Below are 109,291 nucleotides of genomic sequence, written 5' to 3' on the forward strand. Positions count from 1 at the left end.
CACCCCCACCTCACAGGAGACCCGCATGTCCACCGCCCCCGCCACCCCCGCCCGCACCGCCGTCGCCCCCCTGACCACCGCGGACGCCGAGACGCTCGTCGCCGCCGCCACGGCCGCCGCCGAAGCGGCCGGGGTCGCCGTCAGCGTCACCGTGCTCGACGCGGGCGGCCACCCGCTCGCCTTCCGGCGCGACGACCGGGCCGTCCTGATCTCGGGCGAGACCAGCACCCGCAAGGCCTTCACGGCACTGCAGCTGGACGCCCCGACCGCCGATCTCGTCGACGCCGTCCAGCCCGGCGGCCCCTTCCACACCCTGCCCACCGCCCTGGACCGGCCGCTGCTGTTCATCGCGGGCGGGCTGCCGGTCCACCGCGACGGCCGGCTCGTCGGAGCCATCGGCGTCGGCGGCGGAGCCCCGACCCAGGACCACGGGTTCGCCGAGTCGGCGCTCGGCACGCTCGTCTGATCCTCCGCCCGGGTCGCGCGGCGGCTTCCCCCGTGCCAGGTTGGACGGGGGAAGGTTCACGATGCGGCAGACGACGAAGCAGTACGGGCGGAGCCACTTCATCGCGACGGCAACGGTCGCCGCGCTGGTCACCCTTGTCGCCGTCCCGGGCTGCGCGTCCGGTACGTCCGGCCCGGGAGAGGCCCGGGCCCCGGCCGCGGCGACGAGCGGGACGACCCCGACGAGCGCGACGGCCCCCGCCGACACCCCCGTCGTAGCCCCCTCCTCGCCGCAAGCCCCGGCGCCCTCGCCGACGCCCACCTTTCCGCTGTCCACCGCCCCGCGCACCGTCCCGGCCGTACGGGAACACGTGCCGGCCCGCGGCCCCGGCTGGCGGCCCGGCCCCGAGACGCGGGTCGTCGTACCACCCGCCGACAGCGCGGCGCTGGCGGACGAGGGGAAGCTGCTGGCCGGGGAGCTGGGGATCGGATTCGCCGAGTCGGCCACCCCGCGCAAGGGCGACGTGGAGCTGGCCCTCGGGTCGAAGGGATCCGGCGCGCCAGAGTCGTACACCCTCACCGTGCGCGACGGGCAGGTCCGCATCACCGGACCCGACCAGGCCGGGGTGTTCTACGGCACCCGCACCCTCAAGCAGGAGGTGAGGGGCGGCGGTTCGGCCCCGGAGGGCACCGTGCGCGACGCCCCGGCCAAACCGCAGCGCGGGCTCAACCTCGACATCGCCCGCAAGCACTTCACCCCGGACTGGATAGAGGACCGGCTGCGCGAGATGGCCGACCTGAAGCTGAACCAGCTCGGCCTGCACTTCTCCGACGACCAGGCCTTCCGGATCGAGTCCGACACCCACCCCGAGATAGTCTCCACCCCCCACCTCACCAAGGCGCAGGTGCGCGGGATCACCGCGCTCGCCGCACGCCTGCACATCACGGTCGTCCCGGAGATCGACTCCCCGGGCCACCTCGGAGCGGTCCTGCGCGCCTACCCCGCGCTGCAACTGCGCGACGTGCAGGGCAGAGCGGTGAAGGGGGCGGTCGACATAGCGAACCCGGCCGCGGCGAAGCTCGTGGACGAACTCCTGCGGGAGTACCTGCCGTTGTTCCCCGGATCCCTCTGGAACCTGGGCGCCGACGAGTACCAGGCACTGGTCTACCGGGATCCGCAGACCTCCTTCCCGCAGCTGACGGCAGCCGCCCGGCAGCGGTACGGGCCCACCGCCCGGGTGCAGGACCTGGCGACGGGCTGGCTGAACGACCGCGCGGACGTGGTCCGTTCGGCGGGCCGGGCGCCGGCGGCCTGGAACGACGGCTTCTTCACGGGCGGGGTGGGCCAGCCCGCCCGGGACATCCAGGTCGAGTACTGGACGGGCAAGGAGAACGGGGCCCGGCCCCCGCTGGAGTACCTGCGGGAAGGCCGCAAGGTCGTCAACCTCAACGACGAGTACCTCTACTACGTACTCGGGCAGCCGAACCAGTTCACGTACCCCGACGGCCGGCGCATCTACGAGCAGTGGACCCCGCTCGTGCTGCGCGGCACCACGGCCGTGCCCGCACGCTACGCCGGGCAGATCCTGGGTGCGAGGCTCGCGGTCTGGTGCGACCTGGCCGGAGCCCAGACCCAGGCCCAGGTCGCGGCCGGCATCCGGCTCCCGCTCGCCGCCCTGTCCCAGAAGGTCTGGGACTCCCGGACCCCGGCCCTGGACTGGCCGGCCTTCAAGGCCCTGGCCGACCGGCTGTAGCGCGACAGCGCCTCGGAGTCTCGGCGCCTCGGCGTTCCAGAGGCCGAAACCCGCTGGCCGGGCCCCGTCCGCTTTGCTTGGATGCGGGCATGGACGACAGCGCGCTGCCCTCGCCCGAGGGCTTCGAGATTTCCACCGACCCCGGCCGCCTCGACCGGGAGCTGATCCACCGATGGCTGTCCGAGGACGCCTACTGGGCGCTCGGGCGGAGCCGGGAGAAGCAGGACGCCGCCATCGAGGGGTCGCTCAACTACGCGGTCTACGACGCCGTGTCCGGCCTCCAGGTGGCCTACGCACGCGTCATCACCGACCGTGCCACCTTCGCCTGGCTCTGCGACGTGTACGTGGACCGGGGCGTACGGGGCAAGGGGCTCGGCACCGCCCTGGCGGGGGCGGTACGGGACCACCTCGCCCCGTACGGGCTGCGCAGGATCCTGCTGGCGACCGCGGACGCCCACGAGGTCTACGCGAAGGCCGGCTTCGAGCCGCTCGCGGCACCGGGGAAGTGGATGGCCCTCGGCGTGCAGTAGCTCGCGGGGGTGCCGTCTACCAGATGGAGTTGACCCACTCCGGGTGGTCGATGAACGGGTTCCGGTTGTGCTGGTAGGTGTCGTAGATGACCTGGTTGCGGCGCTGCTCGAAGGCGTCCGGCGGGTCCTGCAGGTTCCACTGCTTCAGTACGCTGATCTTGCCGAAGAGGGGCGCGCTGCCGTTGTTGACCTTGTCGTTCATCTCGAGGTCGGCGAAGCCGTCACCGCCGGCGTAGCGCACGGCCATGTAGAGCAGCATGCGGGCGACATCGCCCTTGACCGCGTTCCGCGGCTCGAAGGAGTCGGCGTCGGTCAGGCTGCCGGGGGCCTCGGAGACCGGACCGCCGCCCAGGTCGAAGTCCTTGTTCCCGCGGGTGCTGTTGACGGTGACGTCCTCGGGCCTGAGGTGGTGCAGGTCGGTCCCGGGGCCGGTTGCGGTGCCGAAGTCGCCGTGGCTCTTGGCCCAGACGTGCTCGCGGTTCCAGTCGTTGACGCCGCCGCCGTTGGTGGACTTCGACTGCGAGCGGCCCGAGTAGAGCAGGATGACGTTGTTGGAGTTCGCGGGGTCCTGATCGGTGTTCTTCAGGGCGTTCCACACGCCGTCGTAGTTCACCTTGGACTGGGTCTTGATGATGTTGTAGAGCGCCGTCTTGAGCGCGGCACCCGTCTTGCCCTCGGCGGTGGCGTAGTAGGTGTCGACGGCGGCGGAGGCCGAAGTCACCGTGGGGGAAGCCTCGTTCTGCTGGCCGGCCGAGGCGGAGGCCGGGAGCAGTATGAGGGACACGGCCGCGAGGCCGGCAGCCCAGGGAGTAAGGCGCGAGATTCTCATCACGTGGGGGGTACCTCTCCACACGCACCGCTCCCGCCCGGGGAATTGGCGGGGCATCAGGTGGCAGAGCTGAGACTCACATTGTCATGTGCCCTACAGGTGAAAAGCACGTGTCGGGAGGCGGGATTTTCTACGCGCGTCATGCGGGGGATCCGTGTGGGTGATTCGTGCGGGTGATTGGCGCAAGAATCCCTATGCAGGGGCGGGCGGTGCGGGCACGGTAACGGAGGCCACACCGTGAACAGCCCTACCAGGAGCAGCCCATGGCACCGAAGATCCTCATCGTGACCGGCGACGCGGCGGAGTCTCTGGAAGTCCTCTACCCCTACCAGCGCCTGATCGAGGAGGGCTACGAGGTCCACATCGCGGCGCCGGCGGTGAAGAAGCTGCGGTTCGTCGTGCACGACTTCGAGGACGGCTTCGACACCTACACCGAGAAGCCCGGCTACACCTGGCCCGCCGACATCGCCTTCGCCGACGTGGACCCCGGGGAGTACGCGGCGCTGGTCGTACCCGGCGGACGCGCCCCGGAGTACCTGCGCAACGACCCCGAGGTGCGGCGGATCCTGGCGGCCTTCGCCGGCTCCGACAAGCCGATCGCACAGATCTGCCACGGCCCCCTGATCACCGCCGCGGCCGGCGCCCTCGACGGACGCCGGGTCACGGCGTATCCGGCGCTGGAGCTGGACATGAAGGCGGCCGGAGCCGAGTTCGAGGACTCCGAGGCCGTGGTCGACGGCACGCTGGTGTCGGCCCGTGCGTGGCCCGACCACTCCGCCTGGATGCGGGAGTTCCTGACCGTCCTGCGCGTCAAGGCCCCGGTTTCACAGGGGTGAGCTTCGCCGTCCCCTTGTGAAAGATCCTGACCGGGGACTGCCGGGACGCCATCGATGTGGTGGGGTGTGCGAGTCAACCCACCTTTTGCGCACGGCAGTTGAGAGGGTCAGTCATGACGGGAAGCATAGGGCGACGCGGGTTCATCGGTGCGGCCGCGGCGCTGGGAGGCGCCGCGCTGGTCGGTGCGGGGGCGCCGCTCGCCCAGGCGCAGGAAGCCCCGGCGCGGCAGGCGGTCCGGCAGCCGCGGCCCGACACGGTGGCGATCCCGGCGGGCTTCCAGCCCGAGGGGATCGCCGTCTCCGCACACGGCACGGCCTACACGGGCTCGCTGCTCGACGGTTCGGTCTACCGCTTCGACCTCGCCACCGGCGCCGGGCGGATCATCACCCGGGGCGAGGGCCCCATGTCGGTGGGGCTCAAGCTCGACCCGTACGGCAGGCTGCTGGTCGCGGGCGGCGCCAGCGGGCAGATCCGGGTGGTCGACGCCCGGGAGGGTCGGGTTCTGGCCACCCACCAGGCCGCGACGGGCACGGCCTTCGTCAACGACGCCGTCGTCGGCTGCGGTGGTGCCTGGTTCACCGATTCCTTCGCGGACGTCCTGTACTTCCTGCCCCTGGGCCGGGACCTCTCCGGCCCCGGCGCGGCGCCCCGGGCCCTGCGGCTCGGCGGCGAGTGGGATCCGGTCCCGCCCGGCGGTGCGTACTGGGGTGCCAACGGGATCGAGCGGACCCCCGACGGTCAGGCCCTGCTCGTGGTGCACGACACCGCCGAGGCGCTGTTCCGCGTGGACCCGCGCACCGGCGCCGCCACCCGGACCGTGCTCGACGGCGGCTCCGTGCGCAACGGCGACGGGCTCGTGCTGCACGGGCGGACGCTGTACGTCGTACGCAACTGGGCCTACGCCGTGGACGTGTTCACCCTGAGCGGGGACGGCCGCCGGGCCCGCTTCGTCAAGCAGATCACCGACCCGCGCTTCGACGAGCCGACGACGGCCGCGGTGTACGGCGGCCGGCTCTACGTGGTCAACGCCCGCTTCGACGCCGACTGGTCGGACCCGGCCACCGCCTCGACGGTCGTCAGCTGCCCGTTGTGATGGCGGGCGCGGCCTCGTACTTGTAGTCCGGGCCGAAGTTCCTCTTCACGGCCGCTTCCCAGGTGCCGTCCTCGACCATCTTGCGGAGCGCGTTGTTGATCTTGACCTGGAGCTCGGTGTTGCCCTTCTTCAGGCCGATCCCGTAGTTCTCGCTGCTCAGGCTCAGCCCGATCAGCCGGAACTTGCCCTCGTTGCCCTTGCGGGCGGTGTAGCCGGCCAGGATGGAGTTGTCCGTGGTGATGGCGTCGACGAGGCCCTCCTTGAGGGCGACGACGCATTCGGAGTAGCCGCCGAGCTCCAGGAGGCTCGCCTTGGGGGCCAGGTTCTTCCTGACGTTCTCCGCCGAGGTCGAGCCGGTCACCGAGCACAGCCGCTTGTTGGCGTTGTCGAGGTCCTGGGCCTTGGTGATGGTCGCGTCGTCGGCGCGGACCATCAGATCCTGGTGCGCGAGGAAGTACGGCCCGGCGAAGTCGACCTTCAGCTTGCGCTTCTCGTTGATCGAGTAGCTGGCCGCCACGATCTCGACCTCGTTGTACTCGATGAGGAGCTCGCGGTCGTTGCTGAGGACCTCCTTGAAGGCGATCCGGTCCTTCGGGTAGCCGAGCTCCTTCGCGATGTACGTCGCCACGTCCACGTCGAAACCGGTGAAGCTGCCGTCGGGCTCCCGCATGCCGACGCCCGGCTGGTCGAACTTGATGCCGACGGAGAAGGTCTTCTGGTCGTCGTCACTGCCACACGCCGATGCGGTCAGGGCGAGACCGACCACTGCGGCGATGGCGCCGGCCTTGGGAACCTTCATGCTGCACTCTTTCCTGGGGTACGCGGATACGCGGGGTCGCGGGCGAGCCGAGCCGCGCGGGAGCGCGCGGAGCGCACCGGGACCGGGCCGGGGCGCGGGGAACCGCGGAGGCTGGTGGACGCGTATATGAGGAAGCTAGGAACTCGTCGGGCGCAGTGTCACGACATCTGAGCAAATCTTGAGGGTCACGATCCGGAATGGCGGCAGATCCTGCGGCGGATCCGGCTTTGAACGGGAGAGGAGCCGGTCAGGTGGGCAAGGGCGGGGTACGGGTCGAGGGGAACGCACTGCTGCTGGGCGAGGGGGCGCAGGTCCGTTTCATGCGGACACTGCGGCTGCCGGAGACCGGTACGCACAATCTGCCCCCGGGGCTGGGTGAGTTCCCGCTGCGGCGGGTGGAGGACTATCCGGACACGGTTCCGGCGGACTGGCCGGCCAAGGGCGGGGTGATGCTCCCCGTGTACCTGCGCGAGGCGATGTGGCTCAGCTTCGGCGGGACCCGGGAGCCCACCGCGCTCCAGGTCGGGGTCGGCAAGGTGTGCGCCGTCTCCGGCGAGCGGTGGACGGGCGTGCTCGGGCGCCGGCCGCAGAACTACCTCGTGCTGCCGCGCCAGCCGTGGCTGGACGGGATCAACTCGGGCACGGGTACGGTCCGCCAGTTCGTCGCCGTCCCGCTGGGGCTCGGCGCCACCGTGGAGGGCCAGGTCACCGGCGAGGAGACCGTCGGCGGCGTGCAGCTCCAGGCCTTCCCGCTCGGCGCGAAGGCGCTGGAGCGGTGGCGCGAGGAGGAGCGGGCGCGCGCGGCCGGTCCCGGCCGGGCCGGCGCCGTGCCGTACGGGATCCTGCCGCCGGGCGGCCATCCGGGCGGTCACGCGGGCGGCGGCTACGGAGCGGCACCGGCGATGCCCCCGGGGATGCCGATGGCCATGCCGGCGCCGATGGCGGCCCCGGCGCCGGGCGGGCCCGTGGGAGGGCCTCCCGGGGCGCCCGCGGCCCCGGCAGCGGCCACGGGCCCGGAGCGGCGGTCGAGCGGCGGGCCGGCCCCGCAGGCGGCGCGGGCGATGGGGCTCGGCGTCGGCGGCTCCATGCGGCAGGAGGTGTACCGCGACGACCGCAAGGCGAAGGACTGGGCGGCCGAGCCGGCCGCGCGGGTCTTCATCCACCTGGTGACCCCGCCCGAGTGGCGCCGGATCACCGGGGAGGAGCCGCCGCCCTCGCCGGTGGACCGGGCCGCGTACACCAAGGCCGGGCTGCCGTGGTTCGACTACTACGACGAGGACGGCGCCGACCTCGCTCCCTCGGGCACCCTCGGCCAGGTCCAGCCGGTGGGCGAATGGGTCGGTGCCGACGAGGCCCCGTGGGCGGAACCGGCCCCCGGTCAGGTCGCACCCCTGGGGAACGGGCCCCGGCCGGGCAAGCCGGTACAGGACGGCGACTGGTAGCCGCCCCCGCCGCCCCCGCCCCAGCCCCCGCCGGCCCGGCAGCCTTCGCCGGTCCCCGGAACTGGCCGGGAACGTACGGTCGTTCGAGACGCGGGCCGGGACCCGTGACAGCATGGGAGGGCAACACACGGTGGTCGGAGGGGGAGTTCGGTGAGTGGAGTAAGCAAGGGCCTGGCCAAGGTGGAGATCGCGCTGCGGTGGGATCCGAGTCCGGCGGGAGCGCCCGTCCACGACCTCGACCTGCTGGCCGCGGTGTACGCCGCCGCGGACCCGTACGGGGAGCCCGTCCACCTGGTGCACTTCGGCAGCCGTGCGCCCGACGGCACCATCACGCTGAACCGGGACAGCAGGACCGGGCTGGGGCTGGGCTTCGACGAGGTGATGACCGTCGAACTGAACCGGATCGCCGACGCGTTGACCCGGGTCGTGGTGGGGGTGGTGATCCAGCGGCCGGGCGGCGGCCCGGCGCTGACCTTCGCCGACGTCGCGGGCAAGGGGCTGCGGATCCGGGAGGGCTACACCGATCTCGTGGTGGACGACCTCACGGGCTTCGCCGCGGCGAGCGCGGTCACGGTGGCCGAGTTCACCCGCGACGCCGCGGGGGTCTGGTCATTGGACCCGGCCCTGCGGGGCTTCGACGCCGACCCCGAGGAGTTCGCGCGGGCGATGGGCGCGGCCCGGAGCTGAACCGGCCGCGCGCGCCGGAGCGCATGCGCCCGGGCGGTCCGGCCGAACGCCGCACGGACCGGTCGGCGGCCACTCCGCGAGGGAGTGCCCGCCGTCCGGTCCGGGGGCTGCGCCGCCACCGTCCCCACGAGGCAGCGCGAGCGGGTCGCCGCCCGGTCATCGGGGACGGCTGCCCGCTGGTTCAGGGGGTCCGGTCGAGGGGGCCGGCCCGTTCCGTCTCCGGCGGTACCGCGCCCAGCGCGGGCAGCAGACAGGCGTCGACGAACCGTACGAGGTACTCGGCGTCGGCGTAGCGCCCCTCCAGTACGGGCCGGATGCGCAGCACGCCCATCAGCTGCGCCGGCAGGAACTCCACCGCGGGGTGCCCCGGGGCGAGCTCGCCCCGCGCCACGGCCCGCGCCAGGATCGAGTCGAACGCCGCCAGCTCCGGCTCCACCAGAGCCCCGCGCAGGGCCGCCTTCAGCTCCTCGTCGCTCAGCACCGCGTGCCCGAGGGCCTGCATCAGCCGGGTGTCGCGCCCCGAGGTGCAGGCGGCGATCCGGGCCGCCTCGCGCAGGTCGCCCGCCAGGGTTCCGGTGTCCACCGCGGCGAGGGTCCCGCGCCGGTCCGCGCGCAGGGCGGCGGCGACGAGCTGCGGTTTGGTCTTCCACTGCCGGTAGAGCGTGGACTTTCCGCAGGTGGCCCGGGCGGCGATCTTCTCCATGGTCAGCGCCTCGTAGCCGTCCTCGCGCAACTGATCCAGGACGGCGTCGTAGAGCTGCTGCTCCCGCTCCGGTGTGATCTTGGAGCGGCGCGCGGGGGCCGGGACGGCTTCCGGCGTCGGCGAGGTCATGGGGCGGCTCTCCTCGGTGCTGCGTGCTGCGTGCTGCGTGCTGGTGCTGCGTGCTGGTGCTGCGTGTCACGTGGTCGCTGATCGCGGCGGCGATATTCCGTCGCGCCGCAGCGGGCTCCAGTGAAAGTCTACGGGAACGCGAGCGTATCGGTACACACTCGTATCGATACGAGAATGTATCGATACACTGGTGTGTCGATTGTGAGCCGCGTAGCTGTGTACAGGAAGCGAGACCGGGGGATGACCTCCCACACCACACCCGTCGGAGCCGGCACCGGGCCGGGGGTCCGTCGCCGCCTCATACGCGAGCTCCTGCTCGTCGTGGGCCTCTTCGCCGTATACAAGTGCGGCCGTACGCTCTCCACCGGCCGCACGGACGAGGCCTTCCGCAACGCCACCCGGATCTGGGACGCCGAGCGCACCCTGCACCTGCCCGACGAGGGCACGGTCCAGCGACTGCTCCTGCACGGCGACGCCCTCGTGCACACCGCGAACACCTACTACGCGACCGTGCACTTCCCCGCCACGGTGCTCTTCCTCGTCTGGCTCTACGTACGCCGCCCCGCGCACTACCTCTGGACGCGCCGGGTCCTGGCCGTCCTGACCGGCGCGGCCCTCGTCCTCCACCTGGCCTTCCCCCTCGCACCCCCGCGGATGCTGGGCGCGTCCCACCTGATCGACACCGGCCAGGTCTACGGACCGACCGTCTACGGGGCCGCGCCCGCAGCCGACACCATGGCCAACCAGTTCGCCGCCATGCCCTCCCTGCACTTCGGCTGGGCGCTGATGCTGGCCCTCGGCATGATCGCCGCGACCTCCTCGCGGTGGCGCGCCCTGTGGCTGCTGCACCCGCTGGTCACCCTGCTCGTGATCGTCGGCACGGCCAACCACTACTGGCTCGACGCCATCGTCGCGACGCTGCTCCTCGGGGCCGCCCTGCTGCTGGTCCCGCGCCCGGTCGGCCGTTCGCTCGTCGCCCGGCGGAGCGTGCCGGGTCAGCGCGCGGTGCCGGTGCCGGTACCTGCCGGGGCGGGGGCGGGTGCGGGCCGGGGTGCGGCATTCGCGGACCCCATGAACCCCAAGAACCCCGTGGACCCCGTCGACCCCATGAATCCCGGTGACCCCATGGCGCCAGTAGGAGCAGTCCGGTGAACTCCACGCTCCTCGCCGTCCTGCTCTGCCTCGCCGCGGCCGTCACCTACGCGGCCGCCGCCGTGGCCCAGGAACGCCTCGCCCGCCGCGGGGTCGCCCGCAGCACCGCGGCCCTGCTCGGCAACGGCGCCTGGTGGTGGTCGGCGGGCCTGAACGCCGCCGCCGCACTCATGCACGCCGCCGCACTGCGGTACGGGCCGCTCACCCTGGTCCAGCCGCTCGGCGCGCTCACCCTCGTCGCCGCCGTACCCCTGGGTGCGCGCGGGGCCGGGCGGCGGGTCGTGGCCAGCGAGTGGCGCGGGACCCTGGCCACCGTCGTCGGCCTCGGCCTGCTCCTGGTGCCCGCCTCCGGCCCGTCCCCCGACGAGACCCTGACCCTGGCCGAGGCGCTCGCCGTCTCCGGGGCCACGGCCGCGGTGATCATGCTGCTGACCGCGCGGAGGGACGCCCGCTCGGGGCTGCGCCACGCGACGGCGTCCGGGCTGGCCTCCGCGGCCGCCTCCGCCCTGACCCAGACCGTCGCCGTGGCGGGGGGCCGCGGCGGGTCCCTGCTCAGCGTCCGGGTCGTCTCGGTGGCGCTGCTCGTGGTGGTCTTCGCGGTCGGCGGGATGCTCCTGTCCCAGCGGGCCTACCGGGGCGGCCTGGGCGCCCCGCTCGCGGTGGTCAACCTGACCAACCCGCTGGCCGCGGCCGCGATCGGGATGATCCTGCTCGGCGAACGCATCCAGGGCGGGGCGTTCGGGGTCCTGCTGGCCGTGACGGGAGCGCTCGCGGCGGCCCGGGGCGTGCTGTTGCTCACGCGGACGTCGGCCCAGCAGACGGCGGCGCCGCCCGTTCCGGCTCAGGCCGCGCCGATGGCCGGTGTGGCAGCATGAGCCGCATGGCTGCCGACGACGGTTCCTTCCTCTCGCTCCGCTCCAAGAGCTCGGTCCTCTCCATCGGTTCGGTGGGCTCCGTCCTCTCCATCGGATCGGTCGGCAGCGTGCTGTCGGTCGGCTCGATCGGCTCGGCCCTGTCGGCCGCCTCGGTGGGATCCGTACTGAGCGCGGGCTCGTTCGCCTCCGCCCAGTCGACGTGGTCGGTGCTGTCCTGGCGCTCCCGCGGCGGATTCCTGGCGGCGGGGACGGCGGGCGCCGCGGTCCTGGGCCTGGTGGCGGTGACCGCGCTCAGGTCCGTTCCCGTGCCCCGGCGCAATGCCTGAGAACCGTTTCCCCAGTTCACGCGTCTCCCTCTCTGAGACCTGAACGGACGTCGCGCGCACGACGACGCGCGCACATCGAAGCGGAGTGACTGGGCATGGGCATCATCGGCTGGATCATCCTCGGACTGCTGGCGGGCGGAATCGCCAAGGTCCTGCTGCCCGGCCGTGACCCGGGCGGCCTGATCGGCACCACCCTCATCGGCATCGCCGGCGCCTTCACCGGCGGCTGGCTCTCGGCGAAGTTCCTGGACCGGTCGATCCAGAACGACTTCTTCGACCTCGCGACCTGGGGCTCCGCCATCGCGGGCTCCCTCGTCCTCCTCATCGCCTACCGCCTCATCTTCGGCAACTCCCGCAACTGACCGCCGGTCCGGGGGCCGGGGTCAGACCTCCATGTAGGCCACCGTGCCGGTACGGCGGGCCGCGTCGATCTCCCGCAGGCGCGCGAAGTTCGAGGGGCTCATGAGCGCCTCCCACTCCCGCACCGAGTGCACCCGTACCTCGCTGTGCTCCTCGGGGTCGAGGACGATGGCCGCGATCTGTTCGTCGGTGAGGGTGCCGCCGTCGAAGAGGAACCCGATGTGGTTCGCGGGCCATTCCTCGCCCCGGTGGGCGATGAACTGCGTGCCCAGCAGCTTCCGCTCACCCTCGAAGACGATGCCGGTCTCCTCCAGGCACTCCCGGAGCGCGCACTCCCAGGGCGTCTCGCCGGGGTCCATGTTCCCGCCCGGCCACTGCCAGGTCTCCGTGGAGTACGTCGCACGGAGCTGCACCGGGCGGCCGGCGGTGTCGGTGAAGTAGAGGCAGGCGTAAGCGGTCGCCCGGGCGATGGTCTTGACGTACTCGGCGGGCGGGAGCCATACGGACACCGTTCCACCTCCGTCCGGGCCTGCGCCCCTCGGAGACATCGGGCAGGCACACTACCCACGCCGCGCACGGCCCACGCCGGGTACCGCCCTCGCGCGCCCGTGCCCGCGCTGCCCACGTCCCGGTACGGGTGCACCGGCGTCGGTGGCGGCGCCTACGATGACCGGCCATGGACAGCAGTGAGGCCGGCAGACGGTTGATCGACGGGCGCTTCGAACTGGAGCAGCCCCTGGGCAGTGGCGGGATGGGGACGGTGTGGCGCGCCCGCGACATCGCGCTGGACCGGGAGATCGCCCTCAAGGAGGTGCGGCCGCCGGACCCGGCGACCGCCGCCGCGCAGCCCGGGCTCGTCGTCCAACTGCGCGAACGCGCCGTCCGCGAGGCCCGGGCCCTCGCCCGGCTCGCCCATCCGAACGTGGTCACCATCCACCACATCGTCGAGCCCGAGCCGGGCTCCGACGGCCATCCGTGGATCGTGATGGAGCTGGTCAGGGGCGGCTCCCTGGCCGACCGGCTGGAGCGCGGGCCGCTACCGGTGGCGGACGTGCTGCGCATCGGGCTCGACCTGCTCTCCGCGCTGCGGGCCGCGCACGCGGAGGGGGTGCTGCACCGCGACGTGAAACCGGCCAACGTGCTCCTGCGGCCGGGCGGCTCCGCCGTGCTCACCGACTTCGGGATCGCCGCCCTGCACGGCGCGACCGGGCTGACCTCGACCGGAGCACTGATCGGGTCGCCGGAGTACATAGCCCCCGAGCGGGCGCGCGGCGCCGAGGGGCTGGCCGCCTCCGACCTGTGGTCCCTCGGGATGCTGCTCTACGTGGCCGCCGAGGGGGTGCACCCGCTGCGCCGGGCCACCAGCCTGGCCACCGTGGTCGCGGTGCTCGACGAGCCGATCCCCGCGCCGGTCCGCTCCGGCCCGCTGGGACCCGTACTGGAACGGCTGCTGGTACGGGACCTGGCCGTGCGGCCCGACGCCGAGGAACTGGAAGCACTGCTCCGCCGTGCGAGCAGTGCTCTCGGCGGTGCGGCCCCGGTGCCACCGCCGGTCGCCCTCGGGAGCTTCGGGCCGGCGACCCCGGCCACCGGTCTCGCCATGGGCCCCGCACCGGCATCGGCGGCGACGCACGCGCAGCCGCCGACACGGACACCGTTCGTCCCGGGCGCGGGCAACCCGTACGCGTCCACCGTCCCCGTGGCCTTCCCGCCGCCGCCCGCCCCGCGCCGGCGCCGCCGGCCCGCGCTGCTCGCCGGGCTCCTCGTGGTGGTCCTCGCCGCCGGGGTCGTCGGCCTCGTCAACTGGCTGCCCGACGGGAACGCGGGCGGCGACGCGGGCAAGAGCGGCGACACCAGCTCCTCGGCCGCCCCGTCCGCTTCCGGACCGGCCTCCCCGGCCCAGGGCACCGCCGTGGCCCTGACGCCCGCCCCCACCCCGAAGGCGAGCATGCCGAAGCCGGCCACCCCGCCCAAGGGCAGCCTGATCGACCCGGCCAACATCCGTACCGCCATCGAGGCGTTCAAGCAGCAGACGGGCACCACCACCTTCGTCAACATGAGGGTCTACGACGAGTACGTGCTCGCCGACATCCCCACCGCACCCGGAGCCAGGACCGTCGACTCCTGGCAGTACCGCGGCGGCGTCGCCAAACGCACCGGACCGTCCGGCACGGTGAAGCCCGGCGAGCCGCTCATGGACATGGCGGCGCTCGACTGGGACGCCCTGCCCGCGCTGATGGCCGAGTCGACGAAGGAGCTGGGCGTCGACAACCCGAGTTCCCGCTACCTCAACGTCTCGCCCTGGATGGCCACACCCGCGGTCCGCCCCTACCTGAACGACGAGTACGGACAGGGTGGCTACGTCCTCGCCGGCACGGACTTCAAGGTCAAGAAGGTCTACCGGAGCTGACGGCCGGAGAAGCGGAGAACCACCACCATGCCCAGCTGGCGCAGCACGCTCACGGCCGCCGGGATCACCGGCCCCCGGCTCCGGGCCGACTACACGGACGCGGCCCGGAGGGTCCTGCGCCGGGAACCCGCGCCCTACCTCGCCCTGCGGCTGCTGGCCGCGCCCGAGCTCGTGCCCTGGCTGGCGGCCGGGCTCGCCTTCATGAACCGGGTCGACGACGTCGCCGAGACCGGCACCGCCGACCGCCGGGCCGCCGGCCTCGCGGAGCTGGGCGCCGAGGTGCGCCGCGCCCTGGAGACCGGGGACAGCCCCGACCCGCTGCTGCGCGCCTACGCCCACGCCGTCGACTCCCGCGGCCTGCCCGCCGATTGGGTGTTCCGGTTCCTCGACGGCGCGGCAGGCGAGGAGGCGGTCTTCGACGGGTTCGCCGCCGAGGAGGAGTTCCAGGCCTACCTCGACGCCTACGCCTGGCCCGGAGTGCTGGTCTTCACCGGCCTGCAGTACCAGGGCGGGCCCGACGCCGAACAGGCCGGGGGCTGGCGGCGGTTCGTCGACGCCGCCCAGCGGGTCGACTTCCTCGCCGACCTCGCCGGGGACCTGGCGGCCGGCCGGCTCTGCATCCCGCGCGCCCGTCTCGCCGAGCACTCCGTGACCCGGGCCGACCTCGAACAGGCCCGGGACACCCCGGCCGTGCGGGACTTGCTCGCCGCCGAGTGCGGGCGCGCCCGTACCGCGCTCGCCGCCGCCGACGGCATCCTCGACCTCACCGCACCCGGGCTGCGCGCGGTCGCCGCGACGATGACGGAGCTCATGGAACACCAGCTCACGGAGGTGGAGAAGGCCGGCGCGGGGGCCCTGCGCAAGGACGTCGGCTACGGCTTCACGGCTCCGCTGCGCACCCTGGTGCGCGCCCGGGCACGCAGGCCCCGTAGCGCCGCCTGACCCGCGCGTTCGGGGCCGGAGGCACGTGAGCACCACCCCGCTGCGCTGTCCGTGCACAATTGGATAGCTGTGCTCTCCAAAGAAAGGTCCAAGGGATGCGGCTGGCGGAGTTGAGCGAGCGCAGTGGCGTCTCCACGGCGACCATCAAGTACTACCTGCGCGAAGGGTTGTTGGCGCCGGGACGGAGGGTCAGCGCGACCACCGCCGACTACGGCGATGAGCACGTGCGGCGGCTGCGGCTGATCCGCGCGCTGATCCAGGTCGGCGGGATTCCGGTGGCCAAGGCCCGGGAAGTGCTGGCGCACGTGGACGACGAGTCCCTGGGCCGGACGATCCGGATGGGCGCGGCACTCTGGGCGCTGCCGCAGGGGCCCGAGTCGGACGACGAGGACCCGGCGGTGGTCACCGCGCGGCAGGAGGCGGACCGGCTGCTGGAGATGCTGGGCTGGTCGACGGCCCGGGAGGTGGGGGCCCTGTCCCCGGTCCACCGCTCCCTCGTGCTGGCGGTGTCCACCCTCATCCGGCTCGGCTATCCGTGGGGCGCCGAACTGATGGCTCCGTACGCCGAGCTGATGTACCAGGCGGCCGTGCGCGACCTGGACTTCATGGAGGCGTACCCCTCCGAAGCGGAACAGGTGGAGATGGTGGTGGCCGCGGCCGTCCTCTTCCAGCCGGTGCTGAAGGCCCTGCACCGGCTGGCGCAGGAAGAGGAGTCGGCACGGCGGTACGGGCTGGAATGAGGCGGCGGCGCGGACCGGCGCGACGGGGCCGTTCCCGTCGTGCACGCCTCGGTGGAGGTGAGCGAGCTGGGAGCGGCCTACCGCAAGCTGGTTCAGTAGGGGCCGTTGACGTTGTCGATCGAACCGTAGCGGGCCGCCGCGTAATTGCAGGCGGCCGTGATGTTGGCGACCGGGTCGTAGGAGTCCAGCGAGGTGCCGGGTACGTGATAGGCCTTGAAGGTCGGGTCGATGACCTGGAGGAGCCCCTTGGAGGGGATGCCGGCCGCCGCGTTGGAGTCCCAGTTGTTGATGGCCAGCGGATTCCCCGAGGATTCGCGCATGATGTTGCGGTGAATTCCTTCGTAGCTTCCCGGAATTCCGTGCTGGGCCAGGACGTCGAGCGACTCGCGGATCCAGCCGTCGAGGTTGTTCGCGTAGCCGGTGGCGGCCTTGGCCGCCTTGGCGGCAGCGGGGGCGGCGGCCGTGGTGAGCTTCAGCTTCAGGCCCGGGCGGATGGCCGAGGGGTTCGCGCCGACGATGGCCTTGTTGGCCTCGTAGAGCTTCTGCCAGCCACCGCCGAGGGAGTGCTCGGCCGCGATCTTGCTCAGGGTGTCGCCGCTGACCACGGAGTACGTCGTGGGAGCGACGGTCGCCTCGGCCGCCCCGGCCGTGGTCGCGCTGATCAGCGGGAGGGCCAGCGCCGCACTGCCCGTGCCGGCGAGGGCCAGCTTGCGGGTGAGTGCGTTGTGCTGCTTCGGCCGGCGGTGCTTTCCCTGTGCGGGCATGGCGCAATTCCTCACGTGGGGGGACGGAAGAGCCCTGGCGGAGGCCGGATTCGGCAGCTGACCACCTGGAATGAGGTGACCGTAGGCGAGCCCTGCGGGCCGGAACAAGACATGAATTCGCCCGGGAGATCAACTTCCCGCATTCGGCCCGGCGGATGACCTTGGAAAGAGGTCGGGGAATTCCCGAATATCCAACCGGGAAAAGGGAATCGTCCCGCGCGGGGGAATGATGTTGACGCCGTCGGCGTGACTCACATCACGGGCCCGCGGCCGACGGGTCAATCCGGGCAAGTCGCCCGTCGCCGGGGCTGATTCGGGCGAGCCGCCCGTTGGCGGCGAATCGCCCATCATGGGTCAATCAGCCCTCGTAGGTGATGGTGCCGTGCTCGTCCATCGCGGGGTGGATCCTGGTCGGTCCCTCCCCGTTCTCCTCCTCGTCGGACGGCCGCGGCCCCTCCGGCCCGTCCGGCCCGATCCGCACCAGCCGACGCATCCGGACGACCAGCAGCTCCCGGCCGTCATCGAGGCGCACCGCGTTCGCTTCCCCGGCTGTCCGGAACTCCGCCGCGGCCTGCTCGTACCCCGCCCGCCGGGCCCGGGGCAGCTCGTGCAGGGCGGGCCAGAGCCAGGTCAGGATGTGCACCAGCGCCCTGCGGGCCGCGTGCGGGCTCGGCAGCACCGCGGACGCGGGCTCCCAGCCCGCCGCGGTGCGCTCCAGTACCCGGTAGGCGGTCGGCAGCAGCACGGTCCCGGCGTGGGTGTGGAGCGCGCGCCGCGAGTCCGCCCGCACCTCGGCCGGATAGCGCGGGCTGCGGTAGTGCAGGCCCATCAGCGCGAGCCGCTCGGAGGCCTCCATGACGCTCACCGCCGCGATGTGGTCGATCGCGAAGCCGACGTCGACCTCCGGGTCCCGGGTTCCGAGCTCCCAGTCCCGCACGGCCGGCTCCGGGTCGGTGGGCCGGGGCGGCTCCGGTCCGTCCCCGTCGGTGTAGACGATCTCCTCGCACCGCACCACGCGGTAGCGGGTGCCGGCCGCGGTGACCTCGTCGACCGCCTCCGTCTCCAGCCGGGCGACGGCGGCCAGGAGCTCCCGGCGGACCGCCCGGTCGTCCGCACCATCCTTGGCCCGGAACCACAGGGCGGAGTTCAGCCGGTCCCGGGCGTCCTGCGGGAACCCGCACGTGACCGGGGTCGACACCTGCCACCGGTGCCCGCCGCCCACCTCCTGGGAGGCGATCCCGAAGAGCGGCCCGCGGATGATGCAGTGCGCGTACCGCAGCGCGGCGTCGGAGGCGTCGGCCTCCTGCGCGGCGGCCACCGGATGCTCCGCGGGCTCGACGTTCATGGAGAGGTGCTCGCGCCCGGGAGGTACCTCGCTGCTCATGGCGAGCATTCTGGGTGCCCTTCCCGACGGACCGCCGGACCATCGTCAACTCGGCACCGAACGGGCGAGGTTGTGGTAGCAGGCCGGTCGATGGGCGGATCAGGGCAGCTGCGCCAGTTCCCGCAGGGCCGCCGCGACCGCTTCGGTGCTCGCGGGCAGCAGGGGGAGGCGTACGTCCGGGGTCGGGATGCGGCCCTGCGCGTACAACACACCCTTGATCACTGCCGGGTTGGGCTCGGCGAAGAGGGTGGCGGAGAGCCGGGCCAGCGCGTGGCCCAGTGTGCGCGCCCGGTCCGCTTCGCCCGCCCGCCAGGCGGCCGCGAGTTCGGCGAACCGGGCCGTCGCGACATGGGCCGAGGCGAGGACCCCGCCCGACGCGCCGAGCGCGAGGAGGGGGGAGAGGAAGGAGTCGTCGCCCGCCAACACCGCGAACCCGTCCGGCAGATCACCGAGCAGTGCCACCGCTTCCCCGTCGAGCGAGCCGACCGCGTACTTCACCGCCGCCACCCCGGGCAGCGCCCCGACCTCCCGCAGCAGGGCAGCGTCCAGCGGCTGCCCGGTCCGGTACGGGACGTGATAGACGATCAGCGGTACGGGGCTCACCCGCGCCAGCCGCTCGAAGTGCGCGAGCACCCCGGCGGCGGAGGGTCGTACGAACGCGGGCACGGTCACCAGCGCGGCCCGCGCCTCGGGCCACCGCTCCAGCCGGCCGAGCGACTCCTCCGCGGCCCGGGTCCCGCTCGCCCCGGCGCCCACCGTCAGCGCCGCCCCGCGCTCCCGGCAGACCCGGGCGCAGACGTCGGTGACGAGCTCGCGCTCGGCCTCGTCGAGGGCGGCCGGCTCGCCGGTGGTGCCCAGCGCCACGATCCCGGTGGCCCCAGCGTCGAGCACCTCGTGTGCGAGTGCCTCCAGGGCCCCGGCGGCGACCTCGCCGGCGGCGGTGAAGGGCGTGATCAACGGTACGTGGATCCCGCGCGGGGCGTACGGGCGGTGTGCGGCGGGGGAGGGGGCGGCCGTGCTCGCTGTCTGCGTCATGCGTCGAGCCTGGCCCGCTCCGAGCATCGAATCCAGTTCGCATTTCTTACCTGAACCGTAAGCTGATCCGATGCTCGATGTACGACGCCTGCGCCTCCTGCGCGAACTCGCCCGCCGGGGGACCATCGCCGCGGTCGCCGAGGCGCTCTCCTTCAGCCCTTCGGCGGTGTCCCAGCAGCTCTCGGTCCTGGAACGCGAGGCCGGTCTGCCCCTGCTGGAGCGCACCGGGCGCCGGGTCCGGCTCACGCCCGCCGGCCAGAACCTGGTCCGGCACGCGGACGCCGTGCTGGAACAGCTGGAACGGGCCGACGCCGAGCTCGCGGAGGCGCGCGGCGGACTGGCCGGAGCGCTGCGGATCGGCTCCTTCCCCACCGCGACCCGGGCCATCGTCCCCGCAGCCCTGGCCGAGCTGGCCCGCCGGCACCCGGGACTGGAGCCGATGGTGTCCGAAACCGACCCGGCGGCGGTCGCACACGCGCTGCGGGCCGGGGACCTGGACGTGGCCCTGATCCACGCGTACGACTTCGTCCCCGCGCCGCAGGAACCGGGGCTCGCCACGGATCCGCTCTACCGCGAGGCGATGTATCTGGCGACCCCGACGGCGTGGGCCCCTTCGGAGCGGGCTCCGGCGGCGCTGGCTCCGACGGCGTGGGCACCCGGGGCGGCGGGGGAGGCCGCAGGTCCGCCTGCCGCGGCCGAGGCGGGCGGTGTGGGCGGAGCCGGGCAGCGCGCGTTGCTCCGTACGCATGCCGACGAGCCCTGGATCACCGCCACACCCGGCACGCTCTGCCACGCCATGACCGTGCGGGCCTGCGAGGACGCCGGGTTCATGCCGAGGATCCGCCACCAGGTGGACGAGTTCGCCACCGTGCTCGCCCTGGTCGCGGCCGGCCAGGGGGTGGCAGTGGTGCCGCAACTCGGGATCACCGGACCCGCGGATCCGGCCGTCGCACTCACCCGGCTCGTCATGGAGCGCCGTACCAACGTGGCCTTCCGCAGCGGCGCCGCCGCCCACCCCGCCGTGGCCGCCTTCAGCGCGGTCCTGCGTGCGGCGCTGCCGCCCGAACTGTCCGGCCAGCACCTCTAGGCCGTCCCTTCCGGACCCTGCCCTGCCCGGGCCGCCCGCCGCCGCGTGAGCCGCCTCACCGGGGCGCGGGGCAACTCCCGCACACGGGACAGCGCGTGTACGTTGGCGGGACCGGCGGAGCCCTCTCGGGGCCTCCGGCGAAGTCGACGAGACCGTGATCGAGATCGGGGTAGCACGTGACGCATCGCGTACGAGGGGTCATCGCCAGGAGCAAGGGCGCACCGGTGGAGACCACGACGATCCTCGTGCCCGACCCGGGCCCGGGCGAGGCGCTCGTACGGGTCCAGGCCTGCGGGGTCTGCCACACCGACCTGCACTACCGGGAGGGTGGGATCAACGACGAGTACCCCTTCCTGCTCGGCCACGAGGCGGCCGGGGTCGTCGAATCGGTCGGCCCGGACGTCACCTCCGTCGCGCCCGGCGACTTCGTCGTCCTCAACTGGCGCGCGGTGTGCGGGAGCTGCCGGGCCTGCAAGCGCGGCCGCCCCTGGTACTGCTTCGCCACGCACAACGCGACCCAGCCCATGACCCTGGAGGACGGCACCCCGCTCTCCCCGGCCCTCGGCATCGGGGCCTTCGCCGAGAAGACGCTGGTCGCCGCCGGCCAGTGCACCAAGGTGGACCCGGCCGCCTCGCCGGCCGCCGCCGGGCTGCTCGGCTGCGGGGTGATGGCCGGCCTGGGCGCCGCCCTGAACACGGGCAACGTCGGGCGCGGTGACTCCGTGGCGGTCATCGGCTGCGGGGGCGTGGGCAACGCCGCCGTCGCCGGGGCCAAGCTGGCCGGAGCCTCACGCATCATCGCCGTGGACCTGGACGACCGGAAGCTGGAGTGGGCGCGGGGGCTCGGCGCCACGCACACCGTCAACGGCGGTACGCAGGACGTGGTCAAGGCCATCCAGGAGCTGACCGGCGGCAACGGCGCGGACGTGGTCATCGAGGCAGTCGGCCGCCCCGAGACGTACAAGCAGGCGTTCTACGCCCGCGACCTGGCCGGCACGGTGGTGCTGGTGGGCGTCCCGACGCCGGAGATGCAGCTCGAACTCCCGCTGCTGGACGTGTTCGGACGCGGCGGCGCCCTGAAGTCCTCCTGGTACGGGGACTGCCTGCCCGAGCGGGACTTCCCGCTCCTCATCGACCTCTACCTGCAAGGCCGGCTCGACCTCGACGCCTTCGTCTCCGAGCGCATCGCCCTGGACGGTGTCGAGGCGGCCTTCGAACGGATGGAACGGGGCGAGGTGCTCCGCTCGGTGGTCGAGTTCTAGCCACCTGGCCACCCCTGGCCGTCTGACCACTTGGGGCCGCCGCACTCACCCGTGGCGGCCCGCCCGCACGCCCGGCTCCGCCCGCACGCCCGGGCTCCGCCCGCACGCCCGGGCCGAGCCCCGCGTGCCTTGACCAAAGGCAGACGTCACCGCCGATGACCGACCTGAACCGAGCACCCGATGCCGACGCCGCCCGCACGATCGCGGCCGAGGCACTGGGGTGCGACCCCGGCCCCATGACCACGGCCGAGAGCAGCTCCCATCACGTGTACGTCGGCGCGGACGTCGTCGTGAAGGTCATCGACGCCGCGTCCCACGCACGGCTGAACAGGGAGATCGCGCTCGCACCCCACCTGCCGGCCGGCCTCACGGCCCCGCTCCTCGACAGCGGGGTCCACCGGCTGGAGGCGCGAGAGGTCCGCTACGCCTGCTACGCCCGCGTGCCCGGGGAGGCTCCCGGCATGGGCATGCCGGGTGTGGACGGCGCGACGGCGCGGGCGTTGGCGCAGGAGGCGGTCGAGCGGCTCGGCCGACTGCACGCCTGGGTGCCCGAGGGCCAGGCCGACCGGACGCTGCGAGAAGCCCTCGACCACGGCGGGTTCACCGGGCAGGCCGCGCTGATCGCCGAAACCGAGGGCCTCGCCGCAGCCGACCGGCTCGGAACGGTACCGTCCCATCTGCTCCACGGCCTGAGGGCGATCGCGGACCGAGCGCCCCTGCTCGCCCGCGCCGTCGTCCCCGTACACGCGGACTGCCACTGGGACAACTGGCTCGCGCACGGCAGGAGCGTGACGGCCCTGCTGGACTTCGAGTGGGCCCGCTTCGGGGAACCGCTCGACGACTGGTTCTTCCTGGCCCGGTTCAGCGGCCCGCACATGGAGACCGTTCTCGAGGTCATCGCCCGTGCGACGGAGACCTCTGCGGAATCCCTGCGGGCAGGCTGCGAGGTCCGCGAGGCGACCCACCTCGCAGCCGACCTCCGCATCGGACTGGAACACCCCGATACGCACGCGCGCATGGCCGCGGACAGGCTCCGCTCCCTCGAGGAGCTCATCGTCGGACGCTACTGGTGGCGCCCGACCCCGTGATGCCAGGTGCCGCTCCCGGCTCCCGGCTACCGGCTACGGCAGGCGGCAGGCGGCAGCCAGGAGGCACGGGGGCTCTCGTAAGCTGGGGCGGGTCCGCCGTCCCGGTTCGCCCCCACCCACCGGCCCCGTGACGGCTGCCGCGTACACCACCGCACCGCGCCGACCCCTGGGACCTCCCGTGACCCCCGTGACCCCCGTGACCTCCGAGATCGCAGCCGCCGGCAGCTATCGCCAGCCCGGTGTCGTCCTCACCGACCACCACTTCGGCGTCCCGCTCGACCACGCCCGCCCCGACGGCGAGCGGATCGACCTGTACGCGCGCGAGCTGGTCGCCACCGGAAAAGACTCGGAGTCCCTGCCCTGGCTGCTCTACCTGGAGGGCGGACCCGGCTTCGGTGCCCGCAGGTTCGTCGGCCGGCAGGCCTGGCTGGAGCGGGCCCTCACCGAGTTCCGGGTGCTGCTGCTCGACCAGCGCGGGACCGGCCGCTCCACCCCGGTCAACCGGCAGACCCTGCCACTGCGCGGCGGCCCCGCGCAACAGGCCGAGTACCTCGCCCACTTCCGCGCCGACTCCATCGTGCGCGACGCCGAGACCATCCGCCCGCTCCTCACCGGCGGCGCGCCCTGGACGGTCCTCGGCCAGAGCTTCGGCGGCTTCTGCGTCACCCACTACCTCGGCGCCGCCCCCGAGGGGCTGGCCGCCGCCCTCATCACCGGCGGGCTGCCCTCCCTCGACGCCACCGCCGCCGAGGTGTACGAAGCCGCGTACCCGCGCGTCGAGCGCAAGAACCGGGCGCACTACGACCGCTACCCCATGGACGTGGAGCGGGCCCGCCGCATCGCCGCCCACCTCCTCGAGCGTCCGGCCGAACTCCCCGGCGGATACCTCCTGACGGCCGAGGCCTTCCAGTCCCTCGGCCTGCTCCTTGGCGGCTCCGACGGCAGCCACCAGCTGCACTACCTGCTGGAGGACGCCTTCGTCCCCACCCCGGACGGGCCCGCCCTCTCCGACGCCTTCCTGGAGGCCGTGCACGCCCAGCTCTCCTTCGCCGGGCACCCCCTCTACGCCCTGGTCCACGAGGCGATCTACGCCCAAGACCCGGGCGCGCCCACCGGCTGGGCCGCCGAGCGGGTCCGCTCCGGCCACCCGAGCTTCGACGCCGCGAAGACCCTCGCGGGCACGGAGCCGCTGTACTTCACCGGCGAGACCATCCACCCCTGGCACTTCCGTTGCGATCCGGCGCTCGCCCCGCTGCGCGAGACCGCCGAACTGCTGGCGGCCCGCACCGGCTGGACCCCGCTGTACGACCGGGCGCGGCTCGCCGCCAACGAGGTGCCGGTGGCCGCGGCCGTCTACCACGACGACATGTACGTGGACACCGCGCACTCCCTGGCCACCGCCGGGGCGATCCGCGGCCTGAAGACCTGGGTGACGGACGAGTTCGAGCACGACGGGGTACGTGCCTCGGGCCCGCGGGTCCTGGACCGGCTCCTGGCGCTCGTACGCGACGAGGCCTGAGCTCCCCGGACCGGAGGGAGTCAGGGGACCGGGACGCCCGTGCGGAGGAAGTACAGGCCGATGAGGTGTCCGCCTTCGTTGAAGGTGACGCGGAAGTCCCCGGCCCCGTGCTCCATCTGGAGGGGCACGGTCACCACGGACCCGTGGACGGACGTGACCTGCCGGGGGTCCCCGTGCGACCGGTAGGGCCCGAACTGCTCCTGGTAGTCCTTCCAGGACTGCGCGAGCGCCTCGGGAGTCGCCTGGTGCCGGAGCGTTTCGTCGAAGCGGGCGGACACGGCGGCGAAGTCGCCCCGCACCACCTCGTCGAGGGTGTCGAGTGCGAGCCGCTCGTCATCGGCCTGCCCCGGAAGGGCCGCCGGGACGGCAGGGGCCGAGACCTCCACGGGCACACCGGACCGGGCCGCAGCGGGCAGGGAGCCGTTCGTCAGCAGCACGGCGCCGGAGGCCAGTAGGACCGCCGGCACGAGGCGAACGAGGCGAACGAGGAGGCCGGGCCGCCGCTTCGCGCCGCGCGTGGTGTGGTTGTCCGACAGTGGGACCATGGCTTCCTCCTTCGGAACGCCACCCTTCATGCTAGGGCGCCCCCACAGCGGTCGCACGTCGGCTGCCGGAGGCGCCGCGGGTGCTCAGACACCCGGTTCGGGCGGCTCCACGAAGGCCCGGGTCAGGTGGGCGGTGGCCAGCAGGGCGCGGCGGCGGACGGCCAGGGACAGCAGCTCCTCCCGCGAGGCGCGGGCGGCGGCCCGGTCGCGTTCGTGGGAGTACGGGACCGCCGGATCGGCCAGCTGCACGGCGTGGACCAGTACGTCCCCGGTGACCAGCACGTCCCGGCCCCCGCCGCCGGGCCCGGCCGCGCCCTCCACCAGCACCGACTGGTGGCCGGGCGTGTGCCCGGGTGTCGGCAGCAGGGTGATGCCGGGAGCGAGCCGGTGCTCCCCGGTGACCTCCTGGAGCTGTCCGGTGGCCCGCAGCGGGGCAACCGTCCAGTCCCACACGGGATCCGCCCGGTCCAGGGCCGCCACTTCCGCGCTCTGTACGAGGTACCGCGCATCGGGGAAGAACGGCCGGCCGGCCTCGTCCTGGGTCCAGCCGGTGTGGTCCTCGTGCAAGTGGGTCAGGACCACCGACTCCACGTCGCCCGGCGCGATCCCGGCCTCCGCGAGCGCGGCGGGCAGCCGGCCCGGGACCGGGGCCCAGCCGGCCGCCGGGCCCTGCGACGGGCCGACACCCGCGTCGACCAGCACCCAGCGGCCGCCCGGCCGGGACACGGCGAAGCACCGGAAGTCCAGCCGCCAGGAACCGTCCGGCCCGGCCGCGCCCGGGTCCAGCTGCGCGGCCCGCTCCCAGGCGGCGGCGCCCGCCCCGGGGAACGCGGTGACCGCGGGCTCGAAGAACGACCCGGTGGCATCGAGCAGGGCCACCACCTGCCCTTGTGTCCCCATTCGCCTATTGTGCGACTCATGAACGAGCAACTGCAGGGGCCTGCCCCGTTGGAGCCCATGCCGACCGACTGGCAGCGTGCGCTGGCCGTTGTGGCGCACCCGGACGACCTGGAGTACGGCTGCGCCGCGGCCATCGCGGACTGGACGGACGGCGGCCGCGAGGTCGTCTACCTGCTCGCCACGCGCGGCGAGGCCGGCATCGACACCATCGACCCCGCCGCGTGCGCCCCGCTGCGCGAGGCGGAGCAGCGCGCGAGCGCGGCCGTCGTGGGGGTGCCCACCGTGGAGTTCCTCGACCACCGCGACGGGGTCCTCGAGTACGGTCCGGAGCTGCGCCGGGACATCGCGGCCGCCATCCGGCGCCACCGCCCCGAGCTGGTGATCACGATGAACCACCGCGACACGTGGGGCGGGGCCGAGGGCGGCGGCTACTGGAACACCCCCGACCACAAGGCGGTCGGCCGGGCCACCCTGGACGCGGCGGGCGACGCGGGCAACCGCTGGATCTTCCCCGAACTCCTCACGGAACAGGGCCTGGAGCCGTGGAACGGGGTGCGCTGGGTGGCGGTGTCCGGCACCACGACGCCCACGCACGCGGCCGACGCCGGTCCCGGGATGGAGAGTTCGGTGAAGTCCCTGATGGAACACAAGGCGTACATCGCGGCACTGACGGACGAGGACCCGGAAACGTACGTACGCTCCTTCCTGACGGGCAATGCCCAGCAGGCGGCCGCCCGGTTCGGGGGCCGCCCGGCGGTGCCGTTCGAGGTCTTCCCGCGCTAGGCGGACACGCTTAGGGTGTCCGCGTGATCGACACCCTGAGCACGGAAATCGCGGAGGGTGAGGAACGGATCCGTCTGCACGTCGCGGACGGGATAGCCGAACTCACCCTCTGCAGGCCGGAGAAGCTCAACGGCTGGAGCTGGGAGTCCACGCGCCAGCTCGGCCTGCTGGCCGACCGGATCCGCTTCGACCCCGCCGTACGGGTGGTCCTGCTGCGGGCCGAGGGCCGGGCGTTCTGCGCGGGCATCGACGTGACGGCCCCGGGCGGCGCGATCACGGGCGCCTCGGGGGCAGAACGCAACCGCAACTACTACGAGGGCATCCGCTGGGTCCACGAACGCTTCGCGGTCCTGGCCCGGCTGCCGCAGCCCGTGGTGGCCGCGGTGCAGGGGTACTGCCTGGGCTTCGGCTTCGAGCTGGCCCTGATGGCCGACATCCGGGTGGCGGCGCAGGATGCCGTCTTCGCCCTGCCCGAGGCCCAGTTGGGCGTCGCGGTGGACGCCGGCGGGGACCTGCGCATCGCCCGCGAGGCGGGCGCCGGCTGGGCCAAGTTCCTGGCGCTGACCGGCCGCCGCATCGACGCCCGGACGGCGGAGCGCCTGAACCTCGTCCAACAGGTCGTGCCTCCCCAGGAGTTGGAGAAGACGGCCCGAGCGCTCGTGGCGGAGATCGCGGCCAACGCCCCGCTTGCCGTCCAGGGCATCAAGCGCGCGATCGACTCCTACGCGGACGCCGCCCTGCCCGCGGCCCTCGACCGGGTGGCGATGACGGCGGCCCTCACGCTCACCTCCGAGGACTCCCGCGAGGGCTACACCGCCAAGGCGCAGCGCAGGCCCCCGCACTTCACCGGAGGCTGAGCACGGGCCGTACGGAGAACGCCTCCCACGCGTCCTCGCCCTCCGGGCCGTACACGAACTCCGCCATCGCCGGGTTGCGGTTCGCCGTGGCCAGCGTCAGCCACGCCCACAGGTCCCCGTACCCGCCGCACACGGACTCGCCGCCGTCCCCGCCGTGCACGGCGCCCGTGTCGCCGCCGATCTCGGCGGCGTAGGAGTCGTACGCGATGCGCAGACCGAAGGCGTTGGGCTCGCACCGCGGCCCGCCCGCGTCGCTGCCGTAGGACGGTTCGCCGATCGGGCAGGTGTCGCCCCACCGGAAGAGGGTGCGCGCCCCGGCCCCGCAGGCGTGCTCCCACTCGTCGGCGCCGGGCATCCGCAGCCCGAGCCCCGCGAGCACGGCGGGCATGTCGGCGGGGGGCTCGGTGAGCGGCTCGTTCGCCACGGCCATGAACGCCGTCGCCAGGGTGACGGTCCGCGGCGGGCTCAGCAACTCGGCGAGGTGCGCCTTGAGATCGGGGCCGTACCCGAACTCCTCGGCCAGGCTCTGCTCGAAGTCGGCGGTCTGCTCGGGCGTCGGCTCCCAGGCATCGAGGTCGAAGCCGAGGCGGACCGTTCCCCCGGGTATCAGGGCGAACTCCCGCCCGTCCCGCTCGACGAACACGCGGTGCAGCGGGCCGCCGAGGTGCTCGACGGCATCGATCAGGCTCACCCGGCCGTCCACCGACTCGGCGGCTTCCCGGGCGAACCGGTGGACGTCCGGCAGGGCGAACGAGCGCCACCGGTCAAGGGTCAGATCAGCGTGGGACATGCGGTCCATGATGCCCCGGACCACTGACAGCCCAAGGCGAGGACGCGTGCTCAAGCGCCCGTCGTGGAGCCGGGGCGGATGATCATCAGCACGGTGACCGTTGCCCACAGCAGGTTGAAGACGCCGGTGAGCGCGGCGAGGCGGGCGGCCGACCGGATGCCGGGGCCGGGGCCGGAGCCGGGGGCATGCGCGGAGCCGGGGGCCTGCGCTGCGTCGAGGGCCCGCGCTGCGTCGAGGGCGCTGTCCTGGGCGGGCAGGATCAGCAGCGCCAGGGCGGCGGCCGCCGCGGTGGTCAGGACGATCGAGGTGATCAGCCATCCGCTGCCGAGGACGCCGAGGCTGCTCGCCGTGGCGAACCCGAAGACGGGAACCGCGACGCCGACGCCGGCGTACACGCGGCAGATGCGGTGCAACGTCCGCAGGGTCGCGAGCGCCTCGCGGTCACCGGGCTCGCTGTGGGCGTGCCGCATCGCCTTGGGGAACATGCTCGCGGCGACGGCGACCGGGCCAATGGCCAGCACCGCGGCCAGAACGTGCAGGGACAGGAGGAGTTTCGCCATGGTCAGTGCTCCGTCGCCGCGCGGACGGGGCGGCGCTGTCCGGTGACCTTCGCGGCCGGAAGGCGCCCGGCCCTGGACGTGCCGGTGAGGGTGTCGCCGTCGACCGTCACGGCGAAGGCCAGGTTCAGGCGCACGGGCTTGGTGACCGACTGCTTCCAGGTGAGCCGGTCGCCGTCGAGGGCGATGTCGCCGAGCGGGACCTCCTCTCCTGCCCCGTGGGCGGACCCGGTCAGGACACCGGCCTCCCGCAGGAGTTCGACCACGGCTTTGATCCTGCCGATGGGGGTGGAGATGGACAGATCCCAAGTGCCTTCTACGGACATGCTGCTGTTCTTCCTTACGAATGCGATGCGGTGCGGTGGTGAGGTGAGGTGGGGTGTGGGGGCGGGCGGTGTGGTCAGAGGGAGGCGGGCACCGGGCCCGCGTTCCGCCAGACGGTGCCGCGTCGTTCGTAGGCGAAGAGCTCTTCGACGGCGTGGGCGATCCGGGGGCCCACCTCGCGCTCCAGCAGGTACAGGCCCAGGTCGAGCCCGGAGGTGACGCCGGCGCCGGTGACGAGGTCGCCGTCCTCGACGACGCGGGCGCTCACCGCGTGGGCACCGGTGGCATCGAGCATGTCCAGGCCCATGTGGTGGGTGGTGGCATGGCGGCCCTCCAGCAGGCCGGCCATGGCCAGGACGAGCGAGCCGCCGCACACCGCGCCGACCGTGACCTCGGGGTCGTCCATCGCCGCCTTCAACAGGGCGGGCAGCTCGGTCGTCAGGGCGCGGCCCAGCAGCACCGGGATGAACTCGTCCTGCTGCCATTCCCCGGCCCCGGCCCCGGCCCCTGCCCCGGCGTCGCAGTCGGGGACCTCGCCGGGCCCTCCCACGCGACCCGAGGCGCCCGGGACCAGGATCAGGCCCCCACGCCGGGGGTCGAGGGCGCCGGTGGCGCGCAGCGCCAGGCCCCCGGTGCCGCTGACCACCTCGCGCGGACCTTCGGCGGAGACCAGTTCCACACTGACCGCGCCGCCGGAGGCGGCACCGCCGGCGTACAGCACCTCGTAGGGGGCGATGACATCGAGCGGGTCGAAGCCGTCGAACAGAATGATCTGGGCATGCACGGAGCGGGTTCCTTCCGGTGCGGAGGCGTCCGGCCGACACCGGATTCGCTCCCGACGCTAGTCGGCTGCCAACCCACCTCCCAGTGGCATTGACGACACCTTCCAACGGGATATCGCCACGCGTATCGACGTGGCTCTGACCTGGCAAGAACCGGAGGATTAGCGCTGCCGAGACCAGTACGCTCCATCCGCGGAGGGGTATCTTCTGGCCATGCACACCATTGCCGTCCTCGCGCTGGACCGGGTGATCCCCTTCGATCTCGCCACCCCGATCGAGATCTTCACCCGCACCCGCCTTCCGGACGGGCGCCCCGGCTACCAGGTCCGTGTCTGCGCCGAGGGGCCGGAGGTCGATGCCGGTACCTTCACCCTGCGCGCACCCTGGGGGCTGGAAGGGCTCGAGGCCGCGGACACGATCATCGTTCCCGGCATCGCCGACCCCACGGCCCCGCTCGCCCCCGCCGTCCGCGACGCGCTGCGCTCGGCCGCGGCGAACGGCACGCGCATCGCCTCCATCTGCTCGGGCACCTTCCCCCTGGCCGCCACCGGTCTCCTCGACGGCCTGCGCGCCACCACCCACTGGATCGCGGCCGACCTACTGGCCGCCACCCATCCGGACATCGAGGTCGACCCGGACGTCCTGTACGTGGACAACGGCCAGATCCTCACCTCGGCCGGCGCCGCCGCGGGCCTGGACCTGTGCCTGCACATGATCCGCCGCGACTACGGCTCGGCCGTCGCCGCCGACGCCGCCCGCCTGGCCGTCATGCCCCTGGAACGCGAGGGCGGACAGGCGCAGTTCATCGTCCACGACTACGCGCCCACCCCGCAGGGGTCGACCCTCGAACCGCTGCTGGTCTGGCTCCAGGGCAACCTGGGCTCCGAGCTCACCCTCGCCGAGATCGCCGCGCACGCCGGAACCAGCACCCGGACCCTGATGCGCCGCTTCCGGGACCAGACCGGCACCACCCCGCTCCAGTGGCTCCACCGCGCCCGCATCCGCCAGGCCCAGCACCTGCTGGAGACCACCCGCCACTCCGTCGAACGCATCGGCGCCCAGGTCGGCTTTGGCTCGCCCACCGCCTTCCGCGACCGGTTCAAGAAGACCACCGGCGTCAGCCCGCACGCCTACCGCCGCAGCTTCAGCTGACGCGGTCCGTCACGCGCAGCCCCGTCGGCCGACCAGCCCCGTTACTCCTCCAGGTGCAGCAGGGCGAGGGCGCGGGCCGATACCGTCGGGAGCGGATCGCGGCCGTCCTCGGCGGCCCAGTGTTCGAGGGCGACGGTGACCGCGTCGATGAGTACGGCCGCCAACAGGCGGGTCTCCAGGGCTGCTTCGGGTCGGCCCGTACGGGCGGCGAGGACCGGGACCAGGCGGTCCTGCATCGCGCGGGCGGCCGCCAGCCAGCGCAGCCGGATCTCCGGGACGCGGCTCATCACCTGGATGAGGCGGACCGTCTGCCCGGGTTCCTCGTAGCGCGCGCCCGCCGTCGCGATGGTGAAAGCGGCCTGCGCGGCCTCGGTGAGGGGCTCCGTCGCGGGGCGCAGGGCGAGCTCCTCGACCAGGGTGGCGACCCCGGCGGTGAGGACCGGGGTCAGCGCGTCCTCCTTGGCCGGGCAGTACCGGTAGAAGGTGCGCAGTGAGATGCCGGCCTCCCGCGCGATGTCGTCGACCGTCGTCGCCTCGTACCCCCGCTCCGAGAACAGTGCGGCCGCGGCCTCCGCGATCTCGTACCGCGTGGTCTCCCTGCGCCGCTCCGTCAAGGACGGGCGGCCCGTACTCGCCGTGCTCACCGCAACACCTCCAGGGGTAGATGGGGCCAATGTGCCACACGATCGCACTGTGGCATGTCGTGCCATGAAGGCGTACCGCGCCAGTTATGACTCGTACCCACCTCGTCACGGGCGCCGCCTCCGGCATCGGCCGGGCCACCGCCGACCGGCTGCGCGCCCGGGGCCACACCGTCATCGGCGCCGACCTCAAGGACGGTGCCTGGTGAGCGCCGAGCGGGCCGGGGACTGCGGACCCGCCGTGACCGCCCGCGAACTCGTCCGGACCGCCGTCGTCCCGGCCGCCCCGGACGCCGTCTGGGAGCTCGTCGGCCGTTTCGGCACGCTCGACGCGTGGCACCCGTACGTGCCGAAGGCCGTCATCGAGGGCGGGAGCGGCCCCGAACAGCCGGGAGCCGTACGGGACTTCAGCATCGAGGGGACGGTCGTCGCCCGCGAGGAGCTGCTCGCCCGGGACCCCGCCGCGCGCGCGTACTCGTACGTCGTGGTGGAGAGCCTGCTACGGGTGTGGCCTGGCCGCGCTGCGCGGGCGCTTCACGGAGTGAACGGCCCCCGTCCCAACTGCTCGCGCACCGGCACCACTTCGGGGTTGACGAGGGAGCGGCGCTGCCAGTTCGCCCCGTCCACCACCAGGGTGTGGCCGGTGATGAAGCGGGCGTAGGGGGAGGCGAGGAAGGTCGCGGCCCAGCCCAGTTCGCGCGGTGCGCCGACCCGCAGGGCGGGCTGTCTGGTGTCCTTGTCGTCCGGGGCGGCCCGCTCCAGACCGCCCCGGATGTCCTCGGTCATGTCCGGGTGCGGGAACAGTCCGGGGACCAGACCGTTGATCTGGATGCCGTACGGGCCCCACTCGACGGCGAGGGTCTCGACGAGGTTCTTCACCCCCGCCTTGGCGGCGGCGCTGTGCGCGTAGCCCGGCCCGCCGGTCCAGGCGTACGAGGCGCCGATGTTCACGATGGACCCGGCGCTGCCCGCGGCGAGGTGGCGGCGGCCGAACTCCCGGGTCACGAACCAGGTGCCGGTCAGGGTGATGTCGACGACCGCCCGCCAGGCGTTGGGGGACAAGTCCTCGGCCGGGCAAGGAAAGTTGGCGGCGGCGTTGTTGACGAGCACGTCCGGGACGCCGCCGAGGGCCGCCCCGGCCGCGTCGAAGACCTCCGCGACCCGCTCGGGGTCGCGGATGTCGCAGACGGCGGCCGTCACCCGGCCCGCTCCGGGCACGGCCGCCAGCTCTTCCTGAGCCGACTTCAGCTGCTCGATCCGGCGGCCGGCGATCACCAGATCCGCGCCGAGCCGTGCGAACTCGGTGGCGATGGCCTTGCCCAGCCCGGTCCCGCCGCCGGTCACGAGCACCGCCCGGCCGGTGAACGTGCCGGGCGGCAGGGCGGCGGAACCGAGCGGCGGGGGCGCGGGCAGACCGCGCAGAGCGTTTTCCATGGCGCCATCGATAGCGTGCGCACGCTCAGATCGCCATGGTCACAACACCGGCTCCGGCTGGAGCTCGTGGCCGGGCCCTACGGCTGTGCCCTACTGCTGGGCCCTACGGCCGGGCCCTACGGCTGTGCCCTACTGCTGGGGCAGGTACGCCTGCTTGCTCGCGCAGGTCCAGATGACCGGCCTGAGCTTGCCGTTCGCGTTCACGGCCGATCCGCCGACCCGGTCGCCGTCGGAGACGGCCTCCGCCGTGCTGGCGCCGTTCGCCGAGAGGCGGGGGAGCGCGAGCACCGGACCGGCGCCGGGCCACAACTGCGCCTGGTCGGGCAGGGTCTGCGATTCCGGGTGGAACTTGGCCGTGCCGACGCTCACCCCGGTCGTCGGGCTGATCGCCTCGAAGGTGCCGTACGGGTGCGTGTTCAGCACCCCGGGGGAGGAGGCGGGGCCGGTGTGCGGCGGGGTCCAGACGAAGGGCTTGTACTCGTACCACGGGCCGAGCCAGTTGTAGCCGACGACCCGGCCGCTCTCGTCCATGTCCTGCACGTAGCTGTCCTCGAACCCACCGCCGCCGCTCGGCGCCAGGGCCCGGGCCGGCGAGCCGTCCGCGGGCCAGATCAGCGGATAGTTCCACCACTTGTGCTGGCCCGTCTCGGGCACCTCGTAGTCCTGCTCCGCCAGACCCAGGACGTCGCCCGCGGTGTTGACGGCGGTGACCATTTTGATGCGCGTCCCGGGACCGCTGTCGGCGGGCAGCGGGAGCTCGCGCACCTTCAGGCCGTCCTTCCAGACCGTGCCGATCCCCTGCGGGGTCGTGGAGACGACGTATCCGGCGTCGTTGACATCGGCCTCGATGTCCGGCCAGCCGCTCCCCGGCAGCGGGGTGACCGCCGCGTCCCCGGCCCGGTAGGTGAAGAGGTAACCGGTCTCGCCGGTCACCCGGCCGAGCATCAGGCCGTTCTTGTTGACGGCGATCAGCTCGCCCGTGCGGGTGGAGTCGGCCAGCGGGACCCGGTGGAGCCTGGTGCCGGTCCAGTACACCGGTTTGTTGCCGGAGAAGCCGACGGAGAGGTTGCCCGCGCCCAGGCCCAGGACCCCCTGGGTCGCGCTCTCCGGGAAGTAGGCATCGGGCGCCAGATGTCCCAGTACCTGTATCTTCGGCGTGCACTTCGCCTCGGCGGCCGTGGCCGGGCCCGCCGCGGTGACCAGACCCGCCAGGACGGCGGCGGCAGCGGTCGCGGACATGCTTCTTCTCATGTGGTGGTTCCCCCTGGACTTGTGCTGTTCCCCGTTAAGTCATGACACGTGCACGCCACATGCTGCCCGAATGTGTGAGGGAAGTGGCCTGATTTGCGGGAGTGGTTGAGGAGGTTCCGGGTCCGCCGGGTTCCCGGCGGGTCCGCGTCGGGCTCTCACGGGATTCCCGCCGGGTCCCCGCCGGGATTCCCGTCCGGATTCCACCCGGTCCCAGCGGTTCACAGAGACGCAAGCGACCGCTTAGTATGCCCGCGAGGCGTGGTTCCCGTCGGCGGCTGGAGGCCCCGGATGCAGGCATGGCGAGTACACACCCCCGGCGAGCCCCGCGAGGCCATGCGCCTCGAAGAGGTGCCCGAACCGGTGCCCGGCGAGGGCGAGGTGAGGCTCAAGGTGCTCGCCGCCAACGTCAACTTCCCCGACGCGCTGCTCGTGCGCGGCCAGTACCAGATCCGCCCACCGCTCCCCTTCACCCCGGGCGTCGAGATCTGCGGCGAGACCGACGACGGCCGCCGCGTCATCGCCAACCCGAGCCTGCCGCACGGCGGTTTCGCCGAGTACGTCACCGCCCCCGCGCGCGCCCTGCTCCCCGCCCCGGACACCCTCGACGACGCCGAGGCTGCGGCCCTGCACATCGGCTACCAGACGGGCTGGTTCGGCCTGCACCGCAGGGCCCGGCTCCAGGCCGGCGAGACCCTCCTCGTGCACGCCGCCGCCGGCGGGGTCGGCAGCGCGGCCGTCCAGCTCGGGAAGGCCGCCGGAGCCACCGTCATCGGGGTCGTCGGCGGCAAGGCCAAGGTGCGTGCCGCCGAGGAGCTCGGCTGCGATCTCGTCATCGACCGCACCAGCGAGGAACTGGTGGCCCGCGTAAAGGAGTTCACCGGCGGACGCGGGGCCGACGTGGTCTACGATCCGGTCGGCGGCGAGGCCTACACCGCCTCGGCCAAGTGCGTGGCCTTCGAGGGCCGGATCATCGTGGTCGGCTTCGCGAGCGGCACCATCCCGGCGCCCGCGCTGAACCACGCCCTCGTCAAGAACTACGCCATCCTCGGCCTCCACTGGGGCCTGTACGCCGCCAAGGACCCGGCCGCGATCGCCGCCTGCCACGCCGAGCTCACCCGGCTCGCCGCCGACGGCTCCATCAAACCGCTGGTCAGCGAACGGGTACCGCTCGCCGGAGCCGCGGACGCCGTGCAGCGCCTCGCCGACGGGACCACCACCGGCCGGCTGGTCGTCGTACCGGCCCTGGACACCGTCCTGCTCGGCTCTCCCGCAGGAGGTTCCCGATGACGGCCGCCGCGCTCACCGCCGACCAAGTGCTCGCCCGCGTACGGGAACTGCTCGCCGCGCACCCGCCCGCCACCACCGCGCGCGGAGCGTTCCTGCGGGCCCGCTTCGACGCCGGACTCGCCTGGGTGCACTACCCCGAGGGCCTGGGCGGACTCGGCGCCCACCGTTCCCTGCAGGCCGTCGTGGACGCCGAGTTGGAGGTCGCCGGAGCGCCCGACAACGACCCGCGCCGGATCGGCATCGGTCTCGGCATGGCCGCGCCCACGATCCTCGCGTACGGCACCGAGGAGCAGAAGCGGCGCTTCCTGCGCCCGCTGTGGATCGGTGAGGAAGTGTGGTGCCAGCTCTTCAGCGAGCCAGGCGCCGGCTCCGACCTGGCCGCCCTCGGCACCCGCGCGGTGCGGGACGGCGAGGACTGGGTGGTGGACGGCCAGAAGGTGTGGACCTCCAGCGCGCACACCGCCCGCTGGGCCATCCTGATCGCCCGCACCGACCCGGCGCTGCCCAAGCACCAGGGCATCACCTACTTCCTGTGCGATATGACCGCCCCGGGCGTCGAGGTGCGTCCGCTGCGCCAGATCACCGGCGAGGCCGAGTTCAACGAGGTCTTCCTCACCGGCGTCCGGATCCCCGACGCCCACCGCCTCGGCGAGGTGGGCCAGGGCTGGGCGGTGGCCCGCACCACCCTGATGAACGAACGCGTCTCCATCGGCGGCATGCGGATCCCGCGCGAGGGCGGCATGATCGCCCCGGTCGCCGCCGCCTGGCGCGAACGCCCGGAGCTGCGCACGCACGACCTGCACGGGCGACTGCTCGAACTGTGGGTCGAGGCCGAGGTCGCCCGGCTGACGGGCGAGCGGCTGCGCCAGCAGCTCGCCCAGGGCCAGCCCGGCCCCGAGGGCTCGGGCATGAAGCTGACCTTCGCCCGCCTCAACCAGGAGATCAGCGGTCTGGAGGTGGAACTCCTCGGTGAGGAGGGTCTGTTGTACGAGGACTGGACCCTTCGCCGCCCCGAGATCGTCGACTTCACCGGCCGCGACGCCGGCTACCGCTACCTCCGCGCCAAGGGCAACAGCATCGAGGGCGGCACCAGCGAAATCCTCCTCAACATCGTCGCCGAACGCGTCCTCGGCCTGCCCGCCGAGCCGCGCGACGACAAGGACCTCGCGTGGAAGGACCTGGCCCGATGAGCTCTCCCGCCGCAGCCCCGCTGGACCTGCTGTACTCCGAGACCGAGGAGGAACTCCGCACGGCGGTACGGTCCCTGCTCGCCGCCCGCTGCGGCCCCGCGGCCGTCCTCGCCCGGATCGAGGGCGGCAGCCCCCACGACCCCGAGCTGTGGCGGGTGCTCGCCGCCGACATCGGCACGGCGGGCCTCCTCGTACCGGAGAAGCTGGGCGGACAGGGGGCCGGCCACCGGGAGGCGGCCGTGGTCCTGGAGGAACTCGGGCGGGCCGCGGCGCCGGTCCCGTACCTCACCAGCGCGGTCCTCTCGACGGAGATCCTGCTCGGCTGCGAGAGCACCGAGTCCGCCGACCTCCTGCGGGAACTCGCCGCGGGCCGCCGCATCTGCGTGCCCGCACTGCCCCTGACCCTCGCCCCCGGCGCACCGCTGCCGGCGCCGGTCCGCGACTCGGGCGCGGGGTCGCTGAGCGGGAGCGTGACCTCGGTCGCCGACGCCGTCTGCGCCGACGTGCTGCTGGTCCTCGCCGACACCGGGCTGTACGCCGTCCCGGCCGACGCGGCGGGCGTCTCGCGGACCCCGCTCGTGGCGCTGGACCTGACCCGCCCCCTGGCCCGCGTCACCCTCGACGGGGCCACCGGAACCCGCCTCGCCGACCCGGCCACCGCCCGCGCGGCCATCGCCGGAGCCCTGCTCTCGGGGGCCGGACTGCTCGCCTCGGAACAGCTGGGGACCGCCGAGTGGTGCCTGACGGAGACGGTGGCGTACCTGCGCACCCGCCACCAGTTCAACCGCCCCCTCGGCTCCTTCCAGGCGATCAAGCACCGCCTCGCCCGGCTGTGGCTCGACGTGGCCTCCGCCCGCGCGGCGGCCCGCGCCGCGGCCGACGCCCTCGCGACCGGCGCCGCCGACGCACCGCTCACGGTGGCGGTGGCCCAGGCCTACTGCTCGGGCGTGGCGGTCCGGGCCGCCGAGGAGTGCGTGCAGCTCCACGGAGGCATCGGCATGACCTGGGAACACCCCGCGCACCTCCACCTGAAGCGGGCCAAGGCCGACTCCCTGGCCCTGGGCACGGCCGGCCACCACCGGGGCCTGGTCGCGGACTTCGCGGAGCTCCCGGCGCCGACGCCCTAGGGCGAGCGGGCCGCTACCCCAGGAACGCGTCGACGGCCGCCGCGAACCGTTCGGCATCGTCGACCCAGGGGTAATGGCCCGCTCCGGGCTGCACCGAGAGGGTGGCGCCGGGGAACAGTCCCGCGAGCTCGGCCGTCGACCGGGGCGGGCTGTTCAGGTCGAACTCCCCGGTGAGCAGCAGCACGGGCGCCTCGAAGGCGCCGAGCGCGGCCCGGGTGGTCTCCGGGGTGAAGGCGCCCTCGGCGCCGAAGTGGGCGACCGCATCCCCGTTGAGCGGCCGGCCGGCCGCGTGGTGCTCCCGTGCCGCGCTGTCCCACCGGCCGCAGAAGAAGGGGGTGAGGGCGTCCCAGTCGCTGCCCGTGCCCGCGGAGACGGCCTCCAGGGCGGCGAACGCCGCCGGGAACCAGGGCTCGTCCTTGCGGAGCCGCGCGAGTTCGAGCCGCGTGTCGCCGCTGATCTCGATCCCGACGGCCCGGGTGCCGGGGCCGATCAGGGCGAGCTTGCCGATGTTGCCGGGGTACCGGGCCGCGTACCCCATCGCGACGTTCGCCCCGGCGGAGTGGCCGAGCAGGTCGGTCCGGTCGAGCCCGAGGTGTTCGCGCAGGGCCTCGACGTCCTCGACGAGCCGGTCGCAGCGGTAGGAGGCGGTGTCCTGCGGAACCGCCGACCCGCCGGTGCCGGGCAGGTCGAGGAGGATCAGCCGGCGGTGGCGGGACAGGCCGCCGAGGTCGCCGAGGTACCGGGAGTCCGCGGGGCCTCCGGGGATGCAGAGCACCGGTTCGCCGTCTCCGGCCGTGCGGTAGGCGAGCCGGGTTCCGTCGGGTGCGCAGAAGGTGGGCATGGGTGCAGCCTGCCATTCATAACCAGGTTGTACAACCTGGTTATGAAGCCGTGTCGCCGTGGCGCGGTTCCGGTGTATAACCGAGCTATGACAGGTGAAGAGGGTGCGGGCCGGATCCCCGAGTCGCTGACGGAGGAGCAGGCCGGGCGGATGCTCGCGGAGATGAACGAGGTCATCCGCGCGGGCGAGGAGATGCGCAAGCTGCGCACCGAGATGATCAAGGTCTTCGCAGGCTTCGGCTGGACCCAGGACACGATCGCCCAGCTCACCGCCATGAGTCAGCCCGCCGTGTCCAAGCAGGTGGCGAAGTACAAGGCCGAGGACCCGCTCCCGCCGATCGGACTCTCCCTCGACCAGAGCGACGCGCCGTGGCTCGAAGGGCGCCTGTGGGGCCTGGCCGAGGAGATCGCCGAGGCGTACCCGGACACCGCACGCTGTGCCCGCCACGTCGATGCCGTCGCCCGGGGGAAGAAGCGCTTCACGCCCCGGGACGTGGACGAGCTGCGGCGCCTCGTGGAGGAGGACCTGAGGCTGCACCGCGAGGAACTGCCCGCCGGCTACCGGGAGGCGTACGACGCGATCAGCCGGGGCCTCGACCTCCCCTCGGGGGCCACGACGGACGCCCCGGCCTCCGTGCGCCGCACCCTCGCACACCGGATCCAGCGCGACCGGCTCGGCGACGAGGCCTGACGGCCGGCTCACGGGGTTGGTCCCGGCTCGGGGCCCGGGCGGCACCCGCACCGCCGCCTTGGACGCACCGCCGTCCTGGCCGAACGGCCGATGCGGGCGCCCGGGCGGATCCGGCAACCTCTACGGGTCCCCCCACACCACCCCTCGAAGGAGGCGCCATGCTGCACGCCCTCTACCTCCTCGGCATCGCCGCCTTCGCCGCCTCCGGCGTCCTCGCCGCGCACCGCGCCAACATGGACCCCTTCGGCGGGCTCGTCCTCGCCTTCGCGGCCGGCATCTCCGGCGGGACCCTGCGCGACCTGATCCTCGACCGGCACCCGCTCTACTGGACGCACGACTGGCTGCTGCTCGTCCTCATCGGGTCCGTCGCCGTCGCCACCATGCTCTACCTGCGCCGCTGGGAGCTCCCGCAGCGCGCGCTCATGGTCGTCGACGCCGTCGGCCTCGCCGTCGTCACCGTGATCGGCGCCCGCGCCGCGATCGACGCGCACGTCACCCCCGTCGCCGTGCTCATCCTGGCCGTCCTGACGGGCGTCACCGGCGAGGTGGTCCGCGACGTGCTCTGCGGGGAGTTCCCGCCGCTGCTCCTGCGCGAAGAGGTCTACGCGACCGCCGCCCTCGCCGGGGCGCTGTCCTACCTCGGCCTGCACTGGGCCGACGTCCCGGACACCACCAACATCGTGGTGTCGGCCGGCCTGGTCTTCGCCCTGCGCATGACCGCGATCTTCCGCGATCTGCACCTGCCCCGGCTCCAGCGCACCGCGGCCTGACGCCGCCGCAAGCAACGCCGCTCGAAGGAGTGGCGAAATGCCGGAAACGGGCTCTTTCCGTCATTGTTCTCGGGAAGGGCGGTCACAACCGCCGGGAACCGCTCCCCGAGGAGTCCCACCGTGTCCGGACCGGAGGCGTTCCCTCACCTGCGCGTCGTTCCCGGGTGGATGCGCAAGCACACCCCGCTGCTGGGCCGGCTCCTGGCGCAGCTCGCAACGGTCAGGGTGCTGGACTGTGCGACCAGGCTGGCCGCCCAGGCCTTCCTCGGTGCGGTGCCGGCCGTCTTCGTCATCGCGGCACTCGCACCCGACTGGCTCCAGCAACAGCTGGTCACGTCCATCCGTACGACACTGGGGCTCACGGACGCCGCACTGGACCAGGTGCAGTCGGTCTACTCCGCCGCCGACGGCACGGCCGTCGCGAGCACCGGCGGGGTGGGAATCGTGGTGACCCTGCTGTCGGCGACCGCGTGCAGCCGGGCCCTCCAGAAGACGTGCGAGCGCTCCTGGCACCTGCCCAAGGCCAAGGCCCGGGTCGCCGCCTGGCGGTGGCTGGCCTGGCTCGTCGTCTGGCTCGTCGCCCTGCTGTTCCAGGGGTTGGTGCAGACGGCGTTCGGCACCGGCCGGATCACCGGTTTCGCCCTCGCCGCGGTCAGCGGAACACTGCTGTGGTGGTGGACGCAGCACCTGCTGCTCGGTTCCCGGATCCCGTGGCTGCCGCTGCTGCCCGGTGCGCTGCTGGCCGGGGTCGGGGAGCAGGTCCTGACCGTGGCGTCGAGGGTCTACATGCCCCATGCCGTGGATCGCAGCCTGCAGCAGTTCGGCAGCCTCGGCTCGGTCTTCGTCCTGCTGTCCTGGCTCATCGCGTTCTTCATCGTGGTCACCCTCGCCATCGCCGTCGGGTACGTGGTGGCCCACGAACCGCTCCCGGCGGCCTGGCTCCGCACGCCCGAGGACCCTCCGACGCCGTGACGTCGCGAGGCTACCCCGGTCCGGCCCGGTCGGAGCCGCTGGCGCGACCGGCGCAGCGGCCGCCGGCGGCGAGCAGGGAGAGGATGGCGAGCACGGCCAGCAGGACGAGGACCAGTAGCAGGACGGTGAGCACCGTCGGGTGGTTCCACAGCGCGAACACGAGCGCGAGTACGAGGAGTACGCCGACGGTGAGCGGGCGCCGACGGTCCTGTACCCACGTACCGACCCGCCCGGCGTGTACTCCGTGGGCGGCGCCCCACACGGCGGCGGAGTCGGCCGCCCGTTCGGCGCGGCCGCGCACGCCGCGTGGCAGGCGGCCGGCGCCGGAGAGGTAGGCGCCGAGCGCCACGACGATCCCGAGGACGATCGCGGTGCGGAGGCAGGCGCGCAGGAACCGTACGAGCGTGTCGAAGACCGCCGAGGCCGCGGCCGGGGACTGGACCTGTTCCGGGAGGTGGTCGAGGTAGTACCGGCGGGCGACGGCCAGAGCGATGGCGACGATCAGACAGGCGCCGGCCGCGCACAGCATGGTGGTCACCAGGGCGCGTCGACGGCGCCGGGCGAGGAGCACTCCGGCGGCACCGAGGACGACCGTGAGCACGGGCATCCAGTTGCCGACGACGTCGAGCAGGTGGACCGCACCCCGGATCTTCTCCAGCTTGTCCGACTGGAGGAGCACCATCTGCTTGTCGACGTCGGGGATCTTCTCGGCCGGGGACAGGCCGGCCTCCACGAGGTCCTGTTTGACGCTCTCCACGGCGGCGCCGACGTCGAGGGTGACGGTGCCTCCCTCGACTCCCACCGCCCCGCGGCCCTCACCGGTCAGCGCGTGCACCACCGCGGTGTGGGCGGCGCGGTTGGCGGTGGTCCAGACGGTCTCGAACCGGTCGCTCTCGACGAACCGGGTCGCCACCTTGGAGACGGCCGCGTCCGCGGCCGAGTCCAGCTGCGGCCCCAGCGCCTTGACCGCCGTTCCCACGCGGGGCGGCAAGCCCTGGGCCTCCAGCCACTTCGCCAGGTCCGATGTGACCTGGGCACCGTCGACCCGGACATCGGCCGCTTCCGTGATGCGGTGGACGGCCGCCGCCTCGATCGCCGGGTTCGAGGCGAGCGGGGAGACCGTGGACACGTAGCGGCCGGTGTCCAGCACGATGTCGTGCACCCAGACGGCGACCAGGGAGACCGGCACGAGGATGCACGTGAGCGTGATCAGCACCGCCGAAACGGTGCTCGTCACGATCCTCCGGACACGCGAGGCGCCCGTCCGGCCCGGTGCGGGCACTACGTCGGGGAGATCGGACGGCACACTCATGGCACTCCCGGGGACGGTGCACGAGAAGACGTGCGTGTGTCCCATGGGACACACAAGGCCGCCTGAGCAGCGCGTTCGGTTGGGCTCACCGGGTGATCCGCACCGCCGACGAAGCCCGGTTCCTCCGACAACCACACGAAACGGCGCCGGTCTCCCCGGTGACCTCGCCCGCCGCGCCGCGTTAGACCCGTAGCCACCGGCCACCGAGCGAGGGAGACCGTATGTACGCAGCACCCGCCGCACCACTCACCCGCCGCGCGGTTCTCCGTACGGCCTTCACCGCGGCCGTGTTCGCCGGCACGGCCGCGGCGCTGGCCCCCGTACTGCGCGCCCGCCGTCCCCGCCAGACCCTCACCCCGGCCCCGCTGATTCCGGCGGGCGAGGAGACGTACCGCGGCCGGCACATCGCCGTCGACGCCGCGGGGACCAGCGTCCGGATCGACGGCCGCGCCCTGCACGTCATGCGCCGCTCCGACGGCACGTACCTCAGCGGGATCAACCACTTCCAGTCCTACGCGACCCCGCTGGAGCTCGCCCGCGCGGCCGTCGACGAACTGGGCACCACCCAGCTGGCGTTCGCCGCCGCACACCACGGGCGACAGGAGTAGCAGGGCGTGTACACCCGGCAGAACCAGAAGAACCTGACCAGCGCGCAGAAGAAGCGCTTCACCGCGGCCGTGATCGAGCTCAAGCGCAGCGGCACCTACGACGCGTTCGTCCGCACCCACGACAAGTACTTCGTTCCCGACCGCGACCGCAAACTGCGCGTCGGGCACATGTCGCCGTCCTTCTTCCCCTGGCACCGGCGCTACCTGCTGGAGTTCGAACGCCAGCTCCAGAGCGTCGACGCGGGCGTCACCATCCCTTACTGGGACTGGACCACCGACAACAGTCCGGCCTCCTCCCTGTGGGCGGAGGACTTCCTCGGCGGGACCGGCCGGGAGAGCGACCGCCAGGTGATGACCGGCCCGTTCGCCTACGGGAAGGGCAACTGGACGGTCACGGTCGGCATCACGGAAGCCGCCTTCCTCACCCGCAACCTGGGCCGGCCCGCGAACCCGATCAGCCTGCCGACCCGGGCCGAACTCCAGTGGGCGATCGATGACCCGCTGTACGACAGCTCGCCCTGGGACTCGACGGCCGGGCGCGGCGGCTTCCGCAACAAGCTGGAGGGCTGGGCCGCCCCGAAGAGCGAGAAGTGGCGCAACCACAACAAGGTGCACCAGTGGATCGGCGGCCACATGACGGGCGGCACGGCCCCGAACGACCCGGCCTTCTGGCTGCACCACGCCTTCGTCGACCTGCTCTGGGACCGCTGGCAGCAGCGGCACCCGGCCTCCGGCTACCTGCCCGCCGCCCCGCTCGCGCTCGGCGACCTCCAGCGCGGCCGGGTGATCGCCCTCGACGAGCCCATGCCGCCGTGGGACGTCACCCCGCGCGAGATGCTCGGCCACCAGGGGCTCTACCGCTACGAGTGAGCCCCGGCGGGCGGGTGGCGCAGCCCGAGGACACGAGGAAGGGCCCCCGCCGTCCGGCGGGGGCCCTTCGGGTCACCAGGCGATTCAGCCGCCGTAGTTGCCCTCGGTGTGGTGGCCGCCGTCGTGGCCCGACGCGTTGATGCAGGTGTTGCCGAACGCCGGGTTCAGCAGGCCGATCACGTTGACCGTGTTGCCGCAGACGTTGACCGGGACGTGCACCGGAACCTGGAGCAGGTTGCCCGACAGGACACCGGGGGAGCCGACAGCCGCACCGGACGCTCCGGCATCGGCAGCAGCCAGACCCGCACCGGCGGCAAGGGCGCTACCGGCGGCAGCGGTGATGACGAATGCCTTCGCGATACGCGACATCAAAATCTCCTAGAGAGGAATGGGGGTGCCGCAGGAAACAGAAGTTGCGGCGTTTGACATGGCATACAACGCGGAGAGCGCCCAAGGGTCACGGCCGCTGAGCCGCCGGTGATCTCGGACCGTCCTGTGATCCCGGGCCAAGGCAGGTCGCGGACTACGAGCCGGCCGAGAAACGGGCGGAGGAGAAGTACCGGGGCACCGGCTTGACCGCGCCCGGTGCCAGCACCTCCACCGGGGTGCCCACGCAGCCCGGCTCCCGGTACAGGGCCACCGAGCGGTTCGTCTTGTTCGTCACCGCCCGGCCGCCGCCTCCGAGGGCTGCGACACAGCCCTTGGGGGAGTCGATGCCGTGCGGGCGGTCGTCCGTGCCGAGGTACTGGAAGGCGGGCCCGACGGCCGTCGGGGTCCCGAGGGCTGCGCTGGGGCCGTCGGCCGCGTACGCGCTGCCGCCGGCCGCCGCCCCGGCCGTGGCCGCCAGCAGCAGGACGGGGACCGATCCGGCCCGGACGAGGTTCCGAATGGTGTGGGGGAGAGACAGGGATCGCATGCCCCGCCCAACCCGGCGCGCCCCCGGCGGGGTCACGCCTTGTCACCCCGCGCATGCCTGTGCGACGGTGCGACCGGCGCTGAGCCCGCCTCCGGGAGCCCCGCCCCCGGGAGCCCCGGCACCATGAGCCCTGCCCCCCCAAGAGCCCCGACAGCAGGAGGACGTGATGGCCGCATCGGCGAGCGGGACCCCGGACCGGGCCCGTCCCAGGGTCCGGACCGCCCACGGCGAGGTCGAGGGCAGGACCGGGCCGGGCGGCATCGCCGTCTTCCGGGGCATTCCCTACGCCGCCCCGCCCGTCGGGCCCCTCCGGTTCGCCGCGCCCGAGCCCCCCGAGGCCTGGGACGGGGTCCGCGACGCGGGAGCGTACGGGCCCACCGCGCCCAAGGTGCCCTACCCCGAGGCGTTCGCCGCGCTGCTGCCGGACCCCGACGTCCCCGGGGACGACTGCCTGAACCTCAACGTGTGGACCCCGGAGCCGGCGCCCTCGGCCCGGCTGCCGGTCATGGTGTGGATCCACGGCGGCGCCCTCACCCGCGGCTCCTCGGCCGTGCCCGTCTACGAGGGCTCGGCCTTCGCCCGCGACGGGGTGGTGCTCGTCTCCGTCAACTACCGCCTGGGCGTCCTCGGCTACGGCCTCTTTCCCGACGCCCCCGCCAACCGCGGGCTGCTCGACCAGATCGCAGCCCTGGCCTGGGTCCGGGAGAACATCGCGGCCTTCGGCGGCGACCCCGCCCGGGTCACCGTCTTCGGCGAGTCCGCCGGAGCCATCAGCATCGGCGCCCTGCTCGCCGCCCCCCGTGCCGCCGGCCTCTTCCACCAGGCCGTCCTGCAGAGCGGCGCCCCCGAGGCACTGCCGCGGGACAAGGTGCGCACCATGGTCCGGCGGATGGCCGCGCTGCTCAAGGTCCCCGCCACCGCCGAGGCCTTCACCCGGGCGGCCCTGCCCGATCTGCTCGCCGCCCAGGCGGCCGTACTGCGCCGCTCCTCACCGCTGCTCGGCGGGCCCGCCTTCGGCCTGGTCGCCGACCCGCAGACGCTGCCGCCCGATCCGCTCGAAGCGGCGGCCGCGCGGGGCGACGTACCGCTGCTGCTGGGCTGGACCGCCGAGGAGTACCGGCTCTGGCTGGCCCCGACCGGCACGATGCGGCTGCTGGACCGGCTCGGGCCGCTGTCCGTGGCCCTGGGCCGGATCCGCTCGGGCAAGGACCGGGCCGCCGTACGGGCGCTGCGCGCGGAGCGGCCCGGCGCGGGACCGGCCGACCTCCTCGGCCACCTGCTCACCGACCGGCTGCTGCGCGATCCGCTGCGCGCGCTGGCGGGCGCGGCCGGGCGGAGCGCGCCGAGCTTCGTGTACGAGTTCGCGTGGCCGTCCGGGGTCGCGTGCCTCGGGTCCTGCCACGCCCTGGAGCTGGGCTTCGTATTCGACACCCTGGACGTTCCCGAGGCGTCCTGGCTGGCCGGGCCGGACGCCCCGCAGGAACTGGCCGGGGAGATGCACGGGGCCTGGGTGCGCTTCGCCGTCGACGGGGACCCGGGCTGGGCGCCCTGGAAGGGCGACGGCCCGCCGAAGCTGTTCGGCGGGCCGGTGCGCGGGGAGCGAGGGAGCGCTGAACCGGGGAGTGCGGCGCCGGTGCGCGTGGGCGCGGAGGCTACTCGACGGGCCCTTCCATGACCTTGCTGATGAACTGGATCGGGCCCTCGCCCATGTTGGGCACGTAGGTCTTGGCGTTGTGCCGGCCACCCTGGATGATCTTCAGGTTGGTGTGGATCGGCCCCTTGCCGTAGTCGGCGATGAACTTCTGCACGTTGGGCAGGGTGCTCTTGTTGCTCTCGTTCGTGCCGACCTGGAAGGCCAGGTAGACGTCCGGGCCGCCCTTCTTGGCGATCAGCGCCTTGGCGAGCAGCTCGGGGTTGTTCTCCGCCTTCTCCTTGTCGTGGCCCTTCCACAGGGAGGAGTCGGGGACGATGTCGGGACCGGAGCAGATCGCGGCCTTGAATTTCTCCGGGTGCTTCAGCACGGCCTTCAGGCTGGCGAACCCGCCGGTGGAGGAGCCCATGTAGGCCCAGCCGTCACGGGACTTGACCGTGCGGAAGTTCTGCCGCATCAGGTCCGGGACGTCGTCGGTGAGCCAGGTGCCCATCTTGGGCTGGCCCGGGATGTCGGAGCCGTCCCAGTAGATGCCCTTGTCGTCCGGGCCCGGGTTCAGCACCGGCATGGCCAGGATGAAGGGCTTGCTCTTCCCCTGGGAGTACCACTTGCTGATGCTGGTCTGGAGGCCCAGGTCGGTGCCCATCCAGTAGTTGTTCGGGTAACCGGCGCCGCCGGGCAGCGCGATCATGACCGGGAAGCCGCTCTTGGCGAACTTCGGGTCGTTGTACTCCTTGGGCGCCCACACCCAGACCTTGCCCTTGAACCCGGACTTCTTGCCGGTCAGCGTGGTGACGGCGACGTGGGTGCCGTCGGACAGGGTCATCGAGTTCTTGAAGTCGGCAGCCGGGCCGGTGGGCATCGACATCTTCGAGTTCGGCGGCGGCGTGGGAACCGCCGCTCCACCGGTGTCGCCCCCGGCGGAGCCGGACGGCGGCAGCTGCCCGAAGGAGACCGAGTCGCCCTTGTCGGTGAAGGGCGGTATCTCGTAGTGGCTCATCACGAGCGAGGCGACGGCCGCGAGCGCGAGGACGGAGGCACCGGCGATCACCCACCGCCGGACCCGGGACGGCCGGCGCGGCTCACCGGGGGGCGGCGGAAGCGGCCGATCGTCCTGCCGGCCGTACTGCTGCTCGTACTGCTGTCCGTACTGCTGTCCGTACTGCTGGTCGTACGGCTCGCCGTATGGCTGCTGCTGGTAGGGCCCTTCCGAGCGGTACGGCTGCTGCTGTCCGTCGGGTGCGTGCGACATGTGCGGTTGCTCTCCGGCTGGTGCTGCCCCGTGGGGGCGGGGTGGGACTGCTTTCGATCGAAAGATGAGCGTACGTGCCCACGGGTTCCCGATTTTTACCTCTCTTGAGGTTCCGGGGAGGAGCGCGTTGCCCGGCGCGCAAAGGCTGTGCCGCGTTCCGGTCTGTTCACCGGCCATCCGTGACTATCCCTGGCCTCCGCACATGCCGGTCGGTACGGTACCTCCGCGCCGCCCCGCCCCCTGCCCGGAGGTAACGTCCGTGTTCGGTATGCCCCTCCAGCGCCGGATCCTGATCCTGGTCTCCGGCGTCCTCCTGCTCGCCGCCATCGGTGCGCTCGCCGTCGTACGGGCCTCTTCGCACGCCGAGCAGAAGAACCGGGTCCAGGCCGGCGGGCCGCCGATCGCCCCCGGCCCGGTGTCCCTCGCCGCAGGTGAGGGCGGCCGGCGGATCGTGTTCCGGAACATGGCATGGGGCCCGCACCGCGACGAGCTCGCCACCGCCCAGGCCGGCGCGCCCGAAGGTCCGCGTACCGCCTCCGGGGTCAGCTGCCTGCGCTTCCACGCGGCGGCCGGCACCGGGGTCTGCCTCCAGGCCGACAAGGGCGGGGTGCAGGACGCCTACAAGGCGGTGGTCCTCGACGCCCGGCTGAAGGAGGTCGCCTCCCGCCCGCTGGCCGGGATCCCGACCCGGGCCCGGGTCTCGCCCGGCGGACACCTCGTCGCCTGGACGGTCTTCGTCGGCGGGGACTCGTACGCCGGTACGAACTTCTCGACCCGGACCTCCCTGCTGGACCTGCGCAGCGGGACGTACGAGGCCTCGCTGGAGGACTTCACCATCCACAAGGACGGCAGGACGTACCGCAACGCGGACGTCAACTTCTGGGGGGTCACCTTCGCCGCCGACGAGCGGACCTTCTACGCGACGCTCGGCACCGCCGGCCGGACCCACCTGGTCCGCGGCGACCTCGCGGCGCGCACGGTGACCACCCTGCGCGAGAACCTGGAATGCCCGTCGCTGTCGCCCGACGGAACCCGGCTGGTGTTCAAGAAGAGGGTGCCGGGCCTGTCGGCGGACGCGCCGTGGCGGCTGTACGCCCTGGACCTCGCCACCCTGGCCGAGGTCCCGCTCGCCGAGCAGCGCAGCGTCGACGACCAGGTGGTGTGGACCGACGACAGGACCGTCGTCTACTCCCTGCCCGGGGACTTCGGCGCGGACCTGTACTCCCTGCCCGCCGACGGCGGCGGGGCCCCGGCCCGGCTGATGACCTCGGCCCTCGCCCCCGCCTTCCTCGGCTGACACCGGGCAGGCGGGGACGGGGGACGGGGACGGAAGCGTGGGCGAGGGTGCGGGCGTGGGCGTGGGCGTGGGCGTGGGCCGGGCGTGCGGATGTCCGGCGAAGGACCGTTACGCCGGGATGAGCGTCTTGCGGCGCCGCTTGCGCTGCGCAGCGGCCGACAGCCGCAGCTCGATGACCGACCGCACGGTCGGCCACTCCTCGTCGAGGATCGAGTAGAAGGCCGTACTGCGCACGGCTCCGTCCAGGCCCCGCGAATGGGCCCGGCGGACCCCCTCGCTGGTGAAGCCGAGCCGCTCCATCGCGGCACGCGAGCGTCCGTTGCGGGCGTCCGCGCGCAGCGAGATCCGGCGGACACCCCAGGTCTCGAAGGCGTGGCGGAGCATGAGCAGCTTCGCCTCGGTGTTGATGCCGGTGCCCTGGGCCGCCGGAGACAGCCAGGTATTGCCGATCTCGGCGGCATCGGGGATCGCCGTCGCCGGATCGCCGAACGGGACGCCGGGCACGGCGGGCCACACCAGGGGCCCCTGCCAGTAGTCGAGTTCCAGGAACCGGGTCGAACCGACCACCCGACCGTCGGTGGTTCTGACCACCGCGAACGGGAGCGATCGACCCGCCGCCTGATCGGCGAGGGCACGGTCGATGTACTCGTGTGACGCCTGCAGCCCGTGCGGTACGGGGGTGAAGGCGTAAGTCGTACGATCCTCGGCCCCGGCCAGGGCCAAGGCCTCGGTGTGGTGGGGGGCGAGGGGCTCAAGCCGCACGGAGCGGCCGGCGAGGAGTACGGGTACGGGCACGGAGCCTTCGGTCCTTCTAGGCGGTGGGGTGGTTGCACAGTCTGCGTCCCTGACGTCGCCCCCCGTGCAAAACACGAGTGAAAGGCAACGGGCTGTCAGGTGAACGCGAGTGGCTCAATGTAGCTCCTTAGACTCCTTTCATGAACCCCCAAATTGGCAATGGCGTGACACTCTTTTTTGAGGACTCGGGTCCCCGCGACGGGGCCCCCGTAATCCTGATCCACGGACATCCGTTCAGCCACTCGATGTGGGCTCCCCAGGCGACGGCGCTGACCACGGCCGGTTACCGAGTGATCACCCCTGACCTGCGGGGATACGGGAAAAGTCCGGTGCTGCCCGGCAAAACGCTGCTCGCGGACTTCGCCGATGATCTGGCTGCTCTGCTCGACCGTCTGGGCGTCGAACAGGCGGTCGTCGGCGGTGTGTCCATGGGAGGCCAGATCGCCATGGAGATGCGGCTCCGCCACCCGGGCCGGGTACGGGCCCTCGTTCTCTCCGATACCTCCTCTCCGCCGGAAACCGAGGACGGCAAAACCTTCCGCCGGAACCTTGCCGAACGGCTCCTCGCAGAGGGAATGAAGCCCTATGCCGACGAGGTCATCGACAAGATGCTCGCGTCGTACAACGTGACCGGGATGCCGGACGCGGCGGCCAAGGTCACCGGGATGATGTATGCGACCGCACCCGAGGGCGCGGCGGCCGCCCTGCGCGGGCGCGCCGAACGGCCCGACTACGCCCCGGTGCTCGCGGCGCTGCCGCCCGAGGTGCCCTGCCTGATCGTGGTCGGCCGGGACGACGTCTACACCCCGGTCGCCGAGGCCGAGTCCCTGCACGCACTGGTCCCGCACTCGGTGCTCGCCGTGGTGGAGCGGGCCGGGCACCTGCCGGGCGTGGAACAGCCGGAGGCCTTCAACCGGGCGCTGCTGGAGTTCCTCGCGGGAATCTGACCTGCGTCGCGCGCGGCCACCGGGCCCCGGACGGGCGTACGACCGCCCCGGCCGGGGCTTTCGGCTGTCCGAAGGGTGACGAAGGGGGCTATCGGGCGCCGGACGGCCGGTGTCAGTCTGTCTGCAGGGTGGTGCGCAGCCGGTAGCGGTCCCCGCTGTACTCCACCGTGGACAGCAGCAGCGGCCGCTGGTCCTTGGTGTACACCGTCTGGTCGAGTACGAGCACCGGTGCGCCCTCGGCGATGCCCAGGTGCCCGGCGAGTTCCCCGTCGGCGTTGCGCGCCTCGATGGTCGCCTCGGCGCGGTCGGGTTCCACGCCCCAGCGGCGCAGTTCCTCGAAGAGGGAGGCCTCGCGGAAGTCCGTACGGGAGAGGTCGGGCGCGAGTTCGGCGACCACCAGGGTCCGGTCGACGGCGATGCGCACGTCGTTGAGCAGCCGGACCCGCTCCAGGCGCAGCAGTGGGATGCCGGCGGGCACGTCGAGGCGGTCGGCGTCGTCGAGGGACGCGGTGACGGTGTCGTGGCGCAGGACCACCGAGCTGGCACGCATGTGCTTGCGCCGCGCGGTGGCGGTGAAGGACTCCAGGTCCTTGGGCCACTCGCGGGCGGGCGTGGGCGCCACAGGCGCCGCGACGAACCAGCCGCGCCCGTGGGACGCGGTGACCAGGCCCTGATCGACGAGGTGGGCGAGTGCGCGGCGCAGGGTGACGCGGGAGACGTCCAGCCGGGTGCACAGCTCGCGCTCGGGCGGCAGCTTGCTGCCCTCGGACAGTCCCCGACGGGCGATCTCCTCGCGGATCCGGTCCGCGGCCTGGGTCCACAGGGGGTCGGCCGCACGGGCGGTCGAGGCGGTGGCGGCGATGGCAGCGTCGTCGGTCATGGATCGAACCATACCACTTGCTACCACTTCGGTTCGGGTGCCGGTCGTGGGGTGGGGGTTCTGTCGCGAGGCCGTCGGGACCCTTCCAGGACTTAGGGCCCGACCTTGATGTTTTCTTAAAGACCACAAGAGACCACTGTTGACCAATACAAAACCACTGGTTACCTTCGAGTCGTCCCCACCACCCCGCTCGACGAGGAGCACCAGATGAGTACGGCCACCGCCGCGGTCACACCGGCCGCCGGAAAGAAGCCGGGCCGGATCATGCCGGTCATGCAGCGCATCGGCCGCAGCCTGATGCTGCCCGTGGCCACGCTGCCGGCGGCCGCCCTGCTGACCCGCCTCGGCGGCGCCGACCTGCTGGGCCGCGAGAACTTCCCGCTGATCATCCAGAAGCTCGCGATCGTCCTGGCGGCTGCCGGTGACACCGTCTTCACCCACATGCCGCTGCTCTTCGCGGTCGGCGTGGCCATCGGCTTCGCCAAGAAGTCGGACGGCTCCACCGCACTCGCGGCCGTGGTCGGCTACCTCGTCTTCAAGGCCGTGCTCGCCAGCCCCGCCTTCCCCAAGGGCGTGGACGGCGAGCCGCTCGACGCCAAGGTCTTCGGCGGCATCGTGATGGGCCTGGTCGCAGCCCTCCTCTACCAGCGCTTCAGCCGGACCAAGCTGCCCGAGTGGCTCGGCTTCTTCGGCGGCCGCCGACTGGTGCCCATCCTCAGCGCCTTCGCGGGCGTCGGCATCGGAGTGGTATTCGGAGTGGTCTGGCCCACCGTCGGAGGCTGGTTCTTCCACTTCGGCGAGTGGCTGGTCGGCACCGGCGCCTGGGGCGCGGGCCTCTTCGGCCTCGTCGTCAGGGCCCTCATCCCGATCGGGATGCACCACTTCTTCTCGGTCTTCCCCTGGTTCGAGGCGGGCACCTTCGTCAACCCGGCCACCGGCGCCGAGGTGCACGGGGACATTGCGCGCTTCCTCGCCGGCGACCCGACCGCGGGCCAGTTCATGACCGGCGGCTTCCCGATCTACATGTTCGCGCTCCCGGCGGCCGCCATGGCCATCGCGCACACCGCCCGCCCCGAGAACCGCGTCATGGTCAAGGGCATGATGATCTCCGTCGCCCTGACCTCCTTCGTCACCGGCGTGACCGAGCCCATCGAGTTCGCCTTCATGTTCGTGGCCCCGCTGCTCTACGCGGTCCACGCCTTCCTCTTCGGCGTCTCGATGGCCGTCTGCTACGCCCTCGGCATCCGCGACGGCTTCGGCTTCTCCTCCGGTGCCATCGACTACGTCGTGAACTACGGCATCGCCACCAAGCCCTGGATGCTCATCCCGATCGGCCTGGCCTTCGCCGCCATCTACTACGTGCTCTTCCGCTGGGCGATCGTGAAGTTCGACCTTCCGACCCCGGGCCGCGAACGCGACGAAGACGGCAACCCGCTCACCAAGGCCGAAGCTTCCGAAGCCTGGTTGGATGGTCCTCCCCCAACCGGCCCCGCCCTACCTGACCCCCCCGCGGAACCTCCCGCCACCTAGTGGAACCACCCCCCCCCGCCCGCCAGAACCGGCGGGGGCGGGCGACCCCCAGACTTCGCTAAGGACCCCCCACCATGTCCGGATCCCGCATCACGTTCCTCGAAGGCCAGGCCGACCAGGGCGCAGCCCTCGCCCGGATCGCCGACCGTGTCCGTACCCAGCTCGCCTCCCCGGAGCTCGCCGGGCTGTGCGCCGCCGAGCGCCCCCTGTTCACCGGCATCGGAGCCTCGTACGCCGCCCTCGCCGTCCCCGTGCAGCAGCTGCGCGAAGCCGGGATCGTCACCCAGCGCGTGCTGTCCAGCGAGATCGAGAACGGCACCGGCGGCTTCGACACCGACTGCCTGATCGCCGTTTCCCAGGGCGGCCGCAGCTCCGAGACCATCGCCGCCTTCGAGTGCGCGGCCCCCGGCATCACGAAGACCGCGCTGCTCAACGTGGTCCCCTCACCGCTCGGCGACCTCGCCGACCTCACCGTGGACCTCGGCAACGAGCCCGACTCGTACGCCTCGACCATCGGCTACACCGGCACCATCGTGGCCCTCGACCTGATCGCCGGCGCCGTCGCGGGCCGCGCGGGCGACCCGTGGGGCGAGATCGCCGAGCAGACCACCGCGATCCACTCGCAGGCCACCGAGATCGTGGCGGGCCTGCGGGAGCGCGGCGCCCGCTGTATCGCCTCCGACGGCGTGGCGGCCGGGGCCTCCCGGGCCTCCGCCGAGGAGGGCTCGCTGCTGCTGCGCGAGGTGGTGCGGATGACCGCGGCGCACTCGGCGACCCGCAACTACCTGCACGGCGAGATGGAGTCGGCGGGCAACACCCTCCACCTCGTCTACGGCGACGGCCGCGAGATCGAGCTCGCCCGCTCGCTGGCGGGCGCCGGCCACCTCACGCTGCTGATGACCACGGCCGAGGTGGAGCCGGCGGACAGCCTGTCGGTCGTCCGTCTGCCCGAGGTCGCGGACGCGGTCCGGGTGGTCCTGGAGACGGTGGTCCTCCAGGAGCTGGTCGCCCAGCTCAGCGCCGAGCGGGACGTCCCGATCGAGTCCTTCGTCTTCGCCAACGACGACACCAAGCAGGGCGGCCTCGACATGTCCGACTTCGAGGTCGCGGCCTTCACCCAGGCCTGAGCCCCGGCAACCGGCAACCTCCACCGGCAACCGGCACCGACCCCACGGCCCGCGGATCCTCCGGATCCCGCGGGCCGTGGCACGCGCGGGCCGGCCCTCGCAGCACCCCGCGCCGCTCCCCGGCGCGAGACGCGCGCGGGCGGCCTGGGATCATGCGGGGATGGATCCCTTGTCGGCCGACCTCGTCCGCCTCGCCGCCACCGGCCGGTTCGGAGACTTCTTCGTCGGTGCCCGGTTGCCCGATCTCATCGCGGCGAAGGGGAAGCCCGAGTGGTCGGGGCGGATCCAGGACAAGCACCGCTGGCCGCACTGGTTCTGTTACGGCGGTCTGGAGATCGTCTTCTGCCGGTGCAGACTGCTGGACCGGATGTTCGTACCCGTCTGGCGCGACGGGCTGGAGATCCCGGGGGCCGGCCGCGAACCGGGCTACACCGTCACCACGCCGGTCACCGAGTCACGGTTCACCGCCGCCCTCACCACCGCCGGAATCGCCTGGCGCACGCAGTGGTCGCCGACGCTGCCGGACCAGCGCACGCTCCTGACCGACCCGGCACCCGGCATCGTCGCCGACTTCGTCTTCGTCGCGCCCGACGACGAGGACCCGGTCACGTCGGACTGGCCGCTGGAGAAGGCAGGCACGTACGGCCTGAATCACGGCGCCTGTCCGGAGCCGGACCCGGGCCTGCCCGACGACGGTTACGGAGCCTGACGTGGACGGCGTACTGCAGCAGCTGCGCTCGGTCGGCCCCTTCTTCACCGTGGCCTACGGGAAGGAGCCGCCCGGCCCCGGCTTCCGGCCGCTCGACGAGCTGTACGGGGAGCAGCTCGGGGCCTACGTCGGCGAGGTCGGCCGGCGGATCGGGAGCGGGCCCGGGCGGGTGGCGGCTTCGACCGCACAGTTCGGGATCGTCTCGCGGCTCTGGTCGCTCGGGCTCGGCTGCGCCGTGCTCTCCGGGCGGGTCCCGGACCTCGGACCCGGCGGCCTGTGGTGGCGGCTGCCCGGCGCGGGCTCGCTGGAGCTGTGGCTGCCCGAGCCCGCCGAACTCCCCGGGGAAACCCCGGCGCGGGCCCTCGCGGACACCGTGCTCGGCAACCTCGCGGTGCTCGACACGGCGCTGCGCGAGCGGTTCGGCGTCTCGCCGCGGGTGCTGCGCGGCAACGCCGCCTCCGGGCTGGTCGGGGCCGTCCGGGTACTCACGGACCGGGTGCCGGGCGAGGCGGCGGCGCTGATCGCCGCCGGACTCCTGGCCGACGGCGGCCCGCTCGGCGGGACCGGCACCTATCTCCACGAACCCGGCCTCGGGGTGGCCTTCGTACGCCGCAGCTGCTGCCTGTACTACAAGGTGCCGGGCGGCGGGCTCTGCGGGGACTGCGTGCTGCGCACCAGGTAGAAAGTGGCAAGGGCCACCGGGGAGCGGTCGTGCCGCTCTCCGGTGGCCCCCGTGGTGCCACTGATCGGAAGGCCGGAAGGCCCGGGGATCAGAAGGTCAGGTTCCAGGCGTCGATCTTGCCCGTGTCCTGGCTGGCGTTGTCGTTCACGCGCAGCGTCCAGACACCGTTGGCCACCTCGGTGGAGGCGTTGACGGTGAAGGTCTGGATGATGTTGTCCGTGCTGCCGCCGGTCCGGTTGCTCAGGACGTAGACCGAGCCGTCCGGGGCGACGAGGTCGACCTTGAGGTCACCGATGTAGGTGTGCTTGATGTCCACGCCCACCTTGAGGGTGGTCGGCGCGTTGCCGGTCACCCCGCTGACGGTGATGGCGCTGTTCACGGTCGCGTTGTCGGTGATCGTGACGTCGGTGAGGTTCTCGAAGTACTTGCCGGGGGGCGGGGTCGAGCCGCCGACCGCCTTCAGCGCGTCGACCTGGCCCTCGCCGAAGAACCCGTTGTTGGCCGTGGTCCCCTTGCAGCGGCTGTCCGACGGGCAGGCGGTGTCGTTGGCCTGGGTGGCCAGCGCGGTGCGGATCTGCGCCGGGGTGAAGGTCGGGTTGGCGCTGGCGATGAGCGCCGCGACGCCCGCGACGTGCGGGGACGCCATGGACGTACCGCTCATGGAGCTGTAACCGCCGCCCGGAACGGTGGAGTAGACGCTGCTGCCCGGCGCCGCGACGTCGATGACGCCCTGGCCGAAGTTGGAGAACGAGGCCTTGGTGGTTCCGGTGCCGTTGGCCGCGACCGTGACCACGCCCGGGAGCTCGGTCGGGATGTCGAGGCAGGCGTTGGTGATGGTCCGGTTGGTCGGCGTCGAGTCGTTGGGGCTCGCCGAGTCCGTGGTCTTGTTGGCGAGGTCGTAGTTCTCGTTGCCCGCCGCGGCGACCTGGAGCGAGCCCTTGCTCTCCGCGTACTCCTGGGCGCGCTTGACGCCCTCGATGATCGCGGCCTGGTCGACGTTGTCCGGGCAGTTGAACTGCCACGGGTCCGTGTAATAGCTGTTGTTGGTGACCTTGAACCCGTGGTCGCCGGACCACACGAAGGCGCAGATGGTGTTCTCCGCGAAGAACAGCGAGGTGCCCGGCTCGGCCACGCGGACCGAGGAGATCTTCACGCCCGGGGCCACGCCGACGACGCCCTTGCCGTTCTTGGCGGCGGCGACGGAGCCCGCGACGTGCGTGCCGTGGGTGCCCACGTCGCGCCAGGCGCCGGCCCTGGTGTCCGGCTTGCCGTAGGCGCAGGACGCGGAGTCGGCGGCGTTGAAGTTCGGCGCCAGGTCCTGGTGCTGGTCGTCGACGCCGGTGTCCAGGATGCCGACCTTGACGGAGGCCGAGCCGGTGTTCACGGCCCAGGCCTGGTCGGCCTTGATCTGGCTCATGTCGGCGCGCACGGGCTCACCCGTGGGGGTCGTCGACTGGGACGGGTTCGCGGGCAGCGCCGGGTTGTAGGCGTCGGCCGGTACGTCCGAGGTGCGCGTCGCGCCGACCTTCTGGACCCCGCTGACCCCGCGCATGGTGGCGGCGAAGGTCGAGGAGGTCGAGTGGGCGACGATCACGCCGATCTGGTCGTAGTACGAGAAGACCGTGCCGCCGTTCGCCGTGACGGCGGAACGGACCGCGGAGCTGTCACCGGCGGCGGTGATCACCACGTAGGCGCGGGTGCCGGCAGCCCAGGTCGCACTCTGGGAAGTCGGCGCCGGGGCCTGGGCCTTGGCGGGAGCGGAGGCTTCGGGAATGCCGGCCGGGGACACGGGCGCCGTGCCGGCGAGCGCGGTCGGTGCTCCGAGGGCCAGGGCGCCCAGGGCGGCCGCCAGTACGAGGGTGCGTCGAGGTCGGCTGGATATGTGGGGTATCAATGCGTCCTCCGAAGACGGTCCTGCGGTGCGGGTGGCACCTACCGGTCCGTACGAAACGAGTGGTGGACGCAAGATGTCAGAAGCGTGCCCCGATATGGAAGTACCTTTTGCAGCTAGACGGTTCATCTGATCTTGGCTGGAAAACGACTATCGCCCGAGGTGTTGGGGCCGACCGGGCTGGGCACCGTGGGGGCGAGCCCTGCCCGGCCGGTTCGCGGGGCGCCCCCGTCAGACGGGTACGCCGTCCTTGGTACCGCCCGGCTGCGCAGGTACGGCCGCTTCCTGTCCGTGCCCGTCGTCGGTGAGCGTGCTCTCGTCGAACGGCAGTCGTCCCGCGAGGACTTCGGTCGCCCGGGCCCGGTCGAACTCCTTCGTCCAGGTGCCGATCAGTACGGTGGCGATCGCGTTGCCCGCGAAGTTCGTCAGCGCCCTCGCCTCGCTCATGAACCGGTCGATGCCCACGATCAGGCCGACGCCGTCGACGAGTTCCGGCCGGTGCGACTGGAGACCTCCGGCCAGCGTGGCCAGACCCGCGCCCGTCACCCCGGCCGCACCCTTCGAGGCGATGATCATGAACAACAGCAGGGAGACCTGCTCGCCCAGCGCCAGGGGCGTGCCCATCGCCTCCGCGACGAAGAGCGAGGACATCGTCAGATAGATCGCGGTCCCGTCCAGGTTGAAGGAGTAGCCCGTCGGGACCGTGATGCCGACCACCGGCCGCGAGACGCCCACGTGTTCCATCTTCGCGATCAGCCGGGGCAGCGCCGACTCCGAGGAGGAGGTGGACAGGATCAGCAGGAACTCCCGGCCCAGGTAACGCAGCAGGGCGAAGACGCTGATCCCCGTACACAGCCGCAGCAGCGTGCCCAGGACCACGAAGACGAAGAGCAGGCAGGTGGTGTAGAAGCCGATCATGATGACCGCGAGGGACTTCAGCGCGTCCATTCCGGTCGCCCCGACCACCGCCGCGATCGCGCCGAACGCACCCACCGGCGCCACCCACATGATCATCGCGAGCACCCGGAAGACCAGCTTCTGCACGTAACCGATCCCGCGCAGCACCGGTTCGCCCGCCGCGCCCATGGCCTGGAGCGCGAACCCGCAGAGCAGCGCCACCAGCAGCGTCTGCAGCACCTCGCCCCCGGTGAAGGCCGACACCAGCGTGGTCGGGATGATCCCCAGCAGGAACTCGGGCGTGCTCTCGGCGCCGCCCGCCTTGGCCTGCGCCTCGCCCGCGCTCCGGGCCGCCTCGGTCAGGTGCAGCCCGCTGCCCGGCTCCAGCAGGTTGCCCACGAGCAGCCCGATGGCCAGCGCCACCGTGGACATCACCATGAAGTAACCGAGTGCCAGCCCGCCCACCGCGCCGACCTTGGCGGCCTTGCGCACCGAGCCGATGCCCAGCACGATCGTGCAGAAGATGACCGGCGAGATCATCATCTTGATGAGGTTGACGAAGCCGGTGCCCAGCGGCTTGAGCTCCACGGCGGTGCCGGGGGCGGCGAACCCGACGGCGATGCCGAGCAGCACCGCGCCGATCACCGCGATGTACAGATAATGCGTCTTGTCGCGCCTGGCGGCCACGATGCCTCCTGGTAGTGCCCTTCGCCTCCCTGATGGCGAAGGCGTCCGGAGCGACCATGGCCCGCCGCTGTGACACCGGTCACCCTTGCGTTCATAGAGTTCACGCCCCGGTGCACACTGATCGCCATGTTCCGCTTCCCCCGGCCGCCGCGCAGCCTCGCAGGTCAGCTCTTCGCCATGCAGGTGGTGCTGGTCGCCCTGGTCGTCGCCGGCTGCACCGTCTTCGCGTACGCGGCCGCCCGGGACCAGGCGGAGGAGGCCGCCCGGCGCCAGACCGGGGCGGTGGCCCGCGCGGTCGCCGCCTCCCCGTCGGTGCGGGACGCGGCGCAGCAGGCCCTGCGGGACGGCGGGCGCGGGGCCGGTGACCCCGGCGGACCCACCGCGGCCCTGCAGCCCTACGCGGAGCGGGTCCGGGCCGAGGCGGGCGTGGACTTCGTGACGATCATGGCTCCGGACGGGCAGCGCTGGACCCACCCCGACCCGATGCGCATCGGCGAACCCTTCCTCGGCAACACCGCCCCCGCGCTGCGGGGCGAGACCTTCAGCGAGACCTACACCGGCACCCTCGGCCCCTCCATCCGCGTGGTCACCCCGATCACCGGCGACGGCCGGGTCATCGGCATGGTCTCCGCCGGCATCACCGTCCGCGCGGTCAGCGCCCGCCTCGCCGAGCGGCTCTCCGCCGTCGCCTGGGTGGCCGGCGGGGCCCTCGCCCTCGGCGGGGCGGGCACCTACGTCATCAACGCCCGGCTGCGCCGCCACACCCACGGGATGAACGCGGCCGAGCTGAGCCGGATGTACGACTACCACCAGGCGGCCCTGCACGGGGTCCGCGAAGGCCTGCTGATGCTCGACGGCCGGCGCCGGATCACCCTCGTCAACGACGCGGGCCGCGAACTCCTCGGCCTGCGCGGGAAGATCAAGGGGACCGCGGTCGCCGACCTCGGACTGCCCGCCCCGCTCACCGGGGCACTGCTCGACGACCGGCCCCGGGTGGACGAGGTCCACCTGACCGCGGACCGGGTGCTCGTGCTCAACAGCGCAAGCGTCGCAGGCGGCGGCCGCCGGGGCACCGTGATCACCCTGCGCGACCACACCGAACTGCTCTCGCTGACCGGGGAACTGGACCAGGAGCGCGGATTCACCCGGGCACTGCGGGCGCAGGCCCACGAGGCGGCCAACCGGCTGCACACCGTGGTCTCGCTCATCGAACTCGGCCGCAGCCCGGAGGCGGTGGACTTCGCCACCGCTGAACTGTCCCTCGCCCAGGCCCTGACCGACGAGGTGATCGCCGCCGTCGGCGAGCCCGTGCTCGTCGCCCTGCTGCTCGGCAAGACCGCTCAGGCCCACGAACGGGGCGTCGAGCTGGTCGTCACCCCGGACAGCGAAGCCATCGGATCCGGGCCCGGCAGCCCGCCCGCCCGGGACCTCGTCACCGTCCTCGGGAACCTCGTCGACAACGCCGTCGACGCCCTCACCGGCGTACCCGGTGGCCGGATCTGCGTCACCGTCCGCCCTGACGGCCCGGCCGGCCCCCAGGGGCAGGGCCTGCTGCTCAGCGTCGCCGACAACGGCCCCGGACTTCCCGAGGGAGCGGACGTGTTCCGGCGCGGCTGGTCGGGCAAGGGTGAGGGGCGGGGGCTGGGCCTCGCACTGGTGCGGCAGGTGGCGCACCGGCACGGCGGCAGCGCGGAGGCGGACCAACTGCCGGACGGTGGCGCGCGGTTCACCGTACGACTGCCGGCACGCAGGGAGGCGGACGCATGAGCACACCCGAGGTGCGGGTCCTCGTCGTCGAGGACGACCCGGTGGCCGCCGACGCGCACGCGCTGTACGTCGGGCGGGTGCCCGGCTTCACCGCCGTCGCGGCGGTCCACTCGCTCGCCGAGGCCACCCGCGTCCTGGAACGGACCCGGATCGACCTGCTGCTGCTCGATCTGACCCTGCCCGACGGCCACGGGCTGCGCTTCGCGCGCGGCCTGCGTGCCGCGGGCCACCCCGCCGACGTGATCGTGGTGACCTCGGCGCGGGACCTGGGCGTCGTCCGCGAGAGCGTCTCGCTCGGGGTGGTTCAGTACGTACTGAAGCCCTTCGCCTTCCCCACCCTGCGCGAACGGCTCCTGCGCTACGCGGAGTTCCGCGACACGGCGGCGGGAGAGGCGGCCGGCCAGGACGATGTGGACCGCGCGATGGCGGCCCTGCGCTCACCCCGGCCGGCCGAACTCCCCAAGGGGATCGGCGGCCCGACCCTGGACCGGGTCGCCGCGCTGCTGCGAGCGGCCCCCGAGGGGCTGACCGCGGGCGGGACGGCCGAGGCGGCCGGGATCTCCCGGATCACCGCCCGCCGGTACCTGGAGCACCTGGTGGACACCGGCCGCGCGGACCGCACCCCCCGGTACGGCCAGGTCGGCCGCCCCGAACTGCACTACCGCTGGCTGGCGGCGGCCCCGGCAGGGGCGGGCACCGGCTCGGTGTCGAAGGTGTAGAACTTCCGGTGGTCCAGCATGTCGGCCGGGGTCACGTCGTTCCACGGCCGCATGGTGTCGTTCAGGTCCACGACGTTCGGGGTCCCGGCGGCGGGCAGGTACGGCGACTGCGGGTGCAGCGCCTGCCAGTCGGCCCACAGCTTGTCGATGAAGGCGTGGTGCATCCAGAACACCGGGTCGTTGGGGGAGACCCCGGTGGCCATCTGGCCACCCACCCAGACGTGCACCCGGTTGTGCAGGTTGGCCCCGCGCCAGCCCTCCAGGTGGTTGCGGAAACCGCCGGAGGAGCTGTTCCAGGGAGCCGCGTCGTAGACCGGCATCGCGAGGACGGAGTCCACCTCGGCCCTGGTGGGCAGCTGGGCCACGCCGGTGCCGAGCGCGCGCCGCAGGTAGGAGCGGCCGTCCACCCGTACGGCTATCTCCCACTTGCCCGTCGCGTACGCGAAGGGTCCGTCGAGGACCTGCCCGTCGCGCGCCCGTCCGGTGCCGCCGAGGAAGTCGGCTGCCCAGAGGGAGGAACGGGCGGTCCGGTCGGCCGTCCAGTCCCAGTACGGAAGGGCCACCGCCGGATCGACGGCCTGCAGCGCCGCCTCGAACTCCAGCAGAAACCGGCGGTGCCAGGGCAGGAAGGACGGGGAGCGGTGGCCCACCCGGTCGCCCGAGTCGGTGTCGCCCATGATGAAGCCGTTGTGCGTGGTGACGAAGCGGTCGTAGCGGCCGGTCCGCTTCAGTTCGAGGAGCGCCGCGACGAACGCCCGCTTCTCCTCGGGGGTGAGCGAGGCCTGGTTCTTGCGGATGGTCATCGCATGCCGCCCATCGGGACGAGGGAGGCGCCCTGGAGTTCGCGCACGGCGGCGCGGGCCAGCGGAAGCGGGCCGGAGAAGGTCTCGTAGTGGTTGACGACGCTGATCCAGCTGCCGTCGGCGTTGCGCATCACGTGCAGTTCGCGGCCGTCTATGAGGACGGTGGGCTGGCCGGGGGACTGGTGGCCGCCGTGGTGGCCGCCGTGGTCGTCTCCGCCGCCCGAGGCGGGAAGTATCCGTATGCGGCGGCCCTGGTAGACCTCGTCGACGGTGCCCGCGGGGGTGGCGGGTGCGGCGGGACGGGATCGGGTGACGGCCGCGTGCGCGGTGGCGCCGGCGAGGCCGATGGCGGTGAGTGCGCCGGCAGTGGTGCCTAAGGCCTGTCGGCGGGTGATCTTGTTCATGACCCGAAGAGGTATCAGGGCGCGGAGAACACGGGACCGCTATCCGGACATGCGCGGATAAGTTGCCGATCGAACCAGTTGGATGATCTTCCCGTCCGGACTGGCTCCAGCGGCCCGGACGGGAAGATCTGTGTGAAAAAGCTTAACTGAGTGGAGATCTTGTGGTGATGCGGGGTGGGTATGGGAGGGATCACACCGCAGAGTCGGCCGGAAGCCGCAGTTGGAACCGCCCCCCGGGGCCCGGTCCGGCGCTCAGCGTGCCGCCGTGCGCCGAGGCGATGTCCCGCGCGATGGCCAGCCCGAGCCCGGTCCCACCCGCGTCCCGGCTGCGCGAGGTGTCGAGCCGGGTGAAGCGGGTGAAGATCCGCTCCCGGTCGGCCTCCGGGACCCCGGCGCCGTCGTCGCGGACCTCGAGGAGGACCTCGGCGGGTCCGCCGGAATTGCCGGACCCGTCGGACGACCCGCCGCGCCCGCCGGACCACCCGTCGGACCACCCGTCGGACCCGGCGGTGACGGTCACCGTGACGGCCTCGCGGGCGTGCTGCTGGGCGTTGTCCATGGTCGTGCGGACGTTCATGGGGCCCTCCCGAGCGGCTGTCTCGCTGCCTGTGTCACGGCCTGTGTCACGGCCTGTGTCACCGGCTGGTGATGACTCCACTCTCGGGGCCCCTCCTGAACCCTCCCTGAAGCGTCCTGAAGTCGACTTCAGGACGATCTATCCACTTCTATCCCGTTATAGTCCCGATATGGCTCTCCATGAGACGAAGGACCTGCGTGCCCGCGACGCCGAGACGGACGTGTTCGCGTCCACGCTCAGCGGCGAGATCCTCCCCAAGTACCGGATGCCCGAGGACCACTCGCCCTCCGAGGTGGTCTACGAGCTCCTCCACAACGAGCTGCTCCTCGACGGCAACGCCGCCCAGAACCTGGCCACCTTCTGCACCACCTGGTCGGACGACGGGGTCCACCGGCTGATGAACGAGTGCCTCGACAAGAACATGATCGACAAGGACGAGTACCCGCAGACGGCCGAGATCGAGGCCCGCTGCGTCAACATCCTGGCCGACCTGTGGAACGCCCCCGCCGGCTCCACCGGCACCGGCTGCTCCACCACCGGCTCCAGCGAGGCCGCCATGCTCGGCGGCCTCGCCCTCAAGTGGCGCTGGCGCGAGCGCCGCCGCGCCGCCGGACTGCCCACCGACAGGCCGAACCTGGTGTGCGGGCCCGTCCAGGTCTGCTGGGAGAAGTTCGCCCGGTACTTCGACGTCGAGCTCCGCCAGGTTCCCCTGGAGCCCGGAGCCACCGGCCTGCGCCCCGGGCAGCTCGCCGCGCACGTGGACGAGAACACCATCGGCGTCGTCGCCATCCTCGGCGTCACCTACACCTGCGTCTACGAGCCCGTCGCCGAGATCGCCGCCGAACTCGACCGGATCCAGGCCGAGCACGGCTGGGACGTGCCGATCCACGTGGACGCCGCCAGCGGCGGCTTCGTGGCCCCCTTCCTCCACCCCGACGTGGTCTGGGACTTCCGGCTGCCGCGCGTGGCCTCCGTCAACACCTCCGGGCACAAGTACGGCCTCGCCCCGCTGGGCGTCGGCTGGATCGTCTGGCGCACCGCCGAACTGCTCCCGGCCGACCTCGTCTTCTCCGTGGACTACCTCGGCGGGGACATGCCCACCTTCGCCCTCAACTTCTCCCGGCCGGGCGGCGAGATCATCGCCCAGTACTACCTGTTCCTGCGCCTGGGCCGGGGCGGATACCGCCGGGTCCAGCAGGCCTGCGCCGACACCGCCCAGTACCTCGCCCGCGAGATCGAGACCATCGGCCCCTTCACCCTCCTCTACGACGGCCAGGGCGCACTGCCCGCCGTCTCCTACCGGCTCACCGACCCGGAGGGTGCGGGATTCACCCTCTACGACCTCTCCGACCGGCTCCGGATGCGGGGCTGGCAGGTGCCCTCGTACCCGCTGCCCGCCGAACGCGACGACACGGTCATCCAACGGGTCCTGATCCGGCACGGGGTGACCCGGGACCAGATCGCGCTGCTCGTCTCCGACCTGCGCCTCGCCGTGGAACACCTCGTCGCGCACCCGCAGCCCGTGCCCGCGGCCCCGCCCCGGTCGGGCTTCCACCACTGACACCCGCCGGGAAGGGCCCGGCCCTCTGAGGACCACCGGGAAGGGCCCGGCCCCCTGGCACCCACCGGGAAGGGCCCGGCCCTCAGGACGCCGGCCAGCGCATTCCCAGCTCCGTCAGCGCGGCCGTCCGCTCCGGGGTGAGGGACGCGGCGCGGGAGCGCTGGTTGGCGACCCAGGAGCCGAGCCGCAGGTCCCGGTCGCCGACCCGCTCCACGTGCGTACGGGGCACCCGCAGGTGCCGCTCGCGGTCGTGGAAGCGCCGGGCCGCCTCCAAGTGCGCCGCCCACGCGTCCGCATGGGCGACCCGGGGCCTCGGCCGGTCCGGGGCCTCGGCCGGGGTCACCCCGAGGGTGTGCTCCAGCAGCCAGCGCTGGGCCCAGGCGAGACGCTCCCAGGAGGTGCGCTGGCCGCGCAGCCACACGCCGAGGTCCTCGCCCTGGACGACGGCCTCCCCGGGGCGCGCCGGGAGCCGGCCGCCCGCGTCCAGGTGGACCCGGGTCAGGTGGAAGCACCGCTGCCAGGAAATGTCCCAGGCCGGACACCAGGACGCGTCGATGGCCTCCAGGGCCTCCCGGCGCTCCTCGGACAGGGCTCCGGGGCCCTCCCGGCGGGCCGCCGCCCGCTGGTTCTTGACCCAGACCCCGACCGGGGCGCCGCGCCAGGTGGCGTCCACCGGAGGCAGCAGGTGACCGTGCTCGGCCGCCCAGCCGCTCGCCGCCGCGAGCCCCTCCTCGAAGGCCACGTCGAAGTGGCTCCACACCATGCCCAGTTCGTCGAGCTGGTCCACCCGCCGTCGGCCGAGCGCCCCGCGGCGGTACGTGCGCCGGGCATCGGCGATCCACTGGCCGAGCGGGAACCGGGCCAGCCCCGGCGGCCACGGGGCCTCGCCGCCGAGGGCCTCACCGGCCGCCGCGCCCGCCTCTTGGGCTCCACCGGCCGAGGGCACCTTGAACGCGAACGGCACCTTGAGGTCCCCGGCGATCCCGGCGTAGATCCGGGCGGCCTCCACCCCGCGCCGCCAGTGCTCGTGCTCCGGGTGCAGGACGCGCAGCCGGACGAAGGCGGCCAGCAGCGCCGGGTCTCGGGGCGTGGAGAAGCTCAGCAGGGCCTCCGCCCCGCCGCGCAGCCCGGAGCCGCCCACGGACTCCGCGCCGCCCGCGCCCGGTGCCCCGGGCCGGCTCGGGGCCTGGGGCTGCGCCAGGGACTCGACGAGCCGGGTGTCGTGGGCCCGTAGCGCCTCCAGCAGCCGCGCGAGGTCCCCGTACGCCCGCGAGGTCAGCATCGTCTCGGGGGACTCGCCCGGCCCCAGCAGCACCGGCACCACGAGGGAGGCGACCTTGCCCTCCCCGGGCCGGATGCGCAGCGCCCGGCCGACGGCCTGCACCAGGTCGGGCATGGAACCCCGTACGTCGGCCCAGAAGACCGAGTCGCACTCCTTGGTGTCCACGCCCTCGCCCAGTACGCGGACGCTGCCCAGGAAGGCCTTGTCCGCGACCCGTTCGTCCGCGAAGGCGCCCAGCACCCGCCGCCGGTGCGCGGCCGTGTGCTGTCCGCACAGCCAGTCCGCCCAGACCGTACGGGGGTACACCGGCCGGGGGGCCCAGCTCGTGGCGCGCAGCCGGGCGGCCACCGCGGGCAGCCCGGCCGCGAAGGCCTCGGCCTCCTTGGTCAGGTGGTGGAAGACGAGGGTGCGCCGGAACCCCTGCCGCACGGCGGCCGTCACCAGCGCCGTCTGGAGCGCGGCGAGCCGCACCCCGCGCACGGCGTCGGAGCGTCCGTCCGGCCCGAGGAGCACGGCCGCCTGGAACTCCGGATCGCTGACGTCCACGCAGACCACCCGGTAGGGCGCGCAGATGCCCCGGTCGACGGCCTCCGAGAGGGTGAGGGTGTGGCAGCGCGCGCCGAACGGCCCGTCCGGATCGTCCTCCATGGAGGCCACCAGGTCGCCCCGGCCGCGCCCGCCTTCCGGCGGCCGGCCGGTGCCCCCGGTGCCCTCGGCAGGCTCGGATTCCTCGGCGGACTGCCAGACCCGGGGCGTGGCCGTCATGTAGAGCCGGCGGACCGAGGGGATCCGCAGGTTGTCGTGCACCACCGCCCATGGCTTGCCGATCCGCCCCGAGGTCCGGTGCGCCTCGTCGACCACGATCAGGTCCCAGCCGGGCAGCCCCTCGCGGTGCGCGCGCTCGATGGTTCCGAGGCCCAGTGAGGCGTACGTGGCGTACACCGTGACCCGGTCGACGGGTGGGCCCGCCCAGTCGGCCAGTTCGGCCGGGTCGGTGGTGGTGGGCATTCCCGCGTCCTCGCCGCGCAGCGAGCAGACGGCGAAGGAGCGGCCGGTCCGGCCGCCCTCCCGCCAGGCCGTCGCGGTCTGTACGAGGAGGTCCAGGGAGGGCACCAGGACCAGGACCCGGCCGGCCCGCAGTTCCGCGGCCGTGTGCACGGCGACCAGCGACTTGCCGGAGCCCGTTGCCATGATCACCTGAGTACGGAGCCCGGTCCGTGGGACCCTGCGCCCGGCGGGCAGCTCCAGCGCCCGCACGGCGGCGTCGACGGCCTCGCGCTGGTGCGGACGGAGTTTCTGCCTGCTGATGCGTTCCACCTCCACCGTGATCTGCCGGTTTGCTTCCAGCTCCTATCTTGCCCCCATTTTGAATCAATGAGGGGGAGATCGCACCGATGGGTGCGGCGGAGCGGGCCGGGCAGGGCGCCGTGGAGGAGACGGGCGGACCGGGCTCGGGGGGCCGGGCCGGGAGGGTCACATCCGGGCACCGAAGTTCTGGGTCCACCAGGGGCCGCCGGCGCCCTGGTGGATGCCCACACCGATGTCCTTGAAGGAGCAATTGAGGATGTTCTCGCGGTGGCCCTGGCTCTTCATCCAGGAATCCATGACCGAAGCCGCCGTCCGCTGCCCCTTCGCGATGTTCTCCCCGTAGGTGGACCAGCGGTACCCGGCGGCAGTGGTCCGCTTGCCCGGGTCCGCGCCGTCCGGGTTGGTGTGCGCGAAGAAGTCCCGCCGCGCCATGTCGTCGGAGTGGCCCTGGGCGGCCGTACGCAGCTGCGCGTCGTCCCTGAGCGGCCCGCAGCCGGCCTTCGCGCGCTCGGAGTTGACCAGGGCTATCACCTGGGCGGCGGTGCTGCCGCCCGGCGGGGCGGGAGCGGGGCTCTTCGGAGGCGTGGACTTCGGGCTCGGCTTCGGGGTGGGCGTGGGGGTCGGAGCCGGGCTCGGCGTCGGGCTCGGGCCGGGGCTCGGCGAGGAGCTCGGCGAGGCGGACACGGAGGGGCTCGGGGTGGGGGAGGCCGGCTCCGGGGGCAGTGCGCTCTCCGACTCCGGGGCCACGAGCGCGGCCGCGGGCGCCTCGGGGGAGGTGGTGCCGGGCCGGGTGCCGAGGTAGGTCAGCCCGCCTCCCACGACGCAGGCGGCGAGCACCGCGCCACCGATCATCCGCCGCCGGCCGCGGGTGCGCCGCTGCTTGCGCAGCGAGGCACGCCCGTCCCCGGGGCCGCCCACCGTGGCGAACTGCGCCACGTCGCCGCCGCTGTCGGCGGGGCCGGCGCCCGGGGCGGGGGAGCCGCCCGGAGAGGGGGAGCCGCCCGGGGCGGGGGAGTCCCCGGCGTCGTACGACGATGCGGTGGCGGCCAGGCCCGCGGAGGTGAAGCCGGAGGCCGTGGCCGCCCGTACGCCCGCGAGCAGCGCCGCCGAGACCGGCACCAGCGCCAGCCCGGCCAGGAGCCCTTCGGCCGGGAGCAGGCCGCTCCACAGGCCGCCGCACCGCAGGCACGCGCGGGCGTGCCGGGCTATTCGCTTGCGCCACAGCGCCGAGGGCAGACCGTCCCAGCTCGCCACCACGGTCCGCAGGTCCTCGCAGGGCGGCTGGGCATCCAGCGCCCGCTCCACCACCCGGGCCGCCTCCAGCTGCGCCTTCATCCGCTGGACCCGTACCGCCGTGTGCTGTGCGGACAGCTCGAGCGCGTGCGCCATCTCGGTGCGCGTCAGCTCCCCGGCGCACTCCAGCCACCACAGGGACAGCAGTGCCCGGTCGTCGGGCTCCAGCCAGCGCGTGGCACGGGCCGTCTCGCGGCGCTGGCCCTCCAGCTGGAGCCGTACGACGGTCAGGTCCGCGAAGTCGGCGCCGGGATCGGCGAGCTCCCAGGCCGCTTCCAGTCCGCTCTCGCCGGGGGCGCTCCGACGGGCCTGCCAGTGGGCGCGCACCCGGTTCATGGCGATCGCGACCAGCCAGGACCGGAAGCTGTGGTCGTCGCGCAGGCCGCCCAGCCCGTCGAGCGCCCGCAGCATCGTGTCCTGGACGACGTCGTCCACGTCGACGGACCCGTTCAGGGCTCGCCCGACGATGTTGTAGACCAGCGGCAGATAGGCGCTGACCAGGTCGTCCTGTGCGCGGGGATCGCCCGCGCGGGCCGCGGCGACCAGCGCTGCCGTGTGCGATGTGCTCATAGAAAAGTCCCTGTCCGTACCGGCGCTCGATGATGCCCAATACCTGGGAGACCGTCGAGGGGGACTTTCATAACACTTATCCGCCGAACGGTTTTGCGGATGCGGAATCCGGAGCACCCGGCCCCGGTTTCGGCCCTGCTTCCGACTCCGTTTCCCCGGCCGGGGCGAGCCGGGCGGCCAGGGCGTCGAGATCGGGCAGGAACCAGATGTGGCGGCCCTCGTTCGATTCCCGTACGAGATCGCGCAGGGCCGAACTCGCCCCCAGGTGGTGCGAGAGGTCACCCACGACCACCAGGCGGACCCGGTAGTTCACGAACTTCTGCATGATCGCCCCGGCGAGCCCGGTGCGCAGGTCGAAGAAGCCGGCGTCAAGGCGCTCGACCGGGACGGCGACGATGTCGGTCCGGTAGAAGGCGCCGCCGATCAGCTGGTCGAGCGCGTCCTGCTCGGTGGCGACCGGCGGACCGTCGGCGCCGCAGACCAGGACCGGTACGCCGTGGTGCTCCTGGATGAGATCAGCCACGGTGCACCGCCCCCGCGTCGTGGCCCGGGTCGTGGTCCAGCTCGTTCCCCATGCCGTTGCCCGGGCCGAGCACCCCGTCGATCAACTGCAGCAGATCGGCGGTGGTGGTGGCGTCGCCGAGAATCACGATCTTCATGCGGGCCCGCTCCTTGTCGTAGACCGTCTGGACCCGCAGCGCGGCCGGGGTGGCCCGCGGGGACTGCGCGCTCGCCGTGACGAGGTTCGCGAGCCGGTTCGCCGCGTCGGGACCGATCGCGTCGACCTGCACGATGCTCGACACCTCCAGGTGCCGGCGCGGTGTCTCCCCGGCGGTGGAGGGATCCCCGGCGGCCGGGGCGGGACGGCTGGTCAGGGCCTCGAAGTCCGCCCGGCTGATCCGGTACTGCTTGCCGATGCGGACGGCTTTCAGCCGGCCTTCGCGCACGTAGTTCCGGACGGTGCGCACGTGCAGCCCGAGCAGCTCGGCGACCTCGCCGACCGAGTACAGCTCGCGTCCTTCGTCACTCATACTTCCGGATCCTACCCCAAGAGGGATGGATTCATTCTGATAGGGAAGGTTGGGGAAGGTTCGATGCTGCGAGATCAGCAGTCGAGAAGGAGTGCGAGAAGCCGCCCCGGCGCCCGCATCGGCAGGTAGTGGTCCGCGTCGGCTACCTCCTCCAGCCGTGCGCCCGGGATGCCTCCGCATCCGCCGAGAGGCGGCGAGGGGCCCCGGAAAACCGCTTCGACCGCGGCCGGGGCCCGCTCCTAGGATCGTCGGATGACGGATCCTCGCTACCCCGCCAAGCCCCGCCCCGGAGACCGCGTCGCGGTGCTCTCCCCTTCGGCCGGTCTGCCCGCGCTCTTCCCGCAGCCCTACGAGTTGGGGCTGCGCCGGCTCCGGGAGGAGTTCGGGCTGGTACCGGTGGAGTATCCGACCACCCGGAAGATGGGCGCGACGCCGCAGGAGCGGGCCGCCGACCTCCACGCCGCCTTCGCCGATCCCGAGATCAAGGCGGTGATCGCCAGCATCGGCGGCGACGACCAGATCACGCTCCTCCCGCACCTCGACGCCGATCTCCTGCGCGCCCACCCCAAGCCGTTCTTCGGCTACAGCGACAACACCAACCTCCTCCTGCACCTCGGGAACCTGGGGCTGGTCGCCTATCACGGGAGCTCGGTGATGGTCGAGCTCGGACGGCCCGGCGCCATGCACCCGCTGACGGCCGAGTCCCTGCGGGCGGCACTGTTCACCTCCGGCGAGTACGAGCTGACCGCCGCCGGCGCCAGCGGGGACGTCAACGGCCCCTGGGACGACCCCCGCACCTTCGACGCCGAACCGGAACTCGACCCGGCCAAGGGCTGGACCTGGCACCACGCCGACCGCGTGGTCGAAGGCAACGGCTGGGGCGGCAACCTGGAGATCATCTCCTGGCTCCTGATGGCCGACCGCGCCGTGCGGCCCGTGGAGGAGTACGCCGGCAGGGTGCTCTTCCTGGAGACCTCGGAGGACATGCCGCGGGCCCAGGAGGTCTACTGGATCCTGCGCAACATGGGCGAACGCGGACTGCTGCGGCGGTTCCCCGCCCTCCTGATGGGCCGGGCGAAGAGCTGGTCCTTCGAGAAGCGCTTCGACGCCGAGGAGCGGGAGCGCTACCGCCACGAGCAGCGCGAGGCCGTCCTGCGGGCGCTCGGCGAGTACGCCCCCGACATCATGGCCGTCTTCGACGTGGATCTCGGACACACCGACCCGCAGATCGTGATCCCCGTCGGGGGGCGCATCCGGGTGGACGGGCCCGCCCGCCGCCTCCACGTCACGTACTGACGGTGAACATCCCTTACACGTAGCTCCGTTGGGGTTCCCACGGCCGGGTCCGGGGTGACAATGGGGCTCCCACGGGACGTGTTGGGGGCGGCATGTCGACGTTGCTCTTCAGGGGATCCGGCCGGGCACGGGGCTGGGCCGGATACCTCGGTTCGGTAGGGCTCGGAGCAGGTGCGGTGGCGCTGGCGGCGGTGTGGACCTCGGGGCCCTGGGCCGCCGGGATCGGCGCGGCCGTCACCACGCTGTCCGGGCTGGCCGCCGAGCGGATGCGGCCTTCCGGGGAGGGCGCCGACCCCCGGGCCGCCGGGGAGCTCCTGCGTACGGCGGCGGGCCGGATCCCGCTGCTGCGCCAGGTGGACCGCCCCGAACTGGCCGGAGTCCACCCGGCCGAGGCCCCCGAGGCCCCGCCCCCGTACATCCGGCGCGACGCCGAACCGGGACTGCGGGCCACCCTGGAGCGCAGCCGCTTCGTCCTCGTGGTGGGGGAGTCCACGGCGGGCAAGACCCGGCTCGCCTACGAGGTGGCCCGCACCCGCTACCCCCGGCACGCCTTCGTCCGCCCGCTCTCCCGCGCCGCACTGCCCGAAGCGGTACGGATCGCCGGGCGGCGGCGCCGCGCCGTGCTCTGGCTGGACGACCTGGAGGACCACCTCGGCGCGGGCGGCCTCGGCGCCGCACAACTGGCCTCCCTGCGCACGACGGTGGTCATCGCGACGATGCGGGGCGAGGAGTACCGGCGCTACGACGCCCGTGAGGAGAGCCGGCTCACCGGCTCCGACCGGGACGCCTGGCGGGCCCAGCGCGACCTGCTCCACCAGGCGGCCGTCATCAGGCTGCCCCGGCACTGGTCCAGGGCGGAGCGCGGCCGGGCCGCCGCCCACCAAGGGGATCCGCGGATCGGGGCCGCGCTGCGCGCGGGCGAGCGGTTCGGGGTGGCCGAGGTGCTGGCGGCCGGTCCGGAGCTCCTGGCGGCCTGGGAGAACGCCTGGGCCCCGGGAGCCAATCCGCGCGGCGCCGCCGTGGTCGCCGCCGCGGTGGACTGCCGCCGGGCAGGACTGCGCCGCCCGGTGAGCCGCGCCTGGCTGCGCGAGCTGCACGCCCCCTACCTGGCGGCCCGCGGCGGCGGAGACCTCCAGCCCGAGCCGTTCGCGGAGGCGATGGACTGGGCCTGCGCCGCCGCCTACGCCACGAGCGGGCTGCTCATCGGCAACTTCGGGGCCGGATTCACCGCGTTCGACTACCTGTTGAACGCGCCGGGCAACGGTCCCGTGCCCGACCACCTGTGGCGCGGACTGCTGCCCCTGGTGGAGCCCGCCGACGCCTACGACATGGGGCTCGTCGCCCATCAGGAGGGGCGCCTCGCCCGGGCCGTCGAAGCCCTGGGCCTCGCCTCCCGCGGCGGGGTCCCCGGCGCCGAACTGCCGCTGGCCATCGCCGTCGGGGACTCCGGGAAACCGCGCCGGGCCGCCGCCGATCTCGCCGGGATCGCCCGTAGGCGCGCCGCCCGGCTCGGGCCCAGGCACCCCGACACCCTGGCGGCCCGGCATCAACTGGCCTTCTTCGTAGGGGAGGCCGGGAACCAGCTGGCCGCCGCGGCCCAGTTCGCGGAGCTGCTCGAGGACGTGGCGGAGGTACTGGGACCCGATCATCCGGACACCCTGGCGGCCCGCCACCAGCTGGCCTACTTCACCGGCGGGGGCGGTGATCCCCGCGCGGCGGCCCGCCAGTTGGAGGCGCTGCTGACCGACCGCTTACGGGTCCACGGCGCAGGCCATCCGCAGGTGCTGGCGACCCGGCGCAGCCTGATCTGGTTCCGCCCGTGCGAACCGGCTCATGCGGAGGCGGAGTTCCGGAGACTGCTGGCCGAAGCCGAAGCCGCCGACGGGATCGGGCCCGACGATCCGCACACGCTCGCCATCCGGGGAAGCCTGGCCGCGCTGGCGGCCCGCGCCGGGCGCACCGCCGAGGCGGCCGAGGCCTGGGCGGAACTCACCGCCGACCGGACCCGGGTGCTCGGCGAGGACCACCCCCACGTGTTCTACTCCCGCCTGGAATGGGCCCGTACCCTGCTCGCCCGGGGCCGGGCCTCCGAGGCGGCCGCGGTGCTGACCGGCGCCCTGGCGCGGGCCGAGTCCGTGCTGGAACCGGGCCACCGCCACCTGCGGACGGCCCGGGAACTGCTGGCCCGGACCTCCGGCCGGGATCCTGCCGCCGACCGGCCCGAGAACTCACGGCGCGCGCACCGCCCCGACTGACCGGGTCGCGTCCCCTGGTGGGCTACAGCAGCGGCGCCAGTGCCCGGGTGGCCGCGAGCAGGGCGGGTGCGCAGGCCTCGATCTCCGTGCGGGAGACCAGGAAGGTCACGGTCGTGATGCTGACGCCGCCGATGGGGCGGCCGCCGGCGTCGAGGATCGCGGCGCCGATGCAGCGGATCGTCGCCTCGTTCTCCTCGTCGTCCACGGCGAACCCCCGCGCCCGTACGGCTTCCAGCTCCGCCTCCAGGGCCTGCGGCGTGGTGAGCGTGTTCGGCGTGCGGCGCGGCAGGCCGGCCGCGGCGACCAGGTCGCGGGCCTCGTCCCCGGGCAGCCGGGCCAGGATGCTCTTGCCGATCGCCGTCGTGTGCAGCGGCATCCGCATGCCGACCCGCGAGGCGGTCCGGAAGGGCTGTGTGCTCTCCAGCTTCCGGATGTAGGTGATGGTCTCCCCGCTGTGCAGGGCGAGATGGACCGCCTGCCCGGTGGCCTCCTGCAGTTCCCGCAGGATCTGCTCGATGCCGGCCGGCTCCCCATTGCCGACCAGGGCGGACAGGGTGCGCAGCCGCGGGCCGACGCCGTAGCGGCTCTCGCCCTCGGAGCGTACGAAGCCCTGCTCGATCAGCGAGGCCAGGATGCGGAAGGTGCTCGACTTCGGCACGGCCGCCGCGGCCACGACATCGGTGAGCCGGTGCGGGCCGCCGGGCGCGGCCACGGCCTCCAGGATCCGCATCGACTTCTCCAGTGCCGTACCCGCGGCGGAGGACCGGCCGCCGCGGGCGGTGCTTTCGGCCTCCGCGCTTTCGACCTCCGTACTTTCGGCCTCCGCGCTCTCGGGCCTGCCGTCCGTGGACAAGGGATCTCCAGAGGTGGGTATGGTCTGCACCAGAAGTGTTCCGGTACACAATACCAAGTTCCATTACGTGGAACAAATGGAGGACCCTTTGTCCTGTCACCCGTATACGGCCATCACCGCGCAGCGCCTGCTACCGGTCCTGCGCAACGCCGACGCGGACGAGGCCGTCCGCCACACCGCCGCCCTGCTCGCCGCGGGCTGCCGCGCCGTCGAACTCACCACCTCCACCCCCGGCTGGGCCGGGGCGGTGGCCCGCACCGCCCCGCTCACCGACGCGCGGGGGCGGTCCGCCCTCATCGGTGTCGGCACCGTCACCACCGCCCCGGCCGCGCGCACCGCACTCGACGCGGGCGCCGCCTTCCTCATCTCCCCGTACCCGGCCCCCGAGGTCCGCGAGGTCGCCCGGGAGCGCGGGGCCGCCTTCATCGAAGGCGGCTTCACCCCCGGCGAGATCGCCTCCGCCGTCCGGTCCGGCGGCGCGGCGAAGGTGTTCCCCGCCCACGTGGGCGGCCCGCGGTTCATCCGTTCCCTCAAGGCCGTCCTCCCCGACGCCCTGATCATCCCGACCGGCGGGATCGAGCCCGGCGAGGTCCGCGACTGGCTCGCCGCCGGGGCCGCCGCCGTCGGGATAGGCAGCGGCCTGCCCGCCGATCCGGGCGAACTGGCCGCCCTCTTCGCCGACCTCGCCCAGCCCTGCTGCGGCGACTGCGCGGCTCCGGAGCCCCGAGCGTGAGCGGGGAGTACGACGTCCTCGTCCTCGGTGAGGTCCTCGTCGAGATCCACGCCGAGACCGCCCTGCGGGACGCCGCCGACGGCACCCCCGCCCGCGTCTCCTTCTCCGGGGACGCCCTCAACGCCGCGGCCGCCGCCGTCGCCGCCGGAGCCCGCACCGCGCTCCTCGCCGTCGTCGGCGAGGACGAGCTGAGCGTCCCGCTGCTGGCCCGCGCCGCGGAACTCGGCGTGGACGTCTCCCACGTACGCCGCTCCCCGCGCCCGAACGGCGCCTACCTGCTCTGCGCCGACACCGAGGGCGACCGCGAGTTCGTGTACTGGCGCACGGGCAGCGCCGGTTCCACCCTCTCGGTGGAACACATCGAGTCCTGGCGGGAGTTGCTGACGGGCTCCAAGGCCCTCATCACCAGCGGCATCGCCGGCGCCCTGTCGCCGAGCAGCCGCGAAGCCGTACTGCTCGCCGCCCGCACCGTGCACGAGGCCGGCGGGCACCTCTCCTACGACCCCAACTTCCGCTCGCGGCTCACCAGTCGAGGTGAGGCGCGGACACTCCTGGCCCGCATCGCCCCGCTGACCGGGCTGCTGAAGACCTCCTGCCCGGCCGACGCGCTGGCCATGGTCGACACCGGCGACCCGGCCGAGGCCGCCGCCCGCTACCGGGCCCTGGGCGCCCGCAGCGTCGTGGTCACCGCGGGCGCCGACCGGCTGCTACTGGACGACGGCACGACAGCGGCGTACCTCCCCGTCCCGGTCAACCCGGCCCCGGTCGACGCGACCGGCGCCGGGGACTGCTTCACCGGCACCGCCACCGCCCGCCTCGCCCTGGGCGACAGCCTCGCGGACTCCGTGGCCTACGCGGCGGCGGCCGCCTCCCTCTCCGTGTCCGGCCGCGGCGGCACCGGACGCATCCCGGATTTCACCGAAACGACGGCCCTGGCGGCCGCCCACCGCGAAGACGTCCGCAGGGCCGGACAGGCACGCAACGAACGCGATCGTTCGTGACCCGAAGATGAGCACGAGGCGCGCGCAGGTCCCGAAGGCGGCGATGGCTACGAGGCCTCGAGCAGGGCCGTCTCCTCGGGCGGCAGCCGCAGCGCGCCGGCGGCGACGTTCTCGGTCAGGTGCTCCGGATTGCCGGTGCCGGGGATGGCCAGGACGTGCGCGCCCCGGCTCAGGGTCCACGCCAGGCGGAGCTGGGCCGGGGACACTCCGTGGGCCCGCGCGAGGTCGCGTACCGCCGGGCCCTCCTCGGTGACCCCTCCGGCCTCCTTGCCCGCGCCCGCGATCGCGAAGAAGGGGACGAAGGCGATGCCCTGCTCTCCGCACGCGTCGAGGAATGCGTGCTCCTCGGCCGGCGAACCGATCCCGTAGGCGTTCTGCACGCAGACCACGGGCGCGATGGCCCGCGCCTCGGCGAGGTGGTCCGGCCGTACGTTGGACACGCCCAGGTGCCGGATCAGTCCGGCGGTGCGCAGCTCGGCGAGGGCGCCGAAGTGCTCGGCGATCGAACCGGTCTCCGCCTGGCGCGGGACGCGCAGGTTGACCACGTCCAGGTGGTCGCGGCCGAGCTGGCGCAGGTTCTCCTCGACCTGCCCGCGCAGCTGCCCGGGCGTGGCCCACCACCAGTCGCCGGCGGCGTCGCGGCCCGGCCCGACCTTGGTGGTGATGACCAGCTCGTCGGCGTACGGGGCGAGGGCCCGGTTGATGAGCTCGTTGGCGGAGCGGGTCGCGGAGAAGTAGAAGGCGGCCGTGTCGATGTGGTTGACCCCCAGCTCGACCGCCTTCCTCAGCACCCCGGTCACCCGGTCCCGGTCGCTGGGTGAGCCGTCGGCGAGGTGGGTGAGCCGCATCGCGCCGAAGCCGATGCGGCGGACCGGGAGGTCGCCGAGGATCCAGGTGCCGGAGTCGGCTGCGTTGATCTTGTCGGAAGTCATCGGGTGAGGGTAGCGGGGTCGGTGACCCACCCCGCGAACAGCACGAGACCGGACTCCCGGTCGACGGCGAGGAAGCCGAAGGGCCGGTCCACCTCGAACTCGGCCTGCCGGACCCGGTGCGACCGGACCCTCGCGGCCCCGCGGGGCATGGCGACGGCGGTGACGGCCGCGGCCTCGAACCCCTCCGCGTGGAAGCGGGCCACGGCCGACTGGCGGGCCGAGCCGACGGCCAGGGGGACGGAGGAGATGCCGGGGAAGTGGCCGGGACGGGCGGCCGCGGAGGCGAGCCCGAACAGCTCGGATTGGAGCAGCAGATCGTGCTCGGCGCGGAGGTCGAAGGCCACCGTGGCGATCCGGGCAATGGGTTCGGGGCTGGTCGAATCCACTGTGCGGAGCGACAGCCCGGGTCCCGCGGCGCCGTCGGGAAGCCCGCTTGCGGTCGAGGAGGCCAGCGCGCCCGTGACCTCGGAGATCCCGGTGGTCAGCACGTCGCCCGGCGCGGCCCCGGGCTCGCCGAGCACCAGGTGCACGTCCACGCCGTGGGCGCCGGGCGCGCCGGGTACGCAGAGCAGGGTGACCGGACCGCAGGATCCCCGGGCCACCCGGATCCGCTGGGGGAAGGCGTGGGTGACGGACAGCCCGCGCAGGCCGCGCCCGTTCCACGGGCCGTGGGACGGCTGGACCGGCCGCTCGGAGAAGGGTTTCTCCCAGGTCAGGTTCAGCGCGAGCGCGGAGGCGAGGACCAGGTCGACGTGCGGGCCCGCCTCCACCGGCATCCGCTCGACCAGGCCGCCCGTGCGGTCGGCTGCCCAGGCGTCCAGGGCCTTGCGGTCGGTGTCCTCGTCTCCGGTCAGCGTGGCCCGGGTCCCGGCCGGGAGCCGGTCAGACCACGCCGCCTCCAGCGGGAGGTCCCGCCGCGCCCACACACCGGTGGCCGCGCGCAGGCCCCGTACGCCGTCCAGGGCGGTCAGCAGTTCCCGGGCGGCTTCTGCCGCCGTGCCGGCGGGTATACCGAGGGCTTCGGCCAGTTCGGTGCGGGCCGGGCCGTCGGCGCCGTCCGCGAGGAGGGCCAGCAGCGGCCAGACCCCGGTGGCCGTGAACACCGTGCCTTCGGCCGGGTCCGCGGCCTGCGCCGACCATCGTGCCGCCCACCGTGCCGTCAGGCGGTTGACCGCCTCCACCGTCGAGTTGTCCATGGAACGGAGCGTACGGGCCGGGGCCGGGCGGAGCGGGAGCGGCTCAACCCCATTCCTCGGCATCCAGCTTGGCCCAGGCTTCCGCTTCCTCCGCCTCGTGGTCCACTTCTTCGGAGGGGAGGGGGTCCGTCACCCAGCCCGCCGCGAGCACCAGGCGGGAGGTCCGGTGGACGGCGAGGAAGCCGAAGGGGCGGTGGAAGGCGACCTCGGCCTGCCTGACGCGGTACCTGAGCCGGGGCATCGCGCAGCCGACGGCTAGTCCGATCGCCGTCACGGCGGCGGCTTCGAAGCCCTCCGCGTGGAATCGGGCCACGGCCGACTGCCGGGCCGAGCCGACGGCCAGCGGCTCGCCGCTGATCCCCGGGAAGTGGCCGGCCCGGGTGTCGCGGGCGCTCTCCAGGCCGAACAGCCAGGCCGGGTCGAGGAGATCGTGGTCCGCCTTCACCTCGAAGGCCACCGTGCTGATGCCGAGCCGGTGTTCGCGGCGGTCCGAGAGGACGCTCCGGATGTGCAGCCCCGGCCCAGGGTTCCCCTCGGGCAGCAGGCTCGCGCCCGTCGACGGGATCGCCCGGGTGACGGCCGCGATGCCCGCCTGGAGGGTCCGGCCGGGAGGGGCCTGCGGCTCGCCCAGGACGAGGTGGACGTCGACCCCGCCGTCGCCCACCACCTCCAGCAGGGTCACGGGGCCGCTCGGCGCCCGGGCCACGCGGACCCGGTCGAGGAGGGTCGTACCGCGGCTCAGGCCCTGCACCGTCCGCCCTGCCCACGGGCCTTCGTCGATCTCGGTCGTCCAGGGGTCGAAGGGCTGGATCCACCGCGTGCGCAGCGTGAGCGCGGAGGCGAGCACGAGGCGCGTCTCCTCGTCCACCTCCACCGGCATCTGCTCAACAAGGCCGTCGGTGCGGTCGGCTGCCCAGGCGTCCAGGGCCTTGCGGTCGGTGTCCTCGTCTCCGGTCAGCGTGCCGCGGGTTCCGGCGGGGAGCCCCGCCGACCAGGCGGCCTCCAGCGGGAGGTCCCGACTGGTCCACAGGCCGGTGGCGGAGCGCAGGCCCCGTACGGCGTCCAGGGAGGTCAGCAGTTCCCGGGCGGCTTCTGCCACCGTGTCGGCCGGTATGCCGAGGGCTTCGGCCAGTTCGGTGCGGGCCGGGCCGTCGGCGCCGTCCGCGAGGAGGGCCAGCAGCGGCCAGACCCCGGCGGCCGTGAACACCGTGCCCGTGCCGTCCGCCGCCGCGTGTCCGGCCCAGCGGGAGGTGAGCGCGTTGACCGCCCGTACCGTCTTCGTCTTCATGCGGGGGAGCGTAAGGGTTGGGGCGCCGCCGGGACGGGTCGTTTTCCGCGGCCCGGCGGCGCTGTTCAGGGGGCGGGGCCGTCAGCGGCGGCCGCGCAGGCCCTCGTCGACCGCGGTCATCAGCTCACCGTCGGCCGTGTCCGCGTCCAGCGACCAGAACATCGCGCCGCCGAGGCCCTCTTCGCGGATGTACCGGGTCTTGGCGCGCAGCACCTGCGGGTCGTCGTACGTCCACAGGGTGGTGCCGTCGAAGAGCCAGGCACTGCCGTTGCGGCGGTCCCGGTGGAGCTTGTAAGTGCCGGACGCGGCAAGCTGCTTGAGCTCCTTGTAGTCCGCGTACCCGTTCGCCCAGGCGGCCGGGGCGGGGCCCGTCGCGGGCTGCCCCATGCCGTCCCCGCCGCCGCTGACGCCGGTCCAGCCCTGCCCGTAGAACGGCATGCCCATCACGAGCTTGTGCGCGGGTGCTCCGCGCCGCTCCCAGGCGTCCACGGTGCCGTCGACGCTGAAGTCGTTCCGCGCGTACAGCGCGGACTGCTGGGCGGTGGTCGCCTCACCGGAGACGTGGAAGTCGTAGCCCTGGAGGGTCACGAAGTCGAGGTCGCGCATGATCCGGCGGACGTCGAAGCCCGCGTCGATCTTGGCGGGGGCGGTCGGGACGAAGGCGGACAGCTCGTACTTCGACTTCCGCTTCTGGCTGCGGGCGTAGTCGTCGAGCTGGGTGCGGAACTCGCTCACCAGCGCGGTGAAGTTCTTCTTGTCCTCGGGGCGGTATGTGGTGTCGGCGTCGCCCGAGGAGCCGGGCCACTCCCAGTCGAGGTCGATCCCGTCGAAGAGGCCGGCGGCCGAACCCGCGCCACCGCGGCTGCCGTCCTGCGGGAGGTTGCCCTTGATGTACAGGTCGATGCAGGAGGACACGAGGGCCTTGCGCGAGGCCGGGGTGAGCGCGGCGTCCGAGAAGTGCGTGGACCAGGACCAACCGCCCAGGGAGATCAGGACCTTGAGGTTCGGGTGCTTGGCTTTGAGCTCGCGGAGCTGGTTGAAGTTGCCGGCGAGCGGCTGCACCCAGTCGTCGGCGACGCCGTCCACCGAGTTCTCGGCGTCCAGCGGGCGGACGTAGTCGGCCCAGGCATCGGCCTCACCGGGGATGTTGCCGGTGAAGCACTTGCCTTCCGCGCTGATGTTGCCGAAGGCGTAGTTGATGTGCGTGAGCTTGCTCGCGCTGCCGTTCTTCTCCAGGTCTTGGACCTGGAAGTCCCGTCCGTAGACGCCCCATTGGGTGAAGTAGCCGACCTTCTTGTACGAGCGGCCGTGCCCGGAGTCGCCGTGGCCGGCGCCGTCGTGGGCGGGGGCGAAGGCGGTCAGCAGGGAGAGGGAGCAGGCGGCGACGGCCAGCCTGCCGAGCATGCTGCGGCGCATGGGCTTCCTTTGCGGATGCGGTGAGTGGTGCCGGGGCGCGTGCGCTGTGCATGCGGAAACTATTGGTCTGGACCACAGAGGGTCAAGGGGGCGGGGCGAATCGAAGTGGGCCCGCCCGTGTGCTTCCGGCGCGCGTGCCGCGGGGTCAACTGTCCACGGCGCGATACATGTTGTCTCGAAGTGTGGGCGTCGCATGGGATGGGCCGGGGTGGGCCGACCCCTGCCGATATCACCCTGACCAGGGAGGACGGCCCGCTCGTCGACCGGCTCGGGTGCGCCGGCGCGCGGACCCGGGACGAAAATTCCTCGTGTTCGATCACCGAATTCAGTGGATCTTCGGCGTGCGCCATGACATGGTTGGTCTCACCGAAGGGGTGTAGCTCAGTTGGTAGAGCACCGGTCTCCAAAACCGGTTGTCGTAGGTTCGAGCCCTGCCACCCCTGCCAAGCCCGACCCAGTGTGAACTTAGCGAACGCCCAGGTGGGAGACCCTTTCCCCCTGGGCGTTCGCTGTTTCCTCGACGTCTGCCGGAGCCTCCCGGACTCGGACGGAGTCTGTTCGGTGCACCTCGCCCGGGTGGAGCACCCTTCCGATGGCGCCGCAGTCCCAGCAGGCCTCGTCGTGGGGCTCGTGCGGCGGGTGCGATGCGCGGGCCGACGTGGCCGCCCATCGTGCTCCGTTCAAGGCGCGTGTCAGCGCACGGTACCGGGGCTGGTCAGGCCGGACTCGCCGATGACCTGGTGGAAGAAGTCCGGCGACGGTTTTGCGACGCCCCACTCGGCCGAGGTGACGGTCAGGTCCGCGGGTAGCTGCAGCGAGCGCAGCAGGTCGCCCATCTTGGTGCTCTGGTTCCCGGCGATGACGACCCGGACGCCCATGCCCTGGAGCGTGGCCAGGGCAGGCCGGACGTCTTCGTACAGGTCGGTCTCGTCGAGCTGTTCGCCGCGGCCGGCAGCCTCGCGCGCCCGGTACTCGGCGCCGATGTCGATGCCCGGCTTCAGCAGGCGGGGGGCATCCGCGTTGTCGCGTCCGTCCACGACGACAGCTCCGACGAGCGCCGACAGGGTATGGCGGGGAACGCCGAGCCAGTCGGCCCAGCTTGCCCAGTAGCGGTCATCCTTGGTGAGTGTCTCGCCGACGTCGAGTACGACAGTGCGAATCATGCGCGCGATCTTACGGCGGGCTCACTCGCGCCCGATATCCTGTGCGACATGTCCCAGACCCCACCCGACCGTGGTCCTGTGCGCTCTGCGGCCGAGGTCAATGTCGAGATCCGGGCGCTTGTCGCCGCGGGCGGGGCGGCCACGGCGCGGTACGAGGAACTGCTGACTGAGTGGGCTGCTGCGATCCGGGCTGATGTCAGACCTGCCGCCTAGGATCCGGCCGCGGCAGATGCACAGGTAGACGAAGCAGCAGGCCGGCAGCGACTGGTCGAGCTGAAGCGCGCCGGCGAGGGGTGACCGAGCACGCGAAGGTCCACGGGCTGAACCGTTTCGACGTGGAGGAGAAGGCGGTCAAGGCGGCTCTGTATCCGGAGCCGGCCGAAGGCTGACAGCACTCCGCCCCACCGGGCGCTGTTCCGGTGGGGCGGTTTCGTGCACCTGCAGCCCTGCAGCATCCCCGCGTGTAGTAGCCGCTGGTTGACGTGCTCACTATCGCGCGGGCCACTGACAATCCCGAGGATCCGGGGGCAGGACCGCGCGAGTGGAAGCGAATACAGGTAGTCCACGTAGGTGGGCGGCGAGCGCACGCGTCCGCTCGCCAGGGATGCCTCGCGGCGGGCGATCGCCGTCGAGGGACTGGATCCCTGCCCGTTCTGTCGGCCCGACGTCGCCCTCGGCGCGCTGGACCGACCAGGGCCCCGCACGCTGGAGGCATGGCCGACCAGGCGCAGGTCACCGTCCACCCCGTCGCCCCGACCGGCGGTCGGCGAGTCGTGGGGCACATCCACGGCACCGACGCGATCCTCGGCGTCGCCTACTCGATGGCCGACGTCATCGAGTTTCTGCGGCGGGCCGGCTGGCTCGATGAGGCGGACTGGCCGCCGATCGTGTGGCAGGGCGGCGGACCCGAGGAATGGACGAAGGAGTCGTCATGAGTGAGAGTGCCGCACGGAGAGGCGCGGGTCGGTGCGGAGCTGGGGCGACGGGTAGGCGCGCGGCAGCCCTCCCGTGGGGAGCCGGGAGGGCGACGAGCCCGGGATGGTCCGGAGCCACACCATATGCACGGGCTTGGGCAGGCCGGTAGGCATATGACAGGGGAGCTTCAGGTGAGGGCTTGACGTACTTGCGCACGTGCTCGGGCCTTTCTTGTGCCGAGACTTCGCCACGAGTATCACCAGTGACGCCCTTGCTCGCCGAGGTGGGTCAAGGATGAGTGCCGGTACTCGTGAAGGCCCCACCCGGTTCCGGGCCCTGCGGTGGAGGTGGCTTCGTCGAGGAGGGCCCGCGCTTGATCACGGGAGAGGCGGCCAGACCCGTGTCCGGGCAGACGTCTCGGGCGCTGGCGACCTTTCCCGGGCCGGGCTTTCGGTGGCCGATGAAGACTGGGCCGTGGGAGCGTCCCTTGAGGAGGCGGGGGCAGGAGGCGCGCCGTGCCCGCGCCCCAGTACACGGTCCCGACCACTACCTGGCGAAGTCCCTCAACGGCGCCGACGCCGCCGAGGGACTGGAAGCGTTCGGCTTCGCCGAAACCGCCGAGATCCTCCGAAGCCGACACGGCCTCGGACCTTCGGGTGTGGCAAGCAGCCCCACCGCGAGCGGCAGGGGCGATCATCCGTATGGCATCCCATCGCGAACCAACCCTTCTGAAAGAGCCGCCTTTGAGCTGGGGCTCACTGCGGGCGTCACCTGCCGCCGATCTTCGGGTGCACACTGGCGGCATGCCGAGACAACTCGAGAGCGACGCAGTACTGGTGATCGACGGGACCGAACGGGCCGTCTACGCCCGGGTCTCCATTTTCGACGAAGGCGCCCAGGCGAAGACGTGGTTCGGCTCCATCCGCTCCGACGAACCCGGGCTCGAGCGGGAACTGCTGAACGCGCGCGCGGCCATCCTGCGCATGCCGGACGGCAAGGAGGGATCCATCAGAGCCAGCGACGGGCCGAGCAGCAGCCGGGGCGAGGTCGCCTTCACGGGGAGTGGACAGCCGCCCACCTGACCCCGGGGCACAGCAAAGGCCCTCACCCGGAAGGGGGTGGGGGCTTATCGCACTCCAGTTTTCACGCGTCGGTCACTAGACGGTCGATCCGCTGGTTGAGCGCGTCCTTGACGACGGTGAAGTCGTCACGTGTCTCCTGCGCCGCGTCCTTCGTGCAGCCCGTCCGACGAACGCGGCGGCAACGGTCGTCGCCGTGCCGGCCCCGATCTGCACCCTGGTGTCACCGTTCACAGGGAAGGCCCGGCCACAGCACTAGCGTCCGTCCACCGGGCTGCGAGGGCGCAGAACTGACCTCCGCCGCGTGGCGAGTTTGTCGGTCGCAACTGTCGCCAACAGCTCGACATCCGCGCTAGGCGAGTCAAGGGTGGTGTAAGGCGAGTTGTTGATGCTGCCGAGCGACACCGTGCCGTATCCGACGACCGCATTCCGCACGGCAGCCGCATAGCGGTAAAAGGCCGCAGTGCGCTGCCCAGAGTCCCGCATTGCCCGCGTCAAGTCGCCATGGGGGAAGAAGTCAGCCCGCTGCTGCCGGGACATCTCCAGCTGGACGCCGGCCGACCCCACGTTGGTGTTGCAGATGTTGTCCGGGGCGCCGCCTGCAATCTCCGCGGGTGCATCCGAAACCGTAAATCCGGCCGCCCTCAGTGCGCATGCGAATCGGGCGCCGAGTTCCTCGTCGAGACCGCCGAGCGCGGTCACCGCCACCCCCTCCACGCCGGTATAGCCGTGGAAGGAGATCGTGCGGGTGCTGGCTTTCACGAGTGCGACGGCCATCGGTTCGTCAAAATTCGTGGACGTGATGTGGAGGTCGGTATTCCCGGAAGGCTTCAGGCCCTTGAAGTCGTAATACGCCATGCCGGTGCCACCGGCGGATACCTCGTAGGCCATCTCGCTGGACCCGGCCTCAATGCCGCCTCCGTGGATTGCGATCGCGGCATACGTGGCTCCGGTCGGCGTGACTGCGGTCCGGTTGTAGTCGACGCCCTCCGTCTCGGCAGCGGCGAGCGATGCGAAGTCTGGGTAGAGATCTCCCATGTCAGGGCGCCTGCACGCTGAAGTCGCAGGCGCCGGCGCCCGAAGTCGTCCATGGCCGCCCGGCGTCTGACGTGCCCCGGCCAGAGGCGGTCATTGCCTCACCGCCGGCCTTCACGTCGAGGAGCACGTCCAGCAGATCAGTGGTCCACAGCGGCCCCATCGGTGTGGCCGACAGGAAGTCGGTGTCGTCCGAGTCCGAGTCCGAGTCCAAGTCCGAGTCCACGTCCGAGTCCGCTAGGTCAGTGATGCGGATGATGTCGCCAGGCTGTAGCGCAGCCACCTCTGGGACGAGTTTCCACGGTGCGGTCATTGCTGAGGTACCAATCAATCGTCGACCGGCGTCAGCCGCGGTATGAGCTGCCCGTAGGCGATGGTCAGCCGCGGGGTTTGGTCGTACAGGGAGATATGCGACCGGTACTGGAGTCCCGCCTGCTCACGGTCCTCGTACAAGATCCCGCCGTCGGCATCCTCTCACTCGCCGAACAGGCTCATGAGTGTGCCCGGCCGCTGAGGGCCCATCTCGGTCGCCGAGCCCGGACCGATAGGAGTGAGTGTGCCGGCCGAGTCGTGCAGGTCCACCACGAACGAGGTGCTCGTCCAGTAGCAGGTGCCCCGGAGGGCGTAGCCTTCCTCGGGTGGCGAAGATCGTGACGTATGTAGAGATGACCGACCCGGGTCAGCTCGTTCCCGGTGCGCCGGTCCCGGGGCTGGAGCTCGTCGCCGTCGGCGACGACCTGTCGCTGGTTCCCGACGTGATGGCCAGGATCGGCGCGCCGTACCGGTGGCGCAGCGCCCGCCGCGGCCCGCAGGAGTGGCAGGCGTGGTTCGCCGAGCATCCGGACCTGACGTGCTGGCTGCTGACCCTGGCGGACGAACCGGCCGGCATGGTCTGTTACGACCTTCACCCGGGCGGCGACGTCGAGATCAGGACCTTCGGGCTCCTGCCGGAGTTCACCGGGAAGGGGCTCGGCGGTCATGCGCTGACTCTCGCGATCCGGCAGGGCTGGCAACTCGTACCGGACGTGCGCCGGGTGTGGCTGCACACGTCGTCGGCGGACCACTTGAACGCGCTGCCCAACTACCACCGCCGCGGGTTTCAGACCTTCAAGACCGAAGAAGAACCGTTGGATTCGGGCAGGCCCTAATCAATGGCGGGCCCGCCGGGCGTGCGGACATGATCGCGCCATGACCGCACAGACGATCACAGCAGCTGCATCCGGCACGTGGACGCTCGGCGACCTCACGGTCAACCGGATCGGCTTCGGCACGATGCGCCTGCCCCAGCACGGTGAGGCACTCGCGGCCGAGGCCGTTCCACGGGACCGCGACCAGGCGATCGGCGTACTGCGCCGCGCGGTCGAGCTGGGCGTGAACCACATCGACACCGCCGCGTTCTACTTCTCCTCGCTGCGCTCCGCCAACGAGCTGATCAACCGGGCGCTGGCTCCCTACCCGGACGAGCTCGTCATCACCACCAAGGTCGGACCGGGCCGCGACCCCTCGGGCCAGTGGCTGCCGCACGCCACCCCCGAGCAGTTGCGCGGCCAGGTCGAGGAGAACCTGCGCCAGCTCGGCCGAGACCACCTCGACGTGGTGAACCTGCGCATCGTCGGCAGCGACTCGATCGCCGAGCGCTTCGGCGCGCTGGCCGACCTGCGGGCGGCCGGACTCGTCCGGCACCTGGGCCTGTCCAACGTCCGCCCCCACCACCTTGCCGAGGCCCAGGACATCGCGCCGGTGGTCTGCGTCCAGAACATGTACGGAATCGGCGCGTCCCCGGAGCAGCAGGAGCTGCTGGACATCTGTGGCGAGCAGGGCATCGCCTTCGTGCCGTTCTACTCGATCGCCGGTACCGGACGCACTGCCGGCGTGAGCGCCGACGCGGCCACCGACCCCAGCGGTGCGGTCCACTCGGTCGCCCGCTCCCACGGCGTCAGCGCGGCCCAGATCCGGCTGGCGTGGACGCTGCACCAGGGCTCCCACGTCCTGGCCATCCCGGGCACCGGCGACCTCGGCCACCTCGCCGAGAACGTCGCCGCCGGCCGTCTGCGCCTGTCCGGGAGCGACCTCGCGATCCTGGCCGCCGCCCAGGAGGGGACGGCATGAGGAGGTGGCCGGACGGCCGCGGGCGGCCGGTGACCGGGCTGTGGCACGGCCGCACACGGCCTAGCTGTATTGACCCGCAGCGTTGTTGACGCGGCTGATCGGCGGGTGTCCGCCCAGTGCGGTGTGGCAGCGGTGGTGGTTGTAGGTGTGGAGGAAGTCTGCCAGGGCTGCTGTCCGCTCGTCGTTCGAGGTGTAGGGCCGTAGGTAGGCCCATTCCTCGAGGAGGGTGCGGTTGAAGCGTTCGACCTTGCCGTTGGTCTGCGGCCGGTAGGGCCGGGTTCGTTTGTGGGCGATGCCTGCCGAGGCCAGGGTCCGGGTGAAGAGCTTGGACTTGTAGCAGGAGCCGTTGTCGGTCAGGACGCGTTCGACGGTGATGCCGTGGGCCGCGAAGAAGGCGTTGGCCCGCTGCCAGAACCCGGCGGCGGTCTCCTTGCGCTCGTCGGTGAGGACTTCGCTGTAGGCGAGGCGGGAGTGGTCGTCGACGGCGGAGTGGATGTAGCTGTAGCCGATCACCGGTGTACTGCTTCTGCGCTGGTCGGTGGTGGCCTGCCGGTTTCGGTCGCCTGCGGTTCGGCCGACCACGCGCCATCCGCCGCCGTCGGGGATGTTGCCGAGTTTCTTGATGTCGACGTGGACGAGTTCGCCGGGCCGGTCGCGTTCGTAGCGGCGGATCGGCTCTCCGGTGGGCCGGTCGAGCCAGGCCAGGCGGTTCAGGCCGTGACGGGCCAGGATGCGGTGCACGGTCGAGGCGGGCAGGCCCAGGATCGGGCCGATCCGGGCGGGGCCGAGCTTGCGGCTTCTGCGCAGGTCACAGACGCGGGCCTCGAGCGCGGGTCGAGTGCGGTGCGGTGTCGTGCGCGGTCGGCTGGAGCGGTCGTGAAGACCCGCGTCGCCTTCCGTCCGCCAGCGGCGGACCCATTTGTGGGCGGTGGCTCTGGATATGCCCATCTCGGCCGCGACATGCGCGACGGGGCGGCCCGAGCGGACACGTTCGACCAGCAGCCGCCTACCGAAGACGGTCAGCCGGGCATTACGGTGGGACACGAAGACCTCCGTTGCGCAATGGGTTCCTAGACAGCTCCCACCACACCGGAGGTCTTCGCCATGTTCAAGACCTAACCAGTGTCAACAACGCTCGTGATCAATACACCTAGCCTGGGGGAATGACCGCCACCGCCGGGCGCGAGCCCCAGTCCGACCTACGGGACTTCCTGCGTTCCCGCCGTGCCCGGATCGGTCCCGAGGAGGTGGGCGTCGCCGCTCACCCGGGAAGGCGGCGCGTGCCCGGGCTGCGGCGCGAGGAGGTCGCGCAGCTCGCGGGGGTCAGCGTGGACTACTACACCCGGCTGGAGCAGGGCCGCACCCTGCACGCGCCCGCCGAGGTGCTCGAAGCCGTGGCCCGTGCGCTGCGGCTCGATGCCACCGAGCGGTCCCACCTCTTCGACCTGGCCCGCCCGCAGCGGGCCGCCGGGTCCGGGCGCGCCGCAGACCCGGCGGCGGCCGGCGCCCCCGGTAGCGCGGAAACCGCCGGCCCGCAGCGGGTCCGGGCGGGCCTCCACCGGGTACTGGACGCCCTGGCGGACGGCACCCCGGCGATGATCATGGGGCGCCGGCTCGACGTCCTGGCCGCGAACCGGCTCGCGGAGTCCCTGTACGCAGACTTCGGCGCACCCGAGACGGACACGGTGGAGCCGGGCACAGTGACGCCCGGCACAGTGGAGCCGGGCACAGTGGCGCCCGGCACACCGGGCCGACGCGGCCGCAATCTGGCGCGGTTCCTCTTCCTCGACCCCGCCGCCCGCACGCTCTTCGCCGACTGGGAGAGCGCCGCGCGCGGAGCCGTCGCCGCGCTGCGGTTCTACGCCGGGAGACACCCGTACGATCCGGGGCTGAGCCCGCTCGTCGATGAACTGGCGGCGTTCGACGGGGACTTCCGGCGTTGGTGGGCCGGGCACGACGTGCTCGAACACACCCACGGCACCAAGCGCTTCCGGCATCCCGCTGTCGGCGAACTGGCCCTGGAGTACGAGTCCCTCACCTTCCCGGACGACCCCGACCAGACGCTCTACCTCTACACGGCAGAGCCGGGATCCCCCTCCGACGAGGCGCTGCGGACCCTCGCCTCGCGTGCGGCGCGGCCGGCCGGTGCGGTGCGCCCGGGGCGCTGACGCCCCGCCCTTCTGGCACACTGGGCCGGGTTATCCAGGCGGTGCAGGACAGGAAACCGGTGCGAATCCGGTGCGGTCCCGCCACTGTGACCGGCCACCCCTTGCGGGGACCCGGGAGTCAGACACTGACGCACCGCCTCTTTCGGTTCGACCAGGGGACGCGGATCCCCCGGAGAGGCTTCGCCATGTCTTCGTACCCCCGTGCGCTGCTGCGCGCGTTCCTGCCCGTCCCCCTCCTGATACCGCTGGCCGCGTGTGGGGGATCACCCGCGGCGCAGGACGCGAAGGCGGCGGCGGGCACCACGCCCGGTTTCCCGTACACGGTCACCAACTGCGGTGTCACCAGCACCTATCAGGCACCGCCGCAGCGTGCGGTCGCCATGAACCAGCACGCCACCGAGATCCTCCTCGCCCTCGGGCTGGAGGGGAAGACCGTCGGGACGGCCTACCTGGACGACGCCGTACTGCCCGCCTACCGGCCCGCGTACGACAAGATCAAGGTGCTGGCGAAGGAGTACCCCTCCAAGGAGATCCTCCTCGGCGCCAACCCCGACTTCGTGTACGGCGGTTACTCCAGCGCTTTCGACAAGGCGCAGGGCCGCGACCGCGAGGCGCTCGCGAAGTCCGGCATCAACTCACGCCTCAGCGTGGAGTACTGCACCGACGGCAAGGTCGGCGTCGACCAGCTCAGGACCGAAATCACCGAGGTGGCACGGACCTTCGGCGTACCCGAGCGCGGCGAGCGGTTCATTGCCGACGAACAGCGCCGCATCGAAGCCGTCAGCACACGCGTGAAGGACGAGGCCAAGCCCGCCGTCTTCGTCTACGACTCGGGCGAGGCCTCCGCCTACACCTCGGGCGGCAAGGGCATCGGCAACGAGATCGTCGCGCTGGCGGGCGGCACGAACGTGTTCGCCGACCTCGACGACACCTTCGGCGACGTGTCGTGGGAGAAGGTCATCGAGCGCAAGCCCGAGTTCGTCCTCATCTACGACTACGGCGGCACCACCGTCGAAGCCAAGAAGCAGCGCCTGCTGAAGGATCCGGCACTGGCCCAGGTACCCGCGATCAAGAACCAGCGGTTCGTCGTGCTGCCGCTGTCCTCCGCCGTGCTCGGCGTCCGCGTCGCCGACGCCGTCGAATCGCTGGGCGCCCAGCTCCACCCCGACGCCGCGTGAGCCTCCGCGCCGCCCGCGCGTTCACCCGTACGCCGGTCGTACTGGCCCTGCTCGCCGCCGCGCTGGCCGCGTCGGCCCTGGCGGGACTGGCCCTGGGACCGGTACGGATCCCCCCGGGCCAGGTGCTCGACATCGTGCTCGCAGGGCCGGGACCCGGCGGGGGAGCAGGCGCCTTCGGGGCGATCGTGTGGGACGTCCGGATGCCGCGCGTCCTGCTCGGGGCCGTCGTGGGCGCGGGACTCGCCGTCGCGGGAACCGTACTCCAGGCCCTCGTGCGCAATCCGCTCGCCGACCCCTTCCTCCTCGGAGCCTCCTCCGGGGCCTCGGCCGGAGCCGTGCTGGTGATCGTCTTCGGCGCCGGATTCCTCGGCTTCGCGGGCGGCACCGCCGTACCGCTCGCCGCGTTCGCCGGGTCGATGGGCGCGCTCGTCGCCGTCTACGCGATGGCCCGGCGCGGCGGCACCATGACCACCGGCCGGCTGATCCTCGCCGGAGTCGCCGTCCAGTACGTGCTGTCCGCCCTGACCAGCCTGATCCTGGTGCTGGCCGCCCATCCCGACCAGATCCGCAGCGTGCTGTTCTGGACCCTCGGCGGGCTCGGCGGGGCCCGCTGGGGCGAACTGGCCCTGCCCGCCGGGGCCCTGCTCCTGGGCACCGGGCTGCTCATCGCCCTGGCCCGGCCGCTCGACCTGCTGCTCGCGGGGGAGGAGGGCGCCCGGACGCTCGGCCTGGACACGAGCCGGTTCCGGGCCGCCGTGTTCGTCCTCACCTCGCTCGTCATCGGCGTACTGGTGGCCTACAGCGGGGCGATCGGGTTCGTCGGGCTGATGGTGCCGCACGCCGCCCGGATGGTCGTCGGCGCCGGGCACCGGGCGCTGCTGCCCGTGGCCGCGCTGGGCGGGGCGGTGTTCCTGACCCTGGCCGATCTGATCGCCCGTACCGCCGCCGCGCCGGAGGAGATTCCGGTGGGCGTGGTCACGGCGCTCGTCGGAGGGCCGTTCTTCCTGTGGATGCTGCGCAGGTCCACCCGTACCGAAGGGGTTGTGGGATGACGGCGGTACGGCAGACGGGTCCGGTGGCCGACCTGGTGGCGGGGGCGGCGGAACTCGCCGTCGAGGCCGTGCGTTACGAGATCGAGGGGCAGCCGCTGCTGCACGGGATCGACCTCACCGCCCGCCCCGGCGAGACGGTCGGAATCGTCGGCCCCAACGGCAGCGGCAAGACGACACTGCTGCGCTGCGTGTACGGCACCCTGCGCCCCACGGGCGGGCGCGTGCTGCTGGACGGCGTGGACGCGGCCTCGCTGGGCGTCAAGGACCGGGCCCGGCGGGTGGCGGTGGTGCCCCAGGACGCGGCCGGCACCTTCGGGCTGACCGTGCGCGAGGTGGTGGCCATGGGGCGCAGCCCGCACAAACGGTTCTGGGAGCAGGACGGGCCCGACGACGTGCGCCGCGTCGAGCGGGCCCTGGACACCGTCGGCGCGGGCGCCCTCGCGGACCGCCGCTTCGACGGGCTCTCGGGCGGCGAGCGCCAGCGCGCCCTGGTGGCCCGCGCCCTCGTGCAGGACCCCGGCCTGCTCGCCCTGGACGAACCGACCAACCACCTGGACATCCGCTACCAACTGGAGATCCTCGGCCTGGTCCGCGCCCTGCCCGCCACCGCGCTGCTGGTCCTGCACGACCTCAACCTGGCGGCGGCGTACTGCGACCGCCTGTACGTCCTGGCGGGCGGCCGCGTGGCCGCCTCGGGCACCCCGGCGGAGGTCCTGACGGAGCCCCTGCTGGCGGAGGTCTACGGGGTCCGCACCCGCGTCGGCACCCACCCGACGACGGGCGCGCCGAACATCGTCTACCTTCCGGACGACGGGGACCGAACGCGGTGCTGAGACGGACGCGACGGCGGGCCGGGACGGGCCGGAGTTCGGGGAGGCGATGAGCCGGCGGCGGGGGGGGGGGGGGGGCCGGGGGGGGCGGGGGGATTTGGGCGGGGGTGGCGGCCGCCCCGGGCCGGTCCTACTCCTTGAATCCGCCGTACGGGACCGTGATCAGTTCCATGCCGTGGCCCGAGGGGTCCTCGAAGTAGACGCCGCGGCCGCCGTCGTTGTGGTTGATCTCGCCGGGGCGCTGCCCGTGCGGGTCGGCGAAGTAGGTGATCTTCGCCCGCTTGATCTTCTCGAAGGCCTCGTCGAACTCGGCCTCGGAGACGAGGAACGCGTAGTGCTGTGCGGTGATGGACTCGGCGGGGATGGTCGCGAAGTCCAGGGTGACGCCATTGGCGACCTCGACGGGGATGAAGGGGCCCCAGGGGGCTCCGACTTCCAGGCCGAGGAAGTACGCCAGGAACTCGGCCGACTCCCGGCGGTCACGGGAGTGGATGATCGTGTGGTTGAGCTGAACTGTCATGAGTGGATGCCTCCGAAAGGCACGTCCCGGCACCTCCATGCCTCACCCAGCCGGTGACCGACACGCGATGCCGCGACATGATCCTAAACACCCCTTGCGGGTGGAGTCCAGTGCGTTCGGGGTGGGGGCTAACCCCCGTACACCGCCTTCACGTTGTCCTTCGCCGGATGCGTCCGCCCCGCCGGGCCGGCCGCGAAGGCGCGGAGCAGGTTCTCCGTCACCCGGGTGGTCAGGGCGCCCGCGCGTGCGTCCAGGCCGTGGTTGGCTCCGCTGCGGCCGTCGCCCTTCGCGTCGAGGGCCTCCACCCAGCGCATCGTCCCCGTCGCGAAGACGGCGGCGCCGCTCGGCGTCGTGTAGTACGCCGTGTCCTGGTGGCTGGGGCGGCCCTCGCAGACCACGGGGGAGTGCGCCAGGATCTCGATCGGGCGCGGGGTCGTGAAACCGGTGTTGACTTTGTCGTACTCCACGCCGACCAGGTGCGGAAAGCTGTCGCCGGCCTTCGCGCCGGTGCCCTCGAAGAGCCAGTGACCCGGGTGCGTCACCACGTAGGGGGCGTCCACCGGGTAGCCGTCGTAGATCACGCCCAGCAGTGTGCTCTCCGGGTCGGCGGCGGGCGGGGACCGGAAGTCGACGGTGGCCGGGTGGCCGCGCTTGAAGCCGGGATCCTGCTCGTAGGAGGACTTGTAGCAGACCACCGTACGGTCCGGTCCGAGCTCGGAGGCCTCCAGCCGGATCCGGCGGTAGCAGCAGTTCGCTCCCAGGATCGCGATGTTGGTGCCCGCGTCCCGGGCCGCCGTGATGTGCGCGCGCTGCTCGGGCGACCAGTATTCGTCGTGTCCGAGGGAGAGGACCGCGGAGGCGCCCTCCAGCAGTCGCTTCTCCCGGGCCACGTCGGTGGTCGTCGTATAGGCCAGGGGGATGCCGAGCCGCTCGGCGAGTGCGAGCAGCGGAGCCTCGTACACGAGGAAGAGGCCCGCGCCGTCGTCGTACTCGTAGGGCCGGTCGAAGGTCACGGCGAGCGAGCGCGAGGCGTATCCGCCACTGGGGCCGTCGTAACTGCCGTAGCCGCCCCAGCGGTTGTACGCCTGCCAGGTCGCCACCGCGTTGACCACGACGGTACGTCCGGTCGTGGCGGCGGACCGCACGGTGACGGGGACGAACCGCTGGCCCTCGCCGCCCTGCGCGTCGAGGCGCAGCAGGTAGCAGCCCTCGGGCCAGTCCTTGGTCTCGATGGTGGTGCTACGGGCCCACCGGGTGCGCACCGTACGGGTCGCGGTGTCCACCGTGCGGTCGGGCCGGCGCACCCCGGGCAGGGCCTCGGAGCGCCAGACCAGACGGGCCCGGGCGCCGCCGTACCAGCCCATGCGGTAGGCGGAGACGGTGAACCGGGGCGCGGTGGTGGAGACGTGCAGGCCGAAGGACTCGCCGGGCAGCACGCTGACCCGGTCGGCGAAGCCCTCGATGGCGCGGGCCGGGCCTGCCTTGGCGACCTGCCAGTCGGGGTTCCCCGGGCGGGCGTTCTCGGCCCGGACGTCGAAGCCGCGCGGCCCCTCCTGCTTCTCCGGGGGACCGGACGGATTCCGGCTCTCGCCGGGCCCCGCCCCGTCCGCCTTCGCGGCGTCCCCGTTCGCGCAGCCGGCCACCGCCCCCAGCCCGGCGGCGGTGGCGGCGGCCCCCGTCGCCAGGGCGAGGAACCGCCGCCTGCCCGCGCCTTCGCCGTCCCCGGATATGTGCTCCTGATCCATACGGGTCACGCTATGTCACCCCGTGGGCTTCGCTTTTATCGCCCCGCGGGGTGTCCGGAGATCATCAGGAGACGGTCAGGGAACCTCCGGAGATCACCCCAGCCTCACCTTCACCACCTGGCTCGCTCCCTCCCGGGCCATGAGGCTGCCGAAGCCGAGCTGGAGGGTGCTCCCGGTGCTCGCCGAGACCAGGCTCGCCGGCTGGGACAGCACCTGGGTGACGGGCCGGTTCCACACCAGGGTCAGTCCCGACAGGGTGCGGGTCGGGTCCGAGACGCAGACCACGGCCGTGCCGTCGCCGGGCTCCCGCACCGTGACCGAACACGGCGCACTCGCCTGCAGGGCGCCGATCGTCGCGGGCTGCCAGAAGTTCACCCCGGTGAAGCCGAGCGAGCCCACCCTCACCCCCTGGGCGGTCGGGTTGTTGGCGAGCACCGCGAGCCAGCCGGTGGCGGCGGACCGAGCCGAGGTCTGGGCTGCCGAGGCCCCCGGCATCAGCTGGTAGACGTAGCTGCCCGCGGACGGGTTCGTCCCGTGGTCGTACCAGAGGGTCAGATAGCGCCGGGTCAGGACCGTGGTGGAAGCACTCCGGTTGATATCGCTCCACCGGCCGCCGCGGGCCTCGCGCAGCGCCCGGAAGGTGCCCGAACCCGACATCACGTAGCCGCCGAAGCCCGCCAGGTGCGCCCAGCCGGGCTCGGGGAAGGAGGCGGTCCAGCCCAGCGTGGCCGGCTGGACCGTGCCGCCCACGGTCAGGGCGTGGGTGCCGGTCGCGCCCAGGTTCCGGTTGTCGATGACCGTGTCGACCGCGGCGCCGTCGGTGGAGCTGATCCCGGCGCCCAGACAGACCACCGTGTCGTCGAGGAAGAACCAGGATTTGCGGGCCGTGAGGGTGCTGCCCAGGCCCTTCAGGTGCTGGCCCACCGAGGCGAACTCCCCGTCGGTCGTGCCGCCCACCCACGTGACGTCCGGCCGGGAAGCGCCCCAGTCGCCCCCGGCTCCGTCGGCCAGCGCCTTGCGGGAGGCGGTGGTTCCGGGCAGCCGGTACGGATTGACCGTGGGCCAGAACGCGTCGGAATACTGGCCGTTGCCGGAGGTGGAGCCCCACCAGGAGAGCATGCCGCTGCCCGTGTGCCAGCCGCGCAGGTTCTCGCCGTTGCCCGTCTCGTAGTGCGTGATCCGCTTCGAGGCCATGGACAGGGAGGCCGCCCAGGCCGGTCTGCGGTGCGTGGCCCGGTCCATCGAGGAGAACAGCCGGTGCGCCACGGGCTCGGGCAAGGCCGTCACCGCTGCGTCCGCCGAGACCTCGGAGAGCCGGGCCAGGGCCGACAGGCTCTGGGTGGTGTCCGCCAGCGGGGGGCTGTAGTAGTCCCGCGCCGTCCAGCCCTTCACCAGACCGCGCCAGCGCGTCCGCTCGGCGGCGGACGCCCCCTCGGCGAGGAGCAGGATCGCGGCGAGGACGGAGTGCCCGCGGGTGTGGTCGTCCAGCTGCGCCTGGAGGGGATCGGCGACCTGGACGCCCCGGCTGGGGGCCCGCCCCGAGACGGCGTCCATCATCAGCCCGTTGTAGAGGAACGGCGCCCACGCGTGCTCCACCGCGTCGAAGACGATCTGCGCGCCGGGCGCGGTCACCTCCCACGCCGTCCCCTTCAACAGCCCGAACAGCATGCCCAGTCCCCCGAGCATGACCGAGCCGTACGAGCCGGTGTACGCGACATGGGTGTGCTGGATGAAGGAGCCGTCCCGGTAGAGCCCGTCGCCGGAGGTCACGTACGGGAACACCGGCGTGAGCGCATCCCGGGCCAGGGCGATCTTCGCGTCGTCACCGCCGACCACGCCGCGCAGCGCGAGCACCCGGCACAGGTCGACCCGGTTCGCCCCGGTGCTGGTCCCGGTGTACGAGCCGACCGAGGAATCCGGTACGAAGTGGTCCACGGCGGCGCAATAGCCGGCGAGCTGCGCCGCCGACAAGTGGCCGTACATCAGGACGACGGTGTCGAGCAGCGCCTGGGGGGCGCCGATCTGCCAGCACCACCAGTTTCCGTACCGCGCCTGGCCGGCGTTGTAGACCTGGGTGTGGAGGTGGTCCAGCCCGGTCAGCACCGCCGTGCGCAGCGCGGCGTCGCCGGTGAGCCCCGTCCCCGGTCTGACGTAGGCCTCCGCCATGCCGCGCAGCCGGTAGTAGCTCTGCGCCATCCACTCGGGGTCGGTGGTGAAGACCTGGTCGGGCCAGAGCGAACCGGTCGCCGGGGCCATGGAGGAGCGCCACTGGCCGGCCTGCGCGCCCAGTGCGGTCAGCCGGGTGCGGAAGGGCTCCGCCGTGGGGGAGGACACGGTCCCCAGGACGAGGCCCTGCCACACTGCGCGCATGGCGGCGTGCACCGAGGTCACGGTCCCGGCGGTCGCCGGGAAAGCGGGGGTGCCGAGCAGGACCACGCTGCCACCGACCGCCGTGAGGAAGGCACGGCGGCTCCACACATCTGTCATCACAGTCTCCTTTGACTGAAACGCTGCTTCGCCTGAAACGCTGCGGCCCCCGTGTACTTCGGCTCATGAACCCCCCCTTCACCTCATGCGACGTGCTCGCGGTAGCGGTCGATCACCTCCCGCAGCACTTCTTCGCCGTCGCGTGCCCACAGCCCGGGATGGAAGATCTCCACCTCTACCGGCCCCAGGTACCCCGCGGAGTCGGTCAGCTCCCGGAAGGCCCGCAGGTCGATCGAGCCGTCGCCCAGCTGTCCCCGCCCCAGCAGCACGCCCTCGGGGAGCGGTGTCACCCAGTCGGCGACCTGGACGGACACGATCCGCCCGGCCTCGCCCGCCCGCCGGACCTCGGAAGGCAGCCGCTCGTCCCACCACAGGTGATAGGAGTCGACGACCACCCCCACCCGCGACGCCGGGAACTCCTCGGCGATGTCCAGGGCCTGACCGAGGGTGGAGACCACACAGCGGTCCGCCGCGTACATCGGGTGCAGCGGCTCGATCCCCAGGCGCACCCCGTGGCCGGCGGCGTACGGGACCAGGTCGCCCAGGATGTCGACGATCCGCCGCCGGGCTCCCGCCAGATCCCGGTCCCCGTCCGGCAGGCCGCCCGAGACCAGGACCAGGGTGTCTGCGCCCAGCTCGGCGGCCTCCTCCACGGCACGGCGGTTGTCCTCGAGGGCGCTCGCACGCCCCACCGGATCCGCGGCGGTGAAGAAGCCGCCCCGGCACAGCGAGCTGACCCGGAGTCCGGCATCGGCGACCAGCTTCGCGGCCTCCCGCACCCCGAACCGCTGTACGGGGTCGCGCCACAGACCGACCGCACCGACCCCGGCGGCGGTGCACCCGGCCACCAGCTCGGGGAGCGACCACTGGCGGATCGTCTCCTGGTTCAGACTGAACCGGGCGGGCGCCGGCGTCGTTGCCGGGCTCATGACGTCACCCCGTGCAGTGCGAGCAGCTGTCGCATCCGGGCCTCGGCGAGCTCCGGGTCCGGGAGCAGGCCGAGATTGTCGGCCAGTTCGTACGCGGTGGCCAGATGGGGGAGCGAGCGGGCCGAGTGCAGTCCGCCCACCATCGCGAAGTGCTCCTGGTGTCCCGCCAGCCAGGCCAGCAGCACGACACCCGTCTTGTAGTAGCGGGTGGGCGGTGCGAACAGGTGCCGGGACAGCGTCACCGTCGGATCCAGCAGCTCCCGGAATCCGGCCGTGTCGCCTTGGTCGAGGGCCAGCGCCCCCCGCGCGGCGATCGGGGCGATCGGATCGAAGATGCCCAGAAGGGCGTCGCTGGCCAGCTCGCCGTCACCGGCGATCAGCTCCGGATAGTGGTAGTCGTCGCCCGTGTAGCAGCGCACGCCCGCAGGCAGCCGTCGCCGGATCTCCACCTCGCGCCCCGCGTCGAGCAGCGAGACCTTGATGCCGTCGACCTTCTCCGGATGCTCGGAAATGATCTTCAGGAAGACGTCCGTGGCCCCGTCCAGGTCCGCGTGCCCCCAGTACCCCTCCAGCCCCGGGTCGAACATCGGCCCCAGCCAGTGCAGGACCACCGGCCGGGAGCTCTGCCGCAGCAGCCTCCCGTACACCTCCGAAAAGTCCTCCGGTCCGCGCGCCGCCGACGCCAGGGCGCGCGAGGCCATCAGCACGGCCGTCGCCCCGCACTCCTCGACCAGTGCCAGCTGCTCCTCGTACGCCGCGGTGACGGCGGCCAGGGAATGCGTGGTGTCCGGAGCCAGCTGGTCGGTCCCCGCTCCGCAGACGATCCGGCCGCCCACCGACCGGGCTTCGGCGGTCGAACGGCGGATCAGCTCCGCCGCGGCCGGCCAGTCCAGGCCCATCCCGCGCTGCGCGGTGTCCATGGCCTCGGCGACCCCGAGTCCCTGCGCCCACAGCGTGTGCCGGAAGGCCAGGGTGCTCTCCCAGTCGATGACCGGGCCGGATTCGGCCGAGGCTGAGAGGGGGTCGGCCACCACGTGCGCGGCCGAGTAGAAGGTGCGGCTGCGGGCCGGGCCGCAGGCGAGCGGCGCCAGCGGAGCGGTGACCGGCGCGTGGAGGCGCAGCCGGCCGTCCGCCGAGGGGAGCCGGATGCTCACAGCGCCACCTCCGGGACCACGAGCCGCCGGCCCTCGGCCGAGGAACGCAGTCCGAGGTCGGCGAGCTGTACCCCGCGGGCGCCGGCCAACAGGTCCCACTGCCAGGGCTCGTCCCGGACGACATGGCGCAGGAACAGCTCCCACTGGGCCTTGAAGCCGTTGTCGGCGGGGTTGTTGTCCGGGACCTCCTGCCACTGGTCGCGGAAGGTCTCGGTCAGGGGCAGGTCCGGATTCCACACCGGCTTCGGCGTCGTCGCACGGTGCTGGATCCGGCAGCCGCGCAGCCCGGCGACCGCCGAGCCGTGCGTCCCGTCGACCTGGAACTCCACGAGCTCGTCGCGGTTGACCCGCACCGCCCAGGAGGAGTTGATCTGGGCGACGGCGCCCCCCTCCAGCTCGAAGATCCCGTACGCCGCGTCGTCCGCGGTGGCCTCGTAGGGCTTGCCGTCCTCGTCCCAGCGACGGCCGATGTGGGTGCGCGTCAGCGCCTGCACCGTGCGGACCCGGCCGAACAGCTCGTGCAGCAGGTACTCCCAGTGCGGGAACATGTCGGCGACGATGCCGCCGCCTTCCTGGGAGCGGTAGTTCCACGACGGGCGCTGGGCGGACTGCCAGTCGCCCTCGAAGACCCAGTACCCGAACTCCCCGCGCACGGACAGGATCTCGCCGAAGAACCCGCCGTCGATGAGCCGCTTGAGCTTCAGCAGGCCCGGCAGGAACAGCTTGTCCTGCACCACCCCGTGCTTGACCCCGGCCGCGTCGGCCAGGCGCGCGATCTCCAGCGAGGACTCGAAGGTGAGGGCGGTGGGCTTCTCGCAGTACACGTGCTTGCCGGCCGCCACGGCCTGTCGCACGGCCGCCTCGCGGGCACTGGTGACCTGGGCGTCGAAGTAGATCTCCACCTCGGGATCGGCCAGCACCGCCGCCAGGTCCGTGCTCACGTGCTCCAGGCCGTGCCGCTCCGCGATGGCCCGCAGGGCCTCCTCGCGGCGCCCGACCAGCACCGGCTCGGGCCACAGCACGGTGCCGTCGCCGAGGTCGAGCCCGCCCTGCTCGCGCAGTGCGAGCAGGGAGCGGACCAGGTGCTGGCGGTAACCCATCCGCCCGGTGACGCCGTTCATGGCGATCTTGATCGTCCTGCGCTGCACGGTGTCCCCTCCTTCGTCTTGTTGCGTGTTCCTTGTGTCGAGCTGTCGGTCTGTCGAGAAGCTGAATAGAAAGCGCTTTCTCTCCGATCAGGCTAGGGCCGTGCGCTGTCGCGATGCAAGACTCTTACGGGTGATAGAAAGCGCTTTCTCTTTCGGCGAGTATGGAGATCCACACACCGGGTGAGACGATGACCCGGGACGGATCGGAAGGAGGGGAAGATGGCGGTCACACTCGCCGAAGTGGCGGCGCACGCGGGCGTATCGCCCGCCACGGTCTCGCGCGTACTGAACGGCGGATACCCGGTGGCAGGCGGCACCAGGACCCGCGTGGAGCGAGCCGTCGAGGACCTCGGCTACATCGCGAACGGCCCCGCACGGGCCCTCGCCGCCGCGACCTCGGACCTGATCGGCGTCCTCGTGCACGACGTCGCGGACAGCTTCTTCGGGATCCTCGCCGGATCCCTGCAGAGCGCCCTCGCCCCCGGCGGACAGGGCGGCGCGCGCCGGCTCGCCGTCGTCTGCAACACCGAGGGGGCCCCGGCCGCCGAGCTGGACTACCTCGCCCTCCTGGAGGGCCAGCGGGCCGGCGGGGTCGTCCTGACCGGCGGCGCCGTCGAGGAGCCGGAGCACACCCGGGCGCTCGCAGCCCGCCTCGCCCGCATCGCGGCCACCGGCGCCCCGGTGGTGCTGTGCGGGCGGCCCCCGCTGCCGATGCCCACCGGGCTCCCCGTCGCCACCGTCATGTTCGACGACCGGGGCGGCGCCTTCAGACTCACCGAGCACCTGCTGACGCTCGGCCACCGGCACATCGCCTACGTGGCCGGCCCGCCCGGACTGAGCACCACCCGGGAGCGCCTCGCCGGACACCAGGACGCCCTGCGCGACCACGACAGCGCACTGCCCGCGCACTGCGCCGGCCTCACCGTGAACGCGGGGTTCGAGCGCTCCGCCGGATACGACGCCACCCGTGAGCTGCTGCGCCGCGGAGCGCCCTTCACCGCCGTGGCCGCCGCCAACGACACCGTCGCCACCGGGGTCGCCGCAGCCCTGCGCGAGGCCGGCCTGCGGATACCCGAGGACGTCTCTGTCGCCGGCTTCGACGACCTGCCCGTCTGCGTCGACACCGCCCCCGCCCTCACCACCGTCCGGGTGCCGCTGCGCGAGGCCGGGGTGCTCGCGGCCCAGCTCGTCACCGGCCGCAGAGCACTGCCCCCCGGCGGCATCACCACGCTGCCCGCCGAGCTGACGGTGCGCGCCTCCACCGCGCCACCGCCCGCCGCCGGACCGTCCGTCTCCACCCAAGGGGACCGACCGTGAGGTACGCCTTCTCCACCCTCGGCCTGCCCGGAACCCCGCTGGAGCGCAGCGCGGACCTCGCCGCCGAGCACGGCTACGAAGGCCTCGAACTGCGGGCCCACCCCGAGGAACCCCTGCACCCCGGCAGTCCCGCCGGCGACCGCGCGGCCGGACTGCGCACCCTGACCTCCGCGGGCGTCGCAGTCCTCGGAGTCGCCGGCTACGCCCGGGTGGCCGCGGCCGGCCCCGACGAGCCGGTCCTCGCCGAGGTCCAGGCCCTGGTCCGGCTCGCCGCCGACCTCGAAGCGCCCTACGTCCGGGTCTTCCCCGGCGGCGGTGAACTGCCCCCGGCCGAAGCCGACGGGCACGCGGTCCGCAGGCTCCTGGCCGCGGCGCCCTTCGCCGAGCGGCACGGGGTGCGGATCCTGCTGGAGACCCACGATTCGCACCGCACCGCGACCGCCACGGCCCGGGTCCTCGACCGGGTCGCGCATCCGGGCGCGGGCGCGCTGTGGGACGTACTGCACACCTGGCTCGGGGGCGAGTCGCCGGCGGAGTCGAATCGGGCCCTCGCCGGGCACCTGGGCTACACACAGGTCAAGGACGTGGCGTCCGCGCGCGAGCTGACCCCGATCGGGCTCGGCGGGGGAGCGCTGCCCCTCGCCGAGGCGGTGGCACTCCAGCCGCCGCGGGGCTGGCTCTGCTGGGAGTACGAGAAGCGCTGGTATCCCGGAGCCGGTGAACTGCCGGAGCGGCTCGGGCCGGGCCGGGAGTACCTGGAGCGGCTGGTCCGCGCGGCGGACCGTCAGGCCGAGTAGCCGAGCCGGTCCGGGTCGACGGCGTGGCGGAAGCCGAGGCCCGCGGCGTAGCGCTCCAGTTCCTCGACGGCCGAGGCCGCCAGCCGGTCCAGCTCCCCGCCGAGGGAGCCGGCCACGTGGGGGGTGAGCAGCACGTTGGGCAGGTCGTACAGCGGTGAGTCGGCGGGCAGCACCTCCGGCTCGGTGTGGTCGAGCACGGCGTGCAACCGCCCCGAGACCAGCTCCTCGGTCAGCGCCGCGGTGTCGACGAGCGAGCCGCGCGCGGTGTTCACGAGGGTGGCCCCGTCCGGCATCAGGGCAAGCCCGGACGCGTCCAGGAGCCTTCGGGTCTCGGGCAGTTCGGGAGCGTGCAGGCTCACCACGTCGCTGCGGGAGAGCAGTTCGTCCAGGGTGACGGCCTCGGCGCCGAGGGCGGCGAGCTCGGCCGGATCGGCGTACGGATCGTGCACGAGCACCCGCAGGTCGAAGGGTCGCAGCAGCTCCAGTACGCGCCGGCCGATGAGGGAGGCACCGACCAGGCCGACGGTACGGCGGTAGTTGCCGACGGCGGGGAAGTGCCGCAGCGGGTCGACGTGGCCGCGGGCGGCCCGGTAGGCGTGCGCGGAGTCCAGTACCCGTTTGTTGGCGAACAGGATGGCGGCGAGCGTGTACTCCGCGACCGGCAGCGCGTTCACGGCGGCGGAGCTGGAGACCAGCAGCCCCCGCGCCCAACAGGCCGGGGTCACATGGTGTTTGACGCTACCGGCGGCATGCACGACCGCGCGGAGCTCGGGCATCAGCTCCAGCGCCCGCGCGTCCAGCGGAGGGCAGCCCCACCCGGTGAACAGGACCTCGGCCACGGCCAGCCGCTGCCGCACGGCCTCCTCCGAAAGGGCGGCGCCGAAGTCGGTGACGAGCAGCCCGGGGTCCACATCGGCGACCCGGACCAGCTCCGGAAGAATCCGGTCACCGAGGACGGCGGCCCGGGTCCCGGAGCTCATGGCGAGCACGGTGACCGGTCGGCGGGGCGCGGTGAGAGGGGAGGGAGAGAAGGAGGGGAAGAGAGAGGGGGCGGAGTCTGGGGCGGGGTGAGTCACTTGACGGCTCCAGCGGTGAGATCCGAAGACCCGATGGTCACAAACCCCGGCCGCGGCGCCGGGAACGACACGGCGCCATGAACGACACGGGGGCGGGAACGGTACGTGGGCGGGAGCGAGCCGATCCCCACGGGGCGGTGGGGCCCCGGGGCCGCCACTCCCCAAAGAGGCGGCTCCGGAGCTGTTCGCAAGCGTCATCCTTTGTGCGGACGATCATGTCGTCAAGGGAGAATCCGCAATTCAATCGAAACGCACAGGTGAAGCGAGCGCTCGAGGCTCGAAGCCGGGACACCTGTGGTTCTTGTGCTTCCAGGATTACTGGGACTACGGCCGGATGGTCAGCCGGGGAAGCAGATCCAGATGCTGACGCGGCCCCTCCCGCCCCGCCCCGAGGTCCTCCAGCCGGTCCAGCAGCATTCCGGCCGCCCGCGCCCCCACCTCGCGCTTGGCCGGCGCCACCGCCGACAGGGGGACGTCGGCCAGTTCGGCCACCTCGTCGTCGTACGTGATCACCGCAAGGTCCTCCGGCACCCGTACCCCGCGCGCCTGGAGCCGCGGGATCAGCATGATCGCGTCCGTATCGCTGTGGATCAGGGCGGCGGTCACACCCCCCTCGGCCACCGCCGCGCACAAGTAGTCCACGGTCCGGGCGAAGGTCTCCGCCTCCGCGAGCGGCTCCGCCCCGGCCGCAGGCCACGCCGGCGCCGGCTCCAGCCCGAGCGTGGCCACGGCCGCCGCGAAGCCGGCCCGAAGACGCCCCGACGTAGGGGTTTCCCGGCTGGCGAGCGCGATCCGCTTGTGCCCCAGTTCCGCCAGGTGGCGCACGGCCCGAGCCGCGCCGTCCGCGTGGTCGGAGGCCACCCGGTCCAGGGAGGCGGCCGGATGCCCCGGCGGGGCCCACCGCTCCACCAGGACGGCCGGCACGGGCAGTTCGGCCGTCCACGCCCCTTCGCCGGGTCCGGGTGTTCCGGCCTCCCAGTTAGGGGTCAGCAGCAGGCCGTCGGCCCCCGTGGACAGCAGCCGGTCCGCCTGGGTGCGGTCCTCGCCCGCCAGGTACCGGGTCAGTCCCACGGTGAGCCGCGCGCCCCGCGCCTCGACCACCTCGCGGGCCCCCCGTACGACGTCGGCGTAGTAGTACTCGGTGGTCGGCACGATCATCCCGATCACCAGCCCGCCGCCGCCCCGGCCCGTGCCCGTGCCCGTAGCCGTGTCCGGCCCCGCCTCCGAGCCCGCAGCGCCGGGCTCCGCGCCCACCGGGTCGGACTCCAGCCGGCTGATCACCCCGTGCGTCCGCTGGATCTCGCCCCGCTCCGCCATCGCTTCGACGTCCCGGCGCAGGGTCACCGGGGAGATCCCCAGTTCGCCGGCGAGGTCCGCGACACGGGCACTGCCCCGGGCCCGGACGAGGGCGAGCACCCGGGCCTGGCGCTGGTCGACGTGTGGTCTCAAGGATCCCCCTGCGGTCTGCGCGGTCCGGCTTCTGTGGTGCTCGATTCCACCACAGAAAACCGAAACGATCGATTCGATCGAATCCGGTCAACTACAACACCCCGCTCCCGCCCCCCGCCGCCCGCCGCCCGCGCACGCCGAATGCCGCAGACCGGCCTGCCGGCCCCAGGGCATCGGCGGCGACCTAGACTGCCGTTCGGTCGATCATGTGCCGGACGAGTGCGGAGGAACGAAAACCATGCGCCATCTCTCCCTGGGCAGTTCAGGTCTTCAGGTGTCGGCGATCGGGCTCGGCTGCAACAATTTCGGCGGCCGCCTCGACGCCCGGGCCACGCGCACCGTCGTCGACGCCGCCCTCGACGCGGGCATCACCCTCCTCGACACCGCCGACATCTACGGGGGCGCCGGGGGCTCCGAAACCCACCTCGGCGAGGCCCTCAAGGGCCGCCGGGACCGGGTCGTCCTCGCCACCAAGTTCGGCTACGACGGCGTGGACATGGGCTACGGACCCGCCGCCGGCTCCCGCGCCGGCCGCTCCTACATCCGGCGCGCCGTCGAAGCGTCCCTGACCCGCCTGCAGACCGACCACATCGACCTCTACCAACTCCACAGCCCCGACCCGGCCGTTCCCATCGCGGAGACCCTCGCCGCGCTCACCGAACTCGTCGCCGAAGGCAAGATCCGCTATATCGGCCACTCCAACTTCAGCGGCTGGCAGCTCGCCGAAGCCGCCCACGTGGCCCGCGATACCGGCGCGGCACCCTTCGTATCGGCCCAGAACGAATGGTCGCTGCTCGAGCGGTCGGCGGAGCGCGAGCTCGTCCCGGCCGCCCTCCACTACGGGGTCGGCGTGCTGCCGTACTTCCCGCTGGCGAACGGGCTGCTGACCGGCAAGATCCGCAGGGGCGCTCCCGTCCCCGCGGGCTCCCGCCTCGAAGGGCGCGACTCCTACCTCACCGACGAGCGCCTCGACATCGTGGAAGCCCTGGCGGCGCTCGCCGACAAGCACGGGCGCACCGTCCTGGAACTCGCCATCGGCTGGCTCTCCGCCCAGCCCGGCTGTGCCTCCGTCATCGCGGGCGCCACCTCCGCCGAGCAGGTACGGGCCAACGCGGCCGTCGCCGACCGGCCGCTCGACGCCGAACTCCTGGCGGAGGTCGACGCCGTCGCGGGGGACGTCGGCTGACCCGGGCGCCTTCCTCAGGAGGCGTCGGGCGACGGACTGACGGAAGCGGAATCCGACGGTGAGGCGGAGGCAGAGGCAGAGGCAGAAGCGGATGCGGATTCCGACGCCGACGCCGACGCCGATGCCGACTCCGACGCGCTCGGCGAAGCGCTCCCGGAGGCACTGGCCGACGGGCTGGCGGAAGCGCTGCCCGTCGGCGCCCCCGTCAGCACCTCCACCTGACCGGTGTCCAGCGAGTAGTAGGCGCCGACCACGGCCAGCGAGCCCTTCTCCACCAGGGGTGCCAGATCCGCGTTGGCCCGCAGTTCGTCGGCGGTCACCTTGATCTGATTGCGGATCATCGTGTCGACCGGGTCGGCGCCGGGGTCCTTGACCGTCAGCTCGTACGCCGGCACCAGCGCCTTCTCGATCGCCCGCAGGTTGCCGGGCAGCGGGTTGCCGTCCCGCAGCGCCTTGTACGAGGCGTCGATGGCCCCGCAGCGCTGGTGCCCGAGGACCATGATCAGCGGGGTGCCCGCCGTCATCGGCCCGAACTCCACCGACCCGGTCACCACCGGGCCGACCGCCTGCCCGCCCGTGCGCAGTACGAACAGGTCGCCGAGCCCGGTGTCGAAGAGCAGCTCCGGCGGCACCCGGGAGTCGATGCACGCCAGGATCACGCCGTACGGATCCTGCGCCTGCGCCACCAGCTCACGGCGGTCCGGATCCCGGTCGGGGTGGTTGAGGCTGCCGCTCACCCAGCGCTTGTTGCCCTCCAGCAGGCGGCTGTACGCGCCCTCGGGGGTGCTGGGCCGAGGCTCGGGCGCGGCCGTCGTCCGCTTCGGGGCGCTCTTCGCCGAGCACCCCGTGAGCAGGGCCGCGGCGGCCGTGAGGCCGCCCGTCAGTACGAACCTGCGAGGCGGAAGTCCTGCTCTGTCCATCGGTCGTACCCCTCGGTGCCGTTCGGACGCGTCCGTACGTCCTGACCGAGGCGATTCTTGGGGGGTACGGGCCGCCGCGGCGGCAGGCACACGCGGGTCCGCCCGGGTTGGCCCCCGACGGCCGAACGGGGCCGTGCGTCGTCGCACGGCCCCGCGGGCCGGATCCCGGATCCCGGATCCCGGATCCCGAATCCCCGGCTTCGGTCACCGGACCTCAGGACACGATGTCCTTGCGGGCGAACCCGCGGAACGCGAGCGCGAACAGCACCACCGCGTACGACACGGACACCACCGTGCCCTTGATCATTCCGCCCCACTCCAGCTGCGGCTGCAAGGCGTCGGCCCATGCGAACTGCCAGTGCGCCGGCAGGAACTCCCGCCAGGACCCCAGCGCCGTCACCGCGTCCAGCACGTTGCCGACGATCGTCAGCCCGACCGCCCCGCCCACCGCGCCCAGCGGTGCGTCCGTCCGTGTCGACAGCCAGAACGCCAGCCCGGCCGTGACCAGCTGCGACACGAAGACGAACGCCACGGCGATCGCGAGCCGCCCGACCGTGTCACCGGCCGGCAGCGAGCCGCCCGCGGGGAGCTCCAGCGGCCCCCACCCGTAGGCCGCCGTACCCGCCGCGAGCGCCACCAGTGGCAGCAGGACCATCGCGGCCAGACTGAACCCGAGCGCCACCACCAGCTTGCTCCACAGCAGCCGGGCCCGGGGCACGGGCGAGGCCAGCAGGTAGCGCAGCGAGGACCAGTTGGCCTCCGAGGCCACCGTGTCCCCGCAGAACAGCGCCACCGGCACCACCAGCAGGAACCCGGCCGACACGAACAGACAGGTGGCCGCGAAGTTCGCGCCCGAGGCCGTCGCCGTGTCGATGAGGGTGATCCGGCCGTCGCCGCCACCGCGGCTGCCCGGGCCGCCGCCGACCGCGAAGGCGATCATCAGGATGAACGGCAGGGCGGCCAGGATCCCGCCCATCACCAGCGTCCGCCGCCGGCGCCACTGCCGCAGCGCCTCCACGCGCAGCGGCAGCGTCCGGTTCGCCCGGTAGCCGTGGGCGACCTCGCGGCCGATGCCGTCCGGCATCACGTCGCCGTTCGAGGGCGAGTCCGCGGGCGGGCCCGCGTTCGCGTTCACGTCCGTCACGGTGTTCATGCCGCGCCTCCGATCAGGGTGAGGAACGCGTCTTCCAGCCGCCGGTGCGGTCCCACTCCCGACACCGGCACCTCCAGCCGTACGAGTTCGGCGATCAGCTCGGCGGCGCTCGCGCCGTCCAGCCGTACGAGCAGACCGTCCTCGGCGCTCGCCACGGACTCCACTCCCTCCAGAGCGGCGATCTTCCCGACGACCGCCTCGTCCACCGGCTCGGCCAGCGACACCAGCAGGACGTCCCCGCCGCCGGTGATCTCGGCGACCTCGCCCGCCTGGACGAGCCGGCCGCGGTCCATGACCACCAGGTGCGTGCAGGACTGCTCGACCTCCGACAGCAGGTGGCTGGAGACGATGACCGTCCGCCCGCCGGCCGCGTACCGGATCATCACGTCGCGCATCTCGCGGATCTGCGGCGGGTCCAGACCGTTGGTCGGCTCGTCGAGGATCAGCAGGTCCGGCATGCC

General features: G+C 72.8%; 106 protein-coding genes, 1 tRNA gene, 5 pseudogenes and 1 riboswitch (1 of these 113 cut by a window edge). Of the genes and pseudogenes, 58 read left to right on the forward strand and 54 right to left on the reverse strand.

The genetic code is table 11. The features are described from left to right. Nucleotides 1-25 precede the first annotated feature (25 nt). From ACFWBW_RS09125 to ACFWBW_RS09135, 3 genes are all read left to right on the forward strand, one after another. Nucleotides 26-466, forward strand: coding sequence for a heme-binding protein (locus ACFWBW_RS09125; protein WP_385370132.1), 441 nt, complete (start codon nt 26-28; stop codon nt 464-466). A gap of 61 nt (nt 467-527) precedes the next feature. Further along, on the forward strand, nt 528-2,198 hold the full coding sequence (locus ACFWBW_RS09130; RefSeq protein ID WP_385369871.1) for a family 20 glycosylhydrolase: 1,671 nt from the start codon (nt 528-530) through the stop codon (nt 2,196-2,198). Nucleotides 2,199-2,287: 89 nt separating this feature from the next. Next, entirely contained in the window at nt 2,288-2,728 is a 441-nt protein-coding gene (locus ACFWBW_RS09135; protein WP_385369873.1) for a GNAT family N-acetyltransferase, read from the forward strand. A gap of 16 nt (nt 2,729-2,744) precedes the next feature. Here ACFWBW_RS09135 and ACFWBW_RS09140 read toward each other — a convergent pair whose 3' ends face one another. Further along, a complete protein-coding gene (locus tag ACFWBW_RS09140; protein WP_385369874.1) occupies nt 2,745-3,557 on the reverse strand; it encodes an endonuclease I family protein in 813 nt (270 codons plus the stop codon). 263 nt (nt 3,558-3,820) lie between these two features. Between ACFWBW_RS09140 and ACFWBW_RS09145 the strand changes: the two genes are divergently transcribed. Together ACFWBW_RS09145 and ACFWBW_RS09150 are read left to right on the forward strand one after the other, a co-directional pair. Continuing rightward, the gene (locus ACFWBW_RS09145) at nt 3,821-4,393 is read left to right on the forward strand and encodes a DJ-1/PfpI family protein (protein ID WP_385369875.1); all 573 of its coding nucleotides are present in this window, start codon (nt 3,821-3,823) and stop codon (nt 4,391-4,393) included. Nucleotides 4,394-4,506: 113 nt separating this feature from the next. Then, entirely contained in the window at nt 4,507-5,487 is a 981-nt protein-coding gene (locus tag ACFWBW_RS09150) for an SMP-30/gluconolactonase/LRE family protein (RefSeq protein WP_385369877.1), read from the forward strand. Here the strand turns inward: ACFWBW_RS09150 and ACFWBW_RS09155 are convergent. Then, the gene (locus ACFWBW_RS09155) at nt 5,471-6,286 is read right to left on the reverse strand and encodes a glutamate ABC transporter substrate-binding protein (RefSeq protein ID WP_385369879.1); all 816 of its coding nucleotides are present in this window, start codon (nt 6,284-6,286) and stop codon (nt 5,471-5,473) included. The two genes, ACFWBW_RS09150 and ACFWBW_RS09155, sit on opposite strands and share 17 nt — an antisense overlap. A gap of 251 nt (nt 6,287-6,537) precedes the next feature. On the opposite strand from ACFWBW_RS09155, the gene ACFWBW_RS09160 reads away from it, so the two are divergent. Together ACFWBW_RS09160 and ACFWBW_RS09165 are read left to right on the forward strand one after the other, a co-directional pair. Further along, complete coding sequence (locus ACFWBW_RS09160; protein WP_385369881.1) at nt 6,538-7,728, forward strand: hypothetical protein; 1,191 nt, start codon at nt 6,538-6,540, stop codon at nt 7,726-7,728. A gap of 150 nt (nt 7,729-7,878) precedes the next feature. Further along, nucleotides 7,879-8,415 (forward strand): TerD family protein, encoded by a 537-nt coding sequence (locus ACFWBW_RS09165; protein WP_385369883.1) that lies wholly within the window; start codon nt 7,879-7,881, stop codon nt 8,413-8,415. A gap of 181 nt (nt 8,416-8,596) precedes the next feature. Here the strand turns inward: ACFWBW_RS09165 and ACFWBW_RS09170 are convergent, their stop codons facing one another. After that, nucleotides 8,597-9,247: a TetR/AcrR family transcriptional regulator gene (locus tag ACFWBW_RS09170; RefSeq protein ID WP_385369885.1), complete on the reverse strand. Its 651-nt coding sequence runs from the start codon at nt 9,245-9,247 to the stop codon at nt 8,597-8,599. 240 nt (nt 9,248-9,487) lie between these two features. Here ACFWBW_RS09170 and ACFWBW_RS09175 point away from each other — a divergent pair, with 240 nt between their 5' ends. The 4 genes from ACFWBW_RS09175 (at nt 9,488) to ACFWBW_RS09190 (ending at nt 11,962) form a co-directional block, all read left to right on the forward strand. Further along, nucleotides 9,488-10,399, forward strand: a complete 912-nt coding sequence (locus ACFWBW_RS09175; RefSeq protein ID WP_385369886.1) for a phosphatase PAP2 family protein — start codon at nt 9,488-9,490, stop codon at nt 10,397-10,399. Continuing rightward, nucleotides 10,396-11,274, forward strand: coding sequence for a hypothetical protein (locus tag ACFWBW_RS09180; protein WP_385369888.1), 879 nt, complete (start codon nt 10,396-10,398; stop codon nt 11,272-11,274). Before ACFWBW_RS09175 ends, ACFWBW_RS09180 begins: the two co-directional genes overlap by 4 nt. 5 nt (nt 11,275-11,279) lie before the next feature. Further along, nucleotides 11,280-11,600, forward strand: coding sequence for a hypothetical protein (locus ACFWBW_RS09185; RefSeq protein WP_385369889.1), 321 nt, complete (start codon nt 11,280-11,282; stop codon nt 11,598-11,600). Nucleotides 11,601-11,695: 95 nt separating this feature from the next. Beyond that, nucleotides 11,696-11,962, forward strand: coding sequence for a GlsB/YeaQ/YmgE family stress response membrane protein (locus ACFWBW_RS09190; protein ID WP_385369891.1), 267 nt, complete (start codon nt 11,696-11,698; stop codon nt 11,960-11,962). 21 nt (nt 11,963-11,983) lie between these two features. Here ACFWBW_RS09190 and ACFWBW_RS09195 read toward each other — a convergent pair whose 3' ends face one another. Continuing rightward, entirely contained in the window at nt 11,984-12,508 is a 525-nt protein-coding gene (locus tag ACFWBW_RS09195) for an NUDIX domain-containing protein (RefSeq protein ID WP_385369893.1), read from the reverse strand. A gap of 128 nt (nt 12,509-12,636) precedes the next feature. On the opposite strand from ACFWBW_RS09195, the gene ACFWBW_RS09200 reads away from it, so the two are divergent. From ACFWBW_RS09200 to ACFWBW_RS09210, 3 genes are all read left to right on the forward strand, one after another. After that, entirely contained in the window at nt 12,637-14,370 is a 1,734-nt protein-coding gene (locus ACFWBW_RS09200; RefSeq protein WP_385369894.1) for a protein kinase, read from the forward strand. Nucleotides 14,371-14,397: 27 nt separating this feature from the next. After that, nucleotides 14,398-15,312 (forward strand): squalene/phytoene synthase family protein, encoded by a 915-nt coding sequence (locus tag ACFWBW_RS09205; RefSeq protein WP_385369896.1) that lies wholly within the window; start codon nt 14,398-14,400, stop codon nt 15,310-15,312. Nucleotides 15,313-15,407: 95 nt separating this feature from the next. Further along, nucleotides 15,408-16,052 (forward strand): MerR family transcriptional regulator, encoded by a 645-nt coding sequence (locus tag ACFWBW_RS09210; RefSeq protein ID WP_385369898.1) that lies wholly within the window; start codon nt 15,408-15,410, stop codon nt 16,050-16,052. A 92-nt stretch (nt 16,053-16,144) separates the two neighbouring features. On the opposite strand, the gene ACFWBW_RS09215 is transcribed toward ACFWBW_RS09210, so the two are convergent. The 3 genes from ACFWBW_RS09215 to ACFWBW_RS09225 all read right to left on the reverse strand — a co-directional run bounded on the left by ACFWBW_RS09215 (nt 16,145) and on the right by ACFWBW_RS09225 (nt 19,235). After that, nucleotides 16,145-16,816, reverse strand: coding sequence for a LysM peptidoglycan-binding domain-containing protein (locus ACFWBW_RS09215; RefSeq protein ID WP_385369900.1), 672 nt, complete (start codon nt 16,814-16,816; stop codon nt 16,145-16,147). A 358-nt stretch (nt 16,817-17,174) separates the two neighbouring features. Next, nucleotides 17,175-18,200 carry a DUF5954 family protein gene (locus ACFWBW_RS09220; RefSeq protein WP_385369902.1) on the reverse strand — a complete coding sequence of 342 codons (1,026 nt, stop codon included), beginning with the start codon at nt 18,198-18,200 and terminating at the stop codon, nt 17,175-17,177. A 99-nt stretch (nt 18,201-18,299) separates the two neighbouring features. Continuing rightward, a complete protein-coding gene (locus ACFWBW_RS09225; RefSeq protein ID WP_385369904.1) occupies nt 18,300-19,235 on the reverse strand; it encodes a dihydrodipicolinate synthase family protein in 936 nt (311 codons plus the stop codon). Nucleotides 19,236-19,305: 70 nt separating this feature from the next. Here ACFWBW_RS09225 and ACFWBW_RS09230 point away from each other — a divergent pair, with 70 nt between their 5' ends. From ACFWBW_RS09230 to ACFWBW_RS09245, 4 genes are all read left to right on the forward strand, one after another. Next, nucleotides 19,306-20,322 (forward strand): LysR substrate-binding domain-containing protein, encoded by a 1,017-nt coding sequence (locus ACFWBW_RS09230; RefSeq protein WP_385369905.1) that lies wholly within the window; start codon nt 19,306-19,308, stop codon nt 20,320-20,322. A 176-nt stretch (nt 20,323-20,498) separates the two neighbouring features. Further along, on the forward strand, nt 20,499-21,584 hold the full coding sequence (locus ACFWBW_RS09235; RefSeq protein ID WP_385369907.1) for an S-(hydroxymethyl)mycothiol dehydrogenase: 1,086 nt from the start codon (nt 20,499-20,501) through the stop codon (nt 21,582-21,584). A 155-nt stretch (nt 21,585-21,739) separates the two neighbouring features. Then, nucleotides 21,740-22,672, forward strand: a complete 933-nt coding sequence (locus tag ACFWBW_RS09240; protein WP_385369909.1) for a phosphotransferase family protein — start codon at nt 21,740-21,742, stop codon at nt 22,670-22,672. Nucleotides 22,673-22,859: 187 nt separating this feature from the next. After that, entirely contained in the window at nt 22,860-24,191 is a 1,332-nt protein-coding gene (locus ACFWBW_RS09245) for an alpha/beta fold hydrolase (RefSeq protein ID WP_385369910.1), read from the forward strand. A gap of 20 nt (nt 24,192-24,211) precedes the next feature. Here ACFWBW_RS09245 and ACFWBW_RS09250 read toward each other — a convergent pair whose 3' ends face one another. Next, nucleotides 24,212-24,736, reverse strand: coding sequence for a DUF3887 domain-containing protein (locus ACFWBW_RS09250; RefSeq protein ID WP_385369912.1), 525 nt, complete (start codon nt 24,734-24,736; stop codon nt 24,212-24,214). 84 nt (nt 24,737-24,820) lie between these two features. After that, nucleotides 24,821-25,636: an MBL fold metallo-hydrolase gene (locus tag ACFWBW_RS09255; RefSeq protein ID WP_385369914.1), complete on the reverse strand. Its 816-nt coding sequence runs from the start codon at nt 25,634-25,636 to the stop codon at nt 24,821-24,823. Nucleotides 25,637-25,654: 18 nt separating this feature from the next. Between ACFWBW_RS09255 and ACFWBW_RS09260 the strand changes: the two genes are divergently transcribed. Both ACFWBW_RS09260 and ACFWBW_RS09265 read left to right on the forward strand, forming a co-directional pair. After that, nucleotides 25,655-26,419 (forward strand): PIG-L deacetylase family protein, encoded by a 765-nt coding sequence (locus tag ACFWBW_RS09260; protein ID WP_385369915.1) that lies wholly within the window; start codon nt 25,655-25,657, stop codon nt 26,417-26,419. A 23-nt stretch (nt 26,420-26,442) separates the two neighbouring features. Then, nucleotides 26,443-27,276 carry an enoyl-CoA hydratase/isomerase family protein gene (locus ACFWBW_RS09265; RefSeq protein ID WP_385369917.1) on the forward strand — a complete coding sequence of 278 codons (834 nt, stop codon included), beginning with the start codon at nt 26,443-26,445 and terminating at the stop codon, nt 27,274-27,276. Here ACFWBW_RS09265 and ACFWBW_RS09270 read toward each other — a convergent pair. The 4 genes from ACFWBW_RS09270 to ACFWBW_RS09285 all read right to left on the reverse strand — a co-directional run bounded on the left by ACFWBW_RS09270 (nt 27,263) and on the right by ACFWBW_RS09285 (nt 29,731). Next, nucleotides 27,263-28,066 carry a hypothetical protein gene (locus ACFWBW_RS09270; RefSeq protein WP_385369919.1) on the reverse strand — a complete coding sequence of 268 codons (804 nt, stop codon included), beginning with the start codon at nt 28,064-28,066 and terminating at the stop codon, nt 27,263-27,265. The two genes, ACFWBW_RS09265 and ACFWBW_RS09270, sit on opposite strands and share 14 nt — an antisense overlap. Nucleotides 28,067-28,116: 50 nt before the next feature. After that, a complete protein-coding gene (locus tag ACFWBW_RS09275) occupies nt 28,117-28,626 on the reverse strand; it encodes a DUF2269 family protein (protein WP_385369921.1) in 510 nt (169 codons plus the stop codon). Between the two features lie 2 nt (nt 28,627-28,628). Further along, nucleotides 28,629-28,949, reverse strand: a complete 321-nt coding sequence (locus tag ACFWBW_RS09280) for a hypothetical protein (protein WP_385369923.1) — start codon at nt 28,947-28,949, stop codon at nt 28,629-28,631. 74 nt (nt 28,950-29,023) lie between these two features. Further along, a complete protein-coding gene (locus tag ACFWBW_RS09285) occupies nt 29,024-29,731 on the reverse strand; it encodes a DJ-1/PfpI family protein (protein ID WP_385369925.1) in 708 nt (235 codons plus the stop codon). Nucleotides 29,732-29,942: 211 nt separating this feature from the next. Between ACFWBW_RS09285 and ACFWBW_RS09290 the strand changes: the two genes are divergently transcribed. Beyond that, nucleotides 29,943-30,881 carry a GlxA family transcriptional regulator gene (locus tag ACFWBW_RS09290; RefSeq protein ID WP_385369927.1) on the forward strand — a complete coding sequence of 313 codons (939 nt, stop codon included), beginning with the start codon at nt 29,943-29,945 and terminating at the stop codon, nt 30,879-30,881. Nucleotides 30,882-30,922: 41 nt separating this feature from the next. Here ACFWBW_RS09290 and ACFWBW_RS09295 read toward each other — a convergent pair whose 3' ends face one another. Beyond that, nucleotides 30,923-31,525 (reverse strand): TetR/AcrR family transcriptional regulator, encoded by a 603-nt coding sequence (locus tag ACFWBW_RS09295; RefSeq protein WP_385369929.1) that lies wholly within the window; start codon nt 31,523-31,525, stop codon nt 30,923-30,925. An 86-nt stretch (nt 31,526-31,611) separates the two neighbouring features. Between ACFWBW_RS09295 and ACFWBW_RS09300 the strand changes: the two genes are divergently transcribed. Both ACFWBW_RS09300 and ACFWBW_RS09305 read left to right on the forward strand, forming a co-directional pair. Further along, nucleotides 31,612-31,731: an SDR family NAD(P)-dependent oxidoreductase gene (locus tag ACFWBW_RS09300; protein ID WP_385369931.1), complete on the forward strand. Its 120-nt coding sequence runs from the start codon at nt 31,612-31,614 to the stop codon at nt 31,729-31,731. 32 nt (nt 31,732-31,763) lie between these two features. Then, nucleotides 31,764-32,000 (forward strand): annotated as a pseudogene (locus ACFWBW_RS09305) (SRPBCC family protein); the annotation flags it as partial. A 56-nt stretch (nt 32,001-32,056) separates the two neighbouring features. Here ACFWBW_RS09305 and ACFWBW_RS09310 read toward each other — a convergent pair. Beyond that, a complete protein-coding gene (locus ACFWBW_RS09310; protein WP_385369933.1) occupies nt 32,057-32,956 on the reverse strand; it encodes an SDR family oxidoreductase in 900 nt (299 codons plus the stop codon). 129 nt (nt 32,957-33,085) lie between these two features. Continuing rightward, nucleotides 33,086-34,195 (reverse strand): hypothetical protein, encoded by a 1,110-nt coding sequence (locus ACFWBW_RS09315; protein WP_385369935.1) that lies wholly within the window; start codon nt 34,193-34,195, stop codon nt 33,086-33,088. Nucleotides 34,196-34,495: 300 nt separating this feature from the next. On the opposite strand from ACFWBW_RS09315, the gene ACFWBW_RS09320 reads away from it, so the two are divergent. Genes ACFWBW_RS09320 through ACFWBW_RS09330 form a run of 3 tightly spaced genes read left to right on the forward strand, consistent with a single transcriptional unit; the run spans nt 34,496 to nt 37,811 of the window. Then, complete coding sequence (locus tag ACFWBW_RS09320) at nt 34,496-35,494, forward strand: NADPH:quinone oxidoreductase family protein (RefSeq protein WP_385369937.1); 999 nt, start codon at nt 34,496-34,498, stop codon at nt 35,492-35,494. Next, nucleotides 35,491-36,684 carry an acyl-CoA dehydrogenase family protein gene (locus ACFWBW_RS09325; protein WP_385369938.1) on the forward strand — a complete coding sequence of 398 codons (1,194 nt, stop codon included), beginning with the start codon at nt 35,491-35,493 and terminating at the stop codon, nt 36,682-36,684. The genes ACFWBW_RS09320 and ACFWBW_RS09325 overlap by 4 nt, the downstream gene beginning before the upstream one ends. Beyond that, nucleotides 36,681-37,811: an acyl-CoA dehydrogenase family protein gene (locus tag ACFWBW_RS09330; RefSeq protein WP_385369940.1), complete on the forward strand. Its 1,131-nt coding sequence runs from the start codon at nt 36,681-36,683 to the stop codon at nt 37,809-37,811. Before ACFWBW_RS09325 ends, ACFWBW_RS09330 begins: the two co-directional genes overlap by 4 nt. A gap of 13 nt (nt 37,812-37,824) precedes the next feature. Here the strand turns inward: ACFWBW_RS09330 and ACFWBW_RS09335 are convergent, their stop codons facing one another. Further along, the gene (locus ACFWBW_RS09335; RefSeq protein ID WP_385369942.1) at nt 37,825-38,652 is read right to left on the reverse strand and encodes an alpha/beta fold hydrolase; all 828 of its coding nucleotides are present in this window, start codon (nt 38,650-38,652) and stop codon (nt 37,825-37,827) included. 87 nt (nt 38,653-38,739) lie between these two features. Here ACFWBW_RS09335 and ACFWBW_RS09340 point away from each other — a divergent pair, with 87 nt between their 5' ends. The 3 genes from ACFWBW_RS09340 (at nt 38,740) to ACFWBW_RS09350 (ending at nt 41,084) form a co-directional block, all read left to right on the forward strand. Next, nucleotides 38,740-39,342, forward strand: a complete 603-nt coding sequence (locus tag ACFWBW_RS09340; protein WP_385369944.1) for a sigma-70 family RNA polymerase sigma factor — start codon at nt 38,740-38,742, stop codon at nt 39,340-39,342. A gap of 158 nt (nt 39,343-39,500) precedes the next feature. After that, complete coding sequence (locus tag ACFWBW_RS09345; protein ID WP_385369946.1) at nt 39,501-40,112, forward strand: trimeric intracellular cation channel family protein; 612 nt, start codon at nt 39,501-39,503, stop codon at nt 40,110-40,112. Between the two features lie 120 nt (nt 40,113-40,232). Beyond that, nucleotides 40,233-41,084, forward strand: coding sequence for a YhjD/YihY/BrkB family envelope integrity protein (locus ACFWBW_RS09350; RefSeq protein WP_385369948.1), 852 nt, complete (start codon nt 40,233-40,235; stop codon nt 41,082-41,084). 10 nt (nt 41,085-41,094) lie between these two features. Here ACFWBW_RS09350 and ACFWBW_RS09355 read toward each other — a convergent pair whose 3' ends face one another. Next, nucleotides 41,095-42,321 (reverse strand): hypothetical protein, encoded by a 1,227-nt coding sequence (locus ACFWBW_RS09355; protein WP_385369950.1) that lies wholly within the window; start codon nt 42,319-42,321, stop codon nt 41,095-41,097. Nucleotides 42,322-42,617: 296 nt separating this feature from the next. Between ACFWBW_RS09355 and ACFWBW_RS09360 the strand changes: the two genes are divergently transcribed. Beyond that, nucleotides 42,618-43,004 carry a tyrosinase family oxidase copper chaperone gene (locus tag ACFWBW_RS09360; protein ID WP_385369951.1) on the forward strand — a complete coding sequence of 129 codons (387 nt, stop codon included), beginning with the start codon at nt 42,618-42,620 and terminating at the stop codon, nt 43,002-43,004. Between the two features lie 6 nt (nt 43,005-43,010). After that, nucleotides 43,011-43,874: a tyrosinase family protein gene (locus tag ACFWBW_RS09365; RefSeq protein ID WP_385369953.1), complete on the forward strand. Its 864-nt coding sequence runs from the start codon at nt 43,011-43,013 to the stop codon at nt 43,872-43,874. A gap of 84 nt (nt 43,875-43,958) precedes the next feature. Here ACFWBW_RS09365 and ACFWBW_RS09370 read toward each other — a convergent pair whose 3' ends face one another. Further along, nucleotides 43,959-44,243 carry a chaplin gene (locus ACFWBW_RS09370; protein WP_385369955.1) on the reverse strand — a complete coding sequence of 95 codons (285 nt, stop codon included), beginning with the start codon at nt 44,241-44,243 and terminating at the stop codon, nt 43,959-43,961. Nucleotides 44,244-44,397: 154 nt separating this feature from the next. Next, complete coding sequence (locus ACFWBW_RS09375) at nt 44,398-44,790, reverse strand: hypothetical protein (RefSeq protein ID WP_385369957.1); 393 nt, start codon at nt 44,788-44,790, stop codon at nt 44,398-44,400. Between the two features lie 166 nt (nt 44,791-44,956). Here ACFWBW_RS09375 and ACFWBW_RS09380 point away from each other — a divergent pair, with 166 nt between their 5' ends. Then, entirely contained in the window at nt 44,957-46,465 is a 1,509-nt protein-coding gene (locus ACFWBW_RS09380; RefSeq protein ID WP_385369959.1) for a carboxylesterase/lipase family protein, read from the forward strand. On the opposite strand, the gene ACFWBW_RS09385 is transcribed toward ACFWBW_RS09380, so the two are convergent. Beyond that, complete coding sequence (locus ACFWBW_RS09385; RefSeq protein WP_385369961.1) at nt 46,443-47,693, reverse strand: alpha/beta hydrolase; 1,251 nt, start codon at nt 47,691-47,693, stop codon at nt 46,443-46,445. The two genes, ACFWBW_RS09380 and ACFWBW_RS09385, sit on opposite strands and share 23 nt — an antisense overlap. A gap of 268 nt (nt 47,694-47,961) precedes the next feature. Between ACFWBW_RS09385 and ACFWBW_RS09390 the strand changes: the two genes are divergently transcribed. Next, nucleotides 47,962-48,990, forward strand: a complete 1,029-nt coding sequence (locus ACFWBW_RS09390; protein WP_385370134.1) for a TolB family protein — start codon at nt 47,962-47,964, stop codon at nt 48,988-48,990. A 108-nt stretch (nt 48,991-49,098) separates the two neighbouring features. On the opposite strand, the gene ACFWBW_RS09395 is transcribed toward ACFWBW_RS09390, so the two are convergent. Then, on the reverse strand, nt 49,099-49,785 hold the full coding sequence (locus tag ACFWBW_RS09395) for a GNAT family N-acetyltransferase (protein ID WP_385369963.1): 687 nt from the start codon (nt 49,783-49,785) through the stop codon (nt 49,099-49,101). A gap of 140 nt (nt 49,786-49,925) precedes the next feature. On the opposite strand from ACFWBW_RS09395, the gene ACFWBW_RS09400 reads away from it, so the two are divergent. Then, on the forward strand, nt 49,926-50,732 hold the full coding sequence (locus tag ACFWBW_RS09400; protein WP_385369965.1) for an alpha/beta fold hydrolase: 807 nt from the start codon (nt 49,926-49,928) through the stop codon (nt 50,730-50,732). A gap of 112 nt (nt 50,733-50,844) precedes the next feature. Here the strand turns inward: ACFWBW_RS09400 and ACFWBW_RS09405 are convergent, their stop codons facing one another. Further along, the gene (locus ACFWBW_RS09405) at nt 50,845-51,612 is read right to left on the reverse strand and encodes a GntR family transcriptional regulator (protein WP_385369967.1); all 768 of its coding nucleotides are present in this window, start codon (nt 51,610-51,612) and stop codon (nt 50,845-50,847) included. A 207-nt stretch (nt 51,613-51,819) separates the two neighbouring features. Here ACFWBW_RS09405 and ACFWBW_RS09410 point away from each other — a divergent pair, with 207 nt between their 5' ends. The 4 genes from ACFWBW_RS09410 to ACFWBW_RS09425 all read left to right on the forward strand — a co-directional run bounded on the left by ACFWBW_RS09410 (nt 51,820) and on the right by ACFWBW_RS09425 (nt 55,660). Then, the gene (locus ACFWBW_RS09410; RefSeq protein WP_385369969.1) at nt 51,820-53,142 is read left to right on the forward strand and encodes a PTS transporter subunit EIIC; all 1,323 of its coding nucleotides are present in this window, start codon (nt 51,820-51,822) and stop codon (nt 53,140-53,142) included. Nucleotides 53,143-53,216: 74 nt separating this feature from the next. After that, on the forward strand, nt 53,217-54,269 hold the full coding sequence (locus ACFWBW_RS09415; protein ID WP_385369971.1) for an SIS domain-containing protein: 1,053 nt from the start codon (nt 53,217-53,219) through the stop codon (nt 54,267-54,269). Between the two features lie 160 nt (nt 54,270-54,429). Continuing rightward, nucleotides 54,430-54,978: a hypothetical protein gene (locus ACFWBW_RS09420; RefSeq protein WP_385369973.1), complete on the forward strand. Its 549-nt coding sequence runs from the start codon at nt 54,430-54,432 to the stop codon at nt 54,976-54,978. Nucleotide 54,979: 1 nt separating this feature from the next. Further along, nucleotides 54,980-55,660: a (2Fe-2S)-binding protein gene (locus ACFWBW_RS09425; RefSeq protein WP_385369975.1), complete on the forward strand. Its 681-nt coding sequence runs from the start codon at nt 54,980-54,982 to the stop codon at nt 55,658-55,660. Nucleotides 55,661-55,748: 88 nt separating this feature from the next. Here ACFWBW_RS09425 and ACFWBW_RS09430 read toward each other — a convergent pair whose 3' ends face one another. Further along, entirely contained in the window at nt 55,749-57,554 is a 1,806-nt protein-coding gene (locus ACFWBW_RS09430) for a S8 family serine peptidase (protein WP_385369977.1), read from the reverse strand. Nucleotides 57,555-57,782: 228 nt separating this feature from the next. After that, nucleotides 57,783-59,135, reverse strand: coding sequence for a cation:dicarboxylate symporter family transporter (locus ACFWBW_RS09435; RefSeq protein ID WP_385369978.1), 1,353 nt, complete (start codon nt 59,133-59,135; stop codon nt 57,783-57,785). A 126-nt stretch (nt 59,136-59,261) separates the two neighbouring features. Here ACFWBW_RS09435 and ACFWBW_RS09440 point away from each other — a divergent pair, with 126 nt between their 5' ends. Together ACFWBW_RS09440 and ACFWBW_RS09445 are read left to right on the forward strand one after the other, a co-directional pair. Beyond that, complete coding sequence (locus ACFWBW_RS09440; RefSeq protein WP_385369980.1) at nt 59,262-60,902, forward strand: ATP-binding protein; 1,641 nt, start codon at nt 59,262-59,264, stop codon at nt 60,900-60,902. Further along, nucleotides 60,899-61,621, forward strand: coding sequence for a response regulator (locus ACFWBW_RS09445; RefSeq protein WP_385369982.1), 723 nt, complete (start codon nt 60,899-60,901; stop codon nt 61,619-61,621). The genes ACFWBW_RS09440 and ACFWBW_RS09445 overlap by 4 nt, the downstream gene beginning before the upstream one ends. On the opposite strand, the gene ACFWBW_RS09450 is transcribed toward ACFWBW_RS09445, so the two are convergent. The 3 genes and pseudogenes from ACFWBW_RS09450 to ACFWBW_RS09460 all read right to left on the reverse strand — a co-directional run. After that, nucleotides 61,561-62,424 (reverse strand): tyrosinase family protein, encoded by an 864-nt coding sequence (locus ACFWBW_RS09450; protein ID WP_266902150.1) that lies wholly within the window; start codon nt 62,422-62,424, stop codon nt 61,561-61,563. The two genes, ACFWBW_RS09445 and ACFWBW_RS09450, sit on opposite strands and share 61 nt — an antisense overlap. Next, nucleotides 62,421-62,828: a tyrosinase cofactor gene (locus tag ACFWBW_RS09455; RefSeq protein ID WP_385369984.1), complete on the reverse strand. Its 408-nt coding sequence runs from the start codon at nt 62,826-62,828 to the stop codon at nt 62,421-62,423. Before ACFWBW_RS09455 ends, ACFWBW_RS09450 begins: the two co-directional genes overlap by 4 nt. A 190-nt stretch (nt 62,829-63,018) precedes the next feature. Then, a pseudogene (locus ACFWBW_RS09460) lies at nt 63,019-63,387 on the reverse strand (ATP-binding protein); the annotation flags it as partial. A gap of 187 nt (nt 63,388-63,574) precedes the next feature. Between ACFWBW_RS09460 and ACFWBW_RS09465 the strand changes: the two are divergent. Beyond that, a complete protein-coding gene (locus tag ACFWBW_RS09465; RefSeq protein WP_385369986.1) occupies nt 63,575-64,966 on the forward strand; it encodes a glutamate decarboxylase in 1,392 nt (463 codons plus the stop codon). A gap of 82 nt (nt 64,967-65,048) precedes the next feature. Here the strand turns inward: ACFWBW_RS09465 and ACFWBW_RS09470 are convergent, their stop codons facing one another. The 4 genes from ACFWBW_RS09470 to ACFWBW_RS09485 form a co-directional block, all read right to left on the reverse strand. Next, nucleotides 65,049-67,565 (reverse strand): Helicase associated domain protein, encoded by a 2,517-nt coding sequence (locus ACFWBW_RS09470; protein WP_385369988.1) that lies wholly within the window; start codon nt 67,563-67,565, stop codon nt 65,049-65,051. A gap of 156 nt (nt 67,566-67,721) precedes the next feature. Continuing rightward, nucleotides 67,722-69,419 carry a sigma-70 family RNA polymerase sigma factor gene (locus ACFWBW_RS09475; protein WP_385369990.1) on the reverse strand — a complete coding sequence of 566 codons (1,698 nt, stop codon included), beginning with the start codon at nt 69,417-69,419 and terminating at the stop codon, nt 67,722-67,724. A gap of 76 nt (nt 69,420-69,495) precedes the next feature. Next, nucleotides 69,496-69,942: a DUF4180 domain-containing protein gene (locus ACFWBW_RS09480; RefSeq protein ID WP_385369992.1), complete on the reverse strand. Its 447-nt coding sequence runs from the start codon at nt 69,940-69,942 to the stop codon at nt 69,496-69,498. Next, nucleotides 69,935-70,450, reverse strand: coding sequence for a helix-turn-helix domain-containing protein (locus ACFWBW_RS09485; protein WP_385369994.1), 516 nt, complete (start codon nt 70,448-70,450; stop codon nt 69,935-69,937). The genes ACFWBW_RS09480 and ACFWBW_RS09485 overlap by 8 nt, the downstream gene beginning before the upstream one ends. A 252-nt stretch (nt 70,451-70,702) precedes the next feature. On the opposite strand from ACFWBW_RS09485, the gene ACFWBW_RS09490 reads away from it, so the two are divergent. Both ACFWBW_RS09490 and ACFWBW_RS09495 read left to right on the forward strand, forming a co-directional pair. Beyond that, entirely contained in the window at nt 70,703-71,746 is a 1,044-nt protein-coding gene (locus tag ACFWBW_RS09490; protein ID WP_385369996.1) for a S66 peptidase family protein, read from the forward strand. Nucleotides 71,747-71,838: 92 nt separating this feature from the next. Then, on the forward strand, nt 71,839-74,001 hold the full coding sequence (locus tag ACFWBW_RS09495) for a tetratricopeptide repeat protein (protein WP_385369998.1): 2,163 nt from the start codon (nt 71,839-71,841) through the stop codon (nt 73,999-74,001). A 22-nt stretch (nt 74,002-74,023) separates the two neighbouring features. On the opposite strand, the gene ACFWBW_RS09500 is transcribed toward ACFWBW_RS09495, so the two are convergent. Next, nucleotides 74,024-74,854, reverse strand: coding sequence for an IclR family transcriptional regulator (locus ACFWBW_RS09500; RefSeq protein ID WP_385370000.1), 831 nt, complete (start codon nt 74,852-74,854; stop codon nt 74,024-74,026). 88 nt (nt 74,855-74,942) lie between these two features. On the opposite strand from ACFWBW_RS09500, the gene ACFWBW_RS09505 reads away from it, so the two are divergent. Further along, nucleotides 74,943-75,587, forward strand: a complete 645-nt coding sequence (locus ACFWBW_RS09505) for a bifunctional 4-hydroxy-2-oxoglutarate aldolase/2-dehydro-3-deoxy-phosphogluconate aldolase (RefSeq protein WP_385370002.1) — start codon at nt 74,943-74,945, stop codon at nt 75,585-75,587. Further along, the gene (locus ACFWBW_RS09510; RefSeq protein ID WP_385370003.1) at nt 75,584-76,588 is read left to right on the forward strand and encodes a PfkB family carbohydrate kinase; all 1,005 of its coding nucleotides are present in this window, start codon (nt 75,584-75,586) and stop codon (nt 76,586-76,588) included. Before ACFWBW_RS09505 ends, ACFWBW_RS09510 begins: the two co-directional genes overlap by 4 nt. 47 nt (nt 76,589-76,635) lie before the next feature. On the opposite strand, the gene ACFWBW_RS09515 is transcribed toward ACFWBW_RS09510, so the two are convergent. The 4 genes from ACFWBW_RS09515 to ACFWBW_RS09530 all read right to left on the reverse strand — a co-directional run bounded on the left by ACFWBW_RS09515 (nt 76,636) and on the right by ACFWBW_RS09530 (nt 81,420). Beyond that, nucleotides 76,636-77,520: an aldo/keto reductase gene (locus tag ACFWBW_RS09515; protein WP_385370005.1), complete on the reverse strand. Its 885-nt coding sequence runs from the start codon at nt 77,518-77,520 to the stop codon at nt 76,636-76,638. Next, a complete protein-coding gene (locus ACFWBW_RS09520) occupies nt 77,517-78,716 on the reverse strand; it encodes a serpin family protein (protein ID WP_385370007.1) in 1,200 nt (399 codons plus the stop codon). The genes ACFWBW_RS09515 and ACFWBW_RS09520 overlap by 4 nt, the downstream gene beginning before the upstream one ends. A 43-nt stretch (nt 78,717-78,759) precedes the next feature. After that, entirely contained in the window at nt 78,760-80,004 is a 1,245-nt protein-coding gene (locus ACFWBW_RS09525; RefSeq protein WP_385370009.1) for a serpin family protein, read from the reverse strand. Nucleotides 80,005-80,085: 81 nt separating this feature from the next. Then, nucleotides 80,086-81,420 carry a glycoside hydrolase family 18 protein gene (locus tag ACFWBW_RS09530; protein ID WP_385370011.1) on the reverse strand — a complete coding sequence of 445 codons (1,335 nt, stop codon included), beginning with the start codon at nt 81,418-81,420 and terminating at the stop codon, nt 80,086-80,088. Nucleotides 81,421-81,790: 370 nt separating this feature from the next. Here ACFWBW_RS09530 and ACFWBW_RS09535 point away from each other — a divergent pair. Further along, nucleotides 81,791-81,866: transfer RNA gene (locus ACFWBW_RS09535), tRNA-Trp, on the forward strand. 252 nt (nt 81,867-82,118) lie between these two features. Here the strand turns inward: ACFWBW_RS09535 and ACFWBW_RS09540 are convergent. Further along, a pseudogene (locus ACFWBW_RS09540) lies at nt 82,119-82,583 on the reverse strand (HAD family hydrolase); the annotation flags it as partial. 570 nt (nt 82,584-83,153) lie between these two features. Between ACFWBW_RS09540 and ACFWBW_RS09545 the strand changes: the two are divergent. Continuing rightward, nucleotides 83,154-83,249 (forward strand): annotated as a pseudogene (locus ACFWBW_RS09545) (DUF6233 domain-containing protein); the annotation flags it as partial. A gap of 47 nt (nt 83,250-83,296) precedes the next feature. Next, entirely contained in the window at nt 83,297-83,518 is a 222-nt protein-coding gene (locus ACFWBW_RS09550) for a hypothetical protein (RefSeq protein WP_385370013.1), read from the forward strand. A 127-nt stretch (nt 83,519-83,645) separates the two neighbouring features. Here ACFWBW_RS09550 and ACFWBW_RS09555 read toward each other — a convergent pair. Beyond that, a pseudogene (locus ACFWBW_RS09555) lies at nt 83,646-84,045 on the reverse strand (site-specific integrase); the annotation flags it as partial. Between the two features lie 256 nt (nt 84,046-84,301). Here ACFWBW_RS09555 and ACFWBW_RS09560 point away from each other — a divergent pair. After that, nucleotides 84,302-84,580 carry a hypothetical protein gene (locus ACFWBW_RS09560; protein WP_385370015.1) on the forward strand — a complete coding sequence of 93 codons (279 nt, stop codon included), beginning with the start codon at nt 84,302-84,304 and terminating at the stop codon, nt 84,578-84,580. A gap of 252 nt (nt 84,581-84,832) precedes the next feature. On the opposite strand, the gene ACFWBW_RS09565 is transcribed toward ACFWBW_RS09560, so the two are convergent. From ACFWBW_RS09565 to ACFWBW_RS09575, 3 genes are all read right to left on the reverse strand, one after another. Next, on the reverse strand, nt 84,833-85,615 hold the full coding sequence (locus tag ACFWBW_RS09565; RefSeq protein WP_385370017.1) for a poly-gamma-glutamate hydrolase family protein: 783 nt from the start codon (nt 85,613-85,615) through the stop codon (nt 84,833-84,835). A 1-nt stretch (nt 85,616) separates the two neighbouring features. Then, nucleotides 85,617-85,838: a hypothetical protein gene (locus ACFWBW_RS09570; RefSeq protein ID WP_385370019.1), complete on the reverse strand. Its 222-nt coding sequence runs from the start codon at nt 85,836-85,838 to the stop codon at nt 85,617-85,619. 101 nt (nt 85,839-85,939) lie between these two features. Next, nucleotides 85,940-86,065, reverse strand: a complete 126-nt coding sequence (locus ACFWBW_RS09575; protein WP_385370021.1) for a hypothetical protein — start codon at nt 86,063-86,065, stop codon at nt 85,940-85,942. Between the two features lie 185 nt (nt 86,066-86,250). Between ACFWBW_RS09575 and ACFWBW_RS09580 the strand changes: the two genes are divergently transcribed. Beyond that, complete coding sequence (locus tag ACFWBW_RS09580) at nt 86,251-86,760, forward strand: GNAT family N-acetyltransferase (RefSeq protein ID WP_385370023.1); 510 nt, start codon at nt 86,251-86,253, stop codon at nt 86,758-86,760. A 40-nt stretch (nt 86,761-86,800) separates the two neighbouring features. Continuing rightward, entirely contained in the window at nt 86,801-87,721 is a 921-nt protein-coding gene (locus tag ACFWBW_RS09585) for an aldo/keto reductase (RefSeq protein WP_385370025.1), read from the forward strand. Between the two features lie 60 nt (nt 87,722-87,781). Here ACFWBW_RS09585 and ACFWBW_RS09590 read toward each other — a convergent pair whose 3' ends face one another. Then, nucleotides 87,782-88,765: an IS481 family transposase gene (locus tag ACFWBW_RS09590; protein ID WP_385370027.1), complete on the reverse strand. Its 984-nt coding sequence runs from the start codon at nt 88,763-88,765 to the stop codon at nt 87,782-87,784. Between the two features lie 119 nt (nt 88,766-88,884). Here ACFWBW_RS09590 and ACFWBW_RS09595 point away from each other — a divergent pair, with 119 nt between their 5' ends. From ACFWBW_RS09595 to ACFWBW_RS09610, 4 genes are all read left to right on the forward strand, one after another. Beyond that, entirely contained in the window at nt 88,885-89,889 is a 1,005-nt protein-coding gene (locus ACFWBW_RS09595; RefSeq protein WP_385370029.1) for a helix-turn-helix transcriptional regulator, read from the forward strand. An 11-nt stretch (nt 89,890-89,900) separates the two neighbouring features. Then, a riboswitch (cobalamin riboswitch) is annotated at nt 89,901-90,037 on the forward strand. Between the two features lie 37 nt (nt 90,038-90,074). Further along, nucleotides 90,075-91,067 (forward strand): ABC transporter substrate-binding protein, encoded by a 993-nt coding sequence (locus ACFWBW_RS09600; protein WP_385370030.1) that lies wholly within the window; start codon nt 90,075-90,077, stop codon nt 91,065-91,067. Beyond that, a complete protein-coding gene (locus ACFWBW_RS09605; RefSeq protein WP_385370032.1) occupies nt 91,064-92,119 on the forward strand; it encodes a FecCD family ABC transporter permease in 1,056 nt (351 codons plus the stop codon). Before ACFWBW_RS09600 ends, ACFWBW_RS09605 begins: the two co-directional genes overlap by 4 nt. Next, nucleotides 92,116-92,952, forward strand: coding sequence for an ABC transporter ATP-binding protein (locus ACFWBW_RS09610; protein WP_385370034.1), 837 nt, complete (start codon nt 92,116-92,118; stop codon nt 92,950-92,952). Before ACFWBW_RS09605 ends, ACFWBW_RS09610 begins: the two co-directional genes overlap by 4 nt. 127 nt (nt 92,953-93,079) lie before the next feature. Here ACFWBW_RS09610 and ACFWBW_RS09615 read toward each other — a convergent pair whose 3' ends face one another. The 6 genes from ACFWBW_RS09615 to ACFWBW_RS09640 all read right to left on the reverse strand — a co-directional run bounded on the left by ACFWBW_RS09615 (nt 93,080) and on the right by ACFWBW_RS09640 (nt 100,905). Continuing rightward, nucleotides 93,080-93,469, reverse strand: coding sequence for a VOC family protein (locus tag ACFWBW_RS09615; protein ID WP_243332163.1), 390 nt, complete (start codon nt 93,467-93,469; stop codon nt 93,080-93,082). A gap of 128 nt (nt 93,470-93,597) precedes the next feature. Then, nucleotides 93,598-95,214, reverse strand: coding sequence for a N,N-dimethylformamidase beta subunit family domain-containing protein (locus ACFWBW_RS09620; protein WP_385370036.1), 1,617 nt, complete (start codon nt 95,212-95,214; stop codon nt 93,598-93,600). 93 nt (nt 95,215-95,307) lie between these two features. Continuing rightward, the gene (locus tag ACFWBW_RS09625) at nt 95,308-97,701 is read right to left on the reverse strand and encodes a polysaccharide lyase 8 family protein (RefSeq protein WP_385370038.1); all 2,394 of its coding nucleotides are present in this window, start codon (nt 97,699-97,701) and stop codon (nt 95,308-95,310) included. Between the two features lie 83 nt (nt 97,702-97,784). Next, entirely contained in the window at nt 97,785-98,630 is an 846-nt protein-coding gene (locus tag ACFWBW_RS09630; protein ID WP_385370040.1) for a sugar phosphate isomerase/epimerase family protein, read from the reverse strand. Beyond that, a complete protein-coding gene (locus ACFWBW_RS09635; RefSeq protein WP_385370042.1) occupies nt 98,627-99,784 on the reverse strand; it encodes a dihydrodipicolinate synthase family protein in 1,158 nt (385 codons plus the stop codon). The genes ACFWBW_RS09630 and ACFWBW_RS09635 overlap by 4 nt, the downstream gene beginning before the upstream one ends. Further along, nucleotides 99,781-100,905, reverse strand: coding sequence for a Gfo/Idh/MocA family protein (locus tag ACFWBW_RS09640; RefSeq protein WP_385370136.1), 1,125 nt, complete (start codon nt 100,903-100,905; stop codon nt 99,781-99,783). Before ACFWBW_RS09640 ends, ACFWBW_RS09635 begins: the two co-directional genes overlap by 4 nt. A gap of 246 nt (nt 100,906-101,151) precedes the next feature. On the opposite strand from ACFWBW_RS09640, the gene ACFWBW_RS09645 reads away from it, so the two are divergent. Together ACFWBW_RS09645 and ACFWBW_RS09650 are read left to right on the forward strand one after the other, a co-directional pair. Then, nucleotides 101,152-102,249 (forward strand): LacI family DNA-binding transcriptional regulator, encoded by a 1,098-nt coding sequence (locus tag ACFWBW_RS09645; protein ID WP_385370044.1) that lies wholly within the window; start codon nt 101,152-101,154, stop codon nt 102,247-102,249. Then, nucleotides 102,246-103,046 (forward strand): sugar phosphate isomerase/epimerase family protein, encoded by an 801-nt coding sequence (locus tag ACFWBW_RS09650; RefSeq protein ID WP_385370046.1) that lies wholly within the window; start codon nt 102,246-102,248, stop codon nt 103,044-103,046. Before ACFWBW_RS09645 ends, ACFWBW_RS09650 begins: the two co-directional genes overlap by 4 nt. On the opposite strand, the gene ACFWBW_RS09655 is transcribed toward ACFWBW_RS09650, so the two are convergent. Both ACFWBW_RS09655 and ACFWBW_RS09660 read right to left on the reverse strand, forming a co-directional pair. After that, on the reverse strand, nt 103,034-104,026 hold the full coding sequence (locus tag ACFWBW_RS09655) for a hydroxyacid dehydrogenase (protein WP_385370048.1): 993 nt from the start codon (nt 104,024-104,026) through the stop codon (nt 103,034-103,036). The two genes, ACFWBW_RS09650 and ACFWBW_RS09655, sit on opposite strands and share 13 nt — an antisense overlap. Before the next feature lie 420 nt (nt 104,027-104,446). Next, nucleotides 104,447-105,571, reverse strand: coding sequence for a substrate-binding domain-containing protein (locus ACFWBW_RS09660; RefSeq protein WP_385370050.1), 1,125 nt, complete (start codon nt 105,569-105,571; stop codon nt 104,447-104,449). 238 nt (nt 105,572-105,809) lie between these two features. On the opposite strand from ACFWBW_RS09660, the gene ACFWBW_RS09665 reads away from it, so the two are divergent. After that, complete coding sequence (locus ACFWBW_RS09665) at nt 105,810-106,757, forward strand: aldo/keto reductase (protein WP_385370052.1); 948 nt, start codon at nt 105,810-105,812, stop codon at nt 106,755-106,757. Nucleotides 106,758-106,771: 14 nt separating this feature from the next. Here the strand turns inward: ACFWBW_RS09665 and ACFWBW_RS09670 are convergent, their stop codons facing one another. The 3 genes from ACFWBW_RS09670 to ACFWBW_RS09680 all read right to left on the reverse strand — a co-directional run. Beyond that, a complete protein-coding gene (locus tag ACFWBW_RS09670; RefSeq protein ID WP_385370054.1) occupies nt 106,772-107,677 on the reverse strand; it encodes a carbonic anhydrase in 906 nt (301 codons plus the stop codon). A 214-nt stretch (nt 107,678-107,891) separates the two neighbouring features. Beyond that, nucleotides 107,892-108,761 carry an ABC transporter permease gene (locus ACFWBW_RS09675; RefSeq protein ID WP_385370138.1) on the reverse strand — a complete coding sequence of 290 codons (870 nt, stop codon included), beginning with the start codon at nt 108,759-108,761 and terminating at the stop codon, nt 107,892-107,894. 65 nt (nt 108,762-108,826) lie between these two features. Further along, nucleotides 108,827-109,291: the final stretch of an alpha/beta fold hydrolase gene (locus ACFWBW_RS09680; protein ID WP_385370056.1), read on the reverse strand. Its footprint extends 2,268 nt past the window's final position; only the last 465 of its 2,733 coding nucleotides appear in the window; its start codon lies off the right edge, out of view; it ends in the stop codon at nt 108,827-108,829.

This window comes from Streptomyces sp. NPDC059957 (assembly GCF_042730015.1).
In the GTDB taxonomy this organism is placed as follows: Bacteria; Actinomycetota; Actinomycetes; order Streptomycetales; family Streptomycetaceae; genus Streptomyces.

Bases quoted from the DNA above. Each gene is read 5' to 3' on its own strand.
- ACFWBW_RS09125 (WP_385370132.1), top strand. From the start codon at position 26: ATGTCCACCGCCCCCGCCACCCCCGCCCGCACCGCCGTCGCCCCCCTG.
- ACFWBW_RS09130 (WP_385369871.1), top strand. From the start codon at position 528: ATGCGGCAGACGACGAAGCAGTACGGGCGGAGCCACTTCATCGCGACG.
- ACFWBW_RS09135 (WP_385369873.1), top strand. From the start codon at position 2,288: ATGGACGACAGCGCGCTGCCCTCGCCCGAGGGCTTCGAGATTTCCACC.
- ACFWBW_RS09140 (WP_385369874.1), bottom strand. From the start codon at position 3,557: ATGAGAATCTCGCGCCTTACTCCCTGGGCTGCCGGCCTCGCGGCCGTG.
- ACFWBW_RS09145 (WP_385369875.1), top strand. From the start codon at position 3,821: ATGGCACCGAAGATCCTCATCGTGACCGGCGACGCGGCGGAGTCTCTG.
- ACFWBW_RS09150 (WP_385369877.1), top strand. From the start codon at position 4,507: ATGACGGGAAGCATAGGGCGACGCGGGTTCATCGGTGCGGCCGCGGCG.
- ACFWBW_RS09155 (WP_385369879.1), bottom strand. From the start codon at position 6,286: ATGAAGGTTCCCAAGGCCGGCGCCATCGCCGCAGTGGTCGGTCTCGCC.
- ACFWBW_RS09170 (WP_385369885.1), bottom strand. From the start codon at position 9,247: ATGACCTCGCCGACGCCGGAAGCCGTCCCGGCCCCCGCGCGCCGCTCC.
- ACFWBW_RS09175 (WP_385369886.1), top strand. From the start codon at position 9,488: ATGACCTCCCACACCACACCCGTCGGAGCCGGCACCGGGCCGGGGGTC.
- ACFWBW_RS09185 (WP_385369889.1), top strand. From the start codon at position 11,280: ATGGCTGCCGACGACGGTTCCTTCCTCTCGCTCCGCTCCAAGAGCTCG.
- ACFWBW_RS09190 (WP_385369891.1), top strand. From the start codon at position 11,696: ATGGGCATCATCGGCTGGATCATCCTCGGACTGCTGGCGGGCGGAATC.
- ACFWBW_RS09195 (WP_385369893.1), bottom strand. From the start codon at position 12,508: ATGTCTCCGAGGGGCGCAGGCCCGGACGGAGGTGGAACGGTGTCCGTA.
- ACFWBW_RS09200 (WP_385369894.1), top strand. From the start codon at position 12,637: ATGGACAGCAGTGAGGCCGGCAGACGGTTGATCGACGGGCGCTTCGAA.
- ACFWBW_RS09205 (WP_385369896.1), top strand. From the start codon at position 14,398: ATGCCCAGCTGGCGCAGCACGCTCACGGCCGCCGGGATCACCGGCCCC.
- ACFWBW_RS09210 (WP_385369898.1), top strand. From the start codon at position 15,408: ATGCGGCTGGCGGAGTTGAGCGAGCGCAGTGGCGTCTCCACGGCGACC.
- ACFWBW_RS09215 (WP_385369900.1), bottom strand. From the start codon at position 16,816: ATGCCCGCACAGGGAAAGCACCGCCGGCCGAAGCAGCACAACGCACTC.
- ACFWBW_RS09220 (WP_385369902.1), bottom strand. From the start codon at position 18,200: ATGAGCAGCGAGGTACCTCCCGGGCGCGAGCACCTCTCCATGAACGTC.
- ACFWBW_RS09225 (WP_385369904.1), bottom strand. From the start codon at position 19,235: ATGACGCAGACAGCGAGCACGGCCGCCCCCTCCCCCGCCGCACACCGC.
- ACFWBW_RS09230 (WP_385369905.1), top strand. From the start codon at position 19,306: ATGCTCGATGTACGACGCCTGCGCCTCCTGCGCGAACTCGCCCGCCGG.
- ACFWBW_RS09240 (WP_385369909.1), top strand. From the start codon at position 21,740: ATGACCGACCTGAACCGAGCACCCGATGCCGACGCCGCCCGCACGATC.
- ACFWBW_RS09250 (WP_385369912.1), bottom strand. From the start codon at position 24,736: ATGGTCCCACTGTCGGACAACCACACCACGCGCGGCGCGAAGCGGCGG.
- ACFWBW_RS09255 (WP_385369914.1), bottom strand. From the start codon at position 25,636: ATGGGGACACAAGGGCAGGTGGTGGCCCTGCTCGATGCCACCGGGTCG.
- ACFWBW_RS09260 (WP_385369915.1), top strand. From the start codon at position 25,655: ATGAACGAGCAACTGCAGGGGCCTGCCCCGTTGGAGCCCATGCCGACC.
- ACFWBW_RS09270 (WP_385369919.1), bottom strand. From the start codon at position 28,066: ATGTCCCACGCTGATCTGACCCTTGACCGGTGGCGCTCGTTCGCCCTG.
- ACFWBW_RS09275 (WP_385369921.1), bottom strand. From the start codon at position 28,626: ATGGCGAAACTCCTCCTGTCCCTGCACGTTCTGGCCGCGGTGCTGGCC.
- ACFWBW_RS09280 (WP_385369923.1), bottom strand. From the start codon at position 28,949: ATGTCCGTAGAAGGCACTTGGGATCTGTCCATCTCCACCCCCATCGGC.
- ACFWBW_RS09290 (WP_385369927.1), top strand. From the start codon at position 29,943: ATGCACACCATTGCCGTCCTCGCGCTGGACCGGGTGATCCCCTTCGAT.
- ACFWBW_RS09300 (WP_385369931.1), top strand. From the start codon at position 31,612: ATGACTCGTACCCACCTCGTCACGGGCGCCGCCTCCGGCATCGGCCGG.
- ACFWBW_RS09310 (WP_385369933.1), bottom strand. From the start codon at position 32,956: ATGGAAAACGCTCTGCGCGGTCTGCCCGCGCCCCCGCCGCTCGGTTCC.
- ACFWBW_RS09315 (WP_385369935.1), bottom strand. From the start codon at position 34,195: ATGTCCGCGACCGCTGCCGCCGCCGTCCTGGCGGGTCTGGTCACCGCG.
- ACFWBW_RS09320 (WP_385369937.1), top strand. From the start codon at position 34,496: ATGCAGGCATGGCGAGTACACACCCCCGGCGAGCCCCGCGAGGCCATG.
- ACFWBW_RS09325 (WP_385369938.1), top strand. From the start codon at position 35,491: ATGACGGCCGCCGCGCTCACCGCCGACCAAGTGCTCGCCCGCGTACGG.
- ACFWBW_RS09330 (WP_385369940.1), top strand. From the start codon at position 36,681: ATGAGCTCTCCCGCCGCAGCCCCGCTGGACCTGCTGTACTCCGAGACC.
- ACFWBW_RS09335 (WP_385369942.1), bottom strand. From the start codon at position 38,652: ATGCCCACCTTCTGCGCACCCGACGGAACCCGGCTCGCCTACCGCACG.
- ACFWBW_RS09340 (WP_385369944.1), top strand. From the start codon at position 38,740: ATGACAGGTGAAGAGGGTGCGGGCCGGATCCCCGAGTCGCTGACGGAG.
- ACFWBW_RS09345 (WP_385369946.1), top strand. From the start codon at position 39,501: ATGCTGCACGCCCTCTACCTCCTCGGCATCGCCGCCTTCGCCGCCTCC.
- ACFWBW_RS09360 (WP_385369951.1), top strand. From the start codon at position 42,618: ATGTACGCAGCACCCGCCGCACCACTCACCCGCCGCGCGGTTCTCCGT.
- ACFWBW_RS09370 (WP_385369955.1), bottom strand. From the start codon at position 44,243: ATGTCGCGTATCGCGAAGGCATTCGTCATCACCGCTGCCGCCGGTAGC.
- ACFWBW_RS09375 (WP_385369957.1), bottom strand. From the start codon at position 44,790: ATGCGATCCCTGTCTCTCCCCCACACCATTCGGAACCTCGTCCGGGCC.
- ACFWBW_RS09380 (WP_385369959.1), top strand. From the start codon at position 44,957: ATGGCCGCATCGGCGAGCGGGACCCCGGACCGGGCCCGTCCCAGGGTC.
- ACFWBW_RS09385 (WP_385369961.1), bottom strand. From the start codon at position 47,693: ATGTCGCACGCACCCGACGGACAGCAGCAGCCGTACCGCTCGGAAGGG.
- ACFWBW_RS09390 (WP_385370134.1), top strand. From the start codon at position 47,962: ATGCCCCTCCAGCGCCGGATCCTGATCCTGGTCTCCGGCGTCCTCCTG.
- ACFWBW_RS09400 (WP_385369965.1), top strand. From the start codon at position 49,926: ATGAACCCCCAAATTGGCAATGGCGTGACACTCTTTTTTGAGGACTCG.
- ACFWBW_RS09405 (WP_385369967.1), bottom strand. From the start codon at position 51,612: ATGACCGACGACGCTGCCATCGCCGCCACCGCCTCGACCGCCCGTGCG.
- ACFWBW_RS09410 (WP_385369969.1), top strand. From the start codon at position 51,820: ATGAGTACGGCCACCGCCGCGGTCACACCGGCCGCCGGAAAGAAGCCG.
- ACFWBW_RS09415 (WP_385369971.1), top strand. From the start codon at position 53,217: ATGTCCGGATCCCGCATCACGTTCCTCGAAGGCCAGGCCGACCAGGGC.
- ACFWBW_RS09420 (WP_385369973.1), top strand. From the start codon at position 54,430: ATGGATCCCTTGTCGGCCGACCTCGTCCGCCTCGCCGCCACCGGCCGG.
- ACFWBW_RS09440 (WP_385369980.1), top strand. From the start codon at position 59,262: ATGTTCCGCTTCCCCCGGCCGCCGCGCAGCCTCGCAGGTCAGCTCTTC.
- ACFWBW_RS09445 (WP_385369982.1), top strand. From the start codon at position 60,899: ATGAGCACACCCGAGGTGCGGGTCCTCGTCGTCGAGGACGACCCGGTG.
- ACFWBW_RS09450 (WP_266902150.1), bottom strand. From the start codon at position 62,424: ATGACCATCCGCAAGAACCAGGCCTCGCTCACCCCCGAGGAGAAGCGG.
- ACFWBW_RS09455 (WP_385369984.1), bottom strand. From the start codon at position 62,828: ATGAACAAGATCACCCGCCGACAGGCCTTAGGCACCACTGCCGGCGCA.
- ACFWBW_RS09465 (WP_385369986.1), top strand. From the start codon at position 63,575: ATGGCTCTCCATGAGACGAAGGACCTGCGTGCCCGCGACGCCGAGACG.
- ACFWBW_RS09475 (WP_385369990.1), bottom strand. From the start codon at position 69,419: ATGAGCACATCGCACACGGCAGCGCTGGTCGCCGCGGCCCGCGCGGGC.
- ACFWBW_RS09485 (WP_385369994.1), bottom strand. From the start codon at position 70,450: ATGAGTGACGAAGGACGCGAGCTGTACTCGGTCGGCGAGGTCGCCGAG.
- ACFWBW_RS09490 (WP_385369996.1), top strand. From the start codon at position 70,703: ATGACGGATCCTCGCTACCCCGCCAAGCCCCGCCCCGGAGACCGCGTC.
- ACFWBW_RS09495 (WP_385369998.1), top strand. From the start codon at position 71,839: ATGTCGACGTTGCTCTTCAGGGGATCCGGCCGGGCACGGGGCTGGGCC.
- ACFWBW_RS09515 (WP_385370005.1), bottom strand. From the start codon at position 77,520: ATGACTTCCGACAAGATCAACGCAGCCGACTCCGGCACCTGGATCCTC.
- ACFWBW_RS09520 (WP_385370007.1), bottom strand. From the start codon at position 78,716: ATGGACAACTCGACGGTGGAGGCGGTCAACCGCCTGACGGCACGGTGG.
- ACFWBW_RS09525 (WP_385370009.1), bottom strand. From the start codon at position 80,004: ATGAAGACGAAGACGGTACGGGCGGTCAACGCGCTCACCTCCCGCTGG.
- ACFWBW_RS09530 (WP_385370011.1), bottom strand. From the start codon at position 81,420: ATGCGCCGCAGCATGCTCGGCAGGCTGGCCGTCGCCGCCTGCTCCCTC.
- ACFWBW_RS09550 (WP_385370013.1), top strand. From the start codon at position 83,297: ATGGCCGACCAGGCGCAGGTCACCGTCCACCCCGTCGCCCCGACCGGC.
- ACFWBW_RS09560 (WP_385370015.1), top strand. From the start codon at position 84,302: ATGCCGAGACAACTCGAGAGCGACGCAGTACTGGTGATCGACGGGACC.
- ACFWBW_RS09565 (WP_385370017.1), bottom strand. From the start codon at position 85,615: ATGGGAGATCTCTACCCAGACTTCGCATCGCTCGCCGCTGCCGAGACG.
- ACFWBW_RS09585 (WP_385370025.1), top strand. From the start codon at position 86,801: ATGACCGCACAGACGATCACAGCAGCTGCATCCGGCACGTGGACGCTC.
- ACFWBW_RS09595 (WP_385370029.1), top strand. From the start codon at position 88,885: ATGACCGCCACCGCCGGGCGCGAGCCCCAGTCCGACCTACGGGACTTC.
- ACFWBW_RS09600 (WP_385370030.1), top strand. From the start codon at position 90,075: ATGTCTTCGTACCCCCGTGCGCTGCTGCGCGCGTTCCTGCCCGTCCCC.
- ACFWBW_RS09610 (WP_385370034.1), top strand. From the start codon at position 92,116: ATGACGGCGGTACGGCAGACGGGTCCGGTGGCCGACCTGGTGGCGGGG.
- ACFWBW_RS09615 (WP_243332163.1), bottom strand. From the start codon at position 93,469: ATGACAGTTCAGCTCAACCACACGATCATCCACTCCCGTGACCGCCGG.
- ACFWBW_RS09620 (WP_385370036.1), bottom strand. From the start codon at position 95,214: ATGGATCAGGAGCACATATCCGGGGACGGCGAAGGCGCGGGCAGGCGG.
- ACFWBW_RS09625 (WP_385370038.1), bottom strand. From the start codon at position 97,701: ATGACAGATGTGTGGAGCCGCCGTGCCTTCCTCACGGCGGTCGGTGGC.
- ACFWBW_RS09630 (WP_385370040.1), bottom strand. From the start codon at position 98,630: ATGAGCCCGGCAACGACGCCGGCGCCCGCCCGGTTCAGTCTGAACCAG.
- ACFWBW_RS09640 (WP_385370136.1), bottom strand. From the start codon at position 100,905: ATGAACGGCGTCACCGGGCGGATGGGTTACCGCCAGCACCTGGTCCGC.
- ACFWBW_RS09645 (WP_385370044.1), top strand. From the start codon at position 101,152: ATGGCGGTCACACTCGCCGAAGTGGCGGCGCACGCGGGCGTATCGCCC.
- ACFWBW_RS09655 (WP_385370048.1), bottom strand. From the start codon at position 104,026: ATGAGCTCCGGGACCCGGGCCGCCGTCCTCGGTGACCGGATTCTTCCG.
- ACFWBW_RS09665 (WP_385370052.1), top strand. From the start codon at position 105,810: ATGCGCCATCTCTCCCTGGGCAGTTCAGGTCTTCAGGTGTCGGCGATC.
- ACFWBW_RS09670 (WP_385370054.1), bottom strand. From the start codon at position 107,677: ATGGACAGAGCAGGACTTCCGCCTCGCAGGTTCGTACTGACGGGCGGC.
- ACFWBW_RS09675 (WP_385370138.1), bottom strand. From the start codon at position 108,761: ATGCCGGACGGCATCGGCCGCGAGGTCGCCCACGGCTACCGGGCGAAC.